Source organism: Arenimonas donghaensis DSM 18148 = HO3-R19 (assembly GCF_000743535.1).
Classification (GTDB): domain Bacteria; phylum Pseudomonadota; class Gammaproteobacteria; order Xanthomonadales; family Xanthomonadaceae; genus Arenimonas; species Arenimonas donghaensis.
Window position 1 is genome coordinate 1 of the sequence record NZ_AVCJ01000012.1, and the last position, 113,396, is coordinate 113,396.

A 113,396-nucleotide genomic window follows, 5' to 3' on the forward strand; every position below is an offset into this window, starting at 1 on the left:
AGCCGGAGGGGCGGGCGGCGCAGGCGGCGCGGGCGGCGAGAACCACTTCAGCGAGGGTGCCTCGGGCACGGTGACCTGCACGGTGCGCGACTTGCGGTCGCGCAGCAGCTGCACCTGCAGCTTCTCGCCGGCGTCCTGGCCGCGCAGGGCGCGCATGGCGTCGCGGGGTGTCGCCACGTCCTTGCCGCCGATGCGCTGGATCACGTCGCCGGGTTCGAAGGCTTCAAGGTCCTTGCCGCCGCTGAGCACCAGCACGCCGCGATCGGTGCCGAAATAGCGGCCCAGCTTGGCGTCCACCGAGGCCAGGTTCAGGCCGTTCCAGCGGAAGGCCTGGGCCAGCACGGTTGGCGTGCAGTCGTCGTCGCCGGGCGGGCAGGGCGCGCTGGCCATGCGCGCGATTTCCATCTCGATGCCGGGGTGGATCAGCGGCTGGGCCTGCAGCTCGATCAGTTCGTGCATCGCGTGGGCGCGCTCGGTGTCGTGCTCGAACTTGAACTCCCAGTTTTCGCCGCCGGAGAACATCATCACGCGGGCGGCATCACCCGCGGTCACCGTCGCGCTGGCCGGTTTGCCGTCGCGCTGGTAGCCCAGGCGGACCTTCTGGTCCATCTTCAGGGCGCCCAGCAACTCGCGGGCCTGGTCGATGGCGGCGTCGCCCTTGGCGCTGATGGCCTTGCCGTCGATGCTCAGCAGCTGGTCACCGCTGCGCAGGCCGGCTTTCGCTGCGGGCCCTTCGGGGGTGACGGCGGCGATGCGCACGCCCGGTTCGCCGGGCTCCGCGCTCATGACGATGCCGAGCCGGGCGCGCTTTCCTTCGCTGCGCAGGCGTTCGACGTCCACGACGCGGACCTGGTGGGCTTCGCGACTGAGTTCGGCCACGCGCTTGGCGGCTTCGGCAAGTTCGGCGCGGGCGCGTTCAAGTTCGGTGGCGGCCTTGGCTTCGGGCGTGGCGGCCTGGGCCCCGGCGGCAAGCGCCGCGGCGACGAACAGGGACAGCATGCGGATCTTCATGGCGGGATTCCTCGGTGGTGAAGTCAAAACGTGGCGACCAGCGGGCCGTCGAGCTGGCCACCCTGCACAGCGACCCACTGGGCGGTGCCCTGCAGGCTGGCGTAGTCGCGAAGGGTGGTGACGCGTTCGCGCCAGAGCGCGGTGCGCTCGGATTCGCTGAGCTCGGGCGAGGCCAGGGCGTCGTCCAGGCGGGCGATGCGATCTTCCAGCTCCAGGCCCAGCAGCAGCGTATTGGCCGAGCCCACTTCGTGGCGGGAGACCGTGGCCAGCAGGGCTTCAAGCTGGGCGGACTCGGCCATCAGTTCGTCCAGGTCGCCGGCTTCGGCGGGGACGGCAACCACGGCCGGTGTTTCCTGTGCCGGGGCGGGGTTGCGATCACGCGGCATCGGCAGCACCAGCGCCAGGGCCAGCACGGCGGCGGCCGCCGCGGCCAGCGCGAAGGGCCAGCGCGGACCGCGTGGCCGCGTACGCACGGCGTCGAATCGTTCGGCCAGCTGCGGCCAGGCGCTGCGCTCGGGGGCTTCGAGCGGCAAGCGCGCGATGGCCTCGGACAGGCGCAGGCCGGGCAGGGGTTCGCGGATGTCGTCAGGCATGGGAAGTCACCTCCTGGGTGATGCGGAGCAGGTCGCGCAGGCGGCGGGTGCCGCGCGCAAGCTGGGATTTGGAAAAACTGGCGGTCTTGCCCATCAGGGCAGCGATCTCGTCGTGGGTGTAACCCTCGGCGTGGTAGAGCCAGATCACGCTGCGAGTGGCTTCGGGCAACTTGCCCAGGGCCTGCGCCAGCAGGGCCGCGTCGGCGGCCGCGGGCGGCAGCATCACGTCGTGCGCCTCCAGGTCGACCTCGTCGCTGTCCTCGGCGAGGGGCTGCCGGTTCCGCTTTCGCAGCCGCATCAGCGCCTCGTTCACCGCGATCTGCCGCAGCCAGCCCCAGAACGGGCAGTCGCCGCGGAATTCACCAATGCGGTCGAACAGCTTGAACATCGTGTCCTGGAGCACGTCCTGGGCTTCCTCGCGCTGGCCGGTCAGGCGCAACGCCAGGGTGAACACCGGGCGCTCGAAGCGCCGGTATATCTGCTCGAAGGCACTGGCTTCGCCGCGCTGGGCGCGGTGCACCAGGTGGTCGGGCAGGTCGATGGCGAAGGAGGAGGGTGGGCTCACATCGGTCTTGGATGCGCCGGGAGCCAAAAGCGTCGCACATAAAAAAGGCCGGGGTTTCCCCCGGCCCTTGCGTCCCGTCCCTGGACGTTGGATCAGAACTTGTAGCGCAGGCCCAGCACGGTGGTCCGGGGCAGGCCCGGGCGCAGGCCGGCCGGCCGGCGGGCGGTGACGTAGACCTCGTCCGAGAGGTTCTCGACGCGGCCGTACAGCTCCAGCCGCTCGGTCACCTGGAAGCCCAGGGCCAGGTCGAACAGCGTCACCGATTCGATACGCTGGTCGGCGGGCACGCTGCCCTGGCCGGCCTGGGTGCGCATTTCGCCGATGTGGTTGCCGGCCAGGTTCACCCGCCAGCGCTCGCCCTGCAGGCCGATGCTGGCATGCAGGAGCTGTTCGGGCAGGTAGGGCAGCGCGTCGCCCGACTGCACGGTCTCCCACTCCTCGAAGCTGGAATTGAAGCTGCTGCGGAACTCGGCGTCGGTCCAGGTGTAGGCCAGTGCCACCGGGATGCCGACCGGGCCATTGGCGCCGAAGTCGTAGCCCACGCTGGCCTCGATGCCCTGGACGCGGGCCTCGCCACCGTCGAACTGGTCGCCGATGCTGCAGTTGCCGCCGGTCGAGGCGGTGCAGGTGCCGACCAGGTTCGAGTAGTCGTTGACGAAACCGACCAGTTCGGCCGACAGGGCGTCGCGGCCGTAGCGCAGGCCAAATTCGGTGTTGACGCTTTCCTCGGGGTCGGCGTTCGAGCCCGGGCCCGGCGGATTGAAGCCGCGATGCACGCTGGCGAACACGGCCAGGTCCTCGTTCACCAGGTAGGTCGCACCGAAGCCCGGGATCAGCGCGTCCACGTCCGACTCGACCCGCGACAGCACGACGTCGCGCAGGCCGGTGGCGGTGGAGTAGTTGGTCCGGGTCAGGTCGATCTGCTCGTAGCGAAGACCCGGCGTGAAGATCCAGTTGCCCCACTCGATGGTGTCCTGCACGTACAGGGACAGGGCCTCGGCATCGCCGACGCGATTGTCCTGGGTGCCCGGGGCGCCGTCGGTGGTGAGCACCAGTTCCCCGCCCAGCATCTGGAAGCGGTCGTCGTTCTGGTAGCGATCTTCCTGGTCCTCGTGCACGCGCAGGCCGATTTCCAGGTCATGGCTGGCGGCGCCGGTGGCGAAACCGATGCCCAGCACGCTCTGGATGCCCTGGGCGTAGTAGCTGCGGTTGTTGTTGCGCAGGCGCAGGGCGTTGGCGGGGCTGTCCTGGCCGCTGATCCAGGCGTACTGGCTGGCATAGGTGGTCGGGTCGGCGAGGATCGACGAGATCGACACGCCCTGGACGTCGTTGAGCTTGAACCAGTTGCGCTCGAACTCGGTGCGGTAGGCGACGGTGGTGAGGTCGACGTGGTCGGTGAGTTCGATCAGGTGGCGAAGTTCGTACAGCTTGTGCCGGGTGGTGATGTTGTCCAGGGCCGAGCCGGCGTAGCGCCGGAACGGGGTGGCGGCGAAATCGTCCTCGGTCAGGCCCAGGTAGGTTTCGTCGCTGTCCTGGGTGTTGCGGCCGAGCTTGAGGTCCACCTGCTGGTAGTGGGCGGCGTCGGGCGAACTGTTCCAGCGCAGCTTGGCGACGAAGTCGTTGAGCTCGTAGCCGGTGTCGCCGCCGCCGTCGAGCTGCTTGAAGCCGTCGGTCTGCTGGCGGGTGCCTTCGATGAGACCGCTGAAATTGTCGCTCGCGGTGCCCACCCAGCCGTGGCCGAGGAAGCTGCCGTTGCTGCCCATGGCCAGGTCGAGTTCGCCGGCGGTTTCCGACGGCACCGGCGTCGAGATCAGGTTCAGGGCACCGCCGGTGGTGCGCGGCCCGGCCTGCACGGCCGCCGCACCCTTCTTGATCTCAACGGCGTGCATGCGCGCCATGGTCGGGAAGTAGTAGGCCGACGGCGCGGCGTAGGGCGCCGGCGCGATCAGCACGCCGTCTTCCATCACGGTGATGCGGTTGTTGCGGTCGGTGCCGGAGCCGCGGATGCCGATGTTCGGGCGCAGGCCGAAGCCTTCTTCCTCGACCACGTAGACGCCCGGCACCTGGCGCAGCACCCGGTTGACGTCGCGGAAGTTGAAGCGCTCGAGGGTGGCCTGGTCGATGTAGTGGGCCGAACCGGCGGTCTTCTCGACTTCCGCGCGGCTGCCGAACACGTTCACGCGGTCCAGGCGGACCAGGGCCTGGTTGGGGTCGGTGGCGGCGTCGGTTGCGGCGAAGGCGGGGGCGGCCGGCAGCAGGGCCAGCGCGATGGCGGTGCGGAGCAGGGTGGACATGGGGCTCTCTTATTGATGTTCGCGGGGCAGGGCCGGGGCGGGCCGGCTGCGCGAATGGTACTGATGTCGAGAATCATTCGCAACAACATTCGCGCGCGGTTCGGCCGGCTTGGCCTTAGACTGCGACCCGGACAATTCAGGGGAAGGCGGCCATGTTGGAAATCCTGGGCATCATCATCCTGCTCGCCGGCGTCGTACTGCTGTTCAAGGCCGTGCGCATGGTCCCGCAGGGCTTTGAATGGACGGTCGAACGCTTCGGCAAGTACACCCATTCGATGAGCCCCGGCCTGCACCTGCTGGTCCCGGTCATCCAGAACGTCGGCCGCAAGGTCAACATGATGGAACAGGTGCTCGACGTGCCCAGCCAGGACGTCATCACCAAGGACAACGCGGTGGTCAAGGTCGACGGCGTCATCTTTTTCCAGGTGCTCGACGCCGCCAAGGCCGCCTACGAGGTGTCCAACCTCGAAATCGCCACCATCGCCCTGGTGCAGACCAACATCCGTACCGTCATCGGCTCGATGGACCTGGACGAATCGCTGAGCCAGCGCGAAACCATCAACGCCCAGCTGCTCAACGTCGTCGACCAGGCGACCAATCCCTGGGGCATCAAGGTCACCCGCATCGAGATCCGCGACATCCAGCCGCCCCGCGACCTGGTCGATGCGATGGCGCGCCAGATGAAGGCCGAGCGCGAGAAGCGCGCCAACATCCTGGAAGCCGAAGGCCACCGGCAGGCGGAAATCCTGCGCGCCGAAGGCGAGAAGCAGGCCGCGATCCTGGAAGCCGAAGGCGAGCGCGAGGCGGCCTTCCGGGAAGCCGAGGCCCGCGAGCGGCTGGCCGAAGCCGAAGCCAACGCCACCCGCATGGTTTCCGAGGCGATTTCCGCCGGCAACCTGCAGGCGATCAACTATTTCGTCGCGCAGAAGTACATCGAGGCGTTCAAGGCCCTGGCCGAAGCGCCCAACCAGAAGTTCGTGCTGATGCCCATGGAAGCCAGCGGTGTGATCGGCTCGCTCGGTGGCATCGCCGAACTGGCCCGGGTGACGCTGGGCGGCACGCCATCGGGCGAGCCGCCGGCGACGCCCGCGCCGCGCGCCAAGTTCGCCGGGGGCTGAGCCATGCGCATCGAACTGGTGGTCTGGGCGGGGCTGGCGCTGCTGCTGATCGCGGCCGAGGCCTTGCTGCCCGGCATCTTCCTGCTGTGGCTGGGGTTCGCGGCGGCGGCGATGTTCCTGCTGCTGCTGGTGGTGGACCTGCCGCTGGTCTGGCAGGCGCTTGCCTTCGTGGTGCTGGGTTTCGTGTCCATCGGTGTCTACATCCGGTTCTTCCGTGGCCGGGAAAAGCCCAGCGACCAGCCCAACCTCAATCGCCGCGGCGACCAGCTGGTCGGCCAGGTCTTCCATCTCGACCAGGCCATCGTCGATGGCCGCGGCCGGGTGAAGATCGGCGATGCCTTCTGGCCGGTCGAGGGGCCCGACCTGCCGGTGGGAGCCCGGGTGCGGGTGCTGTCGGCCCACAACATGGCGCTGCAGGTGCAGGGCGCGGACTGAACGCGCCGCCACCGTCCGGCGGCCCCGCCTTGGCGTTGGAAGTGAGAACCATTATCATCTGATGGTCCCCACGAGGAGCCGTCCATGTCCCGCACCGTGATTGCCCTGCTTCTGGCCAGCCTGGCCGCCCCCGCCCTGCAGGCGGCCGAGCTGGTCGTTTATACCGAACGCCGCGAACCGCTGGTCAAGCCGCTGTTCGAGCGCTACGAAGAAGAAACCGGCACCCGCATCCGCGTGTTGTCCGACGGCGCGCCGGTGCTGATCGAGCGCCTGGCCGCCGAGGGCGCGAACACCCGCGCCGACATCTTCATGGCCGTCGATGCCGGCAACCTGTGGCAGGCCGCCGAACGCGACCTGCTGGCGCCGACCGACTCCGCAGCGCTCGCCGCCGCCATCCCGGCCCACCTGCGTGATGCGCAGGGACGCTGGTTCGCGCTGTCGCAGCGGGCCCGCACCATCGTCTATTCGACCGAGCGCGTGCAGCCCTCGGCGCTGTCCACCTACGAAGCCCTGGCCGCCCCCGAGTGGAAGGGGCGCCTGTGCCTGCGTTCGTCGAAGAAGGTCTACAACCAGTCGCTGGTCGCGACGATGATCGAGCGCATGGGCGCCGAGCGCACCGAGGACGTCGTGCGCGGCTGGGTCGCCAACCTGGCCACCGCGCCCTTCGCCGACGACACCCTGCTGGCCAAGGCGATCGCCGCCGGGCAGTGCGACGTCGGCATCATCAACACCTATTACCTCGGTCGCCTGCAGGCCGACGAACCTGGCTTCCCGGTCCAGGTATTCTGGGCCAACCAGCACGCCGGCGGTGCGCACGTCAACGTATCCGGCGCCGGCATCGTCGCCGCTTCCAGGAACAAGGGCGCCGCGCGCGACTTCCTGGAATGGCTGGCCTCCGACTCGGTGCAGGCGGACTTTGCCAGCGTCAACTACGAGATCCCGGCCCGTGAAGGCGTGAAGCTCGACCCGGTGGTCGCGGCCTGGGGTCCGTTCAAGCCCGACCCGGTGAACGTCGCCGTGGCCGGCCAGCGCCAGGCCGAAGCCGTGCGCCTGATGGACCGCGCGGGTTGGCGCTGATCCGATGACACCCGGCGCGACCGGCGGCCGCGGCGGGTCGCGCCTGCTGGCCTGGCTGCTGGCGGCACCGCTGGTGTTGCCGGCGTTGTGGCTGGCCACGTCGTTCGCGACCCCGCAGCCGGAGGTCTGGCCACACCTGTTCGACCAGGTGCTGCCGCTGGCCGCCCGCAACACCTTGGGCTTGCTGGTGCTGCTGGCCGTGTTCGCCATGGTGCTGGGCGTTGGTTTTGCCTGGGCCAGCGCACGCTATGAATGGCCGGGTCGCCGGATCTTCGACTGGGCGCTGGTGCTGCCGCTGGCGCTGCCCGGCTACGTCGTCGCTTTCGTCTACGTCGGCCTGGCCGACTACGCCGGGCCGCTGCAGTCGGCCTGGCGAGCGCTGGGGCTGCCGGCGTCGGGCTTTCCGGAACTGCGTAGCGTGCCCGGCGCGGCGGCGGTGCTGGCGCTCGTGCTTTATCCCTATGTCTTCCTGGTCGTGCGCGCGGCCTTCCTGCGCCAGGGCAGCGCCGCCATGGACGCGGCGCGTTCACTGGGGCACGGTCCCTTCTCGGCGTTCTTCCGCGCCGCGCTGCCGATGGTGCGCCCGGCCTGGGCTGCCGGCTTGTCGCTGGTCCTGCTCGAAGCGCTGGCCGACTTCGGCGCGGTCAGCATCCTGGGCGTGGATACCTTCAGCACGGCGATCTACAAGACCTGGTTCGGCCTGTACTCGCTGCCCGCGGCGGCGCAGCTGGCCTGCGGGCTGATCGGCTTGGTGGTGCTGGTGCTGCTGCTCGAGCGCTGGACCCGGGGTCGCGCCCGGCACGCCGGCAAGCAGCTGCTGCCGCCGGCGCGGCGGCCGCTGCGTGGAGCGCGGGGCTGGGCGGTGACGGCGGCCGCCGCGCTGACGGTCGGCCTCGGATTCGGCGTTCCGGTGGCGCAGCTGTTGGCCTGGTCCTGGGAAGTGCGCAGCCGCTTGCCCGAGGTGGGCGAAGCCGGCTTGAACACGGTGCTGCTGGCGGCGATGGCGGCGGCGGTGGTGCTGCTGCTGGCGCTGGTGTTCGCCGTGCTGTCGCGGCGCAGCGATGACGATCGCGGCGTGCGTTCGGCGGCCTTCATCGCCGGCCTGGGCTACGCGGTGCCAGGTACGGTGCTCGCCGTGGGCGCCATGTGGCTGCTGGTGGCGGCCGAGCGGGCCACGCCCTGGCTGGCGGCACTGGCCTTGAGCTCGTCGGTGCTGGCGGTGCTGGTGGCGCTGTGCGCGCGCTTTTTCCGGGTCGGCCACGAAACCATCGACGCCGCCTTCCACGCGCTGCGCCCGTCGCTGCTCGATTCGGCGCGGCTGCTCGGTGCCTCGCCCTGGCAGCGGCTGCGCTGGGTGGTGCTGCCGCTGCTGCGCCCGGGCCTGGTCGCGGCCGGCCTGCTGGTGCTGGTCGAAGTGGTGAAGGAACTGCCGGCGACCCTGATGCTGCGTCCCTTCGGCTGGGACACCCTGGCGGTGAAGATCCACGCCTACACCAGCGAAGGCCTGTGGATGCAGGCGGCGTGGCCGGCGCTGTGGCTGTGCCTGGCCGGGCTGCTGCCGGTGTGGTGGCTGGTCCGCCAGCAGCGGTAATCCTTCCGCATTCGCGGCAGGATCACCCCCACGATCTGCTGCGCATATCGCGGGCCCCGGCTCATTCCTCCCGATCCCCGCGCTTGCCGGCGCGCCCCCTTGACCAAGGGGGCTCTTCATCCTGCGATAATGTCGGCTTTCCGGTGGGGCAGCGAAAGCCAAATGAGCAAAAAGACGGTGTTGAATGAAACCCACCGGGCGCTGGGCGCCAAGATGGTGGACTTCGGCGGCTGGGACATGCCGATCAGCTACGGCTCGCAGATCGAAGAGCACCACCAGGTGCGCAAGGACGCCGGCATGTTCGACGTCTCGCACATGACCGTGCTCGATCTGCGCGGCGACCAGGTCCGGCCCTTCCTGCGCAAGCTGGTGGCCAATTCGATCGACAAGCTCAAGAAGCCGGGCAAGGCCCTGTACGCCTGCATGCTCGACGACAAGGGCGGGGTGATCGACGACCTGATCGTCTATTACCTGGCCGAGGACGCCTTCCGCCTGGTGGTCAACGCCGGCACCCGCGACAAGGACCTGGCCTGGATCACTGCCCAGGCCGCGCCGTTCGGCGTGCTCGTCACCGAACGTCGCGACCTGGCGATCATCGCCGTGCAGGGTCCGAACGCACGCGGGAAAGTCCTGGGCCTGCTGTCGCCGGCGGCGGCGGAGGCGGCCGGCAAGCTCGGCAAGTTCGTTGCCTGCGAGGCCGATGGCCTGTTCGTCGCGCGCACCGGCTACACCGGCGAGGACGGCTTCGAGGTGATCGTGCCCGAGGCGATGGCGGTGGACTTCTGGAATCGCCTGCTCGAAGCCGGCGTCAAGCCGGCTGGCCTGGGCGCACGCGACACCCTGCGCCTCGAGGCCGGCATGGCGCTGTACGGCCAGGACATGGACGAATCGGTGACGCCCTACGAAGCCGGCCTGGCCTGGACGGTGGCGCTGGACGAAGGGCGCGACTTCACCGGCCGCCAGGCGCTCGAGGCGCAGAAGGCCTCCGGCGTGCCGCGCCAGCTCATCGGCCTGGTGCTCGACGACAAGGGCGTGCTGCGCCACGGCCAGGCGGTGGCGACGGCGGCCGGCCAGGGCGAGGTGCTCTCGGGCACGTTTTCGCCGACCCTGGGCAAGGCGATCGCGCTGGCGCGCGTGCCGGCCGGCGAACCGGGCGAGGTCACCGTGGATATCCGCGGCCGGCAGCTGCCGGTGCGGGTGGTGAAGTACCCGTTCGTGCGCGACGGCGCCGCCCAGCCCGGCGTCCTGGACTGATTCCCCCGGCCGGGTGCCATGTCGGCCCGGCCGCGTTTAAACTAGCGGCCACTCCATCCGCCCCCCCATCCGAGGCCCCGAACATGAGCGAAATTCCCGGCGACCTGAAGTTCCTCAAGTCCCACGAGTGGGCCCGCGTCGAAGACAACGGGCGCGTCACCGTCGGCATTTCCGACCATGCCCAGGGCCTGCTCGGCGACCTGGTCTATGTCGAGCTGCCCAACGTCGGCGACACCGTCGAGCAGGGCGGCGCCAGCGCCGTGGTCGAGTCGGTCAAGGCCGCCTCCGACGTCTACTCGCCGATCGCCGGCACCATCGTCGAGGTCAACTCGGCGCTGTCGGACAAGCCCGAGACCATCAACGAAGACGCCTTCGGCGAAGGCTGGATCTTCGTGCTCGAGCCCTCCGAGCCGGAGCAGCTCAAGGAGCTGCTTTCGCCCGACGACTACGCCCAGCTGCTCGAGGACGATGGCCACTGATTCCGGCCCGACCCGTTGCACCGAACACGGCCGCCCCTGGGCGGCCGTTGTTTTTTCCGGTGCCGGAAGGGTCGCCAGGCGCGTCGAAAATCCGCGCACTTTTGCTTTTTGCGGTGCGCAATCGCCGATTCCGGACAGGCCGGCGCAAGGTTTTTTTCAGCCGCGGTTCGCGTGCATCCGGACGCATGCAGGACCTCTTCCAGGTGCGGTGCATGACGTCGCGCGACGCGGGCGCGATGACAACGGAGGCTTTTTTTACGATGTTTTTTTCAATGCGGGTTTTCTTACGCGATCGCGGGCACGCTGCCGTCGCCCGGACGAGGGCGTCGGCGTGGCCGTAACCCGGCCGACACCCCTTGAAAATTTTTGTGCAAAGTTGTTGACATCCCGAAATCCCCTGATTAGCTTTCGCCCAGCAGATGTCAACTGCGGAAGCGAGTGATCAGGAACGAGTCGACAACGCGAGCCACGACACCGAACTCCACCCAAGAAATCATAAAGGTGGATCAGGGCAAACATCCCTCCGCGATTGTGGATTCGTCCTCAGGCAACACCCCCATTTCCAACGCCCGGACCGGTTGCGGCCCGGGCGTTTGTTTTTCCGGCGCCGCCCCGCGCCGGCAAGAATCCGATCGCCCCGGCATGACCGTGGCGGCGGTACGACCCGGGTCCTGACCCGGGGCGGTGCCTTTGAGACTGGGCAGTCCAAAAGCCAACTGACGAGGAGTTGACCATGGCTACGAAGAAAGCTGCGAAAAAACCGGCCAAAAAGGCCGCGAAAGCTAAGAAGTCCGTGAAAAAGGCCGCCAAGACCGCCAAGAAGACGGTGAAGAAGGCAGCCAAGAAGGTCGCTCGCAAGCCGGCGAAGAAGAAGGTCGCCAAGAAGGCTGCGAAGAAGACCGCGCGCAAGCCGGCCAAGAAGGCCGCGAAGAAGAAGGTTGCCAAGAAGTCTGCGAAGAAGAAGGTCGCCAAGAAGGCAGCCAAGAAGACTGCGCGCAAGCCCGCCAAGAAGGCAGCCAAGAAAAAGGTCGCCAAGAAGAAGGTAGCCAAGAAGGCCGCCAAGAAGAAGGTCGCCAAGAAGGCTGCCAAGAAGAAGGTAGCCAAGAAGGCTACCCGCAAGCCGGCCAAGAAGAAGGCGGCCAAGAAGGCTGCCAAGAAGCCGGCGGCCAAGAAGAAGGCGGCCAAGAAGCCGGCGGCCAAGAAGGCTGCGAAGAAGAAAGCGGCGCGCAAGCCCGCTGCCAAGAAGCCGGCACCGATGCCGGCCGCCCCGGTTGCCCCCGCGCTGTAAGGCGCGACGAGCATCCAAACGCGGTAAAGCTGGACTCTCTCCCCGTGTTGCCCAGGCGGGGAGGGAGACTTTCCAAAGGCACGCAGACGCCGGCTCAAAGCCGGCGTTCGCTTTCATGGGGTTTGGCCCTGGCGCGGATCAGCGCCGGCGGCGGGCCGGCGGCGTCATCCAGTCGTGGGCGGGCAGCCCCAGGGCACGGTCGATGGTGCTGGGCAGCAGGCCGTAGGGCATCGTGCTTTCGCTGTTCCAGAGGATGACCACGCCGACGTCGCGCTCGGGGATGAAGGCCGTCATGGCCCGGTAACCCTGGACCGCACCGGCGTGGTAGACCATGGTGTGGCCGGCGTAGTCGTAGATGCGCCAGCCCAGCGCATAGTGCGCCTTGCGAAGCCGGTCGCGTCGCCAGCCGCTGCCGCGGATTTCGCCCGGTGTTTCCACCTGCGGGGTCCGGATCTCCTCGAGCAGTTCCGGCGGCAGCACGTCGGGCCGGTGGCCCATCTGGGCGATCAGCCACTGCGCCATGTCGCGCGCCGAGGCGTTGACGCCGGCCGCCGGCGGGATGCGGTAGTAGGTTTCCTTCGGCCGCACCGGCACCCAGGTGCCGCCGCTGCGCACGTGCGGGCGGGCCCAGCTGGGGCTCGACTCCAGGCCGGTGCGTCCGAAGGTGGCACCGTACATGCCCAGCGGCTGGAACAGGCGTTTCTCGACCTGGGCCGCATAGAAGTCGCCGGTGACCGCGAAGACCATGTCGCCGACCAGGCTGAAGGCGATGTTCTGGTAGGCGTAACACTCGCCGGGACTGCAGGTGAGCGGCGCTTCGGCCAGCTTGGCGGCCAGCAGCGGGTAGGGCTCGTTGGCTTCGAGGTCGCGGTCGTAGGTGTTGTAGCCCAGGCCGACCTGGTGGCTGAGCACCTGCCGCACGCTGATCTGCTGCGCGGCCTGGCCGTCGCGAAGGGTGAAGGTGGGCAGCTGGTTGACGATCGGGCTGTCCCAGTCCATCGCCCCTTCGCGCACCAGCATGGCGCTCAGGGTCCCGGCGAAGGCTTTCGACAGCGAGGCGACCCGGAACGAGGTATCCACGGTCACCGGCTCGCGCAGCTTGCTGTCGACGACGCCCCAGGCCTTGAGCGAGACCACTTCGCCGTCGGCCACGATGGCCATGGCCATGCCGGGGATGCGTGCGCGCGCCATCATCTGTTCGGCGAGGGCTTCGATCTCGCGCGCCTCGTCGTCGAACGCGTTCGCCGCGGCGGCGTCCTGCCCACCCCCTGCGAGGGTGGCGAGGGCGAGCAGCGGCAGGGCGAGCAGGCGGGAGAGGTGGCTGGCGGGATTGTCTTTCTTGCTTGGCATGACCGACGTATGCTTGGCGAACGGGCCCATTCTATCGCGGCAGGGTCCCAACCCGGGGGGAGATTCGAAGATGACTAGCCTGATCGTGCTGTTGGTACTGGCGGCGGTGCTGCTGTTCTGGGGCGTGGGTATCTACAACGGCCTGGTGACCGCCAGGAATGCCTTCAAGAACGCATTCGCCCAGATCGACGTCCAGCTCACCCGTCGCTACGACCTCATTCCCAACCTGGTCGAGGTCGCCAAGGGTTACCTCAAGCATGAACGCGAAACCCTGGAAGCCGTGATCCAGGCGCGCGCCGCCGCGGTCAGCGGCCTGGCCGCCGCCAAGGCGCGGCCGGGCGACGACGCCGCCATGGCGCAGCTGGGCAGCGCCGAATCGGGCCTGGCCGGTGCGCTCTCGCGACTGATGATGGTGGCCGAAGCCTACCCGGACCTGAAGGCCAACCAGAACATGATGCAGCTCACCGAGGAGCTCACCTCCACGGAGAACCGCATCGCGTTCGCGCGCCAGGCCTACAACGACTCGGTCATGGCCTACAACAACAAGCGCGAGGTGTTCCCCTCGAACATCATCGCCGGCATGTTCAACTTCGCCCACGCCGCCCTGCTCGAGATCACCGAGCCCGAGAAGCGCGAGGCGCCCAAGGTCAGCTTCTAGGCTTGAACTTCTTCGCCCGCCAGGACCTGGCCCGCCGCCGGTCGCGGCGGCTGGTCGTGCTGTTCGTGCTGGCCGTGGCCGCCATCGTGCTGGCGGTGGACTTCCTGTTCCTGCTGTTTTTCGGCGGCATGGGCACCGCGTCCGACCCCGGTTCGCTGGCGGCCGGCCTGCTGCTGGCGACGCTGCTGACCCTGGGCATCATCGGCGCCGGTTCCCTGTACCGCCTGGCCAGCCTGCGCCAGGGCGGCGCGGCGGTGGCCACGCAGCTGGGCGGCACGCCGGTGCCGGAGGACACCCACGACTTCCACTACCGGCGGCTGCGCAACGTGGTCGAGGAGGTCGCCATCGCCTCCGGGGTGCCGGTGCCGGAGATTTTCGTGCTCGAGCACGAGGCCGGAATCAACGCCTTCGCCGCCGGTTATGCGCCCAGCGACGCCGCCATCGCGGTGACCCGGGGGGCGCTGGACAAGCTCAACCGCGACGAACTCCAGGGCGTGATCGCCCATGAGTTCAGCCACGTGCTCAATGGCGACATGCGCCTGAACATCCGGCTGATGGGCGTGCTGTTCGGCATCCTGATCCTGGCCGTGGTGGGTCGCAAGATCCTGGTGTACGGCCGCGGAGGCCGCAACAAGGACGGCGTGCCGCTGCTGCTGGCGGCGCTGGTGCTGATGGTGGTGGGCTACATCGGGCTGTTCTTCGGGCGCCTGATCAAGGCGGGCGTCAGCCGCCAGCGCGAGTACCTCGCCGATGCCTCGGCCGTGCAGTTCACGCGCCAGACGACGGGACTCTCCGGCGCGCTCAAGAAGATCGCCGGCCTGCCGGCGGGCTCGAAGCTGGAAAGCGGCGACGCCGAGGAAATCTCGCACATGCTGTTCGGCGACGGCATCGGCTTTTCATCCCTGTTCGCCACGCACCCGCCGCTGGTCGAGCGCATCCAGGCGCTCGAGCCTTCCTTCCGGCCGGCCATGGTGGACGACCTGGTGGCGCGCTGGCAGATGCACCCGCCGTCCGGCCTGGACGAGGACATGGCGATGGGGCTGGCTTCGGAACGACCGCCGCTGCCCGGGCAGCATGCCGAGCTGCTGGTCGCGCCGCCGGCCGTGGTGGCCCAGGTCGGCACCCCGCAAACCGACGACTACGTGCGCGCCGGCTCCCTGCGCGAGGCCCTGCCGGAAGTGCTGCGACAGGCGGCACACGAGCGCGAGGAAGCCGTACCGCTGCTGCTGGGCCTGCTGATGGCATCGCCCGGACCGGTGCGCGAAGCGCAGCAGTTCGAACTGGCCGCCCGGCATGACGAACGCCTGGCCCGCCAGGCCATGGACTATGCCGACCGGCTCGAGGACCTGCCGCGCATCCTGCACCTGCCGCTGGCGGCGATGGCGATGCCGGCCCTGCGACGGCGCCCGCGCCCCGAGCTCGAGCGTTTCATGGACAGTTGCTTCGCGCTGAGCCACGCCGACGGTCGCATCAGCCTGTTCGAATATTGCCTGGGCCGGCTGCTGCGGGTGCATGTGCGCGACGCGCTCGATCCCGCCGGTGCCTGGGTGCCTGGCCATCGCCAGCTCTCGCGCTGCGCGCCGCAGGCCATCACCCTGCTCGCCGTGCTGGCGCAGGCCGGCCACGCCGACACCGCATCGGCCATGCGCGCCTACATGGCCGGCCTGGCGCGGGTGTTCCCGCGACTGGATGCGCCCTACCGACCGCCGGCCGATCCGCACCGGGCGCTGGACGAGGTCTGGCCGGTGCTGGACGAGGTGAACCCGATCGGCAAGGAGCTGCTGCTCGAGGGCCTGGTGGCCGCGATCAGCCACGACGGCCACATGAGCGTTTCCGAGGCCGAGCTGCTGCGCGCGGTGTGTGCTTCGCTGCACTGCCCGCTGCCGCCCATGCTCGAACAGCCGCGCTGAACCCTAGGCCGCGAGGCCCCGGATCAGGTCGGCGGCGCGTTCGGCGATCATCATCGTTGGCGCATTGGTGTTGCCACCCACCAGGCGCGGCATCACCGAGGCGTCCACCACGCGCAGGCCGTCGACGCCCTTCACGCGCAGCTTCGGGTCGACGACCGTCATCGGGTCGGCGCCGTGGCCCATGCGGCAGGTGCCCACCGGGTGGTAGATCGATTCGGCCTTGCGGCGGATGAAGTCGACGATGCCGGCCTCGTCGCGGACGTCGGCGCCGGGGAAGATTTCCTCGCCGCGGAACGGCGCGAATGCGGGCTGGGCCAGGATTTCGCGCGATAGCCGCACGGCCTCCACCAGCACCTTCAGGTCGTAACCCTCGGGATCGCTGAGGTAAGCCGCCTCGATCAGCGGCTTGTCGGCCGCCGAGGCACTGGCCAGGCGCAGCCGGCCGCGGCTGCGCGGGCGCAGGCCACAGGCGTGCAGGGTGTAGCCATTGCCGGGCAGGCGGTTGCGGCCATGGTCGTCGAGCTGGGCCGGCACGAAGTGGAACTGCATGTCCGGGCGCTGGTCTTCCGCCAGGCGGCTGCGCAGGAAACCGCCGGCTTCGGCGATGTTGCTGGCGCCCGGGCCCTTGCGGCCCATCAGGTAGTACTGGAAGGCCACTGCCGCGTCGGACAGGCCGTCGTAGCTCAGGCCCTGGGTGCAGCGCTGCAGCGTGCAGATGTCGAGGTGGTCGTGCAGGTTGCCGCCGACACCCGGCAGGTCGGCCAGGACGCTGATGCCCAAGCGACGCAGCTGGTCGGCCGGGCCGATGCCCGAGAGCATCAGCAGCTGCGGCGAGTTGATCGCGCCGCCGCACAGGATGACCTCGCGTGCGGCGCCTTCGCAGAAGGCGCGGCGCCCGACGCTGTAAACCACGCCGGTGGCGCGACCGGCCTCGAAGCTCACCCGGCTGGCGGTGGCCCCGGTGATCACCCGCAGGTTCGGCCGGCGCCGGACCGGCGTCAGGTAGGCGGTGGCGCTGGAGCTGCGGACGCCGTCGCGGGTGGTCGTCTGGTACCAGCCGAAACCATCCTGGTCGGGGCCGTTGAAATCGTCGGTATGCGCGTGCCCGGCCTGGCCGGCGGCCTGCAGGAAGGCGTCCGACAAAGGATTGCGGTGGCGCGGGTCGGAGACGCCCAGGGGGCCGTCGCCGCCGTGAAGTTCGCTGGCGCCGCGCTGGTTGCCCTCGCTGCGGCGGAAATACGGCAGGGCGTTGTCCCAGTGCCAGCCATCGGCGCCCAGGGTCGCCCACTCGTCGTAGTCGGCGGCATGGCCGCGGATGTAGCACATGGCGTTGATCGAACTCGAACCGCCCAGCACCTTGCCGCGCGGCCACCACAGCCCGCGACCGCCCAGCTGGGCCTCCGGCGCGGTGGTGTAGTCCCAGTTCACGCCCTTCTTGCCAACCAGCTTGGCCAGGCCCGCGGGCATGTGGATGAACGGATGCCAGTCGCGCGGGCCCGCCTCGAGCAGCAGCACGCGGCAATCCGGGTCCTCGCTGAGCCGGTTCGCCAGGACGCAGCCTGCGGAGCCGGCTCCTACGATGATGTAGTCGTACACGCGTTGTGCTTCTTTTCCATGACCTCCCGAGGCTAGGCCCCACGTCTAGAGCAAACACTCGGCCCCGGGGTCCGGTTTCGCGAACCGTGCGCAGTATCGCTGTACGCGCCGGTGGCGATGCCGGCGCGGGTTGGCTATCGTGCGGCGTCCCACACCGGATGCGCGATGAGCCAGGCCACCCCACCCGCCGGCCACTTCGACCACCTGCGCGGCGCGCTGCGGGATTCCCCGGCGCTGCTCTGGTCGTTCCTGTATTTCTTCTTCCTGCTCACCGGCTACTACGTGCTGAGGCCGGTGCGCGACGCCATGGGCGCGGCCAACGATCCCTCGGCGGTCTTCCCGGTGGCGATGGTGGACTGGTTCGCGGGGCGCGGCCTGGACCTGGGCGACTTCCAGGTCCAGCTGCTGTTCACCGGGACCTTCCTGTCCATGCTGGTGCTGCAGCCGGTTTATGGCGCACTGGTCGCGCGCTTTCCGCGGCGGCTGTTCCTGCCGGTGGTGTACCTGGCCTTCATCGCCTGCCTGCTCGGCTTCCGCTTCGCCTTCGAGGCCGGCATGCCCGGGCGCGGGGGGCTGTTCTTCATCTTCGTGGCGGTGTTCAACCTGTTCGCGGTGTCGGTGTTCTGGAGCTTCATGGCCGACATCTACACCGATCCCCAGGCCAAGCGCCTGTACGGCTTCATCGCCGCCGGCGGCACCCTGGGCGGCCTGCTCGGCCCTGAAATCACTTCGCGCCTGGTCGGCCAGCTGGGCGTGGGCAACATGCTGCTGGTCTCGGCGGGATTCATGGGGCTGTGCCTGGTCTGCATCCTGCGGCTGGCGCCCTGGGCGCGTGCCCGCGAACAGGCGGCCGGCCTGCGCAGCGGCGACGAAGCCATGGGTGGCGGCGTTCTCGATGGCCTGCGCCGCATCGCCACCGACCCCTTGCTGCGGGCCTTCGCGGTGCTGATGTTCTTCGGCGTCGGCGTCGGCACGCTGCTCTACAACGAGCAAAACAGCATCGTCCGGGCCATGACCCTGGGCAACCCGGCGGCGGCGGAAGAAGCCACGGCCTTCTTCTCGATGCTCGACAAGTACGTCAACTGGCTGGTGCTGGTGCTGCAGGTGCTGGTGACCCGGGCGGTGCTGGTGCGCTGGGGCGTGGCGCCGCTGCTGATCGGGCCGGCGCTGCTGATCCTGGCGGGCTTTTGCGTGCTATGGGCTTCGCCGCTGCCGATGCTGGTGGCGGTGGTGCAGGTCGGCACGCGCGCGTCCGAATTCGCCCTGGCCAAACCCGCGCGCGAAACCATCTACACGCGCGTGGACCGCGAGGCACGCTACAAATCCAAGGCCGCCATCGACACCGTGGTTTACCGGGGCGGCGACCTGGCGTTCGCCTGGCTGTACAAGCCGCTGTCGGTGTTCGGCTCCAGTGTGGTGTTCGCCTCCGGCACCCTGGTGGCCGGCGGCTTGCTTTACGGGGCTTGGCGCGTGGTGCGCGAACAGGCCCGGTTGCCGGACCGCCGGGACGCCTGAGCGACCGGCCTTCGCATCCCCGCAACACATGGCGGCGCCGGCGGCGCTAACCTTGGCGCCTGACCAACGGGAGCCTGCCGCATGAAAGTCAAAGCCGCCGTCGCGCACAAGGCCGGAGCGCCACTGACGATAGAAACCGTCGACCTCGAGGGCCCGCGCGCCGGCGAGGTGCTGGTCGAGCTCAAGGCCACCGGCGTTTGCCACACCGACGAATTCACCCTGTCCGGCGCCGATCCCGAGGGCCTGTTCCCCGCGATCCTGGGTCATGAAGGCGCCGGTGTCGTGGTGGACGTGGGGCCGGGCGTGAGCACGCTGAAGAAGGGCGACCACGTCATCCCGCTGTACACGCCCGAGTGCCGGCAGTGCGAGTACTGCCTCAATCCCAAGACCAACCTCTGCCAGGCCATCCGCTCGACCCAGGGCCAGGGCCTGATGCCGGACGGTTCGAGCCGTTTCAGCCTCGACGGCAAACCGGTCCTGCACTACATGGGTACGTCCACGTTCGCGCAATACACGGTGGTGCCGGAAATCGCACTGGCCAAAATCCGCGAGGACGCCCCCTTCGACAAGGTCTGCTACATCGGCTGCGGCGTCACCACCGGCATCGGTGCGGTCATCTTCACCGCCAAGGTCGAGGTCGGCGCCAAGGTCGTGGTGTTCGGCCTGGGCGGCATCGGCCTGAACGTCATCCAGGGCGCGCGCCTGGCCGGCGCCGACAGGATCGTCGGCGTCGACCTCAACCCCGGCCGCGAAGCCATGGCGCGCAAGTTCGGCATGACCCACTTCGTCAATCCCAAGGACGTCGAAGGCGACCTCGTCCCTTACCTGGTGTCGCTGACCAAGGGCGGCGCCGACTACACCTTCGAGTGCATCGGCAACGTCCAGGTGATGCGCCAGGCGCTTGAATGCGCCCACAAGGGCTGGGGCACCAGCGTCATCATCGGCGTGGCGCCCGCCGGCGCCGAGATCAGCACGCGGCCCTTCCAGCTGGTCACCGGCCGCAACTGGCGCGGCAGCGCCTTCGGCGGCGCCCGCGGCCGCAGCGACGTACCCAAGATCGTGGACTGGTACATGGAGGGCAAGATCGACATCGACTCGCTGATCACCCACACGATGCCGCTGGAGAAGATCAACGACGCCTTCGACCTGATGCATCGCGGCGAATCGATCCGTTCCGTGGTGGTCTACTGATGACGGTGGAGCTGCTGTCCGAGCACGGCTGCTTCGGCGGCGTGCAGGGGTTCTACCGCATGCCGTCCAGGGCCTGCGGCGGGCCGATGCGCTTCGCGGTGTTCCAGCCGCCGCAGGCGGCGCAGGGCAGGGTGCCGGTGCTTTATTTCCTGGCCGGACTGACCTGCTCCGAGGAGACGGCGACCATGAAGGCCGGCGCCCAGCGGGTGGCGGCCGAACTGGGACTGATGCTGGTGATGCCCGACACCAGCCCGCGCGACACCGGCATCGACGGCGCGACCGGCGACTGGGAGTTCGGGGAAGGCGCGGGCTTCTACCTCGACGCCACCCAGGCACCGTGGTCGGCCCGGTTCCGGATGGAAAGCCACGTGGTGCACGAGCTCGCGGGCGTGGTGAACGAACACTTCCCGGCCGACCCGGGCCGCTGCGGCATCACCGGACATTCGATGGGTGGCCACGGGGCGCTGGTGCTGGCATTGAGGCACCCCCAGCAGTACCGCAGCGTGTCGGCCTTCGCGCCGATCGTGGCGCCGAGCCAGGTGCCCTGGGGTGAAAAGGCCTTCAGCCGCTACCTGGGCGACCACCACGCGGCCTGGGCCGAGCACGATGCCTGCGAACTGGTGCGTCGCCGTCCCCTGGGCCGCCCGATCCTGGTCGACCAGGGCCTGGACGACAAGTTCCTGGCGCCGCAGCTGCAGCCGGAGCGTTTCGAGGCTGCCTGCGCCGAAGCCGGCCAGCCGCTGACCCTGCGTCGCCACGCCGGCTACGACCACGGCTACTACTTCATCGCCAGCTTCATCGAAGACCACCTGCGCCACCACGCCACCCAGCTGGCCCGCTGAGCCGCGCCTTCGGCCCCTGTAGGAGCGCCTTCAGGCGCGAAGCTCTTGTCTTGCCCTTCGGCAAGCAGGACTTGGGGACGTGGTGCATCCGCGGGTGGAGGCAGCGTGCAGTCGCCCTGGCCGACACGCCGCAAGTACCTCCATGTAGGCTCTTCGTCGACGTCCTTGTCTCCGAAGGTCGGCCAGGGCGACTGCACGCTACCTCCTCGACAATACGCAATGGCCGCCAGGAAAGCCGGCCGGAAGTCCCCTGGAATCCATGGCTCGCGGCCGCCGTTTGGCGAAGCCGAAGCTATTCGACGCGAAGCGTCGGGCTGGCAACCTGCGGCTCGTGATGGAGTGGGAGCGTCGTCGTGCACGCTATGTCCTCGACGAAGTGGAGGACATGGATGTCCGTAACGGCCGGCCGTGAGCTGGTCATGGATGACGCTTGGTCCCGGCCGGGCGGCGAGGACGTAGCGTGCGCGGCGGCGCCTCCGACGAACTTCGCACGGACCAAAGCCCTGCTTGCCGAAGGGCAAGACAAGAGCTTCGCGCCTGAAGGCGCTCCTACAAGAGTGAGGTGTCGCGCAAGCGCAGGAGCAGGGGTCAGCGGCGGGGGCTGACCCACATGGTGATGAGGGCGTTGAAGACCTTTTCGCCGGCCGGGTCGAAAACGTCCACGTTGACCGGGAAGTCGTAGCCGGATTCGGCCGTCACCAGCGGGACCGTGGGTGTCGCCACGCCGCGCTGGGTGCCTTCCGCGCGCTTGAGGTATTGCACCGTCATGCCCTTGGGGATCCAGCGCATGCCCTTGGGCAGCGACGCGTCGGTCATCACCCCGGCCACCAGTTCGGCCAGGTTGCACAGTGCGATCGCGTGCACGGTGCCGATGTGGTTCTGCAGGCGGCGCTTGTGCGGGATGGTTGCTTCACAGCGGCCGTTCTCCAGCAGCGTGAATCGCGGCGACACGCTGCCGAAATAGGGCGCCTTCATGCAGACGGCCCGGCTGAAAAGCCAGTGGCCTGCCGGCCAGCGGGTGAACTTGCGGTACAGGCGCAGCAGGGGCGTGTCGGCCATGGTCGAAACCTTCGGGTGACTGGGATCAGGCGGCGCGGGACTTTTCGCCGGTCGCGGGCTTGTCCATGTGCAGCGACGCGGCCTGCAGCTCAAACGGGTCGAAGTCGTCCACCATGATCGCGTCCAGGGTCATCACCCGCAGCTCTTCGAGCTGCTTGCGTTCCTGGGCCGTGATCCAGCCCTCGGCCACGCCCTCGTCGAGCTGCGACTCGAAGTCGAGCGCTTCGATGTCGCTGTTCTTGAGCGCCTTGAGGAACTTGCGCTCCACCGGCTCGGCCAGGATCACCTTGGGCAGGTAGCCGTTGATGCGGCCCGCCGGGTTGTTGGCGCAGGGCGTCAGGAACACGCCCTCGGCCAGGCGGTCGCGGGCGTCCGACGGCGACATCAGCAGCGCCGCGGCGCGGCGGCCCAGGCGATCGCTCGGGGCCTGGGCACGACGGCCCCAGGGGAAGACCAGCATCCACAGCAGCCAGCCCACCGGGCGGATCGGGAAGTTGCGCAGCGCGCCCGACAGGGCCAGTTCGATCTTGTGCGCCGTGTCGTGGAACGCCCAGGCCAGCAGCGGTTGTTCGGCGGCGGGACGGCCTTCGTCCTCATAGCGCTTGAGCATGGCGCTGGCGATGTACAGGTGGCTGAGCACGTCGCCCAGGCGGCCCGACAGCTTTTCCTTGAACTTGAGCTTGCCGCCCAGCAGCAGCATCGAGGTGTCCGCGACCAGGGCCAGGTTGGCCGAGTAGCGGTTGAGCTTGCGGTAGTAGCGACGGGTGTAGGCGTCGCCCGGCGCCTTGCCGATGCGCGAACCCACCAGGCCCAGGATCCAGCTGCGCACCGCGTTGGAAATCGCGAAGCCGATGTGGCCGAACAGGTTGGTGTCGAACTCACGCACCGCCTGCTCGCGGTCGGGCAGCATCGCGGCCTGCATTTCCTTGAGCACCCAGGGGTGGCAGCGGATGGCGCCCTGTCCGAAGATCATCAGCGAGCGGGTCATGATGTTGGCGCCCTCGACCGTGATCGAGATCGGCGCGGCCTGCCAGCCACGGCCCAGGTAGTTGAGCGGGCCGAGGATCACGCCCTTGCCGCCGTGGATGTCCATGGCGTCCTGGGCGACCTGGCGGGCCATTTCAGTGGTGTGGTACTTGGCGATCGCCGACGGCACCGCCGGCTTCTCGCCGCGGTCGACGGCGGCGGCCGTGGACTGCGACAGCGCGCTGCAGGCGTAGGCGTTGCCGGCCAGTCGCGCCAGCGCTTCTTCCACGCCCTCGAAGCGACCGATGGACAGGCCGAACTGCTTGCGCACGCGGGCATAGGCGCCGGTGACGACGGCGGCGATCTTGGACGCGCCGGAGGAGGTGGAGGGCAGGGTGATCGCCCGGCCGACGCTCAGGCATTCGACCAGCATGCGCCAGCCGGCGCCGATGTAGTCTTCGCCGCCGATCAGCTGGCTCAGCGGCAGGAACACTTCCTTGCCGCGCACCGGGCCGTTCTGGAAGGCGCAGTTGAGCGGGAAGTGGCGGCGGCCGACTTCCAGCCCCGGGGTGTCGCGCGGGACCAGCGCCAGGGTGATGCCGCGGTCGGATTCCTCGCCCAGCAGCTTGTCCGGGTCGTGCAGGCGGAAGGCCAGGCCGATCACCGACGCCACCGGCGCCAGGGTGATGTAGCGCTTGTCGAAGGTGAGCTTGACGCCAAGGACCTTGGCGCCGTTCCACTCGCCTTCGCAGACGATGCCGAAATCGGGCAGCGAGGTGGCGTCGGAGCCCGCGAACGGACCGGTCAAGGCGAAACAGGGCACTTCACGGCCATCGGCGAGGCGCGGCAGGTAGTGGTCCTTCTGTTCCTTGGTGCCGTAGTGCAGCAGCAGCTCGGCCGGGCCCAGCGAATTGGGCACGCCGACGGTGGAGCTGAGCGTGGCGGAAATCGAGGCCAGCTTCTGGATCACCTTGTGGTGGGCCAGCGCGCTGAAGCCGAGGCCGCCGTATTCCTTGGGAATGATCATGCCGAAGAACTTGTTCTTCTTCAGGAACTCCCAGATTTCCGGGGTCAGGTCGGCGTGGACGTGGGTGATCTCCCAGTCGTTGGTCATCCGGCAGACTTCCTCGACCGGGCCGTCCAGGAAGGCCTGCTCTTCGGCGGTCAGCACCGGCTTGGGCTGGTCCAGCAACTGGTTCCACTTGGGCATGCCGGAGAACAGCTCGCCTTCGAAGCCGACGGTACCGGCCTCGAGCGCGGTGCGTTCGGTGTCCGACAGCGGCGGCAGGATCTTGGTGTAGAAGCCCAGCAGCGGCGCCGTTATCAGCTTCTGCCGCAGCGGCGTGATCAGGAAGGGCAGGGTGCCCAGGGCAAGCAGCACGGCCGCGACGATCGTGGCCGCCACGTTGGCGCCGGCCAGGCCGACCGCCACCAGCAGCGTGGCCGCGATGGCGGTGAACACCACCAGGCTCAGCCGGTGGTAGGCGACCACCAGGATCGCCAGCAGCAGGGCGAGGAAGGGGGCGAGGATGCTCATCGGGGGTCTCCAAGGGAGGCCGGGTGGGGACCGGCCAGGGTAGTGATGAACTGAAGCAGGGCGTCGGTGAAGGCGTCGTTGTCGTCGCCGGCGACCATGTGGGTGGCTTCGGGCAGGCGCACATGATGCGCGTGCGGCGCCAGTTCCAGGAAATGCGCGACGGTCTGGTCGCTGACCAGGTCGCTGCGGCCGCCGCTGACCAGCAGCACCGGCACGTCGAGCTGGCGGCAGGCGTCTTCGATGGCGTCCTGGAGGTCGCCGGTCGAAGGAATGAATTCGGCGAGCAGCCGTGGGTCCCAGTGCCAGGCCAGGCGGCCATCGTCGCGCCGCTTGAGCAGGTGGGCCAGCTGGGCCGGCGACTTGCGCTGCCGGCGATGCGGCAGGTAGGCGGCGATTTCCTCGGCGGCATGCTCGAAGGAGTCGAAGCCGTCCGGGTGGGCGGTCATGAAGCCCAGGATGCGTTCGACGCCGGACGCTTCCCAGCGCGGCGTGATGTCCACCAGCACCAGCGCCGAGAACACCCGGTGCCGCGACTGCGCCATCAGCCCGGTCAGGCCACCCATCGAGGCGCCGACGAGCACGGGCCGTGGCCCGAGCGACGCTGCGGCCAACACCACGTCCTCGACGAACTGTTCGCCGCGGTAGGGCAGGTGCGACGGATTGCGGCCCGATTCGCCGTGGCCGCGCAGGTCCCAGGCCAGACTGGCGTGGCCGGCCTGCGCCAGGCGGCACTGGGTACCGGACCAGGCCTGGCGGGTCTGGCCAAAACCGTGGGCCAGCAGCAAGCCGGGTCCGCGGCCCGGGACGTGGCTCGCCTCAAGGCGAACGCCGCCGGCCGCCGCCAGGGAAAGCGGGCGCGTGCCGGGTGAAGCGACGGCGGCTGCGGAATGAACCATACGGGCGAGTATGGGCTGCGGTTTGTTCGCCTGTCAATACCAGCCCGTATGGTGCATCATCGCTCCATCCCGTAGACTTCGTGACCGTATGGTAACCCCTGTCTCCAAGCTGGAACGCCCGGCGCGCCTGAGCGCCGAGGATTGGGCCCTGGCCGCCCTGGACGTCATCGCCGAACAAGGCCTGGCAGCCGTCGCCGTCGAACCCCTGGCGCGCCGGCTCGGCGTCACCAAAGGCAGCTTCTACTGGCATTTCCCTTCACGCGAAGCGCTGCTCATCGCGGCGTTGGAGCGCTGGGAAGTCATGGAGCAGGAAACCGTATTCGGCCAGCTCGAGGCCGTGCCCGAGCCGCGCGCACGCCTGAAGGCGCTTTTCCAGCTCGTGGCGCACGAGCTCAAGCCCCACGTCATCTACAGCGAACTGCTCAAGGCGCTCGACCACCCGGTCGTGCAGCCGGTGCTCAGCCGCGTTTCCCAGCGCCGCCTGGACTACCTGGCCGCCAGTTTCCGCCAGGCCGGCCTGCCGCGGCTCGACGCGCTCAACCGCGCGCGACTCACCTACGCGGCCTACGTCGGATTCCTGCAGCTGTCGCTGCAGCTGGGCCAGCCGCGCCTGCACCACGATGAATTCGAGGCCTACGTCGGCCACGTCATGACGACGCTGATTCCCGACTAGCCTTCCCGACTTTCCCTTCACCGGCCCCGACAGGAGCCTTCCCCGACATGACAAGCAAGCTCGCCAGCCTCAATCAATGGGTCGAATCGGTCGCCCAGCTCACCCAAGCCGACGCCGTGCACTGGTGCGATGGTTCCGACGCCGAGAACACCGGCCTGGTCGAACGCATGCTTTCCAACGGCGACCTGCTCAGGCTCAACGAACAGACCCATCCCAACTGTTACCTGCATCGCTCCAGCCCGTCGGACGTCGCGCGCGTCGAACACCTGACCTTCGTCTGCACCCAGGATCCCGCCGACGCCGGCCCGAACAACAACTGGATGGCGCCCGACGAGGCCCATGCGGCGATGGACGCCCTCTACAAGGGCTGCATGCGCGGCCGCACGATGTACGTCATCCCCTACTGCATGGGTCCGATCGATTCGCCGCTCTCGCGCTGCGGCGTCGAAATCACCGACAGCCCCTACGTGGTCGCGAACATGCGCCTGATGACCCGCATGGGCGCCGACGCGCTTGCCCGCATCGAGCGCGAAGGCGCGTTCGTGAAGGGCCTGCACTCGATCGGCGAGCTCGACCCGAACCGGCGTTTCATCATGCATTTCCCGGAAGAGCTGGCCATCCAGAGCTACGGCTCGGGCTACGGCGGCAACGCGCTGCTGGGCAAGAAGTGCCATGCGCTGCGCATCGCCAGCTACCAGGCGCGGCAGGAAGGCTGGCTGGCCGAGCACATGCTGATCGTCGGCATCGAGAATCCGCAGGGCGAAACCCACTACATCGCGGCCGCCTTCCCCTCGGCCTGCGGCAAGACCAACCTGGCGATGCTCATTCCGCCGGAGGGCTACCGCCGCGATGGCTGGAAGGTCTGGACGGTCGGTGACGACATCTGCTGGATGCGCCCGGGCCAGGACGGCCGCCTGTACGCGATCAATCCCGAGGCCGGTTATTTCGGCGTCGCCCCGGGCACCAGCGAGAAGACCAACGCCAATGCGATGGCCATGCTCAACCGCGATGCCATCTTCACCAACGTCGGCGTCACCGCCGACAACCAGCCCTGGTGGGAGGGCATGACCACCGGCGAACCGGCGAAGGACTGGCAGGGTCGTCCCTACGACAAGGCGGTGTCGCCGGCGGCGCATCCGAACGCGCGTTTCACGGTCAGCGCGAAGCAGTGCCCCAGCTACACCGACCAGGCCGAAGCGCCGCAGGGCGTGCCGATCAGCGCCATCGTCTTCGGCGGCCGCCGGGCTTCGCTGGTGCCGCTGGTGCTCGAGGCTCGCGACTGGACCCACGGCGTGCTCGTGGGTGCCTCGATGGCGTCGGAGACCACCGCCGCCGCCACCGGCGCGGTCGGCGTGGTGCGTCGCGATTCGATGGCGATGAAACCCTTCGCCGGCTACAACTTCGGCGACTACTTCGCGCATTGGCTGTCGTTCGACAAGGAAGGGGCGAAGCTGCCGAAGATCTTCCAGGTCAACTGGTTCCGCAAGGACGCCGCCGGCAAGTTCATGTGGCCGGGCTTCGGCGACAACATGCGCGTGCTCGAGTGGATGCTCAAGCGCGTCACCGGCCAGGCCCACGCCATCGAGACTCCGGTCGGCAACCTGCCGCTGCCGGCGGACATCAATACCGACGGCCTGGAGCTCGATGCGTCCACGCTCGAGCAGCTGCTGGCCGTGGACCGCGCCGGCTGGAAGGCGGAAATGGAAAGCATCGCCGAGTACCTGGACGAATACGGCGACCGGACCCCGTCGGCGCTCAAGGCCGAACGGGCCAAGATCGCCGCCCAGCTGGCCTGAACCACGACGCCTGTGGGAGGGACTTCAGTCCCGAAGAGCCTTCGGGACTGAAGTCCCTCCCACAGGGTCCGGTCTGTTAAACCCTTCCGCTCCGGCAGGCATCCCAGTGGGTATGCTCAGTGCCGCCGTGACCCTTGAAACCGCCGACGCCCCGCGCGCCCCCGACCGCGACGAGGACCATGCCCTGGTCCGCGCCGCCGGCACCGGCGACGTGGCCGCGTTCGAGCAGCTCTACCGCCGGCACCATCGCCGGATCTTCGCGGTCCTGCGCCGCCTGTGCGGGCACGAGACCCGCGCCGAAGACCTGCTGCAGGAATCGTTCGTCAAGGCCTGGCAGGCACTGCCGTCCTTTCGCTTCGAAAGCGCCTTCGGTACCTGGCTGCACCGGCTGGCGGTGAACACCGCGCTGATGGAGCTGCGCAGCCGCCGCGGCAGCGAGGACCAGGAAACCGACGACGCCGCGCTGGAGTGGCAGGGCACGCCCGACAGTGCCGGCCTGCGTACGGCGCTGGGCCTGGACCTCGAGCGCGCGATCGCGACCTTGCCACCGCGGGCCCGCGCCGTGCTCGTGCTCTACGACGTCGAAGGCTGGAAACACGAAGAGATCGCCGACGAACTGGGCATGGCGGTCGGCAGCTCCAAGGCCCAACTACATCGTGCGCGCCAGCTGCTGCGGGCGCGCCTGGGAGAACACCATGACTGACCACGAACTGCGCTGGCAGCTGCGCCAGCTTCCGCGGGACATCGAACCGGCGCGCGACCTGTGGCCGGGCATCTCGGCCCGGCTGCAGGCACCGGTGGTTTCGCGCCGGCGGCCCTGGCTGGCCGTGCTTTCCCTGGCGGCGTGCCTGTGCCTGGCGGTGGGCCTGGCCGCGATGCTGCGCCCCACGCCGGCCGCCGCGCCCGACCTGTCCGCCGAACTGGTGCATCGCGAGGCCGAAGCCATGACCCTGGAGTACCAGGCGGCACTGCTTGAACTGCAGGGCGCGCCGATTCCCGAGCCCCTGGCGCCCGCCCTGGCCACCCTGGACGACAGCGCCGGTGAAATCCGCGCGGCCCTGGCCGAGCAGCCCGGCTCCGTGCATCTGCTTGACCAGCTCAAGCGCACTTATTCCCGGCGGTTGGCCCTGACCCAGCGCGCGGCGCTGGGCTGAGCCATCCGGACACATATATATAAGGAGTACGCCATGAACCCGCGCCTGAGTTTCCTCGCCCTTTCCCTGCTGCTGGCCCTGCCCGTCCTGGCGGCCACCCCGATCGACCAGACCCGCCCGCTGGCCGCGGACGGCAGCCTGCGCATCGAGAACCTCAAGGGCGAGGTCGTGGTCCGTACCTGGGACCGGGCGCAGGTCCACGTCACCGGCAGCCTGGGCGAAGGGGTGGAGAAGCTGGAAATCGGCCCGGGCGGCGACAGCCTGGCGATCGAAGTGAAGTACCCGCGCAACGGCGGGGGCTGGTTCGGCGGCAACAAGTCCGAGCCCAGCCGGATCGAGGTCCGCATGCCCGCGGGCGCCTCGCTGGTCGTCGACGTGGTCAGCGCGCACGTGGACATCGACGGGCTGGCCGGCAGCCCGAGGCTGGACGTGGACAGCGTCAGTGGCGACGTGCGGCTGCGCTCCTCCCGGGTCGGCGAGGCCCGTTTCGACCTGGTCAGCGGCGACCTGGAAGGCGAGCTCGACAGCGGCGACATCTCGGTGGACACCGTCAGTGGCGACGTCCGCCTGTCGGGGCGGAGTGGCGGCGAACTGGGCGTGGACTCGGTTTCCGGCGACGCCGAGCTGCAGTTCGACCGCCTGCGCCGGGCGGTCATGGACAGCGTCTCGGGCAACCTGTCCCTGCGCACCGCGCTGGCGCCCTCGGGCCGCATCAGCGCCGACACCGTCAGCGGCGGCGTGCAGCTGCGGCTGCCGGCGGACACGTCGGCCCGGCTTTCGGTGGAAACCTTCAGCGGCGGCATCTCCAGCCCGGTCGGAACGGTCAAAAGGGAGAAATACGGCCCCGGTGCCTCCCTGGAGGCCCAGCTGGGCGCCGGTGACGGCGAGCTCAAACTGGTCACTTTCTCCGGTGGGGTCAGGCTCTACCTTGAAGATAAGTGATTGATTCAACAGTGCTTACAGAACCCGGGGCGGGGGTGCGCCCCGGGTTTTTTGCATATTGGCACACGGTTTTGTCTATACAGGGCCTTAACCCGGTTTGCGGAGCGTAAAGATTGCGTTATGCTCCGGGAGCCAAGGCGTCCTTCAATGACGAAAGTCGTCTTTAGGCTTTTCGAGTCCCGAACTCTAGAGTCACCATCACTCTGACGTTGGAGAGAGAGTAAATGTCTAATTTCAATCAGCTGTCCGGCGCGATCCGTTTCGCGCTCCTCGCCGGCGCCGCTTCCACCTTCGCGGCGGTTCCCGCCTTCGCGCAGGACTCGGAAGACGACGCCGCCACCCTCGAGACCATCGAGGTCACCGGTTCCCGCCTGAAGCGCGCCGAGATCGAAGGCGCCGTTCCGGTCGTCGTGATCGACCGTGCTGCCATCGACGCCTCGGGTGACGTTTCCGTCGCCGACGTGCTGCGTGACACGACCTTCGCGTCGTTCGGCAACTTCCGTCCGCAGTCCGGTTCGTCGGCCCAGTCGCTGGCCACCATCGACCTGCGTGGCCTGGGTTCGGGTCGTACCCTCGTGCTGATCGACGGCCGCCGCGCCCCGACCAGCCCGATGGCTGCCTCCTCGGGCTCCGACCTCAACGCCATCCCGCTGGCTGCCGTTGAGCGCATCGAGATCCTGTCCGACGGCGCCTCCGCCGTGTACGGTTCCGACGCGATCGGTGGCGTGGTCAACGTCATCACCCGCAAGGACTTCAACGGTGCCGAGCTGCGCTTCGGCGTCGGTTCGACCGAAGTCACCGGCGGCGACCTGGAAGACAAGTCCGTCGTGTTCGGCTCGTCCTCCGACCGCACCCGCGTGATCGGTGGCGCCTCCAACTCCAAGCGCGGCATGGTCTTCACCCGCGACCAGATCGGTGGCGACCGTCGCGGCGTTTCGACCTTCGGCAACAACTACTACAACTGGAACACCCAGGCCATTGAAGCCGTTCCGGGCTTCAGCTGCGACGAGGGCGCGTTCTACTTCCTCGGCAACGGCCTGTGCTCGTTCAACTTCAACTCGGTTGCCGCGAACGAAGCCAAGGTCGACAACACCGCCGTGTTCCTGCGCGCTGATCACCAGATCAACGACAACTGGACCGTCTACGGTGCCGCCTCGATCACCAAGGTCGAGACCTTCGGTCGTTACGCGCCGGGTCCGGGCGTGCTGATCGTCGACGACGGTACCCCGTCCGACATCAACAACGGCGTTGCCTGCGGCGCCGGTGGCTGTGCCCCGGGCACCTCCGACGGCCTGCCGACGTACTACTTCCACCGCTTCGCCGCGGCCGGCAACCGTGACAACTTCACGGACGCCACCAACGCCGACTACCTGGTGGGCTTCCAGGGCCAGCTGACCGATACCATCGGTATCGACTTCGGCCTGCGCCGCACCGACTACAAGTTCCTGGAACTGGGTCGTGGCTACATCGTGACCGACCTGGCCGCCATGGCTGCCAACTCCGGCGCGTACAACCTGGCCGATCCGTACGGCACCGATCCGAACGTGCTGGCCGGCATCCAGGCCACCATCAACCGCGAGTCGAGCTGGAAGACCGATGAAATCTACGGCCTGCTGAGCTTCGACCTGTTCGAGATGGGCGGTGGTACCTCCAACGGCGTGTTCGGCGCCGAGTACCGCGAAGACACCTTCGTCGACCAGTACGACTCCCTGTCCGAAGCCACCAACCAGTACGGCGGCCCGGCGATCATCGGCTCGGCCGGTAACTCGTCGGCCGGTGGTCGCGACGCCAAGGCCGTGTACTTCGAGTGGCTGCTGCCGTTCACCAGCACCTTCGACATCACCCTGGCCGGCCGTTGGGACAGCTACAGCGACTACGGCAGCGACTTCTCGCCGAAGGTTGCCATGCGCTGGCAGCCGATCGAGACCCTGACCTTCCGTGGTTCCTACGGCCAGGGCTTCCGCGCCCCGGGCCTGGACATCCTGACCCAGAAGACCACCTTCTCGGCGGAGCCGGTCAACGATCCGCAGTCCTGTGCCGCCCTCGGCCAGCCGACCAACTGCCAGCTGCAGGTTGACACCTTCTTCCAGGCCAACCCGGACCTGGCGTCGGAAAACTCGACCCAGTTCAGCGTCGGCCTGGTGTGGGATCCGCTTGAGTGGCTCGACTTCTCCATCGACTACTACGACATCGAAGTCGAAGACTCGATCTCGCAGATCGGTGCGCAGGACGTCATCAACTCCGACCTGGATCCGGCCACCTACGGTCCGATCCCGCCGGGCCTGAGCATCACCCGTCGTGCGAACGGCTCCATCGACAACATCGTCGGCGGCTACGCCAACCAGGGCACCGTCACCACCAACGGTATCGACTTCCGCGCCAACACCCGCTTCGACATGGGTGGCTGGGGCGAAATGCGCAACCGTCTGACCGTCTCGCACATCGAAAGCTACGAGGTCGATGACCAGCGCGGTTCGGTGACTGAGTTCGCGGGTCGCTTCGGCACCCCGGATCTGCGCGCCACCCTGCAGAACAACTGGACCTTCGGTGACTTCACCGCGGCCTGGAACGTCAACTACATCGACGGCCAGACCAACAACACCACCGTTGCTTCGACCATTGGCGGCTACGCCACCAATGACGTGCAGCTGTCGTGGAAGGCCCCGTGGAACGGCACCGTGTCCATCGGCGCGACCAACATCGGCGATCGTTACCCGCCGCTGAAGGCGTACGACGGCCGTCCGTTCAACTTCTACCTGTACGACGCGTACGGTCGCACCACCTACTTCCGCTACACCCAGACCTTCTGATTTGGGTTTAAACGGTTGATTCGAAGGGCCCCGGTAACGGGGCCCTTCTTTTTTGCGCGACAGCCCCGGTAACGGGGCCCTTCTTTTTTCCCGGACCGCCCCCGACAATGGCGGCATGGATTTCCCCGGAAACACGCCTGCCGACACGGCCGCCCGGCGCGCCGCCTGGACCGCCTATTGGGCGACCGGGGGGCTGCATTCCTGCGTCGGCAGCTTCGACGGCAACTACAGCGGCGCCATCGGCGCCTTCTGGCGGGACGTTTTTGACCGCCTGCCCGGCGGGCCCCTGCGCGCGCTCGACCTGGCCACCGGCAATGGCGCCCTGCCGCGCTTGCTGTGGGAGCACCGCAAGCAGGTGCCTGGATTGGAAGTGGACGCCGTGGACCTGGCACAGCTGGCTCCGGGCTGGCTCGACCCCAGCCAGCATGCCGGCCTGCGATTCCACGCTGGCGTAGCGATGGAGAACCTGCCGTTTCCGGACGCCTGCTTCGACCTGGTGGGCAGCCAGTACGGATTCGAATATGCCCTGCGCGATGCGGCCCTGGCCGAGGCACTTCGCGTGCTCAAGCCCGGCGGGCGACTGGCCCTGGTGATGCACCACGCCGACTCGGTGCTGGTGCGGGTGGGCCGGAGCGAGCTGCGGAACCAGGCGATCGTGCTGGCCCCGGAGGGACTGCTGCCGGCCACCGCGGCGGTGCTGCCCTGGATCGCCAAGGCCCGGGCCGGCATCGACCCCAGCGGCGAGCCCGGCGCGCTCGAGGCGCGCAACGCCTACAACCGGGCGATCCAGGCCCTGGCCACCGACATCGCCGGCTCCCCGGCGCCCGATCTGTTGGTCGAGGCCCGCGCCTGGGTCAACCAACTGTTGGCGGGCACCGGGGCCGACCCGGGACCGTCGCTGGAGAAACTATCGGCTTACCGCGACGGCCTGGTGGCAGCCGGTTTGCGTACCGGCGAACTGATCGAACATGCCCTGGGCGCGGAGCAGCTGCAGTCGCTGGTCCAGGCGATCCAGGCTGCAAGGCCGGCTGCCCGCGTTGAGGTGGAGACCCTGCAGCAAGCCCAGGGCGTGTTGGGCTGGGGCCTGCGCCTGGAGCCGGCCTGAGCGGGGCTCAGGCGTCCCCGGGCGCGTCGCCGAGCACGTCCAGCAGCGGACCCAGTTCCGACGCATAGTGCCGCCAGCGCCCGATCGAGCGCGTGTGCACCGGCTGGCGCACCTGCCAGCGGCTCGGCGTCTGTACCCCGCGCTCGCTGCGATGGAAATCCAGGCAGGCCGGGTCCCAGTCCAGGCCCAGGAAGTCGAGCGCCCGGCGCGCCTGGGCCTCGGTGTCGGCGGCGACCTCTTCATAGTGAACTTCCAGGATCGGCAGCGACAGCACGGACTGCCAGTGACGCATCATCCGGGACTGCAGCCGCACCAGGTGGCCGATGCCGTCCAGGCGCGTGGCCAGGCGCTCGGCCAGGGCGAAGTTCTCGCCATAAATGGAAATCGCGACATCGCGCGGGTCACGCCGGCACCAGATGACCCGCGCCTTGGGAAACATCAGCGCGACCAGGCCAAGCAGGTAGTAATTCATCGGGTATTTGTCGATGACCCGCGCGGTGTCCGCCGGTGCCTGCCGAAGGGCCGCCGCCAGGTAGCGCTGCGCGGCAGCGGGAACCGACTCGAGGGTGATGTCCTCGAGGATATGCGGCCACTGCTGCGGCCGGCCGCGACGCGAGGGCAGGGCGCGGGCGATCAGGGAGACATCCGGCAGTTCGCCGGCGCCATGCACCCGCGGGTGCGCGGCCAGCATCTGCTCGAGCAGGGTCGTGCCGCTGCGGGGCATGCCGACGATGAACACCGGGCGCTCGTCGGGGTTGCCTGTTCCGGCGGCCCGCTCGAAGAGCGCACGGTCGAACACGGCCAGGCTGGCGTCCACGCGACGGGCGAGGTCTTCGACGTCCGGCTCTCCCTGCGCCCGCCGGCGGGCGGCGTTGGCCGCATGCCAGGCCTGCATGGCTTGCGGGTAATCGCCGCGACCGTCGTAGACCTTGCCCAGCTCGTAGCCGACCAGGGCGCGTTCGTCGTCGGGCCGCGCGGGGTCGGCCAGGACCGCCTGCGCTTCGGCGATCCGCGGCTCGGGGGCCTGGCCGCGGCGCAGGCCGAGCAGCCCGGCCAACGGAAACGCCCAGCCCGGCCGCAGCGACAGCGCACGTTCGTAGGCGGTTTCGGCGCCGTCCCGGCGTCCGCAGATTTCCTCGGCCTGGGCGAAGGCCATCCAGAGCTCGGCCGACGCCGGTTCGCGCTCAAGCGCCTTCGCGTACAGCGCGCTGGCGGCTTCGGCCTGGTCGAGCCTTGCCAGGACCTCGCCCAGTTTGAGTTCGATGGCCGGGTCGCCGGGCCGGTTCGCCGCCAGCGCCCGCCACAGGGGCAGGGCGTCAGCGGGGTCGCCGATGTCGAACTCCAGTTGCGCCAGGCGTTCAAGCACCCGGATGTTGCCGGGATCCAGGCCATGGGCGCGCCGCAGGGGCGCCAGGGCCTCGGCCGCCCGACCGGCGCGAGCCAGGGTGAGGCCGATGAAGTGCCAGCCTTCGGCGAAATCGGGCTGGAGCTCGACGCTGGCCTGGAAGTGGTCCAGGGCTTCGGTGGCCCGGCCGACGTGCGCCAGCAGGCAGCCGGTTTCAAAACGCAGCGCCGACGAGCCAGGCACCAGTTCGCAGGCGCGCTGCATGTGCCGTATCGCCAGGTCGCCGCGGCCAGCGCGCAGGGCGGCGTGGGCCTGCTGCTTTTCCTGGTCGGCGACGGCGGTGGCGGAAGGCTTCATGCAGGACGGGCGGCTCTCGGGGCGGTCAGTCTAACCGCCCGGCGCTTGTCGTCGCGGCTTAGAATGGCCCATGACCCCGCCGTCGCGACGCCCATGATCAGCAACGAGCTAGACATCAGCCCCTACCGCCAGCGCCTGGCCCAGACCGGCCGGGTGCAGATCCCCGGGTTCCTGCAGGCCGACGCTGCGCAGCGCCTTGCCGACTGCCTGCGCCGCGAGGTGCCCTGGACGACGGCCGAGCGCGGCCAGCCCGATTCGCCGCCCTGGACCGGCGACAGCGCCCGCCAGCGCACGCCCGAGGCCTATCGCCGCGCCGCCGCCGGCTTCCATTTCGTCTACGACCGCTACCTGATGGTCGAAGCCATGCGCGAAGGCCGCGATCCGCAGCTGCTGCTGCACGCGGTGCTGGCGTTCTTCAACAGCCCGCCCTACCTGGAATTCATCCGCGAACTCACCGGCGACACCTCGCTGGCGATGGTGGGTGCCCAGGCCACCCGCTACCTGCCGGGACAGTTCCTGCGCGTGCACGACGACCGCCACGAGGAAGAGGCGCGGCGTTATGCCTACGTGCTCAACCTCTCGCGCAACTGGGAGGTGGACTGGGGCGGGCTGCTGCACTTCGTCGACGAAGACGGCAAGCACCTGGACGCGATGCTGCCGCGCTTCAATTCGCTGAGCCTGTTCAAGGTGCCGGCGAAGCACTTCGTCGGCGTGGTCGCGCCCTGGGCGCAGGAGCCCCGGCTGGCGATCACCGGCTGGTGGCATGCGCCGCCGGCGACCCCGTAAGGATCGCCCGCGGGCGCCGCCGGCGCCTCAGCAGCAGCCGTGGTCGCCGAACTGGGCGTTGCCGGCCTGGGCCGCGACGCCGCGCGTGAGGCCCTTTTCGCCGGCGACATAATGCTCCGCGATCACCTTGGCCACGGCCGACGTGACCCGCTTGCCGGTCGGGATGTGCAGGAACTCGTTCGGACCGTGCGCGTTCGAATGCGGGCCCAGCACGCCGGTGATCATGAACTGCGCGCCGGGGAACTTCTCGCCCAGCATGCCCATGAAAGGAATGGTGCCGCCTTCGCCCATGTACATGGCCGGAGCGCCGAAGTATTCCTGGCTGGCCTGGTCGATGGCGTGCTCGAGCCACGGCGCCAGGGCCGGTGCGTTCCAGCCGGTGCTGGCTTTTTCCAGCTCCACTTCCACCTTGCAGCCGTTGGGCGGATTGGCTTCGAGCACGCGGCGCAGCACTTCACCGGCGCGCTTGGGTTCGAGCGTGGGCGGCAGGCGCAGGCTCAGCTTCACCGCGGTGTGCGGACGCAGCACGTTGCCGGCGCTCGACAGCGAGGGCATGCCGTCGACGCCGGTGACCGACAGCGCCGGGCGCCAGGTGCGGTTGAGGACCAGTTCGGTGAGGTCGGCGTTCATCGGCGTCATGCCGGGCAGGAACGGGAACTTGTCCCAGATTTCGGTGCCCAGCACTTCCGAGGCGCGCTGCGCCTGCCGGCGGCGCTCGTCGGGGATGTCGACGAACAGGTCTTCGACCACGATCTTGCCGGTGGCTTCGTCTTCCAGGCGCGACAGCAGCTGGCGAAGGATGCGGAAGCTCGAGGGCACAATGCCGCTGGCGTCGCCGCTGTGCACGCCTTCGCTGAGCACGCTGACCTTGAGGTTGCCGCCGGCCAGGCCGCGCAGCGAGGTGGTGCACCAGAGCTGGTCGTAGTTGGCGCAGCCCGAATCCAGGCAGACCACCAGCGAGGGCCGGCCGATGCGGTCGGCCAGGTGGTCAACGTAATGGGGCAGGTCGTAGCTGCCTGATTCTTCGCAGGCCTCGATGAGGATGACGCAGCGGGCGTGCGGCAGGCCCTGTTCCTGGAGCACGCGGATGGCGGTGAGCGAGCCGTAGAGCGCGTAGCCGTCGTCGGCGCCGCCGCGGCCATAGAGCTTGTCGCCCTTGAGCACCGGCTTCCAGGGGCCGAGGTCGTCGGCCCAGCCGGTCATTTCCGGCTGCTTGTCGAGATGGCCGTAGAGCAGCACGCAGTCGTCGCCCTGGCCCGGCACTTCGATGTAGATGAGCGGGGTGCGGCCTTCGAGCTCCACCACTTCCACGCTCATGCCCTTGATCGGCTGCGCCCTGGCCCAGCCGGCGAGCAGCTTGACGGCATCGTCCATGTAGCCGTTCTCGCGCCACTGCGCGTCGAACATCGGCGACTTGTTGGGGATGCGGATGTACTCGACCAGCTGGGGGACGATGTCGCCGTCCCAGGTATCGGCGACGAAGCGTTCGGTCTTGGCGGTGTCCATGGGGTTCCTTGTTGCGGCCGGGCAGTGATTTTAACGCTTTCCCGGGTAGGGCCGCAGGCGGGGTAGGAAGCCGCCGACACCCGCCGGCGGCATGTCCCGAACCCGCCCGGGGCGGAATGGCGATGGGCCCGGCCCCGGCCGGTGCGCAGACTTTGCCTGCCGTCGCCAGTCCGGCGCGGCGCCAGCCCAAACCAAGGAACCGCCATGAACAAGACCCTTTCACTGCTGTCCCCGCTGCTGCTGTGCGCCTTGCTTTCCGGTGGCGCGTTGGCCGCCGAAAAGGTGGACATCAACAACGCCGATGCCGCCACCCTCGATCGCGTGCTCGACGGCGTCGGGCCCAGCAAGGCCGAGGCCATCGTCAGCCATCGCAACAAGCACGGCGCCTTTCGCAGCGCCGAGGAACTGGTCGAGGTCAAGGGCATCGGCCTGGCCCTGGTGGAAGCCAATCGCGACCGCATCGAGGTCGGCGCCGGCGCGGCCCGGGCGCCGGCCCCCGCGGCCGCCTCCGACTGAACCCGCATCCCCGCGTGGACCCCCTTGGCCCGGCCCGTGCCGGGCCCTTTTTACCCTGGAGCCCGCCATGCCTCCTTCGCTGCCGGTGCACGACCGGCCCGCCGCCGGCTTCCGTCGCGTCCGCCTGGAACGACGTTCGGTCCCGGGACAGACCTACCTGTTGTCGGTCGCCACCCTGTACCGACGGCCGGTATTCACCGACGACGACGCCGCGCGTGCCGTTTGCCGGGTGCACACCGCGCAGTGGCCGTGGCGGGACAGCGCGGTCCTGGCCTGGGTGCTGATGCCCGACCATTGGCAGGGGCTGGTCACCCTTGGCGAGCGCGACAGCCTGTCGACGCTGGTGGGCCGCTTCAAATCGCTTACCTCACGTGCGGTCGAGGACAGGCACCGGGTCAATGGCTGGCTGTGGGCCAAGGGTTTCACCGACCGGGTGCTGGGCAAGGCCGAGCCGGCCATGGACGCTGCCCGGCACCTGGTGGGCCTGCCGCTGCGCGCCGGCCTGGTCCGGCGGCTGGGTGACTACGCCTACTGGAATACCGCCTGGCTCGACGGCACCGAGCCCTGAACCGGCTGCGATAGACTGCGGGGCATGATCCTGCCGCCTTACCGCATCGATGCCTCGTCCATCCCGGGTGCCGGCAAGGGCCTGTTCCTGCAGGCGCCGGTGGCGCGGGGCCGGGTGGTGGTCGCACCCGACGACATCCGCGGCACCTGGGCCTGGCGCGAGATCCGCGAGCGACCAGATGCCGAAGCCGCGATGGCGGCCAGCGTGCGCTGGTTCGAAGACCAGTGCACGGTCAGCCTGGACTGGCCGGACGAGTGTTACGTCAACCACAGCTTCGAACCCAATGGCCTGTGGCACCTGGGCTTCATCTTCGCCGCGCGCGACCTGGCGGCGGGCGAGGAACTGACGGTGGACTACCGGCACCTGCTGCCCGAAGGCGAGGCCGAGGTGTTCCGCGATGCCGGAACCGGGCGCGAAATCGTCGGCTACTCCTGGGCCGAGTCCCTGGCCTTGTCCAGTCGCGCCCTGGTGGCGCTGCAGGCTGGCTGATGCGGCTCCTGCACCTGCCCGCGCATGAATACCGCCGCGAACGCTGGCGCAACGAGCGCGGCTGGACCCGCGAGATCCATCGCCATCCGGAGGGCAGCACCGACTGGGTCTGGCGGGCGTCGATCGCGGAAATCGACCAGGACGCGCCGTTCTCGGCGTTCCCGGGCTTCGACCGCGAACTGGTGCTGATGGCCGGCGAGGGCATGCACCTGCACTTCGAAGACGGGGATTCGACGACGCTGCTGCCGCCGCACGACAAGATCCGCTTCGCCGGCGAACGCCCCCTGCGCGCCGAGCTGATCGCCGGTCCGACGCATGACTTCAACCTGATCTGGCGCCGCGAAGCCCTGGAGGCAACGGTGCTTCACCGGCCACTGGTGGGACCGATGGTGTTTTTCGGCGAAGCGGGCACGACCTGGCTCGTGCACCTGCTGCGCGGCCAGGCCTGGTTCAAGGACCTGGCGCGGCCGCTGCGGCTTGAGCGTTCCGACAGCGTGCTGCTGCTCCCCGACGACGAGGGTCCCTCGCGCCTGATCCTGGACGGCGGCGGCGAGCTCCTTCTCGCCAAACTACAGTCCCGCCCCGCCCTGTAGGAGCGCCTTCAGGCGCGAAGCTCCTTTCCCACCCCTGTGGGAGGGACTTCAGTCCCGATGCTCCTGCGATTTCCTTTGGCCAAGTAGAGCGCCGGTCCGCGTTGTCCAAGCTGCCTCCTTCCGCTTTCGACCCGAACCAGGCATCAGGTTGGTGCCAAGTCACGCCGGGTTCGGTCCCATGGCTTTCATGAGACATTTTCTCGTGGCGGTTGGTCCTAAGCTGCCCTCAAATGATCGAATTGCCAATCCAAGAGTGGCATGGACGCTGGATGGATAGCTGGACGGCAACCTCCGAGCATGCGGTACATGGGTTCCACTTAGAACTGAGCTTAGATTCCTAAAATTCGTCGACTCCAAGAGGAGCAAGGCATGGCAGATCAACAAGCTACTGCGCAGAATCAAGGTGCAGTCATAGGCGGCTGGGTGTGCATCGCGCTCGGCACAGCACTAATGGTCTGGACGTTACTTTCTTTCCTTCTGTACTTGCCACTTTTCCTCGCGGCATTCGTTCTTGGCATTGTTGCGATCGCTCAGCGCCGACTAGGCAACGGAATATCCATCCTCCTGCTTTCGGTCGCTATTCCGCTCGTTCTTGGCATTGGGCTCGGTGCGTATCGAACGCAGCAAGCAATGGAGGGGGTTAGCAAGACTGAAGCGGATCGACCGGCTTCCGAATCTGCCCCCGCAACGGAGGAGCAGGAGTTCGCTCCTCCTCCCGGCCCAACCCCTGAAGAACAGTACATCGCCGAGAGTATTGAGCTTTATGATTTCCAGGCAAAGTACATGGATTCGGTGCTCGACGGTCGAGTGCCCGGCGTGAGTTTCAAGATGAAGAATAATGGTGATCGAACGTTAGATCGTGTCGAGATTGTCGTTCTTTTCAAAGATGCAACAGGCTCAGTGATTGCCGAGGAGGACTATTCCCCGATCTTTGTCTCGGAATACAACCTGTCCGGGGACAACAAGCCGCTAAAGCCCGGTTACATCTGGCAGCTAGAGCGGGGCAGGTTCTATGCAGCGAAGTCAGTGCCCTCAGAATGGAAGGAGGGCGCTGCTGAGATCAAGATCGTCGATATTCGCTTTCGGGATGAGCGCCGGTGATCTCTCGTTTGTGGACCCCAGGTGTGTGTTCAATGCGGCGTCACGTGGCGATTCATACTTGATGCCAATTCCGCTTCTGGCCGGAAGCGGAAGGCGATGCCTCTACCTGCGACTTGACCACGTGCTGGGTTGCTTGCGTTATGGGCGAGGGCAAAGATTCGCGCCTGAAGGCGCTCCTACAGGTGGGGTAGGGGTTTTGGGGGTGGAGTCCCGCCCACAGGGTGGCAGGGGTCAGCGGTCGTCGCGGGTCCAGACGGCGCCGCCTTCGAGCTTCACCGGGAAGCGGGGCACCGGCGAATAGGCGGGCGGGCACAGGGCCTCGCCGGTGCGCAGGTCGAAGCGGGCGCCATGCAGGGTGCATTCGACCTGGCCGCCGTCGATGGCGCCGGCGCTGAGTTCGAAGTCTTCATGCGTGCACTTGTCTTCGACGGCGTAGAACTCACCGTCGAGGTTGACCACCAGGATCGGCGTGTCGCCGTCCCAGGCCACGGCGGATTCGCCGGGCAGGAGTTCGGACGTGGCGCAGACGCGGACCCAATCGTTCACAGCGTTTTCTCCAGGACTTCAAAACGAAGGTCGTCCCGCCGCGGCAGGCCGAAGCGCTCGTCGCCGTAGGGGAACGGCTTCTTGATGCCGGTGCGGCGGTAGCCGCGGCGTTCGTACCAGGCGATGAGCTCCTCGCGCAGGTCGATCACCGTCATGCGCATCACCGCCATGCCGAACTCGTCGCGGGCGATGCGCTCGGCCTCGGCCAGCACCCGGCCGCCGATGCCGCCGCCCTGCAAGCCCGGCCGCACCGAGAACATGCCGAAATACCCGGCGCCGCCCTCGACGGCCACGTGTGCGCAGGCGAGCAGCTCGCCGGTGCGCTCGGCCAGCAGCATTCGGCTCTGCGGACGGCCGATCTGCGCGAGCACGTCGTCGGCCCCGGTACGGCGACCGTCGAGCAGGTCGGCTTCGGTGGTCCAGCCGACGCGGCTGGCGTCACCGCGGTAGGCGGATTCGACCAGGGCCACGATCGCGGCGGCGTCGGCCGGCGTCGCGGCACGGAAGGCCAGGGCGGGTGGCGGGGACACACCGCCTTCGGCGGCGTCAGTGGCTTGGCTATTCATGTCGGCTCGCCGGGCAGGTGGGGCTCAGAGCAGCAGCTTGCGGACCTTTTCGATGCCGGCCGCGAGCTTCTCGATTTCAACGTGGGTGTTGTAGAAGGCCAGCGAGGCGCGGCAGGTGGCCGGCACGCCGAAGTGGGCCATCAGCGGGTGGGCGCAGTGGTGGCCCGAACGCACCGCGATGCCCTCGAGGTCGAGCAGGGTGGCCAGGTCGTGGGCGTGGGCGCCTTCGACCAGGAAGCTGATGACCGCGGCCTTGCCCGGCGCGGTGCCGAAGATGCGCAGGCCGGGAATGGCCGACAGCCGCTCGGTGGCAACGGCCAGCAGCGCCTGTTCCCGCGCCTCGATTTCGGCCATGCCGATCTCCGCGAGGTAGTCGGCGGCCGCGCCGAGGCCGACGACGCCGGCGATGTTCGGGGTGCCGGCCTCGAACTTGTGCGGCGGCTCGTTGTAGACCGTGCCCTCGAAGCTGACTTCCTTGATCATCTCGCCGCCGCCGAGGAACGGCGGCATCTCGCGCAGGTGCTGGCGGCGTGCCCAGAGCCCGCCGGTGCCGGTGGGGCCGAGCATCTTGTGGCCGGTGAAGGCGTAGAAGTCGCAGCCCAGCACCGGGATGTCGACCGAGCGGTGCGGCAGCGCCTGCGAGCCGTCGATCACGGTGACGACGCCCAGCTTGCGCGCCATGCGGCAGATGTCGGCCACCGGGTTCACCGTGCCCAGCACGTTCGAGACGTGGGTGAAGGCCAGCAGCTTCACGTCGCCGGTGAGCTTGCTGCGCAGGTCGTCGAGGTCGAGCGCGCCGTCCGGGGTGATGTCGACCACGCGGATCTTCGCGCCCGTACGCTCGCAGACCAGCTGCCAGGGCACGATGTTGGCGTGGTGCTCCATGCGCGTGAGCAGGATGACGTCGCCCGGCCCCAGTCGCGGCAGGGCCCAGCTGTAGGCGACCAGGTTGATGCCGAAGGTCGTGCCGGACGTCAGCACCAGTTCGTCCGGCGGAACATTGACGAAACCCGCCAGGCGTCGGCGCGCCCCTTCGTAGGCCTCCGTGGCCTCGCTACCCAGCGCATGCACGGCGCGCGAGACATTGGCGTTGTGTTCGCGGTAGAACTCGTCCATCGCCCGGATGACCGGCTGCGGCTTCTGCGAGGTGTTGGCCGAATCCAGGTAGACCAGCGGCTTGCCGTGCACCTGGCGGGTGAGCACCGGGAAGTCGGCGCGCAGGCGCAGCCAGTCGGGGCGGCCGGCGGCGGTCATTCCGGGCTGCCTTCGTGGCCGAGCCGGCGGGCCATCGTGTCGCCCAGCGACTTCGCCAGCTCGCCGGCGTCCAGCACGCCCAGGGCTTCGCGCAGGAAGGCCTGCATCAGCAACACCCGCGCCTGGGCCGCGGGCAGGCCGCGGCTGCGCAGGTAGAACAGCGCGGTTTCGTCCAGGCGGCCGACGGTGGCGCCGTGCGCGGCCTTGACCTCGTCGGCGTTGATCACCAGCACGGGCTGGCTGTCGATTTCAGCCGAGTCTGAGAGCAGCAGGTTCTTGTTCGACAGCTCGGCCTCGCTGCCGTCGGCGCCGGCCTGGATCTGGATGCCGCCGTGGAAAACCACGCGGCCGCGCTGGTCGGCCAGGCCGCGCCAGGGCAGTTCGCAGCGGGTGTTGGTGGCCTGGTGGCGGATGCCCAGACGGGTGTCGACATGGCGGCGGCCGTCGGCGAGCAGCACGCCACCGGCGTGCAGCGCGGCGCCGTCGCCCTGCAGGTCGACGTTGAATTCGTGCCGGGACAGCGCGGCGCCCAGTTCGAGGTCGACGCGCCGGTATTCGGTCGCCGACGCCAGCACGGCGTCGGTGCGGCTGAGCAGGCTGGCGCCGCCGTCTTCGTCCTGCAGGCGGGCGTGGCGCAGGCGGGCGCCGGCGGCCAGGTGCACGTGGCTGAGGTGGTTGACCAGGTTCCGGTGCGCGCCGGCCCCGAGGTGGTGTTCGACCAGGGTGAGCGAGGCGCCCTTGCGCAGCTCCACCAGGTGGCGCAGGTGCGCGGCCTGGTCGCTGTCGCCGGGGGCGCCGACGAAGACCAGGTGCAGCGGCGCCGTCACCATGACGTCGGCGTGCACGCGCAGCAGCATGCCTTCGGTGGCGAGCGCGGCGTTGAAGCGGGCGAAGGGTTCGTCGGCACGGTCGAAGCGCCGGCCCAGCACCGACACCGCGCGCGGGTCGTCGCCGGCCAGGGCCTGCGAGAGCGGGCGCAGCTCGACGCCGTCAGGCAGTGCGTCGAGCTGGCTCGCGCCAGCGTCGAAACGACCGTTGACGAAGACCAGTCGCGGCGCCGGGATATGGGCAAGCAGCGCCGGGTCGAGGTCCACGGCGGCCGCGTCGTGGGCGAAGCCACGGGCCGAGAGCGCGCGCAGCGAGGTGTATTTCCAGGCTTCGACGCGGGCGCCGGGCAGGCCGTCGGCCAGCACCGCGGCCATCGCGGCGCGGCGGGCCTCACCCAGGCCCTGCGCGTCCACCAGTGCGGGCGGCAGCGCCTCGAAGCTTTCGCGGAAGGTGTCGACCAGCGTGCTCATGGCGTGGCGGTCGCCTGCGGCGCGATCCGGTCCTTCACCCAGGCGTAGCCGTGGGCTTCGAGCTCGAGCGCCAGTTCCGGGCCGCCGGATTCGACGATGCGGCCATCGGCCAGTACGTGCACGACGTCGGGCTTGATGTAGTCGAGCAGGCGCTGGTAGTGGGTGATGACCAGGAAGGCGCGCTCGGGCGAGCGCATCAGGTTGACGCCGTCGGCCACGGCCTTGAGCGCGTCGATGTCCAGGCCGGAGTCGGTTTCGTCCAGGATCGCCAGCTTCGGTTCGAGCAGGGCCAGCTGGAAGATTTCGTTGCGCTTCTTCTCGCCGCCGCTGAAGCCTTCGTTGACGCCGCGGTGCAGCAGCTCGTCCTTGAGGTCGAGCACCGACAGCTTCTCGCGCACGCGCTTGAGGAACTGCATCGAGTCGAGTTCGCCCTCGCCGCGCGCCTTGCGCTGGGCGTTGAGCGCGGTGCGCAGGAAATAGGTGTTGTTCACGCCGGGGATTTCCACCGGGTACTGGAAGGCCAGGAAGACGCCGGCGGCGGCCCGCTCCTCGGGCTCGAGCGCCAGCAGGTCGCGGCCCTCGAGTTCGATCGAACCCTGCGTGACCTCGTAACCCTCGCGGCCGGCCAGGACGTTGCCCAGCGTGGACTTGCCGGCGCCGTTGGGGCCCATGATGGCGTGCACCTGGCCAGGGGCCAGTTCAAGGCTGAGGCCCTTGAGGATTTCCTTGCCGCCGATGCTTACGTGGAGGTTGTGGATCTTGAGCATTTCAGTTTCCAGGTTTCTGTTCTTGTGGGAGGGACTTCAGTCCCGAAGTTTTTCGCGAAGAGCTTCGGGACTGAAGTCCCTCCTACAGGGGGGGCTAGCCGACGGCGCCTTCGAGCGAGACTTCAAGCAGCTTCTTGGCTTCCACGGCGAACTCCATCGGCAGTTCGCGGAAGACCTGACGGCAGAAGCCGTCGACGATCATCGAAACCGCGTCTTCTTCGCCGATGCCGCGGCTGCGGCAGTAGAACAGCTGGTCCTCGCTGATCTTCGAGGTGGTGGCCTCGTGTTCGACCGTCGCCGTCGGGTGCTTGACCTCGATGTAGGGGAAGGTGTGCGCGCCGCACTTCTTGCCGATCAGCAGGCTGTCGCACTGGGTGTAGTTGCGGGCGTTGGCGGCGGTTTTTTCCACCTTCACCAGGCCGCGGTAGGTGTTCTGGCCGCGGCCGGCGCTGATGCCCTTGGAGATGATCTTGGACTTGGTGTTCTTGCCCAGGTGGATCATCTTGGTACCGGTGTCGGCCTGCTGGCGATGGTGGGTCAGTGCCACGGAATAGAACTCGCCGACCGAGTCGTCGCCCTTGAGCACGCAGCTGGGGTATTTCCAGGTGATCGCCGAACCAGTCTCGACCTGGGTCCAGGAGATCTTCGAACGTGCGCCGCGGCACTCGCCGCGCTTGGTGACGAAGTTGTAGATGCCACCCTTGCCGTTTTCATCGCCCGGGTACCAGTTCTGCACCGTCGAGTACTTGATCTCGGCGTCTTCCATCGCCACCAGCTCGACCACGGCCGCGTGCAGCTGGTTTTCGTCGCGCTGCGGCGCGGTGCAGCCCTCGAGGTAGGACACGTGGCCCTTTTCCTCGCAGATGATCAGCGTGCGCTCGAACTGGCCGGTGTGGCCGGCGTTGATGCGGAAGTAGGTGCTCAGCTCCATCGGGCAGCGCACGCCCTTGGGGATGTAGACGAAACTGCCGTCGGAGAACACCGCCGAATTGAGCGCCGCGAAGTAGTTGTCGCCGGTGGGCACCACGCTGCCCAGGTACTGGCGCACCAGTTCCGGGTGGTCCTTGATGGCCTCGGACATCGAGCAGAAGATCACGCCCTTCTCGGCCAGCTCCTTGCGGAAGGTGGTGCCGACCGACACGGAGTCGAACACCGCGTCCACGGCGACGCCGGCGAGCTTGGCGCGCTCGTGCAGCGGCACGCCGAGCTTGTCGTAGGTGTCGAGCAGTTCCTGCGGCACTTCCGACAGCGACTTGTATTTCGGGCCCTTGGGCGCGCTGAAGTAGCTCAGCGCCTGCAGGTCGATCGGCGCGATCTCGAGCTTGGCCCAGTCCGGCATCGGCATGGTGAGGAAGTGCCGGTAGGCGTCCAGGCGCCACTGCGTCATCCACTCGGGCTCTTCCTTCTTGGCGGAAAGCGCGATGATGACGTCCTCGTTCAAGCCCGGCGGGAAGGTGTCGGACTCGATGTTGGTGATGAAGCCGGCGTCGTAGCGACGCGCCAGGCGTTCGTGGATCTGCTGGTTTTCTACGGCCATGTCAGCCTCCTGCCGGGGCCAGGCGAAGTGGAATGGCCTTGCGCGCCGGCGGGGCCGGCAGCATCTGGGCCAGGGTGATGCCGCCAAGCGCCTCGGCGATGACGTCATTGATGCGGCGCCAGTGGCTCTGGACGCCGCAGTGGGGTTCGTGTTCGCAGCTCGAGTGCTCGCCGGAACATTCGGTCATGCCCAGGGGGCCTTCGATGGCCTCGACCACCGCGATCAGCGGGATGTCGGCGGCCGGGCGCGCCAGGCGGTAGCCACCGCTTGCGCCGCGAAAACTTTCCACCAGCCCGGCGTGGGCCAGCGGCTTGAGCACCTTGGCCACCGTCGGGGGCTCGAGGTGCGCCAGCTCAGCCAGTTCGGCCGAGGAATGCACGCGCTCCGGCGCCCGGGCCAGGGCGACCAGGATGACGGTGGCGTAGTCGGTTAGCTTGGTGACGCGAAGCATGGGCGTCGGCCTGGCGGTGTAATCAGGACCGAAATTGTACTCTTTTGGTCCCGGGCTGGGAACCGGGGCGGGGTTCGGGGACAATGCGGGCCCCGAAAGTGCCAGGACCACCGCATGCCCAAGAAGATCGAAGCCCGCCGTTCGGAAATCCACGGCAACGGCGTCTTCGCCACGGCCGCCATCGCCAAGGGCGAGCGGATCGTGCGTTACAAGGGCCTGCTGCGCACCCACGACGAGGCCGACGAGTTTTATGCCGAGGTCCCGGACGACGGCCATACTTTCCTGTTCACGCTCAACGACAAATACGTGATCGACGCCAATGTCGAGGGCAACGTCGCCCGCTGGATCAACCACAGCTGCGACCCCAACTGCGAAGCGGTCTACGAGGAAAGCGCCAGCGGCAAGAAGCGCAAGGACCGGATCTACATCGAGGCCATGCGCGACATCGCCCCGGGCGAGGAGCTGGCCTACAACTACGGCATCACCCTGGTCGAGGCCCACACCGCCAAGCAGAAGGCCATCTGGGCCTGTCGCTGCGGTTCGCCCAAGTGCACGGGCACCATGCTCCAGCCCAAGAAAAAGAAGAAAGCCTGACCGCTGCAGCCCCTGTGGGAGGGACTTCAGTCCCGAAAGCCGTTCGGGACTGAAGTCCCTCCCACGGGGGTTACTTACGGCCCTCACGCCCCGCTGGCCGATTACGCCAGCATGCCGCGTCACGTCTCCGGTCCTGCAATGAACCCTTTACGCCTCCCCTTGGGGCTGGCCCTGGCCGTCGCCAGCCTGCCCGCCGCCGCCATCACCGTTGACGGGCGCATCGACCCGGCCGAATGGGCGCAGGCGCGCCACATCACCGACTTCGTCCGCGTCCAGCCCATCGACCGCGCCGAGCCGGCGCTGCGCACCGAGGCATGGCTGCTGGCCACGCCGCAGGGCCTGGCCGTCGCCTTCCGCGCCGAGCAGCCGCCGGGTGTGCCGCGCACCACCCAGCGCACCCGTCGCGACCAGGGCGGCGCCCTGGACCGGGTGAACCTGATGGTGGACTTCGACGGCGACGGCCGCACCGGCTACGACTTCATGGTGACGGTGGCCGGCGGCATCAGCGACGAGGTCATCACCAGCGAACGCAACTTCAACACCGACTGGGACGGGCACTGGCACCGCGCGGTGCAGCAGGACGAACAGGGCTGGTCGGTGGAGATGCTGGTGCCCTGGCACGTGGCGCCCATGGCGCGGCCCGAAGGCGGCGAACGCACCCTGGGCATCTATCTCGACCGCGTGGTCGGCAGTACCGGCGAACGTTACGGCTGGCCCTTCATCAGCTACCAGAACCCGAGTTTCCTGTCCGCCTTCCACAAGGTGCAGGTGCCGCACTACGAACAGTCGCTGCTGGCGGTGACACCCTACGTGGTCGGCGTGCACGACGCCGTCGGCGGCGGCAGCGACTTCGATGCCGGCGCCGACATCTTCTGGAAGCCCAACGGCCAGTTCCAGCTGTCGGCGACGATCAATCCCGACTTCGGCCAGGTCGAAAGCGACGACCTGGTGGTCAACTTCGGCGCGGTTGAAACCTTCTTCGGCGACAAGCGGCCGTTCTTCACCGAGAACCAGGGCCTGTTCGACGTGCCTTTCGGCGCCGGCAACAGCCGCCTGCTCTACACACGACGCATCGGCGGGCGGGCGGACGACGGCAGTGGTTCGGGCGACGTCACCGCCGCGGTCAAACTCAACGGCAGCCTGGGCCAGGTGCGCTACGGCGTCCTGGCCGCGGCCGAGGGCGACGAGGCGGGTCGCGACTTCTTCGCGCTGCGTGCCACCCGCGACTTCGGCGCCCAGGACCTGGGCACCATGCTCACGCACGTCGACCGGCCTTTCCTGGACCGGACTGCCACGGTCTATTCGGTCGACCACCTGTGGACGCCGACCCCAGCCTGGGTGGTGCGCACCCAGGCCGTGGCCTCGTCGGTGGACCAGTCCGGGGAGCGCAGCGACGACTTTGGCTGGCAGCTGCGCGCAGACCAGGCGCTGGGGGACGGCTGGCGCCAGCAGTTCTACGTCCTGCACCTGGGCGACGAGCTGCAGCTCAACGATATCGGCTACCTCGATCGCAACAACTTCAATTACCTGCGCTACGAACTGGCGCGCCGCCGCAGCGACTTCGCGCCGGGCTCGCGCTATGCGTCCTGGGAAACCCGCTGGGCGGTGTCGAACCGCCGCAACGGGCAGGGCACGGTGATCGCCGAGGCCGCGGCGATCAATCGTTATGCCGAGCGCCGCGACGGCGGCAGCGAGTTCTGGGATGTGTCGGCCTGGTCCAGCGGCCACGACGACCTGATCACCCGCGGCAACGGCGTCGTCCGTATGCCCGAAAAGCTCTACCTGTTCTGGGAACGCTCGCGCCCGCGCCGCGGCCCCTGGGCGTTCTACGGTTCGGCGCGCGCCGCCGGCGAAGGCCTGGACGGTGCCAGCGTCATGGGGCTGCAGCTGACGGTCCAGCCGACCCTGCACCTGAGCGACAGCCTGTCGCTGCAGGGCAACCTGGCGCTGCAGCACAACCCGGACTGGCTGCTGTGGCGCGGCGGCACCCGGCTGGGCAGTTTCCGGGCCGATACGGTGCGCGCCGGCCTGAACCTGCAGTGGCAGCTGGGACACCGGCAGGAGCTGCGGGTGAAGCTGGAGTCGATCGCACTCGATGCCCGGCTGCGCCAGGCTTGGCAGGTGGGGCCGGGCGGGCAGCCGGTGCCGACGAGCGACCCGATTCCGGACTTCAGCCTGGCCAACCTGGGCTTCCAGATCCGCTACCGCTACGAACTCGCGCCGCTGTCGGACCTGTACGTGGTCTATGGCCGGGGCGGGGCGCTGCTCGAGGAGGGCAGCCGGTCGCTGGCCGACCTGCTGGGCGACGCCACCAGCCTGCGTGATGCCGAGCAGCTGCTCATCAAGCTCAGCTACCGGTTCGCCAACTGAGGTGGCCTTCCTCGTTCGGGACTGAAGTCCCTTCCACAGGGACTGAGGTCCCTCCCACAGGGACTGCCTCGGGACCGGGCGGGAGTGATGCCTGGCTGAATGGCCCTGCCACACGGCTTGCGGGCCCGCCCTGATCTAGGTCTAATGTTTCAGAAATTTCTGAAACCTGAGGCATCGCCGTGGACCTTCCCCCGCTCAGCCAGGCTTTCGTGCTGCATTTTGGTGAAATGGGCAGCCGTTGGGGCATCAACCGGACCGTGGGGCAGATCTACGCCGTGCTGTTCATCTCGGCCCGGCCGCTGACCGCCGACGAGATCACCGACCGCCTGGGCGTCAGCCGTTCGAACGTCAGCATGGGCCTCAAGGAGCTCTCCTCCTGGCGCCTGGTGCGCCTGAGCCACCAGCCCGGCGATCGCCGCGACTTCTACACCGCGCCCGAGGACGTCTGGGCGATCTTCAAGACCCTGGCCGAGGAGCGCCAGCGGCGCGAAGTCGACCCGACGCTGTCGATGCTGCGCGACGCCTTGCTCGAAACCCCGGATTCGCCCGAGGAGCGGCACGCCCAGGCACGCATGCGCGAGATGCACGACCTGATCGAGCAGCTGACCGACTGGTTCGCCGAGGTGCGCAAGCTGTCCCCGGCCACCCTCGAGAAGTTGATGGCCCTGGGCACCACCGCCACCAAGTTGCTGGACATGAAGGAGCGCCTGCTGGGCGGACCGGCCCCGGCACCACCGGACGCGGCCGCCGGGGAGACGCGCTGATGGACGCCGGCGGCGCCATGGACGCCCTGATGCTGGCGCGGGTGCAGTTCGCGGCCAACATCAGTTTCCACATCCTGTTTCCCACCATCACCATCGCCCTGGCCTGGGTGCTGCTGTTCTTCAAGCTGCGCTACCTGCGCACCGGCGATGAAAAATGGCTGTCTTCGTACTTCTTCTGGGTGAAGGTGTTCGCGCTCAGCTTCGGCATGGGCGTGGTCAGTGGCGTGACCATGAGTTTCCAGTTCGGCACCAACTGGCCGGGCTACATGAACACCGTCGGCAACATCGCCGGGCCCCTGTTGGCCTATGAAGTACTGACGGCATTTTTCCTGGAAGCCAGCTTCCTGGGCATCATGCTGTTTGGCCGCAAGCGCGTCGGCGAGCGCCTGCACACCCTGGCGACGGTGCTGGTGGCCGCAGGCACGACGATGTCGGCGTTCTGGATCCTGGCGCTCAACTCCTGGATGCAGACGCCGGTCGGCTTCGAACTCATCGATGGCATCGTGCACCCGACCGACTGGTGGGCGGTGGTCTTCAATCCGTCCTTCCCCTACCGCCTGGTGCACATGCTGCTAGCCTCGGGACTGACCGTGGCTTTCCTGCTGGCGGGGCTGTCGGCCTTTCGGTGGCTGCGCGGCGACCGCGGCGCCGACGTGCTCGCGACCTTGCGCACCGGCGTGGTGATGGCCGCCGTGCTGATCCCGGCGCAGATCCTGGCCGGCGACATGCACGGCCTGAACACGCTCGAACACCAGCCGGCCAAGATCGCGGCCATGGAAGGCATCTGGGAGGACGAGCGCGGCGCGCCGGCCCTGCTGTTCGGCTGGCCGAACGAAGTCGACCGACGCAACGACTACGCCATCGGCGTGCCCGGGCTGGCGGCGCTGATCCTCACCCACAAGCTCGACGGCGAGCTCAAGGGGCTGGACAGCTTCGAGGACCACCCGCCGGTGCTGGCGGTGTTCTGGGGTTTCCGGGTCATGGTCGGCGTCGGCGTGCTGATGCTGCTGGTGTCCTGGCTGGCGGCCTGGCAGCTGCGTCGCCGCGGCGAGCCGTCGCCCTGGCTGGCGCGCGTGCTGGTGGGCATGACCTTTTCGGGCTGGGTGGCGACGCTCGCCGGCTGGTACGTCACCGAGATCGGCCGCCAGCCCTGGCTGGTGACCGGCGTGCTGCGCACCGCCGACGCGGTGTCGGCGACGCCGGCGCCGATCGTCGGGCTCAGCCTCAGTGCCTACCTGATCATCTACCTGGTCCTGCTGCTGGCCTACGTGTCGGTGCTGTTCCACCTGGCCCGCAAGAGTGGCAGCACGGTCGCGCCCCCCATCACCGCCGCGCGCGGCGAACCCGACGAATCCTGAGGAGGCTCCATGGATGCCTGGCTGCCGCTGATCTTCATGGGCCTGATGGCCCTGGCCATGCTGGTCTACGTGGTGCTCGACGGCTACGACCTGGGCGTGGGCCTGCTGGTGCCTTTCGCCGACGGTCCGGGCAAGGACCGCATGGTCGCCTCCATCGGCCCGTTCTGGGACGCCAACGAAACCTGGCTGGTGCTGGGCGTCGGGCTGCTGCTGGTCGCCTTCCCGGTGGCACACGGCGTCATCCTGGGCGCGCTGTACCTGCCGGTGCTGGTGATGCTGCTGGGCCTGATCCTGCGCGGCGTCGCCTTTGATTTCCGCGCCAAGGCGCACGACGAACACCGGGCGCTGTGGAACGCCGCCTTCAGCGTCGGCTCGCTGGCGGCGGCGCTGGCGCAGGGTTACATGGTCGGGCGCTACGTGCTGGGCTTCGAACCGGGCGCGGTGCCGATGCTGTTCGCCGCCTTCATCGCGCTGTGCCTGGCGGCGGGTTATGCGTTGCTGGGCGCGACCTGGCTGCTGATGAAGATGCAGGGGCCGCTGATCCGGCAGGCGGCCGGCTGGGGCTGGTGGGCGCTGTGGCTGACCGGGCTGGGCATCGCCGCGGTGTCGGTGGCGACGCCCTTCGTATCGCCGCGCATCTTCGAGAAGTGGTTCGCGCTGCCCAACTTCTTCCTGCTGATGCCGGTGCCGCTGCTGACGGCCGGCCTGTTCGCGATCTGCGAGAGCCACCTGCGCCGCATCCGGCGTGGCGGCAAGGGCCGCGACTGGGTGCCGTTCGCGGCGGCGATCGGCATGTTCGTGCTGGCCTTCGGCGGCCTCGCCTACAGCGTCTATCCCTACCTGGTGATCGACCAGATCGTGTTCTGGGACGCGGCCGCCGCGCCGGGTTCACTCAAGATCATCCTGGCCGGCGCGCTGGTGACGCTGCCGATGATCATCGGCTACACGGTGTTCGCCTACCGGGTGTTCTGGGGCCGGGACACCGAACTGAGCTACGAGTGACCCGGGCCGGTCAGCGGCAGCTCGACAGCCTGGTGGCCGCGGCGTAGTTGCTGGCGCGGCAGTTCCATTCCAGGCTGCCGTCGGCGCGCACGGTCGGCGTGAGCCGGATGACGCCGCTGCGCGCCACGTGCGGCTTGACCAGGATCGCCACCTGGCCGAAGGGCTGCACGGTGATGCTGGCCACGGGGCCGCCGGCATGGTCGTCGGGGATGCCCAGGCCCAGCTGGGCCAGGTTGCGCGGCCAGGTGCCCTGGGCGGCATAAAACGCGTCCACGGCTTCCTGGATCGGGCGTGCGCGCTCGATCGCGTCGGCGGCCTGGGCCTGGTCCGGCGACAGTGGCCCGGGACCCAGTGGCGTGGTTTCCATCGGCATCGGAGCGGGCCGGTTTGCCGGCGCGGCCTTCACCGGGACCTGCGGCTCGAGGTCTGGCAGCGTGGCGTAGTGCACCGACACCCGGTAGGCCACCAGGGCCAGCAGGACGCTCAGTACCAGCGCGACGTAGAGGGGCGCAACGCGTTTCATCCGTGCCTTCACCGGCGCGGCCGACGTGGCCGCGCCAGCAGTCTAACCGGCATCAGTCGTCGTCGTGTCGAGGCCGGTAGGCCTCCACCAGCTGCTTTTGCACGGCACCGGGCACGGGCTCGTAGTGGCTGAACTCGAGCTCGTAGCGGCCGCGGCCGGCGGTGGCGCCCTTGAGTTCGGTGGCGTAGTCGCCCAGTTCCGACAGCGGCACCTGCGCCTTGACCAGCATTTCGCCGCCGCGACCGGCGTCGGTGCCGTGGATGCGCGCGCGCTTGCCGGCGAGCTGGCCGGTGATGTCGCCCATGTGTTCCTCGGGCACCGCCACCACCAGGTCGACGATGGGCTCGAGCACCTGCGGCCGCGCCTTGAGGATCGCGTCCAGGAAGGCCTTCTTGCCGGCCGCGACGAAGGCGACTTCCTTGGAGTCGACGCTGTGATACTTGCCGTCGTACACGGTCACGCGCACGTCCTGCAGCTGGTAGCCGGCGATGGCGCCGCCGTCGAGCACCTGGCGCACGCCCTTTTCCACGGCCGGGATGAACTGGCCGGGGATGGTGCCGCCCTTCACCGCATCGACGAACTCGAAGCCCTTGCCGCGCTCGAGCGGTTCGATGCGCAGGAAAACCTCGCCGAACTGGCCGGCGCCGCCGGTCTGTTTCTTGTGCCGGTAGTGGCCCTCGGCCTGGGCGCCGATGGTCTCGCGGTAGGCGATGCGCGGGGGATGCGTGGCCACGTCGACGCCGTAGCGCTCGCGGATGCGTTCGAGCATCACCCGCAGGTGCAGTTCGCCCAGTCCGCGGATGACGGTTTCGTTGAGTTCGGTGTTGTGCTCGACCAGGAAACCCGGGTCCTCCTCGGCCAGCTTGTGCAGGGTCGTGGCGAGCTTCTGCTCCTGGCCGCGGGTGGCGGCTTCGATGGCCAGCCCGAACATCGGCTTCGGGAAATCCAGCGGCTTGAGCCGGATGTCGTCCTCGTCGTGGCTGTCGTGCAAGACGGCATCGAAGTGGATATCGTCCACCTTGGCCACCGCGGCGATGTCGCCGGGCAGGGCCTGGTCGACCTCGACGTGGTCCTTGCCCTGCAGCTTGAAAAGATGCCCCACCTTGAACGGCTTGCGGCCATCGTCGATGAACAGCTGGCTGTCCCTGCGCACCGTGCCCTGGAACACCCGGAACACGCTCAGTTTCCCGACGAAGGGGTCGTTGACGATCTTGAACACGTCGGCGACCACGTGGGCGTCGGGGTCGGGCTGGGCCGCGAAGGGCTGGCCGTTCTTCTCGAACGGCGGCGGGTTGCCTTCCATCGGATTGGGAAAAAGTTTCTCCGCCAGGTCCAGCAGCTCGGTCACCCCGACGCCGTTGCGCGCCGACACGAAGCACACCGGCACCAGGTGGCCCTCGCGCAGGCACTGTTCGAAGGCGTCGTGCAGCGCCTGCCCGGACAGGCCTTCCTCGCCGTCTTCCAGGTAGCGCTCCATCACTTGTTCGTTGATCTCCACCACCTGGTCGACGATGCGCTGGTGGGCATCGGCCACCGGGCCCAGGTCGGAGTCGCCTTCGGGATTGAAGAAACAGTCGACCACCCGCGTGCCCTTGTCGGCGGGCAGGTTGATCGGCAGGCATTCGGGGCCGAAGGCGTCGCGCAGTTCCTCGAGCAACACCGGCAGGTGGCCGGGGTCGACGTCGATCTTGTTGACCACCAGCACCCGGCACAGGTTGCGGGCCCGGGCGTACTCCATCATCCGGCGGGTGCCGTATTCGACGCCGGTGGCGGCGTTGACCACCACGGCCACCGTTTCCACCGCCGAGAACGCCGACAGGCTGGGTCCGCGGAAGTCGGGATAGCCCGGGGTGTCGATCAGGTTGACGTGGATGCCGGCGTGGTCGGTGCTGGCGATGGCGGTGTTGAGCGAATGACCGCGGGCCTTTTCCATCGGATCGAAGTCCGACACCGTGCTGCCGCGTTCCAGGCTGCCTGCTGCGGGAATCGCGCCGCCGGCAAACAGCAGGGCTTCGAACAGGGTGGTCTTGCCGGCGCCGGAGTGGCCTGCCAGGGCCACGTTGCGGATTTGCGCTGTGCTGTACGACATGAGGCCGTTCCTCCCGAGGGTGGGTGGTTGGGCCGTCATGGTCGGCGGCGCGATGGCGCTGCCTTTTCGGTCGTCGAACGCGACCGCGCGTCGGTCATGGCGGACGCCCGGCCGGGGCCGGGGCGACTAGCCTCCTACTCCCGCCGGCCCGGGTCAACCGGCGGCGCGGGCCGCCCGGTCGACGGTGGCCTGGATGGCCGCCAGGCGCGGTTCGATGTCGGCGGCGTGCTTGCGCCACTTGTCCGGGGCCGGCGTCGTGAGTGTGTAGCGGGACAGCGGCAGGACGCCGCCCAGGTCGCGGTCCCAGCCCCAGCCGGCCCAGGCGCCCAGCCGTTCCACGGTGCCCTGCGGGTCGGCCAGGAAGCGGTCGTGGTCGATGCCCGTCCAGTCGGCGCCGTCCAGGGCCTGGAGGTCGTCGAGCAACAGGCGGGTGGCGGTTTCCCATTGCCCGGTGACGACGTCGGCCAGCGGCTTGCCCGACAGCTCGCGCCAGCCGGGCACCAGCAGGAACGACCAGGGCAGGCCCTGCCAGCCGGGCAGGTTGGGGTACATGACGAAGCGCCCGGACTGCCAGCCTTCGATCATGCTGGCCAGCACCTGGCGCGGGTCGCGGTGCAGGTAGATGAAGCGGGCGTCCGGGAACACCTTGCGCAGGAAGGGAATGCGCAGGGCGTTTTTCGGGGTTTTTTCCAGCAGGCGCACCGCGGCCTTCCCGGGCGAGTGGCCGTTACGGTCGCGCAGCGCGTCGAAGAAGCGCTGGCGCAGCTGCGCGACCACCTCCGGCGACGCGTCGTCGGCGAGCAGCCGGTTCGAATCATGGCCGCGCTGCGACGGCGCCAGGCCGGGTACGCCTTCGATGAGGCTGTGGCTCTCGTTGCCGATGCTGAATACGCCCGGCGCCTTGACCAGGGTCTCGAACATGAGCGTGGAACCCGAACGCGGCGGGCTGACGATGAACACCGGGCGTTCGAAGCTCGCCGCCGTTGCCTCGCGCCTGACGACGGCCGGCGCCGCTGCGCCGGGCAGCGCCGGCGCGTCGCCGTGCACGTCCTTGCGCGCGACCTGCATCGCGCTGCCCTGGTCGCCCAGGGCCACGCCGAAGACGTACATGTCGAGCATGTACATCAGCCCGACTTCGTTGCGCAGGCCGATTTCGCCGGCGCCGCGGGCCAGGGCGTCGGCCCGGCCCTGTTCCAGCAGTTCGCGGTAGCGCGGCCAGCCGGCGCTGGTTTCCCCGAACGCCGACCACAGCGCATGCCAGCGCCGCGAGAAGTCGACCAGGCCCTGCTGGACCACGGCCAGGCGCGGGTGCGGCACGGCTTCGCCGAGCAGGAAGACGAAATGTTCGCGGATCTCCCAGGGCGTCATCACCACCGGCAGGTTGACGTTTTCGAAGTCGATGGCGACGTCGCCCTTGCCGGCCAGCGGCACCGGCCGCGGCTGCCAGCCCGGAATGCTGCGCCCGGCGGGACGGCCGCGCGCGATCAGGTCCCAGAGCCCGGCGCCGCCGACGGTGTCGGCGACCAGGTGGATGCGGGTGCTGGCATTGCCGTTGAGCACGCGGTGCCGCGACCAGGTGTCGAAGATCCAGCACTCGCCGGCCTTCATGTTGGTTTCGCTGCCACCGACCTGGAAGCGTACGTCCGGCGTCGTGGTCACCGGCACGTGCACGCGCATGCGTTCGCGCCAGTAGTAGTTGGTGTCCACGTGTTCGGTGACTTCGGCCTGGCCCGACAGGCGCATCAGCCGCGACCGGCCCCAGGTGGCGCCCAGCGCCGACAGCACTTCCTTCACCCGCGGCAGGCTTTCGAGCGCCGGGGTGGGGCGCATGTCGCCGGCCAGGTCGTCGTTGTCCGGGTCGCCACCAGTGGCGACCAGGGTAAGGGCGCTGTTGCCGGGCAGCTTGTTCGGATGCGGTCGCCAGTGCGATTCGTCGACCTGGGCGATTTCACTGGCCAGGGCCTCGGCGTCGAAGGACACCGGCAGCTGGAGGAAGGGGACCTGGAGTTTCATGTCGCGCCCATGGTACCGGGCGTGCGACGGGGCAGCCAATGCCGCCGCGGCGGGCCGGCGTACACTGGCGGTTCCGGCCGCGACGCGGCCCACGGACAGGAGAATCAGCATGGGATTCAAGCGCCACGCCACCGCCCACTGGGAAGGCAACCTCGAGACCGGCCAGGGCCGGATGAGCACGCCGCAGAGCGGCCTGTTCGACGGCACCCGGTACTCGTTCAAGACCCGCTTCGGTGACGAAAAGGGTTCGAACCCGGAGGAACTGCTGGCCGCCGCCCACGCCGGCTGCTACTCGATGGCCCTGAGCTTCATCCTGCAGAACGCCGGCCACACCGCCGAGCGCATCGACACCCGTGCCGACGTGCAGATGGAAATGTCCCCGGGTCCGCATGCCACCGGCGTGCACCTGACGGTGTCGGCCAAGGTGCCGGGCATTTCCGCCGAGGAGTTCGCCGGGTTTGCCGAAAACGCCAAGGAAAACTGCGTGATCTCCAAGGCCCTGGGCATCCCGGTGACCATGGACGCCACGTTTGGCTGAGCCGCTGCGCGGCGCGGTGTTCGTGCACGGCGCCGGTGCCGGTGGCTGGGAGTGGGGGGCGTGGGCACGCGTGTTCGAGGCCGCGGGCCTTTGCGTCGCGGCGCCCGACCTGCGTGCCGGCCCCGACGGACTCGCGGCGACCTCCCTGGCCGATTACTCGGCGCAGGTGGCCGGCTGGCTGGGCGCGGTGCCGCGGCCACGGCTGCTGGCCGGCGCCAGCCTGGGCGGGCTGCTGGCGGCGATGAATGCCGGTGCCGCCGACGCCCTGGTGCTGTTCAACCCGATGCCACCCGCGGGGCTGCCGGATGCGCCCCGGCGGCCGGCCATCGTGCCCTGGCGCCGCGGTGCTTCGCTGGCGGGAACCCGCCGCGCGCTACCGGATGCCGATGACGCTGCGGCGCTGTTCGCTTTCCGGCGTTGGCGCGACGAGTCCGGTGCCGCGCTCGACCAGGCCCAGGCCGGCGTCGCGGTGCCGCGGCCCGGCGTGCCCGTGCTGGTGATCGCATCCGAGCACGACGACGACGTGCCGCCGGCTGCTTCCCTGGCGCTCGCGCACGACTGGAAGGCCACGGCGTGGCGGCTGCCGGGCAGCCATGCTGGCCCGCTGCTGGGTCGCGACGCGGCGTGCCTGGCGGGCCGGGTCCTGGACTGGGCCTGCGCCTGCGGCAGGGACTTCAGTCCCGAAACCGTTCGGGACTGAAGTCCCTCCCGCGAAAAGCGATATCGTGCTGCGTGCCCGTTTCCGGAGGAGTGCTGCCGATGCGTCCGTTTTCGCTGTTGATCCCCTTGGCCGCCGCCTGCGGCCTGGCCCATGCCCAGGACGCGACCCTGCTGGTCGCCAGCCGCATCCATACCGGCGATCCGGACCAGCCGGTGGTGGAAGCGATCGCCTGGGATGCCAGCGGCCGGGTGCTGGCGGCGGGCACGGCGAAGGAGCTCGCGCTTCGATTCCCCGATGCCGGGCGCCATGACGCCGGCGACGCCACCGTGGTGCCGGGCCTGGTCGATGCCCATGCGCACCTGATGAACCTCGGTTACGCGCTGCTTAGCGCCGACCTCGTCGACGCGGCCAGCAAGGAGGAGGTGATCGCCAGGCTGCAGGCCTTCGAAGCCACGTTGCCCGAAGGTGCCTGGTTGCTGGGCCGGGGCTGGGACCAGAACGACTGGCCGGGCAAGGCCTTCCCCACCGCGGCGGACCTCGATGCCGCCTTCCCGGACCGTCCGGTCTGGCTCGAGCGCATCGACGGCCACGCCGGCTGGGCCAACAGCGCCGCCCTGCGCGCGGTGGACAAGGACCTGTCGGGCACCTGGCAGCCCGAAGGCGGACGCATCCTGCGCGACGATGCGGGCCAGGCCACCGGCGTGTTCATCGATACCGCGGCGCGGCTGGTGGACGCGGTCATGCCGCGACCCGACGATGCCCTGCGCGCCGAGGCGCTGGCGCGTGCGCTCGAAGCCGCGGTCGCCCACGGCCTGACCGGCGTGCACGACATGGGCGTGTCCCTGGACGACCTGCGCCTGATGCGCCGCTTCGCCGACGCCGGCAGGCTGCCGCTGCGCATCAGCGCCTACGCCAACGGCGATGCCGCGGCGCTGGACGTGCTCTGCGCCATGGGCCCCTACGAACACGGCTCGGGCCGCCTGGCCATGCGCGGCGTGAAGTTCTACGTCGACGGTGCGCTGGGCAGCCGCGGCGCCGCCCTCATCGAGGACTACAGCGACGAACCGGGCCATCGCGGCCTCCTGGTCACCGAACCGGCGGCTTATGCCGCGGGCGTGGCCAAGGCGCGCGACTGCGGCATCCAGCCGGCCAGCCACGCCATCGGTGACCGCGGCAACCGCATCGTGCTCGACACCTACGCCGCGGCGCTGGGCGACCGGGCCGGTGGCGACCATCGCTGGCGGGTCGAACACGCCCAGGTCGTGCACCGCGACGACCTGCCGCGCTTCGCCAGCCTGAAAGTCATCGCATCCATGCAGCCCACGCATGCCACCTCCGACATGCCCTGGGCCGAAGCCCGCATCGGGCGCGAGCGTCTTTATGGCGCCTACGCCTGGCAGCGCCTGCACGCGCTCGGCGTGCCGCTGGCCCTGGGCTCGGACTTCCCGGTGGAATCGGTGGATCCGCGCCTGGGCCTGTATTCGGCCGTGACCCGCGCCGACCGCGAGGGCGAACCGTCCGGTGGCTGGCTACCCGACCAGAGGCTGTCGCCGGATCAGGCGCTGGCCGGCTTCACCGCCGGCGCCGCGTTCGCGTCCTTCGACGACGCCGACATTGGTCGCCTGGCGCCGGGCTTCCGCGCCGATTTCGTCGTGCTCGACGCCGACCCGCTGGCGGTCGATGCGGCGCGCCTGCCCGAAATGAAAGTGATCTCGACCTGGGTCGACGGCAAACCCGTCTTCACCGCCGACTGACCCGGCAGCGTCCTGTAGGAGCGGCTTCAGCCGCGAATCTTTTGACTTTGCCCTTGGCAAAGAACGACTTCGCGGCTGAAGCCGCTCCTACAGGTGTGCGCGAACAGTCGAAGTCGCCGCGCACTGGGGTGGGTCACCAGTCGAGGTCGCCGCGCACGACGGTCTGCACCTGGCCGCCCGACCAGACCTCGCCTTCGGCGTCGACCTGCAGGTAGAGGCGGGCGTCGTGGCCGACTTCGCGGCCCTGGCTGACCACGTAGGCGCCATCGGCGCGGGGCAGGGCGCCGGCCTCGTGCAGCCAGGCGGCCAGCGTGGCGTTGGCGGCACCGGACGCGGCGTCTTCCACCTGCGCCGGCTGGCCGACGAAAGCGCGAACGGCCAGGTCGTGCTCGCCGCCGGTGCAGCGGGCGAAGACGCACAGGCCCATGGCTTCGGTGTCGGCGGCCAGCGCGGCGATGTCCGCCCAGGGTGGCGTCAGCGCCCGCAGCGTGGCTTCGTCGCGCAGTTCGGCCAGCCACCAGCGGCGGCCGCCGTCCATCAATACCGGCGGCAGGCGGCCCAGAGCCATGCCCGACAGCGCCGGCGCCAGCCGCGGGTCGTCGGCGCGACCTGTTTCGAGCACCCGGGCGCGCGGCGCACGCACCGCCAGCCGGCGCTCGCGGCCCTGGCCATGCACGCGGATGGGCAGTAGGCCGACGGCGCATTCCTGCACCAGCACGCCCTCGCGCGGCGTCGCCAGGCCGGCGTCGAGCACCGCATGGGCGCTGCCGATGCTGGGGTGGCCGGCGAACGGCACTTCGCGGCGCGGGCTGAAGATGCGCAGGCGATAGCTGGCTTCCGGCGTCGAAGGCGGCAGCACGAAGGTGGTTTCCGGCAGCCGGGTCCAGCGCGCGATGGCCTGCATCGCCGATTCGTCGAGTGTTTCGGCAGCCAGGACCACGGCCAGCGGGTTGCCGTCGCCCGGCCGGGACGCGAAGACGTCGAGTTGTACGAAGGGATGGCGCATCGGGGGCTTCCTGCCCGTCAAAGTCGCGAAGATTAGCAGCCAAGGACTGAATCCGGCTTCCACGCCCTTGGTTTACACTCGACGGGCCGGCGTCCCGCGCGCAGGCATCCCCCGCCAAGAACCCTGACCATGACTCCTGCCGCGCCCGCCGCCGGTGCCGTCGCACCGGATTGGATCATCCTCAAGTTCGGAGGCACTTCGGTGTCCCGACGCCATCGCTGGGACACCATCGGTGCGCTGATGAAACGGCGCGCGTCCGAAGAGGGCGCGAAGGTGCTGGTGGTGGTCTCGGCCGTGTCGGGCGTCACCAACGAACTGCAGGCCGTCTGCGACGGCCATGCCGATGCCGACGGCACCCGCATGCGCCTCCAGGCGCTGGTTGAGCGCCACCGCGATTTTTGCCGCGATGAGCTAGGTCTCGACCCGGACGCCGTGCTGGCCGAACGCCTGGCCGCGCTGGCGGCCCTGGCCATCGACCCACGCCGCGCCACCGGCGAGCTGGCCTGGCAGGCCGACGTACTGGGCCAGGGCGAACTCCTGTCCTCGACCCTGGGCGTGGCCTACCTGCGCGGCCAGGGCCTGGACGTGGGCTGGACCGATTCGCGCGACTGGCTGTCCGCGCGCGCCTTGCCCAACCAGAACGACTGGGCGCGCCGGCTTTCGGCGTCCTGCGATTTCGAAAGCGATGCCGCGCTGCGCGCACGTTTCGACGCCGCGGGTCCGGCGCTGCGCATCGCTCAGGGGTTCATCGCACGCGCCGAAGATGGCGGCACCGCCATCCTGGGCCGCGGCGGCTCCGATACCTCGGCCGCCTACCTCGGCGCCTTGCTCAAGGCGCGACGGGTGGAAATCTGGACCGACGTGCCGGGCATGTTCAGCGCCAATCCGCGCCAGGTGCCCGACGCGCGCCTGCTGTCCCGGCTCGACTACGCCGAAGCCCAGGAGATCGCCACCACCGGCGCCAAGGTGCTGCATCCGCGCTGCATCCATCCCTGCCGGGAAGCCCGCGTGCCGCTGTGGATCCGCGACACCAGCCGGCCGGACATGCCCGGCACGGTGATCGACGCCTCGGCGGCCACGGTGCCGGGCGTCAAGGCGATCAGCTCGCGCCGCGGCATCGTGCTGGTGTCGATGGAAACCATCGGCATGTGGCAGCAGGTCGGCTTCCTGTCGGAAGTATTCGAGCGGTTCAAGGCGCACGGCCTGTCGGTGGACCTGATCGGTTCCTCGGAAGCCAACGTCACCGTCTCGCTCGACCCCAGCGACAACCTGGTCAACACCAACGTGCTCGACGCCCTGTGCGCCGACCTGTCGCAGGTCTGCCGGGTGAAGGTGATCGCGCCCTGCGCCGCGGTCACCCTGGTCGGGCGCGGCATGCGTTCGCTGCTGCACAAGCTGTCCGACGTCTGGGCCGAGTTCGGCCGCGAGCGCGTGCACCTGATTTCCCAGTCCTCGAACGACCTCAACCTGACCTTCGTGCTCGACGAGGACCTGGACGAGGACATGCTGCCGCGCCTGCACGCGCTGCTGGCGCAGTGCGGCGCCATGCCAATGACCGAAACCGCGGTGTTCGGCCCGAGCTGGCGCAGCCTGGACAAGCCCGCCGCCAGCCGGCCCGCGCCCTGGTGGCAACGCCTGCGTGCGCGCGTGCTCGACGTCGCCGCCGCCGGCACGCCGCGCTACGCCTACCACCTGCCGACGGTGCGCCACCGCGCCCGCGAGTTGATGGACGTGGCGGCGGTCGACCGGCGCTTGTTCGCGCTCAAGGCCAATCCGCATCCCGACATCCTGCGCACGCTTGAAGCCGAGGGCTTCGGCTTCGAGTGCGTATCGCAGGGCGAGCTCGACCACCTGTTCGCCGTGCTGCCCGCGTTGGCGCCCGACCGCGTGCTGTTCACGCCCAGTTTCGCGCCGCGCCGCGAGTTCGAGGCGGCGCTGGCGCGCGGCGTGCACGTGACGCTCGATTCGCTGGTGCCGCTGCAGCAATGGCCGGCCCTGTTCAAGGGCCGCGACATCGTGCTGCGCGTGGACCCCGGTTTCGGCCAGGGCCACCACGAAAAAGTCCGCACCGGCGGCAAGGACGCCAAGTTCGGACTGGCCGCGGAAGCGGTGGGGGCTTTCTGTGCCGCCGCCCGCGCTGCCGGTGCCCGCATCACCGGCCTGCACGCGCACATTGGCAGCGGCATCCACGATGCCCGCCACTGGCACACGGTCTACGCCAGCCTGGCGGCGATCGCCGAAGGCATCGGCACGGTGTCCTTCATCGACGTCGGCGGCGGCCTCGGCGTGGCCTACGACCCCGACGCCGAGCCTTTCGACCTGGTCGCCTACGGCAAGGCGCTGGCCGAACTCAAGTCGGCCTACCCGCACTACGCGCTGTGGGTGGAGCCGGGCCGCTACCTGGTCGCCGAGGCCGGCGTGCTGCTGCTTTCGGTGACCCAGGTGGTGGACAAGCAGGGCCAGCGCCGCATCGGTGCCGACGGCGGCATGAATGCCCTGATGCGCCCGGCGCTGTACGGCGCCTGGCACGAAATCGTCAACCTGACGCGCCTCGACGATCCGCCCGGGCCGCCCTGCGAAGTGGTGGGCCCGGTCTGCGAGTCCAGCGACGTGCTGGGCAAGCAGCGACGGCTGCCGGAGTCCAGCGCCGAAGGCGACGTGCTGTTGGTCGGCCATGCCGGCGCCTACGGCGCGGTGATGGCCAACCGCTACAACCTGCGCGCGCTGCCGCAGGAGGAAGTGATCGATGACTGACTTCGACCCGGGCGCGGTGCGCGCCTTCCGTTTCCTCGATTGCCGGTTCGATCCGGCCACCGGCGAGGCCGGCCTGGACTACGCCTTCGACGATGGCCCGGTGATGACCGAGGTGCTGCGTTTCCCCGGCGCGCCCTTCGACCTGGACGACGAACGCGCCGGCGCCGTGCAGCGGGCGCTGCGCCTGCTGCACCTGCTGGCCGGGGTGAGCTACTACAAGGCCGCGGTGCCGCCGGATATCCGTATCGAAGCCTACGGCATCGATGACGACACGGCGGCGCTGCTGACGTCGGTGTACGAAAACGGGCTGGGTGAGTTTGCCTATCGCAATGGCATCTCGCTGCGCGGGAAGATCCACTTTCCCGTGGGGGCATCGGGACTGAAGTCCCTCCCACAAGAGACGTCGGCGCCTGTGGGAGGGACTTCAGTCCCGATGCTTTCAAAGCCCCCCCCCAAAGCCCTGGTCGCCATCGGCGGCGGCAAGGATTCCCTGGTCAGCATCGAGGCCCTGCGCGCCGCTGGCGTCGACCAAACCGTGGCCTGGGTCGGTGGTTCACCCTTGATCGCCGCCTGCGCCGCCCGCACCGGCCTGCCGACGCTCAACATCGGGCGCTCGCTGTCGCCGCTGCTGTTCGAACTCAACCGGCGCGGCGCGCTCAATGGCCACATCCCGGTGACGGCCGTGAACTCGGCCATCCTGGCGGTGGCGGCGCTGCTCACCGGCCACGACCAGGTCGTGTTCTCCAATGAACGTTCGGCCAGCTACGGCAGCCTCATCCCGGGCACCGGCGAGGTCAACCACCAGTGGTCGAAGGGATGGGACTTCGAACGCGACTTCGCGGCGCACCTGCGCAGCCACGTCGCCGCCGACCTGCACTATTACTCGCTGCTGCGACCCTTTTCCGAGCTGGCGGTGGCGCGGCAGTTCGCACGCATCGACCGCTACGACGCCCATTTCTCGAGCTGCAACCGCAACTTCCACCTGCTGGGCGAGCGGCCGGCGCAGCGTTGGTGCGGTGTCTGCCCGAAGTGCCACTTCGTGTTCCTGGCGCTGGCGCCGTTCATGCCCAAGCCGCGGCTGATGGGCATCTTCGGCCGCAACCTGCTCGACGAACCCGAGCAGGCGGCTGGATTCGATGCGCTGATGGAATACCGCGACCACAAACCTTTCGAATGCGTCGGCGAGGGCCGGGAGTCGCGCGCGGCCATGGAGTTGCTGGCCGGCAGCCCGGCCTGGCGCGAGGACGCCTTGGTGCGGCGCTACGCCAGGGAAATCCGGCCCCAGCTCGAGCCGTCGGAGCGGGGGCTGGCGTCGCTGCTCGAACCCTCGGATGATCACGGCATCCCCGATACCGTGTGGGAGCGCCTGCGTGCGAATTTCGGAGCTTGAAGCCAAACGGGTGGCGATATGGGGCTACGGCCGCGAGGGTCGCTCGGCCCTGGCGGCCCTGCGCTGGCGCCTGCCCAGCCAGCCGGTGACGGTGTTTTGTTCGCACGACGAAGCCGAGCCGCTGCGCGACCTGCAGGACCCGGCGCTGCGCATCGAGACCAGCGTCAACGCCGCGCTGCTGGCCGAACACGAAGTAGTGGTGAAGTCGCCGGGCATCAGCCCCTACACCTCGCCCGCCGCCGACGCCGCGCTCGAAGGCGTTCGCTTCATCGGCGCCAGCGGCCTGTGGTTCGCCGAGCCGACGGCCGGCAAGCGCGTCTGCATCACCGGCAGCAAGGGCAAGTCCACGACCACGGCGCTGGTGGCGCACCTGCTGCGCGCCTCGGGCGCACGCACCGCGCTGGCCGGCAACATCGGCCTGCCCCTGCTCGAACTCCTGGACGTGCAGCCGCCGCCGGACTACTGGGCCATCGAGCTGTCCAGCTACCAGACCGGCGAAGCCAGCGACGTCGACGTGGCGGTGGTGCTGAACCTGTTCCCGGAGCACCTGGACTGGCATGGCAGCGAGGCCCGTTATTACGCCGACAAGCTGGCGCTCATCACCCGGGCGGCGCCGCGGCTGGCGGTGCTCAATGCCGGCGACGCCCGCCTGGCCGAGCTCGACGTGCCGCCCGCCACGCGGGTGGTCTGGTTCAACCATGCCGACGGCTGGCACCTGCGCGAGGCCATGGTCTACCGTGGCCAGCAGCCGGTCATTGATTCCCGGCACGTGCCGCTGCCGGGACGCCACAACCGCCTGAACCTTTGCGCGGCCCTGGCCACGGTCGAGGCCCTGGGCCTGGACGCGGTGGCTCTGGCGACGTCGGCGGCCAGTTTCCGCGCCTTGCCACACCGGCTGCAGTCGCTGGGGCTTCGCCATGGCATCGAGTCGGTGAACGACTCGATCTCCACCACGCCGCAGTCCACCATCGCCGCGCTCGACTGCTACCGCGGTCGCCGCGTCGCGCTCCTGGTGGGTGGCTACGACCGGGGCCTGGACTGGGGCGTGTTCGTCGAACGCATCGCCGCCGAGCCGGTGACCGCCGTCGTGACCATGGGTCAGAACGGGCCGCGCATCTTCGAGAAGCTCAAGCCGCTGGCCCAGGGCGGGCGATTCATCCTGGCCGAGGCCGACGAGGTCGAGGAGGCGGTGAAGCTGGGCTTGCAGGCCCTGGGCCACGACGGCGTGCTGCTGCTTTCGCCCGGGGCCCCCAGCTTCCCGCGCTACCGCGACCATATCGACCGGGGCCGCCACTTCGCCAAGGCCGCCGGCTTCGACCCGGACCACATCAACGCGATCCCCGGGCTCGGCGTCGCCTGACGGCCGGTTTTCACCCAGGTTTTCGGAAAGCGGCCCTAGACTCCCGGCTGAGTCCAAAGGAGCCCACCGCCATGCGTCGTTGCCTGCTCAGCCTTGCCCTGTTTTCCCTTGCCGCGGCCGCCCAGGCCGAGCCGGTCGCCGAACCGGTGAGCTGGCAGCATGGCGGCACCACCTTCGACGGCTACCTGGTGTACGACGCCGACGAGGACGATCGCCGTCCGGGCCTGTTGATGGTGCCCAACTGGATGGGCGTTACCGATGCCGCGGTGGAAAAGGCCAAGCAGCTGGCCGACGACGACTACGTCATCCTGCTGGTGGACATGTACGGCAGCGGCGTGCGCCCGGCCAACACCGACGAAGCCGGCCAGGCCGCCGGCGCGGTGTATGCCGACCGGGTGGCGCTGCGTGGCCGCATCAATACCGCGCTGGGCGTGCTGCGCGACGCCGCCGGCCGGGCGCCGCTGGATGCCAGCCGGATCGGCGGCATCGGCTTCTGCTTCGGCGGCGCGATCATGCTGGAGCTGGCCCGCAGCGGCGCCGACGTGGCCGGCGTGGTCAGCTTCCACGGCAACCTCAACACCTCGATGCCGGCCGGCGAAGGCGACATCGATGCCAGTGTGCTGGTCCTCAACGGCGCCGCCGACAGCTACGTGCCGCAGGCGCAGATCACGAGCTTCTGGGAAGAGATGGCCACGGCCAAGGCCGACTGGCAGTTCGTCAATTTCGGCGGCGCGGTGCACTGTTTCGCCGAAGCCGACGCGAACAGCCCGGGCTGCCTGTACGACCCCAAGGCCGCCAAGCGCGCCTACGCGATGATGGAAGACTTCTTCGATGAGCGCTTCGACGACTGACGAGAGCCTGTGGGAGGGACTTCAGTCCCGAAGCGCTTCGGGACTGAAGTCCCTCCCACAAAAGCGGCCGCCTAGTGCCCGCGGCTGACGGCGTAGCGGGCCAGACCGCGTAGCGCCTGCGACCAGTCGTTGTCCACAAGCACGTCGAGCGCAGCTTCGGCGCGGTCGGCGTAGTGGGCGGCCCGGTCGCGGCTGTAGCCGATGCCACCGGTCTGGCCGATGGCGGCCAGCACTTCGGGCATGGCGTCGGCATCGCCGGTTTCGATGGCCTCGCGCAGGCGGGCGCGGGTGGCGTCGTCGCAGTGGGCCATGGCGTGGATCAGGGGCAGGGTGGCCTTGCCTTCGGCCAGGTCGTCGCCCAGGTTCTTGCCCAGCGCGTCGGCGTCGGCGGTGTAGTCGAGCACGTCGTCGGCGATCTGGAAGGCCAGGCCCAGGTTCATGCCGTAGTCGTGCATGGCCTGCTGGGTGGCCTCGTCGGCGCCGGCCAGCAGCGCGCCCAGGCGCGTGGCCGCGGCGAACAGCACCGCCGTCTTGCGCTCGATGACCCTCAGGTAGGCGGCCTCGTCGGTATCCGGGTTGTGCACGTGCAGGAGCTGCAGCACCTCGCCTTCGGCGATCTGGTTGGTGGTGTCGGCCAGGATGCGCATCACCGGCATCGCGTCGAGCTCGACCATCAGCTGGAAGCTGCGCGAATACAGGAAATCGCCCACCAGCACGCTGGGCGCATTGCCCCAGAGCGCGTTGGCGGTGCGCCGGCCGCGGCGCAGGTCGGATTCGTCCACCACGTCGTCGTGCAGCAGGGTCGAGGTATGGATGAACTCGATGATCGCCGCCAGCTGGTGCGCCCTCGGGCCGCCCCCGCCCAGGGCCCGGGCGGCCAGCACCACCAGCATCGGCCGCAGGCGCTTGCCGCCGGCGGCGACGATGTGTTCGGAAATCTGGTTGATCAGCACCACGTCCGAGGCCAGGCGGCCCCGGATCAGGTCGTCGACGGCGGCCATTTCACCGGCGGCGAGGGTCTGGACCTGGGCGATGCCGGGCAGGGAGGCGGGGCGGGGCTGGGCGGACATGGCCCGATTATACGTTTCCCGGCCCCCTCTCCGGGCGGATTCCGACCCCGGGCAGGGCAGAGGGCCGCTGGCCCGGACGACGAAGGCTGGCATAATCGGGCCCTCACACAGTTCAAGAACCCAAAAGGCGGATCGCCATGGCGCGCGGTGTAAACAAGGTCATCCTGGTCGGCAACCTCGGCAACGACCCCGAGATGAAGTATTCGCAGGGCGGCATGGCCATCTGCACCCTGTCCCTGGCCACCACCTCGGTGCGCAAGGACAAGGAAGGCAACCAGCAGGAGCGCACCGAGTGGCACCGCGTGAAGCTGTTTGGCAAGCTCGGCGAGATCGCCGGCGAGTACCTCAAGAAGGGCCGCCAGGTGTATATCGAAGGCGAGATCCGCTACGACAAGTTCACCGGCCAGGACGGCGTTGAAAAGTACTTCACCGATATCGTCGCCAGCGAAATGCAGATGCTGGGCGGCGGTGGTGGTGAAGGCGGCGGTGGCGGTGGCGGCGGCATGCGCTCCGAGCGCCCGGCGCGCCCGGCCGGCGGCCGTTCCGGCGGCGGTGGCGGCGGCGACTACGGCAATCGCGGCGGCGGTGGTGGCGGCGGTTCGGCGCCCCAGCGCAACGACGACCCGTTCCCGGACGACGACATCCCGTTCTGATCGTCGTCCACTCCTGACAGGATTTCCAAGATGCAGACCTGGCTGGTCACCGGCGGCGCCGGATTCATCGGCGGCAACTTCGTGCTCGACGCGGTGGCGTCGGGCATCCGCGTGGTCAACCTCGATGCGCTCACCTACGCCGGAAACCTCGACACGCTGTCGTCGCTGGACGGCAACGACCGCCACGTCTTCGTGCAGGGCGACATCGGCGACCGCGCCCTGGTGGACCGCCTGCTGGCCGAACACCGGCCGCAGGCCATCGTCAACTTCGCCGCCGAAAGCCACGTCGACCGTTCCATCGACGGCCCGGCGGCCTTCGTCCAGACCAATGTCGTGGGCACGTTCGGCCTGCTCGAGGCCGCGCGCGAGTACTTCAAGGCGCTCGACGCCGGGGCCAGGGCGGCCTTCCGCTTCCTGCACGTCTCGACCGACGAGGTCTACGGTTCGCTGGGCGACGAGGGCAAGTTCACCGAGGACACGCCGTACGCGCCCAATTCGCCGTATTCGGCGTCCAAGGCCGCCTCGGACCACCTGGTGCGGGCCTACCACCACACCTACGGGCTGCCGGTGCTCACCACCAACTGCTCGAACAACTACGGCCCGTACCAGTTCCCGGAAAAGCTCATCCCGCTGGTCATCCTCAAGGCCCTGGCCGGCGAGCCACTGCCGGTATACGGCGACGGCCGCAACGTGCGCGACTGGCTGTTCGTGAAGGACCACTGCGCCGCCATCCGGCGCGTGCTCGAAGCCGGCCGCCCGGGCGAGACCTACAACGTCGGCGGCGACGCCGAGCGACAGAACATCGAAGTGGTCAAGGCGATCTGCGCGCTGCTCGACCAGCGCCGCCCGCGTGAGGACGGCAAGCCCCGCGAATCGCAGATCACCTTCGTCAAGGACCGTCCGGGCCACGACCGCCGCTACGCCATCGACGCCAGCAAGATCCAGACCGAACTGGGCTGGCAGCCGACGGTGGACTTCGAGCAGGGCATGGCCGCCACCGTGGACTGGTACCTGGCCAACGAGGCCTGGGTGCGACGCGTGCTCGACGGCAGCTACCGGATGGAACGCATCGGCCAGGAGGCCTGAATGAAGCGCAAGGGAATCATCCTCGCCGGCGGTTCCGGCACCCGGCTCTACCCGATCACCCAGTCGGTGTCCAAGCAGCTGCTGCCGGTCTACGACAAGCCGATGATCTACTACCCGCTCAGCGTGCTGATGCTGGCGGGCATCCGCGAGGTGCTGGTGATCAACACCCCGCACGAGCAGGAACTGTTCAAGCGCCTGCTGGGCGATGGCTCGCAGTGGGGCATGGACATCCGCTACGAGGCCCAGCCCAGCCCCGACGGACTGGCCCAGGCCTTCCTCATCGGCGAGGATTTCCTTGACGGCCATCCCAGCTGCCTGGTGCTGGGCGACAACATCTTCCACGGCACCGGGCTCACCGAACGCCTGCAGCGCGCCGATGCGCGCGAGCAGGGCGCCACCGTGTTCGGCTACTGGGTGAAGGATCCCGAGCGCTACGGCGTCGCATCCTTCGACGCCGCCGGCAAGGTGGTGGACATCGAGGAAAAGCCGGCGAGCCCCAAGTCCAACTACGCCGTGACCGGCCTGTATTTCTACGACGGCCGTGCGCCGGCCTTCGCCCGCGCGCTCAAGCCGTCCCCGCGTGGCGAACTGGAAATCACCGACCTCAATCGCTGCTACCTGCAGGAAGGCGGGCTGCACCTGGAGCAGCTGGGCCGCGGTTACGCCTGGCTCGACACCGGCACCCACCAGTCCCTGCTGGAGGCCTCGACCTTCATCGAGACCATCGAGGCCCGCCAGGGCCTGCGCGTGTGCTGCCCCGAGGAAATCGCCTGGCAAAACGGCTGGATCAACGACCAGCAGCTGCTCGGCCTGGCCGAGCCGCTGGCCAAGAATGGCTACGGCCAGTACCTGATGTCCCTGGTTGGCCGCGGGGCGGTGCCTTGAAGGTCATCGAAACCGACCTGCCGGGCTGCCTGCTGTTCGAGCCGCGCGTTTTTGGCGACGAGCGCGGTTATTTCTACGAAGCCTTCAACCACGACAAGCTGGCGCCGCTGGGCCTGGCGCCGAAGTTCGTGCAGGGCAACGTCTCGCGTTCGGCGCGCGGCGTGCTGCGGGGGCTGCATTACCAGTGGCCCAAGCCGCAGGGCAAGTTCGTGTCGGTGCTCGAGGGCGAGGTCTGGGACGTGGCCGTGGACATCCGTCGGGGTTCGCCGACCTTCGGTCGTTGGGCCGCCGCGGTGGTCAGCGCCGAGAACAAGCGCCAGTTCTGGATACCCGAGGGATTCGCCCACGGTTTCGTGGTGCTCAGCGAGCACGCGACCTTCCACTACCTGTGCACCGCGACCTACGACCCGCAGGCCGACGCCGCGATCCGCTGGGACGACGCCGACCTGGCGATCGACTGGCCGGTGTCCGATCCCTCGCTGTCCGGGAAAGACGCCGCTGCGCCTTTCCTGGCCGACATTCCGGCCGACCGCCTGCCGGCCTGCGTGGACTGAACCGGCATGCGCCTGTTGCTGCTGGGTGCGAACGGCCAGGTCGGCCATGAGCTACGCGAAGCCCTTGCCCCCTTGGGCGACGTGGTTTGCGCCACCCGCAGCGGCCAGCTGCCGGACGGCGGCAGGGCCGAAGCCGCGGACCTGGCCGAGCCCGGGCGCTTGCCGGCGCTGGTCGAACGCGTGGCGCCGGACCTGGTGGTCAATGCGGCCGCCTACACCGCCGTGGACCGCGCCGAAAGCGAGCGCGAGCTGGCCTTCCGGGTCAACGCCGAGGCCCCGGGAGTCCTGGCCCGGGCCTGCGCCGCCGCCGGCATCGGCCTGGTGCACTTTTCCACCGACTACGTCTTCGACGGCAGCCAGTCCCGGCCCTGGCGCGAAGACGACCCGACCGGTCCGCTGGGTGTTTACGGCGAGAGCAAGCTCGCCGGCGAACAGGCCATCCGCGACAGCGGCGCGGCGCACAAGATCTTCCGGCTGTGCTGGGTCTATGGCCCACGCGGCCACAACTTCCTGCTCACGATGTTGCGGCTGGCGAAGGAGCGCGAACACCTGCGGGTGGTCGACGACCAGCGCGGCACGCCCACCAGCGCCCGGCGCATAGCGAAGGGCGTCGCCGGTGCGCTCCGGGTCATGCCCGGGTCCAGCGGCACCTGGCACCTGGCCGCCGAAGGCGAGTGCAGCTGGCACGGGTTCGCCAGCGAGATCTTCAGCCGGGCCGTGGCGCGCGGACTGCTGGCCAAGGCGCCCACGGTGGAGCCGATCACCACCGCCGGGTTCCCGACGCCAGCCCGGCGACCGGCCTATTCGCGCCTGGACACGACCGCTTTCACCCGCGATACCGGCCTTCACCTTGGTGACTGGCGTGAAGGCCTCGACGAGGCCCTGGACGCGCTTGCGCGCTAGCGGCGCGCCCCCTATGGTTCGGCGTTGACAACAAAAAAACCGAACCAGGGGAAAAAGATGAAATCAGTCATCACCGCACTGGCGCTGCTTGCCGGCGCCGGCGTGTCCGCCGCCGAGCTGCCCTCGGTCGAGCATTTCATGCGCCACGCCACTTATTCCAGCGCCCGTATCTCGCCCGGGGGCGAATACCTGGCCATTGGCGTGGATCGCGGCGGCCAGGACGTGCTGACCGTCATCCGGCTCAAGGACATGAAGCTGCTGAAGGTGAACGTGCTGCCGGACGACAAGTCCGTGTCGGGCTACCGCTGGATCAGCGACGACCGCCTGATCTTCACCGCCATCCGCAAGGTCGGCAGCTACGCCCAGCCCTTCGGCACCGGCGAGTGGTACGCCGTCAACGCCGACGGCAGCCAGCCGCGGCCGGTCATCTTCCGCGGCAGCCGCGGCGCCGCCGAGCGCAGCAAGGAAGTCTTCAACGAGTTCTTCAGCCTGCTCGACCCGCTGGTGGACGACCCCCGCAACGTGCTGATGTCCTCGAGCTCGGCGCGCTCGCGCACCGGGTCGAACACCGAACTTGTCATGGTGGACACGGTCAGCGGTTCCCGGAAGACCCTGGCGTCCGCGCCGCGGGAAAATTGCAGCATCCAGGTCGACGAGAAGAAGGCCCCGCGCTACGCCGTCTGTTTCGACCAGAAGAACGAGAAAGGCGAATACGACACCCGCACCGAGCTCTACCAGTATTCGGGTGGCGACTGGACGCTGGTGAACAACGCCCAGATGGGCGATGGCAAGCAGCTGCGGGTGGTGGGCACGGACAAGGACGGCACCATCTACGCGTCCCAGGACGACGGCAAGACCCCGGCCGCGCTGGGCACGATCGATCGCAACACCGGTGAGTTCAAGAGCCTGTTCCAGGACCCGGTGTCGGAGGTGGCTGGCTGGGTCGAGTCGCCCTCGGATGAAAGGCCGCTGGCGGTCATCACCGCGGCCGGGATCCCCAAGGTCCACGTGCTCGCTCCCGACCACGCCGACACGCAGCTTTATGCTTCGCTCGCCGATGCGTTCCCCGGCCAGCTGGTCAATTTCAGCAGCGCCAGCCGGGACGGCAGCAAGATCATCGTTTCGGTCTACAGCGACCGCAACCCGGGCGAGCTGTACCTGTTCGATCGCGACAGTGGCCAGGCCCGGTTCCTGATGAAGGCCCGCGAGTGGGTCAATCCCGACAACTCCGCCTCGGTGCGACCCTTCGATTTCGTCAACCGGGACGGCATGCGGCTCTACGGTTACCTGACGATCCCCAAGGGCAGCGACGGCAAGAACCTGCCGCTGATCGTCAACCCGCACGGCGGCCCGATGGGTCCGCGCGACAACTGGGGCTACAACCCGGAAACCCAGCTGTTCGCCAGCCGCGGCTACGCCACCCTGCAGGTCAACTTCCGCGGCTCCGGTGGCTTCGGCAAGGCCTTTGAGGACATGGCTTACGGCCAGTGGCACACCGGCATCATGAACGACATCATCGACGCGACGAACTGGGCCATCGAAGAGGGCGTCGCCGACCGCGAGCGCATCTGCATCTACGGCGGCAGCTTCGGTGGTTACGCGGCGATGATGGCGCCCGCCCGTGAGCCCGACCTCTTCGCCTGTGCCTTTGGTTACGTCGGCGCCTACGACGGCGAGATCCAGATGACGCTCAGCGACACCAGCGAAAGCGAATCCGGCCGCGCCTACATGCGTCGTGCGCTGGGCGCGACCAAGAGCGAACGGGCCGAAGTGATGCCGGTCAACCACGCCGACAAGATCGACATCCCCGTGTTCCTGGCGGCCGGTGCGCGCGACCCGCGCTGCCCCCCGGAGAACACGGAAGTGATGTTCGAGGCGCTGGAGCGGGCGGGCAACAAGCCCGAGGGCATGATCATCCAGTCCGGCGAGATGCACGGCTTCTACGACGTCGAGAACCGCGTCAACCTGTACTCGAAGATGCTGGACTTCTTCGAGTCGCACATCGGCGGCAACGCCGGGCGCACGGCAGCTGCCCACTGATCCGCGGCAGCCTGCGGTGACGGGAAACGGCGCCCTCGCGGCGCCGTTTCCTTTTTGGGTCTACTTGATGCCGTGCATCCAGCGCTTCACCAGCGGGCTGGCGATGGCGAACAGCAGGCCGGTGCCGACGCCCACCCAGAGCATCAGTTCGAACAGGCCGCCGTATTTCGAGCCGGCTTCAGCCATGTCGATCGCGCCGTCGGCGGGCAGGTCCAGTGCGGCCAGCTTGCCGAACTGCGCGGCGAGCACTTCCGAATAGGCCGTGGCCAGCCAGAAGGCGCCCATCATCAGGCCGACCACGCGCGCCACCGACAGCTGGGTGACCGCGGACAGGCCGATCGGCGACAGGCACATCTCGCCGATCTCGAGCACGAAGTAGGCCAGCACCAGCCACCAGACGCTGGCCATGACGCCACCCGAGGCCGCTTCGGCCGCGAACATGAGCGGCAGGAAGGCCAGGCCCGCGGTCACCAGGCCGATCGCCATCTTCATCGGCTTGGACGGATTGAGCCCGCGGCGGTCCAGCCAGGGCCACAGCCAGGCGAACACCGGCGACAGAATCACGATGAAAAACGCGCCCAGGAAAGTCAGCGACCCGGCGGTCTGCTTCACCATCAGCACGTCGTGCACGATGGCCACGCCGATGCCCAGGGCCAGCAGCACGACCATGGCCTTGGCCAGGCCGTCCCGGCCGCGGTCGCTCGCCCGCAGCGCCAGCACCATCAGCACCGGGCTCAGGCCCAGCGCGAAGATCGCCCAGGGCACGACGGCCTGGTAACCCTGGGGGGCGATGGCGAACAGGTCCTTGGTGAGCATGCGGTCGGTGAAGGTGACCCAGGAACCGTAGGTCTGCTCGTACAGGGTGAAGAACACCAGCACGCCGACGATCAGGAACACCAGCGCCAGCATCTGCTCGCGCTCCTTGCGGCTGCAGTGCTTGACCAGGAACCAGACGAACCAGGCCAGGAAGGCGATGGCGATCAGGTGCATCGCGCCGTGCACGGTCCAGGTGCGCTGGATCAGCTGCCAGACCAGGGCCACGCCGCCGAGGCTGCCCAGGTAGATCCAGATCTCGCGGCTGAAGGGGCCGACCCGCTGTCGCAGCTTCGCCGGGTCGTTGGGCTCGGCCTGGCCCATCAGGTACTTCTGGCCCCACAGGAAAACCACGAGGCCGGCGACCATGCCGATGCCGGCGGCGCCGAAGCCATATTTCCAGCCGTAGGTTTCACCCAGGAAGGCGCAGACCAGGCTGGCGAACATCGCCCCGACGTTGATGCCCGCGTAGAAAACCGTGAAGCCGGAATCGAGCCGCGGGTCGTTGAGCGGATAAAGCCGGCCCACGATCGTCGAGATGTTGGGCTTGAGGAAACCCACGCCCATGATGATCAGCGCCAGCGACAGGTAGAACACCTGCAGCGCGCCGTCGTCGCGGACGATCACGCCGTCCACCAGCCGCGCCTGCTCGCCCTCGAAGGCCATGCCCAGGTGGCCCAGCACCAGCAGCACCGCGCCGAAGACCACCGCCTTGCGCATGCCCAGGTAACGATCGGCCAGCAGGCCGCCGATGACCGGCACCGCATAGACCAGGCCGCCGTAGGCACCCAGCAGGTCCAGGCCCAGTTCGTCGGTGAACAGGTGGTACTTGAGCAGGTACAGCAGCAGCAGCGCCTTCATGCCGTAGAACGAGAATCGTTCCCACATCTCGGTGAAGAAGCAGATGTACAGGCCCTTGGGGTGGCCCAGGAAATCGCTGTGGACGGGAAGGGTGGACTGGGTCACGGTCTGGCTCCGGTGGCGGTCGGCCGAGTATAGGGGCGCAGGGGCCGGCTGGCTTTGCTTCCCGCGGGCGGCCTGCCTACCATGGCGGCTGGTTCCCGAGGATCACGACATGGCCCTGCGTTCCCTGCTCACGGCGCTCCTGGCGCCCGCCCTGCTGGCTTCCACGGCACATGCCGCCAAACCCTTCGACGCCCGCGACCTGGTCACGCTCGAACGCGTGTCCTCGCCGACGCTGTCGCCCGATGGCCGGCACCTGCTGGTGACGGTGCGCCAGACCGATTACGAGGCCAACAAGGCCAGCACCGGCCTGTGGATCGAGGACCTGTTCGCGCGCGATGCCGCGCCGCCGGTCCGCTTCACCCCGGAAGGGTTCGGGGCCAGCAGCGCGGCGTTTTCACCGGATGGCGACGTGGTGTACTTCCTGTCCTCGAAGTCGGGCTCCTCGCAGCTGTGGAAGCAGGCGATCGGCAAGGGCGAGCCGGTGCAGGCCAGCGACTACCCGCTGCCGGTCGGTACGTTCAAGCTCTCGCCCGATGGCGGGGCCGTGGCGCTGAGCTTCGACGTGTTCACCGACTGCGACACCCTGGCCTGCACCCAGGCCAGGCTCGATGCGAGCGCGGCCGGCAAGACCAGCGGCGTGCTTTACGACGGCCTGTTCGTGCGCCACTGGGATACCTGGAAGGACGGTCGCCGCGCCCAGCTGTTCGTCGCCGGCCTGGACGCCGAGGGCAAGGCGGCGGGTGAACCGGTGCGCGTGAGCGCCGGCGTCGAGGGCGACGTGCCCGCCAAACCCTTCGGTGGCAAGGAAGACTACGCCTGGGCCCCGGACGGTGCCTCGCTGGTGTTCGCCGCCAAGGCCGTGGGCCGCGAGGAGGCCTGGTCCACCGACTACGACCTCTACCACGTGCCTGCCGACGGCCAGGCCGCGCCGCGCAACCTGACCGACGCCAACCCGGCGCTCGACGGCGGACCGGTGTTCAGCGCCGACGGCAAGACCCTTTATTACCGGGCCATGAAGCGCCCGGGCTTCGAAGCCGACCGGTTGGCGCTGATGGCCATGGACCTGGCCAGCGGCGAGACCCGCGAGATCGCGCCGCAATGGGATCGTTCGGCCAGCAACATCACGCTGTCGGCGGACGGCAAGTCGATCTACACCACCACCAACGACGTCGGCACCTACGCGTTGTTCAAGGTCGACATCGCCAGTGGCCAGGCGGAGAAGATCATCGGCGGCGGCACGGTCGGCGGCTACGACCTGGTCGGCGACACCCTGGCCTACACCTTCGAGGACCTCGATTCCCCGGCCCAGGCCTTCGTGGCCCGCGCCGATGGCAGCCAGGCACGGCAGGTCACCCGCAACAACCAGGACGTGCTGGCCGGCATCGACTTCGGCGGCTACGAACAGTTCAGCTTCAAGGGCTGGAACGACGAAACCGTGCATGGCTACGTCGTCAAGCCGGCGGGCTTCGAGGCAGGCAAGCAGTACCCTGTGGCCTTCCTGATCCACGGCGGCCCGCAGGGCAGCTTCGGCAACAATTTCCATTACCGCTGGAACGCGCAGACCTATGCCGGCGCCGGTTTCGCGGTGGTGATGATCGATTTCCACGGATCCACCGGCTACGGCCAGGCCTTCACCGATTCCATCAGCGGCGACTGGGGCGGCAAGCCGCTCGAGGACCTGCAAAAGGGCTGGGCGGCGGCGCAGGAAAAATATGCCTTCCTCGACGGCGACCGCGCCTGTGCATTGGGCGGCAGCTACGGCGGCTACATGGTGGCCTGGATCGCCGGCAACTGGCCGGACGGCTTTGACTGCCTGGTCAACCATGCCGGCGTGGTGGACACCCGCATCATGGGCTTCAACACCGAGGAGCTGTGGTTCACCGAATGGGAGAACAGCGGGACGCCGGTGCAGTCGCCGGAGGCCTACGAGAAGTTCAACCCGATCAATCACGTCGGCAAGTGGAAGACGCCGATGCTGGTGATCCACGGCCAACTCGACTACCGCGTGCTCGTCGAACAGGGCCTGGCTTCGTTCTCGGCCGCCCAGCGCCAGGGCGTGCCCAGCCAGCTGCTGTATTTCCCGGACGAGAACCATTGGGTGCTCAAGCCGCAGAACAGCGTCATGTGGCACGACACCGTCAACGCCTGGCTCAAGCGCTGGACCGCGGAATCCGCCGAGGAGTGAAATGAGCGCCGACCTGTTCGACCTCGACCGGCTGCGGCAAAGCTGCGCGCAGTGCTCGCTGCACGTGCTGTGCCTGCCGGCCGGCATCGGTGGCCGCGACCTGGAGCAGCTCGATGAAATCGTGCGCACGCGACGGCCGCTTGGCAAGGGCGACACGCTTTTCCGTGCGGGCCAGTCCCTGGGCTCGCTGTTCGTGGCGCGCGAAGGGGCCTTCAAGACCGTGGCCATCGACGCCGAGGGCGAGCAGCAGGTCGTCGGCTTCCACCTGCCGGGCGAGCTGATGGGCCTGGACGCGATGGGTAGCGGAAAACATGCCTGCGAGGCCGAGGCGCTATCGCCCGCCAGCGTCTGCGAAATCCCGATGGCCCAGCTCGAGTCGGTGTGCCGGGCGGTGCCCGGCCTCCAGCACCAGCTGCTGCGCATCATCGGCCAGGGCATCAACCGCGACCAGTCGCACCTGGAAATGCTGGGGCGCCGCCAGGCCCACGAGCGGCTGGCGCTGTTCCTGCACGGCCTGTCCGAACGCTACAAGCTGCTCGGGCAGCCCAGCGACGTGCTCACTTTGCCGATGAGCCGCGAAGACATCGCCAGCTACCTGGGCCTGGTCATCGAAACGGTCAGCCGAACCCTGACCAAGCTGCAGGACGAAGGCGTCATTGCCGTGCGTGGCCGGCAGGTGAAGATCCTCGACCGGGAGCGGCTTGATGAACTGGTCCACGCGCCGGCACCCACCGCGGCCAAGGCCCGCGGCCAGCGCTGAGTGCAAGGGGCGAAGTCATGTCGCCCGTAAACTACGAAGTCCGACTCCTTCGCTCCGGCGACGAGTCGACGCTGGAACGCGTGGAGCCGGACGTCTTCGACAACCCGGTCCAGCCGGACCTGGCGGCACGGTACCTGGCGGATCCGAACAACCTTTTGGCGGTGGCGATCCGGGACGGCGAAGTGGTCGGCATGGCCTCCGGGCTGATGTACCTGCACCCCGACAAGCCGCTACAGCTATTCGTCAATGAAGTCGGCGTCGCAGCAAGCTGCCGTGGCCAGGGCATGGGCAAACGACTGGTGCAGGCCTTGCTGGAGCAGGCCCGGATCCGTGGGTGCACGGAGGCATGGGTAGCTACCGAGCTTGCCAACGCACCGGCCCGCGCCCTGTATGCCGCCATGAAAGGTGCCGAAGATGCCGACCATGCGGTTATATACACTTGGAGGCTTGCAGGGCTGGGAAGCTGAAGCAAAGTGCGTCGAGATGTCGGCTTCCAACCCTAAGCGGACATCTGCATTCGGCGATTCACGATGGGCAGGAGCCAAACCATGGCGGCTTTTCGCACACCGCGACTGTCCGGGATTGCGCCAGATTGTTTACCGGACAGTAGCGGCCTAAACTCGCAACGGTCATCTGCGGGCAATTGGCGACAAACCGATCGAATGTATAAACGGAAAGATCTGTACGTATGTTCGTTGGGCCGAAGTGGAGCGGGGACGAAAATGTCGAGATATCTATCAGCCCAGGCCGCAGCAAGGATGATTGAGTCGGCGTTTGCTCCGCTTCGTCGCGTCGCCGAGCCATGGGACTACGAGTACCGGGTTCGCTTTCGGGTGTTCGATGCAGACAATGCGCCACTGATCTCAATGGACGAAGTACTCCGTCCAGTGTTTGAGGATCCGGAACGACTTGAGTCATTGCTGAAATGCGCTCGCGAACGAGTAGAAGCCAAGGGCGTAAAGTTGGATCCGTGGTCACTGTCCGGCCCGCCCGAGTCAGCAACCTAATCAGTCGTTCATGCCGACGCGTTCGGCGTGGGTGAACTCGGGTGTTAGGCATCGGTCTAGGCGCACGACAGAAATAGGAGGTGTCAAGGAATCTTTGGCTAGTGGGGAGCAGTGCAGGTTCGACTCCTGCTGGGACCGTTTTACTCTCAGCCCTCTTTGCATTGGTGGCAGTGAAATACGTTGTATACCGCTTACTAGCAATGCCCAGCGTGGGGGATTTATCCACGAAAGAGGATAACTGTATGAGTAAATTCAAGGTAATGCTTGCGTCGGCTATGGGTACGCTTTATGGGCTGGGAGTAAGTGGTCTTGCGGGTTGCCTGCTAACCAAAGATTCTTTGTCGCCTTAGGAATCAGTGAAGCCGACGCCTTGGGTGCGGCTTCACTAGGGTGTAAGCACTTTTCAAACGAGCGAGGTAGGGATGGGACACAACGACCACGTCGAGGATGACGGCGGCTTCTCCGACTTCCTTCAAGAGATCATTGATGGTGGACACCTTGAAGGCGCTGCACTTGGAATCACGAAATTGGCAATTGACAAAGGCTCTGACGCGCTCTCGGCAAAACAGCGCTTCGTCTTTGAGCGTGACGTTCTAGGTGAGTTTGTTAAGGACGGATGCTCTCGCTGTGAGAGCAATATCCCCTGGTCTGAAATGTATGCAGCGCTGGACAACGGAGGTCTGTGTAACTATTGCTGGCACATGTCGGAGAAAATCAAACACGAGTGAAGATTGTGCCTAGGAACGCATTCAAGCCATCTCCGTTCCGCGGTGCGGCTTGATTCGGGCGTTAGTTAACCAATGGGCGCAAGTTGGACGGCCAGACGAGAATGTCCGCTCCTGGCCGAATGCGGACGTCGCGCACCAGCAGCTTCAGATCGATCGGCATCCCAGTGCTTCGAGCACCGCATGGATCGCCGGCTGGCCGGCAAGCCAGGGCGCGGCCAACGTGACGATGCCGGCCGATGCGATGAAGGCCGCTGCGCCGTAGCGCCAGGCGCGCCTGGCCAGCAGTTGGCCCAGGCGCGCGCCGCTCCAGGTGATGGGCACCATGGTCGCCATCGTGCCCAGGCCGAAGCTGGCCATCACCAGCGCGCCGTGCAGGGCGCTGGCCTCGAGCCAGGCGGCGACCAGCACGGTGCTCGACAGGCCGCAGGGCAGCCAGCCCCACAGCAGGCCCTGGGCCCAAGGGCGCCAGGGGCCGTGTGTCGGCAGGCGTGATTGCAGCGGCTTCAGGAAACGCCAGAACCAGGCGCCGCCGCGCGAGAGAAAGCCCAGCTTGCGCGGCCAGAGCAGCCGGATCGCGACCAGGATGAGCACGCCGCCCATGGCCATGCGCAGGCCGGTGGCCAGGGCCTCGGAGCGTGCGAGCAGCAGCAGGCCACCGCCGAAGGCGCCGACCAGCGCGCCAGCCAGGGTGTAGCCCAGCACGCGGCCGCCGTTGAGCGCGAAAGCGGTGCCCAGGCCGGGTTTGGGCGCGGTGGCGGCCAGGCCCGTCGCGATGCCACCGCACATGGCGATGCAGTGCACGCCGCCGAGCAGGCCGGTGAGCAGCGCGGCGCCCAGTACGAGCAGGTCGACCGGCATCAGTCGGCGTCGCGCGGGTCTTGAGGCGGGGACCGCTCGCGCGTGTTGCCTGCGTCGGGGGGCGGGGCGGGGCGATCGTCGTCGCGCAGCATGTCCAGGGCTGGGGTGTCGAGGTCGTCGAACTGGCCGCGGCGCACCGCCCACAGGAACGCCCAGATCGCGCCGGCGAGCAGCAGCAGGGACACCGGGATCAGGGCGAGCAGGATGTTCAAGCAAGTTCCCCGTGCGGGCGCCCCAGGCGCAGGGCGTTGGCGGTGACGATCAGCGAGGAGGCGGCCATGCCCAGCGCCGCCAGCCCGGGGCTGACCCAGCCCAGGGCCGCGAAGGGCAGGGCGACGACATTGTAGGCCAGGGCCCAGGCCAGGTTCTGGCCGATGATCCGGCGCGTGCGGCGCGCCAGCCGCACCGACTGCGGCAGCCGCAGCAGCGACGGCCCCGCGAGCACGAGGTCGGCGGAACGATGCGCGAGCGGCGCGCCGCCGGCCATCGCCACGGACACATCGGCACCGGCCAGCACCGGCGCGTCGTTGAGGCCGTCGCCGACCGCCAGTACGCGGTGACCGTTCGCCTGCAGCGCTCGCACGATCGCCAGTTTGTCTTCCGGCGATTGCCGGGACGCGACGTCGGTGATGCCAAGCTGGTCGGCCACGGCGGCGACGCGGGTCGCGCCATCGCCGCTGACCAGCCGGGGCTGCAGCCCGAGTTCGCGCAGCGCCGCCACGGCTTCGCCGGCCTCCGGACGCACCGGATCGGTGGTCTCGAAGCGGGCAAGGGCGCGGGCGCCGTCGCCCAGCCAAAGCGCGCCGTCGTCGGCCCGGCCTGCGGCATAGTCGGCGCGGCCAAGGCGATAGGCGCGTCCGTCCACCTCGCCCTGGACGCCCTGGCCCGGCACGGTGCGCACCGCCGTCGCGACCGGGCCATCGGGCAGGGCGAAGGCCAGCGCCAGCGGGTGGCCGGCATTGCATTCCAGCGCCGCGGCGATGCGGCGCCATTGGCCGATGTCGCCTTCGATAGCCTCGGCATGCAGCAGGCGCGGTTGGCCAAGGGTCAGCGTGCCGGTCTTGTCCAACACCACGACGTCGGCCCGGGCCAGGTTTTCCAGGGCATCGGCGCCGAGCGCGAGCACGCCCCAGCGGGCCAGCGTGCCATGCGCGGTGGCCAGGGCCGTCGGCACCGCCAGCGACAGCGCGCAGGGGCAGCTGACCACCAGCACGGCCAGCGCGATTTCGAAGGCGCGTTCGGGCTGCACCTGCCACCAGGCCCAGAACACCAGGCCGGCCACGACGAACAACGAGACGACGAAACGCCTCGCCACCGCGTCGGCGAAATGGGCGACGCGCGGTCGCGAGGCCTGGGCGCGGTCCACGGCCCGCACCAGCTGGGAGAGCCGGGTGTCGGAGCCGGTGCGCTGCACCCGCAGGCGCAGCGGCGCTTCGCGGCATGTGCTGCCGGCATAGAGCGCGTCGCCGGCCTGCTTGTCCACCGCGGTGGCCTCGCCGGTCAGCAGTGATTCGTCCAGCGCGGCGGCGTCCCCGATCAGCTCGCCATCGGCGGGCACGGTGTCGCCGGCGGCCACCTGCACCACGTCGCCGGCGGACAATGCGGACACCGGCACCTGTTCGCGGCCGCCGGCCGTCTCGCGCCAGGCCAGCGCCGGCTGCGCACGCGCCAGGGTGTCCAGGCGCGCACTGGCCTGGCGCCGCGCCATGCGTTCCAGGAAGCGCGCGGCCAGCAGGAAGAGCACGAACATCACCGCGGCGTCGAACCAGACGTGGGCGCCGCCGCGCAGGGTTTCCACCAGGCTGGCGAAATAGGCCAGCAGCACCGAGCTCGCCACCAGGGTGTCCATGCCCGGCCGGCGCTCGCGCAGTTCGGTCGCCATGCCGGCGATGAAAGGCCAGCCGGAGAAAAACACCACCGGCGTCGAGACCAGGAAAGTGATCCAGCGGAAGAAGTCGCGGGTGGCCGGCGCCATTTCGTTGGCCGTGTCCAGGTACAGCGCCTCGGCGAACATCATCGCCTGCGTGGCGCCCAGGGCCGCCACGCCCAGGCGGGCGATCATGCGGTTGCGTTCGCGCCGGCGCTCGCGTTCCGCGGCTTCGCCCTGGGCCAGGTGCGGGCGGTAGCCGAGCGCGGCCAGGCGGGCCAGCACCTGCGAAAGCGGCGTGCGCTCCGGGTCCCAGGCGATGCGCACCCGGCCCGTCACGGCATTGGCGCCGGCATCGCTCACGCCTGGTTCGCGGCGCAGGGCGTGGTCGATGAGCCAGGCGCAGGCGGCGCAGTGCATGCCTTCGCAGACGACGGTGATTTCGCGGCCTTGCGGGGTTTCGATGGCGTGGTCGGCCTGGACATCGGCGCGGTCCCAGGCGCTGTAGTCCGTGGTCGCCAGCGCGACGCGGCCCCCGGCGGAATCGCGCAGGCGGTAGTAGTCGGCCAGGCCGGCGTCGCGGATCCAGTTGGCGGCGGCGCCGCAGCCCGTGCAGCAGACCTGCTGCCGTGCGCCGTCCACCTGCACGTGCACGGGATCAGCAGGCAGGGGTTCGCCGCAGTGGAAACAGCCGGGTATCGGGCGTGCGGTCACGGCGCCGCAAGCGCGGGCGCCAGCTCGACCTCGGCGTCGCCGGGATGGTAGCGCCCGACCAGGCGCCAGCTGCCGTCCGCTGCGATCAGGCGCAGCTGCCAGACGTGGCTGCCGGCCACCGGGCCGTTGGTGCGCCAACCGTCCCGGTCGGGCAGGAGCTGCAGCTGCCGGTCCAGGGTGGATTCCAGCGGATGCACCAGCTGCAGTGCCGGTGCCTGCGGGCCGGTGGCCTGGTCCAGCCTGAGCAGGGCGCTGCCTTCGTCCAGGCGCAGGGTCGCCGTCAGCCCGCGGCGGGCGGCTTCGGCATCGGCGTCGATCGAGGCCACCTGGACCTGGGCGGTGCGCCGCACCGGATCGGGGTCGGCGTCAACGGCGCTCTCGCCGGACACCACGATCAGCGTCCAGATGCCGGCCAGGATGGTCGCCAGTGGAATGGCCAGCACCAGCCAGAGCACGGGGTTGCGGCGAAAGCCGGACGTGGATTCAGTGCTCATCAAAAAGGCCCGAAGAAGCGGGTTTCCTCGGTCTCGCTGACGCCTTCGGCATCCGACTCGACGATGAGGTTGAGGTCGACCCGGCCCCTGGCCAGGCCGGCCGGGGCGCGAAGGGTCACCGGCACGGTCAGCACTTCTTCGGCGGCCGCCATGTGCACTGCGCCGGACTCGGCCAGGGTGATGCCTTCCGGCCCCTCGATACGGATGGTGAACTGGCGCGGCACGATGTCCTTGTTGACGATGCGCACGGTGTAGGCGTTCTCGATACTGCCGTCCGCCGCGGTGCGGTACAAGGCGTTTCGGTCGCGCAGGACGTCCACGATCAGCGGACTGCGCTGCGCGATGCCAACCGCGAAGCCGATCGCCAGCGCCACCAGCAGGCCACCGTAAATAAGGATGCGCGGGCGCAACACCCGCACGTGCTTGCCCTCGACCGCGTTCTGCGAGGTATAGCGGATGAGCCCATGGGGATAGCCCATCTTGTCCATCACCATGTCGCAGGCGTCCACGCAGGCGCCGCAGGCGATGCACTCGTATTGCAGGCCATTGCGGATGTCGATGCCGGTCGGGCAGACCTGCACGCAGATGGTGCAGTCGATGCAGTCGCCCAGGTCCTCGGATGAAGTCACTTGCGGAGGCGGCGGCAGGCCGTGCTGTTCATCGACCACCAGGCCGGTGGTGGCGCGGGCGCCGAGCTGCAGGTCGGCGGCGCTGCGGTGCTGGGCGGCATGCACGACGGCGCTGGTGGCGACGTCGAGCGGTAGCAGGCCACGGGCGCGTTCGAGCACGGAAGCCAGCTTGCCCTTCTTGCGCGGACCGCGGGGTTCGCCGCGCAGCGGGTCGTAGGCGATGATCAGGGTGTTGCGGTCGAACATCGCGCCCTGGAAGCGGGCGTAGGGACACATGTACTTGCACACCTGTTCGCGCAGGACGCCGGCATTGCCCCAGGTGGCCAGCGAATAGAACAGCACCCAGAAGATCTCCCAGCCACCCCATTCGAAGGGGTAGAGGCGCAGGCCGAGGTCGCGGATGGGCGTGAAGTAACCGACGAAGGTGAAGCCGGTCCACAGCGCGAAGACCAGCCACAGGATGTGTTTGCTGCCTTTGCGAAGGGCCTTCTCGCGGGACCAGGGCCCGTTGTCGAGCTTCATGCGCTTGTTGCGGTCGCCTTCGGTCCAGCGCTCCATCCAGATGAAGACTTCGGTCCACACCGTCTGCGGGCAGGCGTAGCCACACCAGAGCCGGCCGGCGACGGCCGTGAAGAAGAACAGCGACAGGCCGGCCATGATCAGCAGCAGGGCCAGGTACAGGAAGTCCTGCGGCCAGAACACCAGCCCGAACACGTAGAACTTGCGCGCCGGCAGGTCCCAGAGCACGGCCTGGCGATCGTCCCACTGCAGCCAGGCGACGCCGTAGTACATGCCCAGCAGCCAGAGCACCGCGGCCTTGCGCAGCCGCTGGGTGAAGCCGTCCTGTTCGCGGGGGTAGATCTTTTTCTCGGAGACGTACAGGGAAACGTCTTCGACGAGCTCGCTGGGGATCTTGCGGGCCACGGCTCAGTCCTTCGCCAGTGGCTTGTTGAACCGGCTTGCCGGCCGCAGCAGGATCCAGGTGAACAGGCTGCTGGCCGCGGTGCAGGCCCAGAACATGAAGAAACCGATCGTGTAACCCAGGCCGCGGCTGATGTCGATGTCCGGGAAGGTCATGTCGCGCAGGGTCAGCGGGTCAACGACGGCGAAGAACACCATCGTCGCCACGCCGGCGGCGAAGAAGCTTGGCCAAAGGATCGCCCCGAGCCGCTGTGCGAGCGGGCGGGGCGGGTGGTCGAAGCGTTCGACGGGCGGGCTCATGGTGCGTCGGGCGGCTCGTCGGCGTCGCGGTGCGAAATCGACCAGACGTAGGCGCCGACCAGGCGGCTGCGGGTGTCGCCGATGATCGGTCCATGCGCCGGCATCATGCCGTTACGGCCATTGCGGATGCCTTCGCTGATGGTGGCGAAATCGCCGCCGTACAGCCAGGTGTCGTCGGTCAGGTTGGGCGCGCCGAGGATCGCATTGCCCTTGCCGTCGACGCCGTGGCAGGCCGCGCAGACGCCGGCGAACTTCGCCTTGCCGGCTTCGGCCAGGGCCGGGTCGGCCTTGATGCCGGCCAGGCTCTGCACGTAGGTCGCGACTTCGGTGACGCCGACGTCACCGCCGATGGCCGCGGCCAGCGGGGGCATCGCCGCCTGGCGGCCCTGGACGATCGAAGCCAGGATCTGGTCGGGCGAGCCGCCCCAGAGCCAGTCGCCGTCGGTGAGGTTCGGGAAGCCCTTGGCGCCGCGGGCGTCGGAACCGTGGCACTGGGCGCAGTGGTTCTGGAACAGGCGTGCGCCGAAGGCGAGCGCGTCGTCGTGCCGGGCGATGTCATCGATGGGCATCGCGTCGAAGCGTCCGAAGGCGTCGGCCAGGCGGGCGTCGGCCTCGGATTTGTCGGCGTCGTGCTCCTTGGCCGAGGTCCAGCCCGAGGTGCCGGCGAAATTGCCCATGCCGGGATACCAGGCCAGGTAGCCGATCGAGAAGACGATGGTCAGCCAGAACAGGATGATCCACCAGCGCGGCAGCGGCTTGTTGTATTCGGTGAGGTCGCCATCCCAGACATGGCCGGTGGTTTCGGCGTTGTTGCGGGCTTCGTCGCCGCGGCGCTTGGACGTCCACCACAGCAGCCAGGCGCAGCCGGCGATGTTCAGGGCAACGAGGAAAATGACGAACAGGGACCAGCCGGTAGTCATGGGGTGTTCTCGCTCTGGTCTTCTTCCAGGGGCTGTCTGGCGGCGGCGTCGAACTCGGGCTTGCGCTTGCGGCTGTAGGCCCAGGCGACGCCGACCAGGAACAGGATGAGCAGCACGACGGTGGAAATGCCGGCGACCATGTCAGTTCACCGGCGCGTGCTTGCCGAGGCCCTGCAGGTAGGCGATCAGCGCGTCCATCTCGGACTTGCCCGCCACCGCAGCCGCGGCACCGTCGATGTCTTCGGCGGTGTAGGGGTCGCCGAGCGTTTGCAGGGCGCGCATGTTGCGGGTCACCGCGCCGGGGTCGACCGCGGTCTCGGCCAGCCAGGGATATCCCGGCATGTTCGAGACCGGTACAACGTCGCGTGGGTTGATCAGGTGCACCCGGTGCCAGTCGTCGGAATACCGGCCGCCGACGCGCGCCAGGTCCGGGCCGGTGCGCTTGCTTCCCCACTGGAAGGGACGGTCGTAGACCGATTCGCCCGCCATCGAATAATGGCCGTAGCGCTCGGTTTCGTGGCGCAGGGTGCGGATCATCTGCGAGTGGCAGTTGTAGCAGCCCTCGCGCACGTAGATGTCGCGGCCGGCCAGTTCCAGCGCCGGGTAGGGTTTCATCCCCGGCATCGGCTTGACCGTCTCGGCCTGGTACATCAGCGGCACGATCTCGGCGAGGCCGCCGAAGCTGATGACGATGGCGATCAGGATCGCCATCCAGCCGACATTGGTTTCGATCTTCTCGTGGCTCATGTCGGGTCCTCAGGCGTGCGACTGGGCGGCGGGCGGAAGCACGGGCGACTCGACCCGGCCCTTGGCCAGGCGGAAGGTGCGCACGGTGTTCACGCTCATCAGCACCATGCCGGCGATCACCAGCAGGCCGCCAAGCAGGCGCACCAGGTAGTAGGGGTAGTTGAATTCGACGATCTCGGCAAAGGCGTAGGTGAGCGTGCCGTCGCTGTTCGCGGCGCGCGCCATCAGACCCTGGTAGATGCCGGCGATCCACATCGACACGGTGTAGAGCACCACGCCGATGGTGTGCACCCAGAAGTGCTGGTCGATCATGCGGATGCTGGCCATTTCCTTCAGGCCCAGGCAGCGCGGGATCAGCATGTAGATCGAGCCGATGGAGATCATCGCCACCCAGCCGAGCGCGCCCGAATGCACGTGGCCGATGGTCCAGTCGGTGTAGTGGCTGAGCGCGTTGACGGTCTTGATCGACATCATCGGGCCCTCGAAGGTGCTCATCATGTAGAACGAGATGGCGACGACGAGGAACTTGATGATCGGATCGGTGCGCAGCTTATGCCAGGCGCCCGAGAGCGTCATGATGCCGTTGATCGCGCCGCCCCAGCTGGGCGCCAGCAGGATCAGCGAGAACACCATGCCGACCGACTGCACCCAGTCGGGCAGGGCGGTGTAATGGAGATGATGCGGGCCGGCCCACATGTAGATGGCGATCAGCGCCCAGAAGTGCACGATCGACAGCCGGTAGCTGTAGATCGGGCGGTTGGCCTGGCGCGGCACGAAGTAATACATCATGCCCAGGAAGCCGGCGGTCAGGAAGAAGCCGACCGCGTTGTGGCCGTACCACCACTGCACCATCGCGTCGACGGCGCCGGAATAGACCGGGTAGCTGTGCCAGAGCCCGGCGGGCATGGCCAGCGAATTGACGATGTGCAGCAGGGCCACGGCGATGATGTAGGCGCCGTAGAACCAGTTCGCCACGAAGATGTGCCGGACCCGGCGCTTGGCCAGCGTGCCGAAGAAGATGTAGCCGTAGGCCACCCAGACCAGGGTGATCAGGACGTCGATGGGCCAGGCGAGCTCCGCGTACTCCTTGCCCTGGGTATAGCCCAGCGGCAGGGTGACGGCCGCGGCCACGATGACCAGTTGCCAGCCCCAGAAGACGAAGGCGGCGAGCTTGTCCGAAAGCAGCCGGACGTGGCTGGTTCGCTGCACCACGTACAGGCTGGTCGCGAACAGGGCGCATCCGCCGAACGCGAAGATGACCGCGTTGGTGTGCAGCGGCCGCAGGCGGCCGAAGCTGAACCAGGGCAGGTCGAAGTTCAGCGCCGGCCAGTACAGCTGGGCGGCGATGATCACCCCCACCAGCATGCCGACCACGCCCCAGACCACGGTCATCACCGCGAACTGCAGCACGACCTTGTCGTTGTAGGTATCCACCTTGTTGTCCAGCGTCATCGGAGCTTCCCCGTCTTCTTCGCGCCATTATCCCCAACCCGGCAGGGCGCCGGATTGACCTTGGTCAAGGCGCATTTTTCCGGGCCATGGCTGTCCCGGGAGACGGGCTCAGGAGGCGGGTGCCGCCAGCGCCGCCTTCACGGCGGCCAGGAAGGCCGGATCCGTCACGCTGCCCAGGGTTTCCGTGCGCGCCAGGACGCGACCCTCGGCATCGAGCAGCACCAGGGCCGAGGTGTGGTTGAACTCGCCGTCGGCCAGGGGCCGGTAGCGGATGCCCAGCACGGCGGCCAGGCGGCGGACACCGCCCGCTTCGGTGCGGGCCAGGGTCCAGCGGTCCCCTGGCAGGCGGCGCTTGTCGAAAACCGACTTCAGGGCCGCCGGGTCGTCGCGGGCGGGGTCGAGGCTGACCAGCAGCACCTGCAGGCGCTCGCGTTCAGCCGGCGACAGCGCATGCTCGACGCCCTTGGCGCTGTCGATGATCAGCGGGCAGACATAGCGGCAGGAGGTGTAGAACATCGCCACCAGCCGCACCCGGCCGCGGCCATCGGCAAGCTGGAAGTCCCTGCCGTCCTGGTTGGTGTAGGCATCGGCCAGGCGATAGATCGAATCGCCGGGAACCGTGGCATCGGAAGCGGCAGGCAGCGGGCCGGCCGACAGCGCCAGCACCAGGCCGAAGATGAGGGTGCGCAGGCTCATGGCGTGTCTCCAGTCAGGTCGCGGGCGCAGCGGAAGCCCAGGTTGCCGGTGGTGTCCTGCGCCTGCAGGGCCGACAGCATGGCCACCCGCATCAGCACCGCGTAGTTCTCGCGGTCGTCCATGGACAGGGCGCCGGCGCCGCAGAACTGCAGTTTGTCCGGGTCGCCCTGTTCACGGTTGTCGGGCGAGACCAGCATCGCGGCGTAATCGTCCACCCATTCCCAGACCAGGCCATGCAGGTCCTGTACGCCGTAGATGTCGGTCGGGCCCTGGCCGACGTCGGCCAGGGCCTGGTTCGATGGCCGGGAGTACCAGGCGAGGATGCGTTCGCGCCAGGCGGGGTCCTTGCGGGCGTCGGCGCGTGTTTCGTCGGCCGCCGCCGCGAACTCCCACTCGGCCCAGGTCGGCAGCCGCGCCCCCTGGGCTTCGCAATAGGCCTGGGCAGCGAACCAGCTGACTTGCACCACCGGCTGCTGCGGGCCAGCGTTGCCGAGCTCTGTGGGACCGGCCCAGTGCTGCAGGTAGCGCTGTTCGGCGAACAGCGCCGGGGCCTGGCCGCGGCGCCAGTCGGCATGACGCCGCACAAAGTCCAGGAACTGAGCATTGGTGACCGGCCGTCGCTGCAGTTCGAAGGGTGCGACCTTCACCAAGCCCCCCGTGTCCTCGTAACGCAGCACCGACCTGAATTCGCCGCCCGGCAGCCGGGCCCAGTCCTGCCCGGCAGCGAGGCCGGGCAGGGGAAGCAGGGCCAGCAACAGGAGGCAGGCGGCCTGTTTCATGCTCAGTGCGCCGCGCCTTCGCCGCGCTCCGTATTGGCGCGCACCTTGGCTACGTCCTCCTTGCTGACCTTGCCACCGGGGTTGCCCCAGCTATTGAGCGCGTAAGTGAGGATGTTGGCCACCTCGTCGTCGGTGAGCTGGCTCATCGGCGGCATCACGGAGTTGTAGTCCTCGCCATTGACCTTGACCGGACCGGACAGGCCGTTGAGCACGATGGCTGCGAGTTCATCATGCGAACGCGTCATCCAGTCCGACTTGGCCAACGGCGGGAATACGCCCGTCATGCCGGCGCCTTCGATGCCGTGGCAGGTGGAGCAGGTGCCGGCAAACAGCGCCTTGCCAGCGGCCACCTGGTCTTCCAGCGTCAGCGTGCCCGATGCCTGGGCAGCGGCGGCCTGGGCCACCGGCTGCATGCTGGCGGCCTTGTCGCCCAGGTAGACGTGGTCGACTTCCTTGCCCGAATAGATGCTCTTGTCCTCTTCACCATCCACCTGCAGGATGCCCAGCGCGCCCTTGTTGAAGGCGCGGAAGATCGAGTGGTCGACCAGCACGTAGCTGCCCGGCACTTCGAGGTGGAAGTCGGCGATCATCGCGCCGCCGGCGGGGATCAGGGTGGTCTGGACGTTTTCCTGGTAGCGGGTGCCGCCCTCGTACCAGACCTTGTCGAAGATCTCGCCGATCACGTGGAAGCTCGATACCAGGTTCGGGCCGCCATTGCCGACGTACAGGCGCACGTCCTCGCCGACGTTGGCCTTGATGGCCTTGTCGCCGGTGAGCGCGTTCTCCGACCCGTTGAACAGCACGTAGGTGGCGTTCTCGTCGATCGCCCGCTGCATGTCGAAGGGCGCGTGGCCCTTCTCGCGGTATTTGGTGGTTGTGTAGAAGTCGCCCTGCATGACGTAGAACTCCTTGTCCACCGGCGGCATGCCTTCGGGTGGCTCGACCAGGATAAGGCCGTACATGCCGTTGGCGATGTGCATGCCCACCGGCGCCGTCGCGCAGTGGTAGACGTAAAGGCCGGCATTGAGCGCCTTGAAGGTGAACTGCGAGCCATGGCCCGGCGCGGTGAACGTCGACGCTGCGCCGCCACCCGGACCGGTGACGCCGTGCAGGTCGATGTTGTGGGGCATCTTCGAGTCGGGATGGTTGTGCAGGTGGAATTCCACCGTGTCGCCCTGGCGCACCCGGATGAAGCTGCCTGGCACGGTGCCGCCGAATGTCCAGAACGTATAGGTGACGCCTTCGGCGATTTCCAGATCGACCTCGCGGACCTCCAGTTCGACCTTCACCTTCGCAGGGTAGTCGCGGTTGGTCGGCGGGGGAACGTGGGGCGGCGAGGTCAACACGGCTTCGATCATTTCGCCCTGAGGCGGTCCGAAATCACCCTTGCGTGAACCGCCCGTGTCCGCGGAGCCAGCCGCGCGCTTGGCGACGACCGCTTCGTGGGCGTCCAGTTCGGAATTGGGATTGTCGCGGCAGCCGGCGAGGGCCAGGGCGGCGGCAATGGACAGGACGAGCAGTGGGCGCTTCATGGTGGAGTCTCCGGTCGTGTGGCGTTCTGGCGATTCGATGCGGACAGCTTGCTGCCTATTCGCACGGCGTTCGTTGATGCACGTCAAGAAAGACCCATGAGGCCCAGTCTGGACGCAATTCATGCCGAAGTGAATGCCAGCGATGAGAAGAATTCGCCAAGGCTTGACCTGGCTCAATGGCCGCGCCGGCAGTGGCGTGCAAGCTCGCCAGGACCCGATCCGGGCCTGTCTTGGACTCCCCGCATGAACCTCAGGACCTGCATCTCCCTGGCACTCGCCGTTTCCGGGCTACCGGCAGCCGTCGCCGCCGGGCCCGTCGAGGACGGGTGGTCCGGCCACCTGCGCTATCGCCATGAATCGGTGGACGACCAGGCCTTCGCACGCGATGCCCGTGCCGACACCCTGCGCCTGCGACTGGGCTTCCGCCATGGCCTGGGCCATGGCCTGGCGGCGGGGCTGGAGTTCGAGGGCATCATCGGCACCGATGACCGCTACAACTCCACCGCCAACGGCGAAACCAGCTATCCGGTGGTGGCCGATCCGGCCGGGCTGGAGGTCAACCAGGCCTGGTTGCGCTGGCAGGGTGCCGCGGGCGGTGCGACGCTGGGACGGCAGCGCCTGCTGCTGGACAACCAGCGCTTCGTCGGCAACGTCGGCTGGCGCCAGAACGAACAGACCTACGACGGGGTCGTTGCGGATTTCGCGCCGCGCCCGGGATTGGTGCTGCGCTACGCCTGGCTCGATCGCGTGCATCGCGTGTTCAGCGACGAAGCCCGCGATCCGCTGGCCCGCGAGCGGCGGCTCGACGCACACCTGGTGAACGCGAGCTGGCAGGCTTCCGGCGCCACGGTGGTGGCCTATGGCTACTGGTTCGAGGACGAGGACGTGGCCACGGCCTCGACACGCACGCTGGGCCTTCGCTGGACCGGAAGCCACGACCTGGCGTCGGCGAAACTGGGCTGGACGCTCGAATACGCGAAGCAGCGGGACCACGCGGGCAACCCGCGGGTCGTGGATGCCGGGTATTTCCTGGTCGAACCCTCGGTCGCGGCCTGGGGCCTGACCGCGAAGCTGGGCTGGGAGCAACTGGGCGGCAATGGCAGCACCGCGTTCCAGACGCCGTTGGCGACGCTGCATGCCTTCAATGGCTGGGCCGACAAGTTCCTGGTGACGCCGGTGAACGGGCTGGACGACCGCTACGCGTCGGTGTCGGGCAAGTTCGGCAGCGGGCGCCTGCAGGACAAGCTGGCCTGGACGCTGGCCTGGCACGACTTCGACGCGGACCTTGGCGGTGCCGACTACGGCCGGGAATGGGACGCGTCGCTGTCCTTCCCGTTGCCCGGCGGCTTCTCCGGCCTGGTCAAACTGGCCGACTACCGCAGCCAGGGCTTCGCCCGCGATACGCGCAAGGTGTGGCTGCAGATCGAGCGCAGCTGGCCCTGAGCCCGGCACGCCCCTGTAGGAGCGCCTTCAGGCGCGACAGGCTTCGCGCCTGAAGGCGCTCCTACAGGGGCACGAAAAAAGGCCCCGCATCGCGGGGCCTTTATTCTTTCCGGGGTGCGTGGGTCAGTAGACGTCGTTGACCGTGTTGTTGATGTTGAACTTGCCGGTCGGGGTGATCAGGCGGGCGTCGTCCAGGACGGCCTTGAGCTTGCGGGTCTTGTCGTCGACCACCACCAGCGCCGAACGCTGGTCCTTGCCGTTCCAGACCGAGAACCAGACTTCGTCGCCGGCCGCGTTGTATTCCGGCTGCACCACGCGCTTGGGGCCTTCGCCCAGGTTCGCCCACTCGGCGATCGGCAGCACCTCGAAGCCACCGTCGAGGTTGTCGATGTCGAACACCGCCACCGACTGCGCCACCGACTCGTCAGGGTTCAGCGGCGTGTCCACCCAAAGGTTGCGCGACTTCGGGTGCGTCTTGATGAACAGCGAACCGCCGCCCTGGCCGTGCAGCACCTCGACCACCTTCCAGGCATGTTCCGCATGGCCCTCGGGGTCGGTGCCGATGAGCGTGATGTTGTCGTTGCCAAGCGCCGACGTCCCCCAGACCGGGCCGAATTCGGGATGCACGAAGTTCGCGCCGCGTCCCGGGTGCGGGATCTTCTCCACGTCGATCAGGCCGACCATGCGCTGTTCCTTGGAGTCCACCACCGCGATCTTGTCGCTCTGGTTGGCCGCGGTCAGGAAGTAGCGCTTGGTCACGTCCCAGCCGCCGTCGTGCAGGAAGCGCGCCGCGTCGAGGGTGGTCACCCGCAGGTTGTCGATGTCGCTGTAGTCCACCAGCAGGATCTTGCCGGTTTCCTTCACGTTGACGATGAACTCCGGGTGCTGGTGGCTGCCCACGATCGCCGCCACGCGCGGTTCCGGGTGGTATTCCTGGGTGTCCACCGTCATGCCGCGGGTCGAGACGATCTTCATCGGCTCCAGGCTCGGGCCGTCCATGATCACGTATTGCGGCGGCCAGTAGGCGCCGGCGATCGCCAGCTTGTCCTCGAAGCCCTTGTACTTGGAGGTTTCGACCGAGCGAGCCTCCAGGCCGATCTTGATCTCGGCGACGCGGTCGGGCAGCGCCATCCACATGTCGATCAGGTCGATCTTGCCGTCGCGGCCGATCGTGTAGACGTAGCGGCCCGAGTGCGAAACACGCGAGATGTGCACGGCGTAGCCGGTCTTGATGATGTTGATGATCTGCTTGGTGTCGCCGTCGATCAGGGCGATTTCGCCCGAGTCGCGCAGCGTCACCGAGAAGACGTTTTCCAAGTTGTAGTCGTTCATCTGGCGGGTCGGACGGTCTTCGACCGGCACCAGTACCTTCCAGCTCTCGCGCATCTCGGCCATGCCCCACTCGGGTGGGTTGGGCGGGGTGTGCTGGAGGAAGCGTGCCATCAGGTCCACCTGGTCGGTGGTGAGCTCGCCGCCGGTGCCGAAGTTGGGCATGCCGCCCGGGGAACCGAAGTTGATCAGCGCCTTGAGGTAGTCGGTGCCCTTGGCCTGGGTCAGGTCCGGGGTGAGCGGCTTGCCGGTGGCGCCCTTGCGCAGCACGCCGTGGCAGCCGGCGCAGCGCTGGAAGAAGATGTCGGTCGCCTCGGCGAACTCTGCTTCGGTCATGTCCGGGGCGCCGGGACTGCGCACCATCTTCACGTCGCCCGCGGCCATGGTCGAGGGCGCACCCTTGTAAGCCGCCTCGGCCTGCGAGGTGCCCGGGTGGGCCTCGCCCTGGGCCGGATCGGAGGCGCCGGCGATGTTCTTGCGGGCCGCCGCGACCTGGTCGGCGCTGAAGCGGGTGTCGCCGTTGTCGAACTCGTCCATGACGTGGTTGAGGATCGCGGCGATGTCGGCGTCGGCCAGGTGGCTCATCGCGGGCATCACGGCGTTGTACTCGCTACCGTTGACGGTGATCTTGCCGCTCAGGCCGGCCAGCACGGCTTGCAGGGCGGCCTGGGGATCCTTCTGTATCCAGTCGGAATCCTTCAGCGGCGGAAACGCGCCGGCCAGGCCGGTGCCGGTGGGCTGGTGGCAGGCCGCGCAGTTGGCGAGATAGGCGGCTTCGCCGGCCTGGTCCTCGGTCTTGGGGGCGCGTTCGTTGACCACGTCGTTGCCGGCCGCGAACGCCAGGCTGGCCCCGGCGCCGAGCGCGATGGCCAGGGCAGTACTGATGAGAGTGCGTTTCATGCTGGATCCCCGTTGGTGGATTTGGCTTTGCTCGGCGGTATCCCGCCGTCGGGGGAAGCTTGGTCCCCGGACGGCCGATCTCCCCTGACCTGCATCAAGCGACTCGATCTTTTCACCGGCGTCCGTAGCTCGGTTTGACGGGGGTCAAATGCCGGCACGCCCATGCCGTCGTACGGTGCGTCATCGACTCCAGACAGGTGAACAAGATGTCCCTCGCCCCTCTCGCGCTCGCCCTGGCGGCGGCCTTGTCGCCCTCCACCGGGGACGACACGCTGCGCACGCTCGACGCCGTGGTGGTGGTCGGCAGCCGCAGCGCCGAACCCGTGAAACAGGTGGTGGGGGCCGTCAGTCGGATCGATCGCGAGGCCATGGAACGACGCGGCGTGCAGGGCATCGAAGACCTGGCGCGACTGCTGCCGGGCGTGGATGTCAGCGCGGATGCGAATCGTTTCGGAGCCCAGGGATTCAACGTGCGCGGACTGGAAGGCAACCGGGTCGGCGTGGAGCTCGACGGCGTGCCGCTGCCCGATGGCTTCGGCGTCGGCCAGTTCGCGCTGGCCGGACGCGACCTGGTCGAACTGGGCATCGTCGACCGGGTCGAGGTCTTGCGTGGCCCGGCCTCGACCCTGCACGGCAGCAAGGCCCTGGCCGGCGTGGTGGCCTACTGGACCCTGGATCCGGCCGAAGCGGCCTGGTCTGGCGAGCAAGCCCGGTGGCAGGGAACGGCACGCGCCGGGGCGGGCAGCCGCGATCATTCGCGCTGGCTGTCGGCGCGGATGATCGCGCGCAGCGACGACCAGCGCCTGTCCGCGCTGGTGTCGCTGGGCCGCCGCCAGGGCGAACAGATGAAAAACAGTGCCGACGACCCGGCGTTCGCCGCCAATCCCGCCGATTTCCGCAACGACAGCGCGTTGGCCCGGCTGAGCCTGGATGCCGGCGCCATGGGTCGCTGGAGCGCCATCGTCGAACGTGCCGAAGGTCGCCGGACCACCGACGTGCAATCGCAGCTCTTCGGCCCTGGCCGGTTCGCCACCACCTACGCCCTCACCGGTGACGACCGCTACGAGCGGCTTCGCGCCAGCCTCGGTGGCGAATGGCAGCAGGTGGGTCCCTTGGGCCCGGTGCGGCTGCTGCTCTATCGGCAGGACAGCCGTAGCGACCAGTTCAGCGACCAGTTCCGCCTGGCCGACCGGGCCACGCCTTTCCTGTCGCGCCGCGAGCGCCGCTTCGTGTTCGGGCAGGAAAGCACCGGCCTTGAGGTCAACGCGCAATGGCGGGGTGAGTGGCTCGGACTACAGCACTGGCAGGTGTTCGGCATCGACCTGGCGCGGCACGACTACCGCGGCTACCGCGATGGCATCGAAACCAACCTCGCCACCGGCACCAGCAGCAACGTCATCATCGGCGAGGTATTCCCGCTGCGTGATTTCCCCAATAGCCGCGCCGACGAGATCGGCCTGTTCTGGCAGGACGAAATCCGCTTCGGTGGCCAGTGGGCGTTGGTGCCCGGCCTGCGTTGGGAAAGCTACCGCCTGCGCGCGCACCCCGACCGGCTGTGGTCTGACGACAATCCCGGGGTGGTGCCGGTGTCCCTGGACAACGACCAGGTCACGCCGAAGCTGGGCCTTCGCTGGAACCGCGGGCCGCTGGGCCTGTACGCGCAATACACGCGGGGATTCCGCGCGCCGCCCTTCAGCGACGTCAACATCGGCCTGAACCTGCCCACCTTCAACTACATCGCGCTGCCCAATCCCGGGCTTGAGCCCGAGCGCAGTGAAGGTCTCGAGCTCGGGCTGCGCTGGAACGGTGAATTCCTGGCCGGCACGGTGGCGGTGTACGAGAATCGCTACCGCGACCTGATCGAATCGCGTGCCAACCTCGGCCGCAACCCAAGCGGGCAACTGGTGTTCCAGTCGGTCAATCGGGACCGGGCACGTATCCGGGGCATCGAACTCGAAGGCCGCTGGTGGCTGGAGTCGCTGTCGGCGCACGCCCGGGGCTGGTACCTCGACGCCGTGGCCTCATGGGCGCAAGGAGACGACACCTCGCGTTCGCTGCCGATCAATTCGGTGCCGCCACCGCGCGCCAGCCTCGGCGCCGGGTTCGAGTCGGTCGATGGGCGTTGGGGTTCGGAGCTGCGCCTGACCGGCGTGGAACAGGTTTCGCGTGCCGACCAGAGCGCCGGGCCACTGTTCCTGCCGCCGGGCTATTCCACCTGGGACCTGCACGCCTGGGCGTCGGTGGGAGAGCAGCTACGGCTGAACCTTTCGGTGTTCAACCTGACCAACCGCACCGCCTGGGACTGGTCGGCGCTGCGGGGCTTGCCGGCCGATGCCGATGACATCGCCTTCCATTCCCGTCCCGCACGGGGCGTGAGCCTGGGCCTGGTAGTCGATTTCTAGGCTCAATCACCCGCGGTTGACCGAGGTCATGGCGCAGTGCCCGGACGGACGCTGCAATGCGCGCCATGACCCACCTGCCCCTGGCCGTCAGCCTGCTGCGTCACGGCGTCGACGGCATCGATGATGCGATGTTGCTGCTCGTGGCCGGCCGGCGCCGGCTCGTGGCCAGGCTGGCCGCCGGCAAACGCCGTGCGGGCCTGCCCGCACGCGATCCGGCCCGCGAAGACCAGGTCCTGGCCCGCGGACAAGGGCTGGCGCGCCGCCTGGGGCTGCCGCCCGGGCTGGCGCGGGGCCAGTTGGAGCTTTTGATCGCCGATGCCTGCCGCCTGCAGGATCCCGAGTCCGGAGAGACCATGAGCGCAAACTCCCCCCGATCCCCGCTGCGCTGGTTCCCGCCCCCGCGTCGCTGGGCGCCGCTGCTTCGCCTGGTGCCCGCGCCCTGGCAGCGGCAGGCCATGGAACGAGTCGTGGGTCGCCTGCTGGCCCAGCCCATCGGCGTCGGAGACCTGGAGTTCATGCAGGGTCGCCGCCTCGGCATCGAGGTCAGCGACCTGGGCCTGGCCTGGGTGCTTGAACTCGACGGCGAGCGCTTGCGAGTCGTCGAAGGCGAGGCCGAGGCCAGCGTGCGTGGCAGCGCCACCGACCTGCTGTTGCTCGCCAGCCGCCTGGAAGACGCCGACTCGCTGTTTTTCCAGCGTCGGCTTGAAGTCACCGGCGACACCGAGCTCGGTCTCACCGCGCGCAACCTGCTTGACCGTCTTCCCTGGGAGTCGGTGCCGCTGGGCGTGCGCATCCTGCTGAACCGTGGCGCCCGTGCTGCTCGCTCCGCCCGTGAAGCCTGGCAGGGCGATGCGGCGTGAATCCCGTCTGGCGCGACGAACTAGTGACCGAATACGCGGGCCTGGCCGACAGGCTCGAACGCCTGCTGCCCTGCGTTGAAGTCCCCATGCACCTGCCCTGGATCGACGCGATCCAGGCGCTCAAGCGCGATCGCGGCGCCGTGCTCATGGCACATAGCTACCAATCACCCGAAATATTCCACGGCGTTGCTGACGTCACCGGCGACTCGCTCGCACTGGCGCAGGCCGCGGCCGACTGCGATGCCGAGATCGTGGTCCTGTGCGGCGTGCACTTCATGGCCGAGACGGCGAAGATCCTGGCGCCACGGATGAAGGTGCTGATTCCGGATCCGCTGGCGGGATGTTCGCTTGCCGAATCAATCAATGCTGCCGACGTGCGTGCGCTGCGGGCCCGGCATCCGGGCTCGCCGGTGGTCACCTACGTCAACACCAGCGCCGAAGTGAAGGCCGAATCCGACGCCTGCTGCACGTCGGCCAACGCCGTCCAGGTAGTCGAGGCGATGGGGGCGGACAAAGTGATCTTCCTGCCCGACCGGTACCTCGGTTCGCATGTCGCGAGCCAGACGGACGTGCAGCTGGTGCTGTGGGATGGCCGCTGCGAGGTGCACGAAACGTTTACCGCGGCCGAAGCCCGCCATGCCCGAAAGCGATTCGACGCGAGGCTGGTCGCGCATCCCGAGTGTCCGCCCGAGGTGCTCGCGGAGGCCGACTTCGTCGGTTCAACCAGCGCCATGGGTGCCTGGCTCGAACGTGAACAGCCCGAGCGTGTGGCGCTGATCACCGAGTGCTCCATGGCCGACAACCTGCGGCTTCGTTTCCCGGCGACGCAGTTCATCAAACCCTGCAACCTGTGCCCGCACATGAAGCGCATCACCCTGCAGAACATCCACGCCTGCCTGCGTGACATGGCACCCGAGGTCACGGTGCCGGAGCGCGTGGCCGCGCGGGCGCGCCGTGCGCTTGAACGTATGTTGGCGGTGGGTAGGGACGAGCGCGTCTGAGCACGAATACGTCGCCGCTGGTGGTCGTGGGTGCCGGTGTTGCCGGCCTTTGCGTGGCGCTGGCGGCGGCGCCGCGGCCGGTGATCCTGGTGAGCCGCAGCCGGGGACCGTCCGGCACGGCCAGCGCCATGGCCCAGGGCGGCATCGCCGCGGCCGTGGGGCCGGGCGACGAGGCCGTCTGCCACGCCGCCGATACGCTGGTTGCAGGTGCCTGCCACAACGACGTGGGTGCGGTGCTGGACCTGGCGCTTTCAGCGCCGGGCGCCATCGACTGGCTTGTCTCCCTGGGCGTGCCGTTCGACCGCGGCAGCAACGGCATGCTTTCGCTGGGCCGCGAGGGGGGTCACGACCGCGCGCGTATCGTGCACGCCGGCGGTGACGCCACCGGGCGGGAAATAATGAAAGTGTTGTGCACAGCGGTGTTCGCCTCGTCGCACGTGCATTGGCTTGCCGGGAATACCCTGGAAGCCATCGGCCTCTCGGCCGGCGGGCGCGTGGCGGCCGTTCGCGTCCGCGATTCCGCGGGTCGCGTGGAGCCACTTCAGGCTGCCGACCTTGTGCTGGCGACGGGAGGCATAGGTGGGCTGTTCACATGCACTACCAATCCCGAAGGCTCCGATGGTGCCGGACTTGCCCTTGCATTGGCGGCGGGTGCGAAGGGCCGTGACCTCGAATTCATCCAGTGGCACCCCACGGCCTTTGCAGTGCCCTCGGGCCGGCACCTGCCACTGATCACCGAGGCGCTGCGCGGCGCGGGCGCGGAACTGGTCGATGACGAGGGGAACAGGCTCATGCGGGGCACGCACCCGCTTGGCGACCTTGCCCCGCGCGACGTCGTTGCGCGCTGCCTGTGGCGCCATCGCCAGGCCGGCAGACGTGTCTGGCTTGATGCCCGCAAGCTGCTCGAGCCGGCCTGGCACCAGTTCCCGGGCGTGCTGGCTACCTGCGCCGAGCAGGGCATCGATCCCCGGCGCGAATTGATCCCGGTGACGCCGGCAGTGCACTTCCACATGGGCGGCATCGCGGTCGATCCACAAGGGAACAGCAACCTTCCCGGGCTGCATGCCGTCGGCGAGGTCGCATGCAGCGGCGTGCATGGCGCCAACCGGCTGGCGAGCAATTCGCTGCTCGAGGGTGTCGTGTGCGGGCACGCGCTCGGCGCAAGGCTTGGCAAAAGCGGTGGCCGTGGCGGATCGGCCGCACGCTGGGTGGACGCTGGTGCCGTGCCGACACCGGCGGTGGGGAGATCGTTGTCAGCGATGCTTACGGACGCACTGGGTCCTTTGCGCAGCGGGAGGACCCTGGCGGCGGCCGTGGATGCGATCGGCGCCGACCCGGCGATGGCCTGCAGCTGGCAGGGTCGGCTGGCGCTGCGCATGCTGGTTCCGGCGCTGGCGCGCACGCGGTCGCTGGGCGCGCACTTTCGCGTGGATTCAGCGGCCAACCACAACATACGGCAGGGCATCGAAACGGATGCGTACGGCGAAATCGCTTGATACGCGGCAGGTCATGCCCCACATTGGCGGCAGAATACTTGCATCTTCCCCTATCGCTACCCCATGAACGTGTCCCAGTCCTTCGATCGCAGCCAGCTCCTGGAGTGCGCCAGCGGCGCCATGTTTGGCCCGGGTGGCGCGCGCCTGCCGTCCGACCCGATGCTGATGTTCGACCGCATCACGGAAATCAGCGAAACCGGCGGCAAACACGGCAAGGGATACATCCGCGCCGAACTCGACATCCGTCCAGACCTCTGGTTCTTCGCCTGCCACTTCACGGACGACCCGGTGATGCCGGGCTGCCTGGGCCTCGACGCCATGTGGCAGCTGGCCGGCTTCTTCCTCCCCTGGCTCGGCGAGCCAGGTCGCGGTCGCGCGCTGGGCGTGGGCCAGGTGAAATTCACCGGCCAGGTGTTGCCATCCGCCAAGCTGGTGACCTACGAAATCGACATACGGCGCGTCGTGCGGGGTCGCCTGAAGATGGTAATCGCCGATGGTCGAACGCTTGTTGACGGCCGCGAGATCTATACCGCCGAAGAGCTTCGCGTCGGCCTGTTTACCTCCACCGAAGGCATGTAGCCATGCGTCGCATCGCGATTACGGGCATGGGAATCGTCTCCTGCCTGGGCAACCAGCTTGACAGGGTTTCGACGGCATTGCGTAACGGTCTCTCCGGCATCCGGCGTGACGATGCCGCGGCCGAAGCCGGATTGCGCAGCCAGGTCTCGGGGGCCCCGGACATCGACCTGCCAGCCCGCATAGACCGCAAGGTGCTGCGCTTCATGGGCGACGGTGCGGCGTTCGCGCACGTGGCGATGCAGGATGCGATCGCCGATGCCGGGCTCGATGATTCCCAGGTGCGTTCCGAGCGTACCGGCCTCTTTGCGGGGTCGGGCGGGGGTTCGACCCAGTGGCAGGTGGAGGCGGCGGACCTGTTGCGCAACCGTGGCGTCCGAAAGGTCGGGCCGTACATGGTGCCGCGTACGATGGGTTCGACGGTCTCCGCCAACCTGGCGACGGCCTTCGGCATCCGCGGCGCCAGCTATTCGATTTCGGCAGCCTGCGCCACGTCGGCGCACTGCATCGGTGCCGCCGCCGACCTGATCCGCGCCGGCCGCCAGGACATCATGTTCGCCGGCGGCGGCGAGGAGTTGCACTGGTCGCTGAGCTTGCAGTTCGACGCGATGGGCGCGCTGTCAACGCGCCACAATGAAACCCCGGCCACGGCGTCGCGTCCCTACGACGCCACCCGCGATGGCTTCGTCATCGCCGGCGGCGGCGGCATGCTGGTGCTGGAAGACTTCGACCACGCCGTCGCCCGCGGCGCCCGCATCCATGCGGAGCTGCTGGGTTACGGCGTGACCTCGGACGGTGCCGACATGGTCGCGCCCTCCGGTGAAGGCGCCGTGCGCTGCATGCGCATGGCGATGAAGGACATCCAGGCGCCGGTGGATTACCTCAATACCCACGGAACCTCAACGCCGTTGGGCGACCTGGTCGAACTGCGCGCCGTGCGCGAAGCCTTTGGTGTCGACGTACCGCCGCTCTCGTCGACCAAGGCCCTGTCCGGGCATTCGCTGGGCGCGGCCAGCGTGCACGAGGCGATCTACTGCCTGCTGATGATGCGCGACCGGTTCATGGCCGGCTCGGCCAATATCAGCGAACCGGACCCGCAGGCCGGGGGTTTTCCCATCCTGCGTGAAAGCCGAGAGGCCACGCTGCGCACGGTGATGTCCAACAGCTTCGGCTTCGGCGGCACCAACGCCTGCCTGGTGTTCGGCGCCGCCGGCTGACCGGGTCAGCCAGGCGGAAGCCCGGGTTTCCCCGGCAGCCCCTGCCAATAGCCATTGACCGCGCCCCGGCGCGGTGGCGCCAGCGGCGATTCTCGCGCCAGGTCGAAATGTTCGACGACCTCACGCATTCCCGAGGCCTGCGGATACAGGCGCAGCAGGCCCACGCCGAGCGCACGCAGCGCCGGCAATTCGGGGCCGAGGTCGGTGATTTCCTCGCCAAGTACCTGGATGCCGTTGATGCGCAGGAAGGGCGTGCCCTCGCGCGTGGCAAGCGGCAGGCCATCGGGATGTTCGATGCAGCGGAAACCGCAGGCGTCCTTGGGCACGTCCAGCGCACGGGCGGTGAAACAGCGGGCGGAATAAGACAACGGCAGGCGGCCCCAGGCGATCAACTCCAGCTCGGGCAATGCATGGCCTTGCGCCGCATGCGCGGCCAGCAGATCGTCCACCTGCCCGTGGCCCTGCTCGACGCCGGGCACCCAGCGCCTCAGGCCATCTTCGACCAGCATGGCCAGCGTGACGTGGTTGTAGATATTCAGGCTTGGTCCGGCAACGAAGGGCAGGCCTTGTTCACGACACAGCTGCACCGCGGTCAGGTCGTTGGCTTCGATCCAGAAGCCGCCGTGCGCCATCATGCGCTGGATCGCATTGAGCTCCGATTCGGCTTCGACCAGGGCCAGGCTCGACAACACGACCTCCTTGCCGGCCGCCGCCAGCTCGTCGGCCAGCGAGATCCAGTCGCGGGTTCCCAATTCGCGACGCTTGCTGCAGACGGTTTCGCCCAGGTAGAAGACGTCGACCGGCCAGCCGGCCGCTTCGCGGTAGAAGGCCAGTGTGCGCTCGCGGGGCCAGAAATATTGCAGGGGTCCGAGGCTGAGTTTCATGTGGTCAGTGCCAGGCGCGGTGGTAGGGGCCGAGGGTGGTCTGGTGGCCTTCGGCATGAGCGGACAGGGCCTTCTGCCAGCCGGGCTGGAGTCGCCAGTTGTCCGGATCGGCACGATGCCGGTCGATGGCGTCGCGCCAGGTGCGCGTGACCGCCGACACGTAGGCGACGCCGCGCTGGCGACCTTCGATCTTCAGCGCCGCGATGCCGGCCTTGGCGAGTTGCGGCAACAGTTCGAGCGTGTTGAGGCTGGTGGGCTCTTCAAGCGCGTGGAACGTTTCGCCGCCGACCGTGAAGCGGCCCTTGCACACGGTCGGGTAGGCAGCGGGTTCTCCCGGGGCGTAACGATCCATCAGCAGCCCGTTGAGTCTTACGCCGCGATCGCCACCCTCGTGTTCCTCCCACCGCACGAATCGTGCCGGCGAGCACACGCCGTGGCGGTTGGGCGAGGCGCCGGTGACGTAACTCGATAGCTGACAGCGGCCCTCGACCATGATGCAAAGGCTGCCGAAGGCGAATACCTCCAGGGGCACCGGCGAACGCTCGCAAAGGCGCTCTACCTGCTGCAGCGAAAGCACCCGGGGCAACACCGCGCGGCTTATGCCGAAGCGTTCGTGCATGTAGCGCAGCGCCGGTGCCGTGGTGGCCGACCCCTGGACGGAAAGGTGCCGGGCGAGCTGCGGATGCTCGCGCATGGCGTGCTCGAGAACCGCCATTTCGGCAGCGATGATCGCGTCGCAGCCCAGCGCCGCGGCGTGGTCCACGGCGGCCTGCCATACGCGCAGGCGCGATGTTTCCGGATAGGTGTTCAGGGCCAGGTAGACCTTGCGGCCGCGCTGGTGCGCGTAGGCGATGCCGGCCCGGAGTTCGGAGTCGTCGAAGTTCAGGCCGGGGAAGGCGCGGGCATTGGTCTGGTCCCGGAAGCCGGCGTAGACCGCATCGGCGCCGGCATCGATCGCCGCGTGCAGGGCCGGCAAGTTTCCGGCGGGGCAGACCAGTTGCATCGCGCTCTCCTGGATGGGGTCCGGTGATGCTGCCCCCTGACTGGCTGGCGCGTCATTGACCTGGGTCAGTTACCGTTGCGGGCGAATGGGGGAGCATGGGTCCCACCGGCCACGGCCGCGCACGGAACTCCGCCATGAAACGACTCCCTGGCAATACCCTGTTGATGTTGCTGCTGGCGGTCGTCCCGGGATTGGCCACGTGCAGTGAAACGGTGCCTGCCCGTCTGGAACCTGCCGCAGCCCCTGTCGAAGTGGAGCACGAGGCACATGCCGCCCACGAGGCCCTCGACGAAGCCACTCCGGCCCGGCGCTGGCTTCCCGACGCGCCGCTGAGCCGCGGCATGCAGCGCGTGCGTTCAGCCACGGAGACCTTGGGCCACGGCAGCCACGGTCATCTCGATGATGCCCAGGTGCGTGGTATCGCTGCGGAACTGAAGGCGGCCGTGGACATGATGTTCGCCGAGTGCAAGCTCGATCCCGAGCCCGATGCGGCGCTGCACCCGCTGCTGGCGCGGGTGCTCATGGCCAGCAATACGCTGTCGGAATCCGGCTACGACGCCACTGCACTGGCCGAACTGCAAGCCGTGGTCGCCCGCTATCCGCTGTTGTTCGACGATCCTGCCTGGAGCGCGTCCCAAAGCGACTGAACGCGGCGCTCAACCGCCGGGTCGGGCACGATCGCTTCGCTCCATGGGCGGCTGGTCTCGCCGGGCAGTTTGCGCGTGGCGTCCAGTCCGAGCTTGGAGCCCAGGTTGGGCGCAGGGCTGGAGAAGTCGAGGTAGTCGATCGGCGTGTTTTCCACCAGCAGGCAGTCGCGAGCCGGGTCCGTGCGTGTGGACAGCGCCCAGAGCACCTGAGACCAGTCGCGGACGTCGATGTCGTCGTCGGTGACGATAACGAACTTGGTGTAGGTGAACTGCCGAAGGTAGGACCAGATGCCCATCATGATCCGACGAGCGTGCCCGGGGTACTGCTTGCGGATGCTGACTACCGCGATCCGGTAGGAGCAGGCTTCCGGGGGCAGGTAGAAGTCCACGATCTCCGGGAAGACCTTGCGCAGGATCGGCACGAAGACATCATTGAGCGCCGAGCTGAGCACCGAGGGTTCGTCTTCCGGAGCCCGTCCCATGTAGCTGCCGTGGTAGATCGCTTCGCGGCGCATTCGCAACCGACTGACGGTCAGGACAGGGAACTCGCCCTGGGCGTTGTAATAGCCGGTGTGATCGCCGAAGGGGCCTTCGGTCGCGGTGTCACCCGGCTCGATGAAACCTTCCAGCACGATTTCCGCGCCCGCCGGGGCATCCAGGCCGGTCAGGGCGCTGTGCCATACGCGCGTGCGCGCCCCGCGCAACAGTCCTGCGAATTCGTACTCCGACAGCGTGTCGGGTACCGGTGCCACCGCGGCAAGCATCGTCGCCGGATCGGCGCCGATCGCAACCAGAACCGGGAAAGGCCGGTCGGGAAACGCGGCGCGGAAATCAGCGAAATCCAGGGCGCCACCGCGGTGCGGCAGCCAGCGCATGATCACCCGGTTACGGCCCAGCAGCTGCTGCCGGTAGATGGCGACGTTCTGCCGCGGCTGGCGGGTACCGCGGGTGACCACCAGGCCGAAGGTGATCAGGCGGGCGACGTCGCCCGGCCAGCAGCGCTGGATCGGCAGCGAGCCCAGGTCGATGTCGTTGCCTTCGATCACGATCTCGTTGAAGCCGGCCTCGTTGGTCACCCGGGGCGCGACATGCGCCAGCTGCGCCAGCTCCGGCCAGGTCGACAGGGCATTGCGAAGGCTTGATGGCCAGCGTGGTTCCTTGATCGACGCGAGAAGCTCCCCCAGCTCGCGCAGCGAGGCCAGCGGCCGCCCACCCAGCGCCAGCTCGATGCGGTCGCGATGGCCGAACAGGTTGCCCAGCAGGGCATGACGCGAACCCACGGGGTTGCGCATCAACAGTGCCGGACCGCCCGCGCGCAGAACATGGCGGCACAGCGCCGTGCTTTCCAGCTCCGGATCCACCGGCGCGCCGAGTTCCAGCAGCTGGCGACGTCGCGACAGCTCGCCGAGGAAGCCGCGCAGGTCGTGGTGGCTCATGCGTTCAGGCGTTGCATCAGCGTCGCCCTGGCGTCGGCCATGTTGATTCCCTGTCGTGCCAACCAGTCCGGATCGAACAGGCTTTCGGCGTAACGTTCGCCACGGTCGCACAGCAGGCTCACGATGGCGCCGTGTTCGCCGCGCTTTCGCATGCCTGCGGCCAGGCGCAGGCAGGCCACCAGGTTGGTGCCCGAACTGCCGCCGTAGCGACGGCCCAGCGCCTGTTCGAGCCACCAACAGGCGGCGATCGAGTCGGCATCGTCCACTTCTTCGACGGCATCGACCACGTCGTAGATGAAGCCGGGTTCGGCATGGCCCCGACCGATGCCCTCGACCAGCGTTGGCTGGCTGGCGACGGCCGCGGCGTCGCGCGTGTGCCAGCCGACGGCGAAAGCGCCGCCGGTGGGTTCGGCGACGCAGACCCGGGTATCCAGGCGCCGGTAGCGCAGGTAGCGGCCCAGCGTGGCCGAGGTGCCGCCGGTGCCGGCGCCGCAGACCACCCAGGCCGGCTCAGGGTCGGGTTCCAGCGCCAGCTGGGCCAGGATCGATTCGGCGATGTTGTTGTTGCCGCGCCAGTCGGTGGCGCGTTCGGCCAGGCCGAACTGGTCCAGGTAACACAGCCCTTCGCGGTCGGCGCGCTCACGCGCCATCCGGCTGGCGTCCAGGCCCGGTGGCAGCAACACGCATTCGGCGCCCAGCGAGCGGATCAGGCGCACCTTGGCTGGCGCCGTGCAGTCGGGCATCACGGCCTGGAAACGCAGCCCCAGCAGCCGGGCGAACCAGGCTTCGGAAATCGCGGTGCTGCCCGAGGACGCGTCGATGACGCCCTGGCCTTCGCGCAGACGGCCGTTGCACAGCGCGTACAGGTAAAGCGAACGCGCCAGCCGATGCTTGAGGCTGCCGGTCGGATGCGCCGCCTCGTCCTTGAAGTAGAAACGGATGCCCGGGAACGCCGGCAGGTCCAGGCGCAGCAGGTGGGTGTCGGCCGAACGCGCGGCTTCCTGGGCGAGACAGGCCAGGGCCTGCTTGAGCCAGGTTCGACTGGCGATCATGCCGCTGCGGCCTTTTCGATCAAGGCCATCGCCTGGCGTTCGAGGTAGTCGAAATACATCTCGAGATAGCTGATGCCGTTGCCGGTATCGAGCAGGAAGGGATTCATCAGCGTGTGGCGCAGGATCACCAGGCGGTCGTCGTCTTCGCCGCCAGCGTCGAGCGTGGCCGGGTCCAGGCCCAGGGCTTCGAGCGCCCGCGTGGTTTCTTCGGCGCCCATCACTTCCGGCTGCAGCGTGGTCATCGACCCGAAGAACTCGCGCGACTGCACCGGCTGCCCTGGGTCGTAGCTGAGGCTGCGATGGAGGGCGCGGACGAAGCGGTTCATGGTCGCCACGTCGGTGTTGCCGGCAGGGTTGAGCGCCAGGCAGACCAGGTTCGAATCGGGCTCGAACGGCAGCTTGCAGACCAGGCGTCCCTGCATGCGCGCCGAAAAGCGGGTCGCGGCGGTGCGGAAGGCTTCGGTGGCGACGATGGATTCGCGCGGCAAGGCGCCGAAGTTCTCGTGGTCCAGCGGCAGCACCTTGTGGGTGACGTAGACCGCGGCCGCGGCGGCGCCGGGCTTGGAGCCTTCCGGGATGTAGCGTCCCAGCTGGCGGAAACGCTGGAAGTAGTCCGGGCTTTGGTCGGTACTGAACACGTAGTCGGCGTCTTCCGCCAGCAGCTGCATCGCCCGCTGGTCACGGCACAGGAAGGCGCCGGCACCGTAGGGGATGTAGCCCAGCTTGTGCGGGTCCACCGTGATCGAATCCGCGCGACCCAGTGCCGCGACCGCGGCATGCACTTCCGGCGCGGGGAAGTCGCGGAACTCCTCGCGCATGTCCTGGAGCGGGCGCAGGCCGCCGTCAGGCTGGCGGAACAGCGTGGTCAGGTAGCCGCCCCAGGCGGCATCGACGTGCACGGCGAACCCCAGGCCATGTCCAGCCCAGCGCTCGCGAGCATCCACCAGTTCGTGCAGCGGATCGATGGTGCCGAACTCGGTGCTGCCCATCACGCCGACCACCATCAGCACGGGCTCCCGTTCGCGCTGGCAGCGCGCCAGCATTTCCTCCAGGGCGTCGGTATCGGTGCGCATGCCGCGTTCGGGCACGAGCTGCAGCTGGGCGCGGCCCAGCCCGGTCAGTTTCATGCCCTTGGACCAGGAGTAGTGGGCGGTGACCGGGGCGAAGACGCGGGGGGAACGCAAATCCGGGTGTGCGGCAAGGAAGCCGGCCAGGCCCAGGCTTTCGAGGCGGTGGCCGGCCAGCCGCGCACGCCACTGCCGGCGTTCGCGCGGCGGGCAGGAAGCCAGGAAAGCGTTCCACTGGTCGACCAGCGCCACCACCGACTTCGAATCCAGGTTGAACGCGCTCCAGTCGTCATCGGGCAGGACGATGCCCGGCGGCGCCGACGCTCGCAGCGCCACCGGGAACGCCTTGCAGGCCAGGGCCAGGCGCAGGGCCTGGAAGTTGGCGAGGGTGCCACCCGAGGTCAGGTGGCCGAAAGCGCAATCGGGTCGCGCGGGGTCGTCCACGTAACCGAACATCCGGGCCAGCTGCAGCCCGGCCTTGAGCTCCATGTCGATCGTCACCGGCGCCGCGTCGATGCTGACGTTGTTCGGGTTGTACGGCAGGGTCAGGAACTGGGCCGCCAGGCCGGGAAGCAGCAGGTCCGACACCATGTGGCCGATGTAACGCGGGCTGTGGAAGGGCACGGACCGCTTGAGCGAAGCCGACAGCGCATGCAGCTCCCGGCGCATGCGCGCCTCGAAGTCGCGGAAGGCCGGTTCGCCGGCGGCGCCGGTCGGGATCGCGGGTGGGTCCTCGGGATGGACGTTGCGGCGCCAGTAAACGTGGTCGCGCAGGAACTCGACGACGAGCTTTTCCAGCAGGGCGTCGTTTTCGCCATAGGGGCCGAGGAAACAGGGGTGGATGGACGGTGAGGTCATGTCGCCAGCCCCTGCAGGATGCCCAGCGGGTGGTGCGCACGGGCGACGAAATACATGAAGGCGAAGGTCGCCAGTGCGCCGGCGTAGAACAGCGCCCGCGCGCGAGGGCTGCGCGCGCGCTTGAGCGCCAGGCTGCCCAGAACGACGTAAAGCACCAGCAGGGCCAGCTTCACCGACAGCCAGGGCACGACGAAGGGGTTGAGCTTGAGCGCGGTGAGCAGCATCAGCGCCGCCGTCAGCAGCACCGTGTCGATGGTGTAGCTCAGGTAGCGCAGGGGTGCCACCATCGCCCACTTCACGCCGGCCAGGACCAGGGCGCCCCGCACCGCGAACAGGCCGACGCTGGCCAGCACCGCGGCGATGTGCACCATCTTTATCTGGAAGTAGAACTCGATCATCGACAGGTCCTCAGCCCGGGCGCCCGTCGGCACGCGGCGTGGCATAGATCCATAGCGAACGCATCACCCAGGGCAGGAACACCAGCACCCAGCCGATGCTTGCGGCGAGGAACCAGGGCGCCGGGTTGGCGGCCAGCTCCGAGCCCACGCGCACCACCGCCACGACCTGCATGCCGATGAAGGCCAGCGCCGGGATATTGCCCAGCACCAGCGGCCGGCCCGAATGGCCCTGGGTGACACGCGTCACCATCGCCACCAGCAGGCTGCCGAAGAAACCGATGGACACGGCATGCACCGGGCCGCGGCCCAGGGTGAATTCGCCGGTGCCGAAGAACCAAAGGCTCTGCGCGGCGTACAGGGCCAGCGCGATCGGCAGCCAGGCATAGCCAATGAACAACACGCGCAGCAGCGGCGGCGCCTTGGCGCGCGGCCACCAGCGCCACAGCGCCAGGCCGGTGATCGCCAGCAGCGGCAGGTCGACCAGCCACAGCCACTGGTACAAATGCGCCAGCTCAAGCGCCAGGTGGCCAAGCCACAGGGGCCAACTGGCGGCGAGCAGCCACATCGGACGCCATGACCGGTACCCGGCCACCACGTTGCCCGCGAAGAACGGGAACATGCGGTGCGCCACCGTCGAATAGACCGGCACCAGCAGCCCGAAGGTGCCGATCTTGAGCATCGCGAAGGCCAGCCGCGGTTCCTGGGGAAAGTGCAGGTAGGCAACGAAGGCCAGCAGGCCGGCCAGGCCCATCAGCAGGCCGGCGAAGCAGGACACGGCGTGCCAGTTGCCGCTGCGGTCCCGCGCCAGCCAGCCGGCCAGTACGGCCATCGCCGCGATCCAGCCGGCGAGCGTGTT

At 68.5% G+C, this 113,396-nt stretch carries 100 protein-coding genes (1 of these 100 running past the window's edge); 55 read left to right on the forward strand and 45 right to left on the reverse strand.

Annotated features, from left to right (window positions below; genetic code table 11):
- The 4 genes from N788_RS06325 to N788_RS06340 all read right to left on the reverse strand — a co-directional run.
- The coding region (locus tag N788_RS06325) for a PDZ domain-containing protein (RefSeq protein ID WP_034222606.1) at positions 1-1,011 on the reverse strand (1,011 nt) is incomplete at its 3' end.
- A 23-nt stretch (positions 1,012-1,034) separates the two neighbouring features.
- Positions 1,035-1,604, reverse strand: a complete 570-nt coding sequence (locus tag N788_RS06330; protein ID WP_034222609.1) for a hypothetical protein — start codon at positions 1,602-1,604, stop codon at positions 1,035-1,037.
- Positions 1,597-2,169 (reverse strand): RNA polymerase sigma factor, encoded by a 573-nt coding sequence (locus tag N788_RS06335; RefSeq protein WP_244444096.1) that lies wholly within the window; start codon positions 2,167-2,169, stop codon positions 1,597-1,599. Before N788_RS06335 ends, N788_RS06330 begins: the two co-directional genes overlap by 8 nt.
- Before the next feature lie 92 nt (positions 2,170-2,261).
- Positions 2,262-4,463, reverse strand: coding sequence for a TonB-dependent receptor family protein (locus N788_RS06340; protein WP_034222615.1), 2,202 nt, complete (start codon positions 4,461-4,463; stop codon positions 2,262-2,264).
- Between the two features lie 152 nt (positions 4,464-4,615).
- Between N788_RS06340 and N788_RS06345 the strand changes: the two genes are divergently transcribed.
- The 7 genes from N788_RS06345 (at position 4,616) to N788_RS14835 (ending at position 11,705) form a co-directional block, all read left to right on the forward strand.
- Entirely contained in the window at positions 4,616-5,581 is a 966-nt protein-coding gene (locus N788_RS06345) for an SPFH domain-containing protein (protein ID WP_034222618.1), read from the forward strand.
- Positions 5,582-5,584: 3 nt separating this feature from the next.
- Positions 5,585-6,016: an NfeD family protein gene (locus N788_RS06350; protein ID WP_034222621.1), complete on the forward strand. Its 432-nt coding sequence runs from the start codon at positions 5,585-5,587 to the stop codon at positions 6,014-6,016.
- Between the two features lie 84 nt (positions 6,017-6,100).
- Positions 6,101-7,093, forward strand: a complete 993-nt coding sequence (locus N788_RS06355; RefSeq protein ID WP_034222623.1) for an extracellular solute-binding protein — start codon at positions 6,101-6,103, stop codon at positions 7,091-7,093.
- Between the two features lie 4 nt (positions 7,094-7,097).
- Positions 7,098-8,684 (forward strand): ABC transporter permease, encoded by a 1,587-nt coding sequence (locus tag N788_RS06360; protein WP_034222625.1) that lies wholly within the window; start codon positions 7,098-7,100, stop codon positions 8,682-8,684.
- A gap of 162 nt (positions 8,685-8,846) precedes the next feature.
- Positions 8,847-9,938 (forward strand): glycine cleavage system aminomethyltransferase GcvT, encoded by a 1,092-nt coding sequence (gcvT, locus tag N788_RS06365; protein WP_034222628.1) that lies wholly within the window; start codon positions 8,847-8,849, stop codon positions 9,936-9,938.
- 83 nt (positions 9,939-10,021) lie between these two features.
- Entirely contained in the window at positions 10,022-10,417 is a 396-nt protein-coding gene (gcvH, locus tag N788_RS06370) for a glycine cleavage system protein GcvH (protein WP_034222631.1), read from the forward strand.
- 733 nt (positions 10,418-11,150) lie between these two features.
- Positions 11,151-11,705: a hypothetical protein gene (locus tag N788_RS14835; protein WP_034223269.1), complete on the forward strand. Its 555-nt coding sequence runs from the start codon at positions 11,151-11,153 to the stop codon at positions 11,703-11,705.
- Positions 11,706-11,843: 138 nt separating this feature from the next.
- Here the strand turns inward: N788_RS14835 and N788_RS06380 are convergent, their stop codons facing one another.
- Positions 11,844-13,055 (reverse strand): serine hydrolase domain-containing protein, encoded by a 1,212-nt coding sequence (locus N788_RS06380; RefSeq protein ID WP_051924435.1) that lies wholly within the window; start codon positions 13,053-13,055, stop codon positions 11,844-11,846.
- 70 nt (positions 13,056-13,125) lie between these two features.
- Here N788_RS06380 and N788_RS06385 point away from each other — a divergent pair, with 70 nt between their 5' ends.
- Positions 13,126-13,713 carry a LemA family protein gene (locus N788_RS06385; protein ID WP_034222634.1) on the forward strand — a complete coding sequence of 196 codons (588 nt, stop codon included), beginning with the start codon at positions 13,126-13,128 and terminating at the stop codon, positions 13,711-13,713.
- A gap of 2 nt (positions 13,714-13,715) precedes the next feature.
- On the forward strand, positions 13,716-15,623 hold the full coding sequence (locus N788_RS06390; protein ID WP_034222636.1) for a M48 family metallopeptidase: 1,908 nt from the start codon (positions 13,716-13,718) through the stop codon (positions 15,621-15,623).
- 3 nt (positions 15,624-15,626) lie between these two features.
- Here the strand turns inward: N788_RS06390 and N788_RS06395 are convergent, their stop codons facing one another.
- A complete protein-coding gene (locus N788_RS06395; protein ID WP_034222639.1) occupies positions 15,627-17,219 on the reverse strand; it encodes a GMC family oxidoreductase in 1,593 nt (530 codons plus the stop codon).
- 165 nt (positions 17,220-17,384) lie between these two features.
- Here N788_RS06395 and N788_RS06400 point away from each other — a divergent pair, with 165 nt between their 5' ends.
- From N788_RS06400 to fghA, 3 genes are all read left to right on the forward strand, one after another.
- Complete coding sequence (locus N788_RS06400) at positions 17,385-18,734, forward strand: NTP/NDP exchange transporter (protein ID WP_034222641.1); 1,350 nt, start codon at positions 17,385-17,387, stop codon at positions 18,732-18,734.
- An 81-nt stretch (positions 18,735-18,815) separates the two neighbouring features.
- Positions 18,816-19,925: an S-(hydroxymethyl)glutathione dehydrogenase/class III alcohol dehydrogenase gene (locus N788_RS06405; RefSeq protein ID WP_034222643.1), complete on the forward strand. Its 1,110-nt coding sequence runs from the start codon at positions 18,816-18,818 to the stop codon at positions 19,923-19,925.
- Entirely contained in the window at positions 19,925-20,767 is an 843-nt protein-coding gene (gene fghA / locus N788_RS06410; protein ID WP_034222644.1) for an S-formylglutathione hydrolase, read from the forward strand. Before N788_RS06405 ends, fghA begins: the two co-directional genes overlap by 1 nt.
- Positions 20,768-21,355: 588 nt before the next feature.
- On the opposite strand, the gene N788_RS06415 is transcribed toward fghA, so the two are convergent.
- Genes N788_RS06415 through N788_RS06425 form a run of 3 tightly spaced genes read right to left on the reverse strand, consistent with a single transcriptional unit; the run spans position 21,356 to position 25,225 of the window.
- Positions 21,356-21,826: a hotdog fold domain-containing protein gene (locus N788_RS06415; protein WP_034222646.1), complete on the reverse strand. Its 471-nt coding sequence runs from the start codon at positions 21,824-21,826 to the stop codon at positions 21,356-21,358.
- Positions 21,827-21,851: 25 nt separating this feature from the next.
- On the reverse strand, positions 21,852-24,329 hold the full coding sequence (locus N788_RS06420) for an acyl-CoA dehydrogenase (protein WP_034222648.1): 2,478 nt from the start codon (positions 24,327-24,329) through the stop codon (positions 21,852-21,854).
- A complete protein-coding gene (locus N788_RS06425) occupies positions 24,326-25,225 on the reverse strand; it encodes an alpha/beta fold hydrolase (protein ID WP_034222649.1) in 900 nt (299 codons plus the stop codon). The genes N788_RS06420 and N788_RS06425 overlap by 4 nt, the downstream gene beginning before the upstream one ends.
- 88 nt (positions 25,226-25,313) lie before the next feature.
- Between N788_RS06425 and N788_RS06430 the strand changes: the two genes are divergently transcribed.
- From N788_RS06430 to N788_RS13865, 7 genes are all read left to right on the forward strand, one after another.
- On the forward strand, positions 25,314-25,898 hold the full coding sequence (locus N788_RS06430) for a TetR/AcrR family transcriptional regulator (protein WP_034222652.1): 585 nt from the start codon (positions 25,314-25,316) through the stop codon (positions 25,896-25,898).
- Between the two features lie 47 nt (positions 25,899-25,945).
- Complete coding sequence (locus N788_RS06435) at positions 25,946-27,694, forward strand: phosphoenolpyruvate carboxykinase (GTP) (RefSeq protein ID WP_034222653.1); 1,749 nt, start codon at positions 25,946-25,948, stop codon at positions 27,692-27,694.
- A 112-nt stretch (positions 27,695-27,806) separates the two neighbouring features.
- Positions 27,807-28,397 (forward strand): RNA polymerase sigma factor, encoded by a 591-nt coding sequence (locus tag N788_RS06440; protein WP_051924436.1) that lies wholly within the window; start codon positions 27,807-27,809, stop codon positions 28,395-28,397.
- Entirely contained in the window at positions 28,390-28,848 is a 459-nt protein-coding gene (locus N788_RS06445) for a hypothetical protein (RefSeq protein ID WP_034222656.1), read from the forward strand. Before N788_RS06440 ends, N788_RS06445 begins: the two co-directional genes overlap by 8 nt.
- A gap of 33 nt (positions 28,849-28,881) precedes the next feature.
- Positions 28,882-29,790 carry a DUF4097 family beta strand repeat-containing protein gene (locus N788_RS06450; protein ID WP_034222659.1) on the forward strand — a complete coding sequence of 303 codons (909 nt, stop codon included), beginning with the start codon at positions 28,882-28,884 and terminating at the stop codon, positions 29,788-29,790.
- A 224-nt stretch (positions 29,791-30,014) separates the two neighbouring features.
- A complete protein-coding gene (locus N788_RS06455) occupies positions 30,015-32,600 on the forward strand; it encodes a TonB-dependent receptor plug domain-containing protein (RefSeq protein ID WP_034222660.1) in 2,586 nt (861 codons plus the stop codon).
- A gap of 115 nt (positions 32,601-32,715) precedes the next feature.
- On the forward strand, positions 32,716-33,705 hold the full coding sequence (locus N788_RS13865; protein WP_051924437.1) for a methyltransferase domain-containing protein: 990 nt from the start codon (positions 32,716-32,718) through the stop codon (positions 33,703-33,705).
- A 7-nt stretch (positions 33,706-33,712) separates the two neighbouring features.
- Here N788_RS13865 and N788_RS13870 read toward each other — a convergent pair whose 3' ends face one another.
- Entirely contained in the window at positions 33,713-35,407 is a 1,695-nt protein-coding gene (locus N788_RS13870) for a tetratricopeptide repeat-containing sulfotransferase family protein (RefSeq protein ID WP_051924438.1), read from the reverse strand.
- Positions 35,408-35,470: 63 nt separating this feature from the next.
- Between N788_RS13870 and N788_RS06475 the strand changes: the two genes are divergently transcribed.
- Positions 35,471-36,193: a 2OG-Fe(II) oxygenase gene (locus tag N788_RS06475; protein WP_084695928.1), complete on the forward strand. Its 723-nt coding sequence runs from the start codon at positions 35,471-35,473 to the stop codon at positions 36,191-36,193.
- A 27-nt stretch (positions 36,194-36,220) separates the two neighbouring features.
- Here the strand turns inward: N788_RS06475 and N788_RS06480 are convergent, their stop codons facing one another.
- Entirely contained in the window at positions 36,221-37,699 is a 1,479-nt protein-coding gene (locus tag N788_RS06480) for a M20 family metallopeptidase (protein WP_034222664.1), read from the reverse strand.
- 204 nt (positions 37,700-37,903) lie between these two features.
- Between N788_RS06480 and N788_RS06485 the strand changes: the two genes are divergently transcribed.
- The 5 genes from N788_RS06485 to N788_RS06505 all read left to right on the forward strand — a co-directional run bounded on the left by N788_RS06485 (position 37,904) and on the right by N788_RS06505 (position 40,966).
- Positions 37,904-38,215, forward strand: a complete 312-nt coding sequence (locus tag N788_RS06485; protein ID WP_034222666.1) for a ComEA family DNA-binding protein — start codon at positions 37,904-37,906, stop codon at positions 38,213-38,215.
- Positions 38,216-38,282: 67 nt separating this feature from the next.
- Complete coding sequence (locus N788_RS06490) at positions 38,283-38,783, forward strand: REP-associated tyrosine transposase (protein WP_051924440.1); 501 nt, start codon at positions 38,283-38,285, stop codon at positions 38,781-38,783.
- Positions 38,784-38,807: 24 nt separating this feature from the next.
- A complete protein-coding gene (locus tag N788_RS06495; protein WP_034222667.1) occupies positions 38,808-39,272 on the forward strand; it encodes an SET domain-containing protein-lysine N-methyltransferase in 465 nt (154 codons plus the stop codon).
- Positions 39,272-39,865, forward strand: coding sequence for a HutD/Ves family protein (locus tag N788_RS06500; protein WP_034222669.1), 594 nt, complete (start codon positions 39,272-39,274; stop codon positions 39,863-39,865). The genes N788_RS06495 and N788_RS06500 overlap by 1 nt, the downstream gene beginning before the upstream one ends.
- A gap of 369 nt (positions 39,866-40,234) precedes the next feature.
- Positions 40,235-40,966, forward strand: a complete 732-nt coding sequence (locus N788_RS06505) for a hypothetical protein (RefSeq protein WP_152560404.1) — start codon at positions 40,235-40,237, stop codon at positions 40,964-40,966.
- A 231-nt stretch (positions 40,967-41,197) separates the two neighbouring features.
- On the opposite strand, the gene N788_RS06510 is transcribed toward N788_RS06505, so the two are convergent.
- The 7 genes from N788_RS06510 to N788_RS06540 form a co-directional block, all read right to left on the reverse strand.
- Positions 41,198-41,512: a non-heme iron oxygenase ferredoxin subunit gene (locus tag N788_RS06510; protein ID WP_034222675.1), complete on the reverse strand. Its 315-nt coding sequence runs from the start codon at positions 41,510-41,512 to the stop codon at positions 41,198-41,200.
- Positions 41,509-42,078: a GNAT family N-acetyltransferase gene (locus tag N788_RS06515; RefSeq protein ID WP_051924441.1), complete on the reverse strand. Its 570-nt coding sequence runs from the start codon at positions 42,076-42,078 to the stop codon at positions 41,509-41,511. The genes N788_RS06510 and N788_RS06515 overlap by 4 nt, the downstream gene beginning before the upstream one ends.
- Before the next feature lie 24 nt (positions 42,079-42,102).
- Positions 42,103-43,332 (reverse strand): cysteine desulfurase, encoded by a 1,230-nt coding sequence (locus tag N788_RS06520; RefSeq protein WP_034222677.1) that lies wholly within the window; start codon positions 43,330-43,332, stop codon positions 42,103-42,105.
- The gene (sufD, locus tag N788_RS06525) at positions 43,329-44,630 is read right to left on the reverse strand and encodes a Fe-S cluster assembly protein SufD (protein WP_051924442.1); all 1,302 of its coding nucleotides are present in this window, start codon (positions 44,628-44,630) and stop codon (positions 43,329-43,331) included. The genes N788_RS06520 and sufD overlap by 4 nt, the downstream gene beginning before the upstream one ends.
- Complete coding sequence (gene sufC, locus N788_RS06530) at positions 44,627-45,397, reverse strand: Fe-S cluster assembly ATPase SufC (protein WP_034222680.1); 771 nt, start codon at positions 45,395-45,397, stop codon at positions 44,627-44,629. The genes sufD and sufC overlap by 4 nt, the downstream gene beginning before the upstream one ends.
- Before the next feature lie 94 nt (positions 45,398-45,491).
- The gene (sufB, locus tag N788_RS06535) at positions 45,492-46,934 is read right to left on the reverse strand and encodes a Fe-S cluster assembly protein SufB (protein ID WP_034222683.1); all 1,443 of its coding nucleotides are present in this window, start codon (positions 46,932-46,934) and stop codon (positions 45,492-45,494) included.
- 1 nt (position 46,935) lies between these two features.
- The gene (locus N788_RS06540; protein WP_034222686.1) at positions 46,936-47,385 is read right to left on the reverse strand and encodes an SUF system Fe-S cluster assembly regulator; all 450 of its coding nucleotides are present in this window, start codon (positions 47,383-47,385) and stop codon (positions 46,936-46,938) included.
- Between the two features lie 114 nt (positions 47,386-47,499).
- Between N788_RS06540 and N788_RS06545 the strand changes: the two genes are divergently transcribed.
- The 5 genes from N788_RS06545 (at position 47,500) to N788_RS06565 (ending at position 53,473) form a co-directional block, all read left to right on the forward strand.
- Positions 47,500-47,979, forward strand: coding sequence for an SET domain-containing protein (locus N788_RS06545; RefSeq protein ID WP_034222689.1), 480 nt, complete (start codon positions 47,500-47,502; stop codon positions 47,977-47,979).
- 138 nt (positions 47,980-48,117) lie between these two features.
- Positions 48,118-50,349: a carbohydrate binding family 9 domain-containing protein gene (locus N788_RS06550; protein ID WP_034222691.1), complete on the forward strand. Its 2,232-nt coding sequence runs from the start codon at positions 48,118-48,120 to the stop codon at positions 50,347-50,349.
- Positions 50,350-50,528: 179 nt separating this feature from the next.
- On the forward strand, positions 50,529-51,113 hold the full coding sequence (locus N788_RS06555; protein WP_034222693.1) for a GbsR/MarR family transcriptional regulator: 585 nt from the start codon (positions 50,529-50,531) through the stop codon (positions 51,111-51,113).
- Complete coding sequence (locus N788_RS06560) at positions 51,113-52,471, forward strand: cytochrome ubiquinol oxidase subunit I (protein WP_034222695.1); 1,359 nt, start codon at positions 51,113-51,115, stop codon at positions 52,469-52,471. The genes N788_RS06555 and N788_RS06560 overlap by 1 nt, the downstream gene beginning before the upstream one ends.
- Before the next feature lie 9 nt (positions 52,472-52,480).
- Entirely contained in the window at positions 52,481-53,473 is a 993-nt protein-coding gene (locus N788_RS06565) for a cytochrome d ubiquinol oxidase subunit II (RefSeq protein ID WP_034222697.1), read from the forward strand.
- 10 nt (positions 53,474-53,483) lie between these two features.
- On the opposite strand, the gene N788_RS06570 is transcribed toward N788_RS06565, so the two are convergent.
- The 3 genes from N788_RS06570 to N788_RS13875 all read right to left on the reverse strand — a co-directional run bounded on the left by N788_RS06570 (position 53,484) and on the right by N788_RS13875 (position 58,098).
- On the reverse strand, positions 53,484-53,996 hold the full coding sequence (locus tag N788_RS06570; protein WP_152560405.1) for a pilin: 513 nt from the start codon (positions 53,994-53,996) through the stop codon (positions 53,484-53,486).
- Positions 53,997-54,048: 52 nt separating this feature from the next.
- Complete coding sequence (gene fusA, locus N788_RS06575; RefSeq protein ID WP_034222702.1) at positions 54,049-56,085, reverse strand: elongation factor G; 2,037 nt, start codon at positions 56,083-56,085, stop codon at positions 54,049-54,051.
- Between the two features lie 153 nt (positions 56,086-56,238).
- Positions 56,239-58,098 carry a sulfotransferase gene (locus tag N788_RS13875; RefSeq protein ID WP_051924443.1) on the reverse strand — a complete coding sequence of 620 codons (1,860 nt, stop codon included), beginning with the start codon at positions 58,096-58,098 and terminating at the stop codon, positions 56,239-56,241.
- 109 nt (positions 58,099-58,207) lie between these two features.
- On the opposite strand from N788_RS13875, the gene N788_RS06585 reads away from it, so the two are divergent.
- From N788_RS06585 to N788_RS06595, 3 genes are read left to right on the forward strand one after another with little or no spacing between them, the layout of a single operon-like run.
- Complete coding sequence (locus tag N788_RS06585) at positions 58,208-58,636, forward strand: OsmC family protein (RefSeq protein WP_034222704.1); 429 nt, start codon at positions 58,208-58,210, stop codon at positions 58,634-58,636.
- A complete protein-coding gene (locus N788_RS13880; protein ID WP_051924444.1) occupies positions 58,629-59,336 on the forward strand; it encodes an alpha/beta fold hydrolase in 708 nt (235 codons plus the stop codon). The genes N788_RS06585 and N788_RS13880 overlap by 8 nt, the downstream gene beginning before the upstream one ends.
- 59 nt (positions 59,337-59,395) lie before the next feature.
- Entirely contained in the window at positions 59,396-61,051 is a 1,656-nt protein-coding gene (locus N788_RS06595; RefSeq protein WP_084695930.1) for an amidohydrolase, read from the forward strand.
- Positions 61,052-61,184: 133 nt separating this feature from the next.
- Here N788_RS06595 and N788_RS06600 read toward each other — a convergent pair whose 3' ends face one another.
- The gene (locus tag N788_RS06600; RefSeq protein ID WP_034222707.1) at positions 61,185-62,057 is read right to left on the reverse strand and encodes a PhzF family phenazine biosynthesis protein; all 873 of its coding nucleotides are present in this window, start codon (positions 62,055-62,057) and stop codon (positions 61,185-61,187) included.
- 129 nt (positions 62,058-62,186) lie between these two features.
- Between N788_RS06600 and N788_RS06605 the strand changes: the two genes are divergently transcribed.
- The 4 genes from N788_RS06605 (at position 62,187) to N788_RS06620 (ending at position 68,412) form a co-directional block, all read left to right on the forward strand.
- Positions 62,187-64,811: a bifunctional aspartate kinase/diaminopimelate decarboxylase gene (locus tag N788_RS06605; protein WP_051924445.1), complete on the forward strand. Its 2,625-nt coding sequence runs from the start codon at positions 62,187-62,189 to the stop codon at positions 64,809-64,811.
- Complete coding sequence (gene murL / locus N788_RS06610) at positions 64,804-66,201, forward strand: UDP-N-acetyl-alpha-D-muramoyl-L-alanyl-L-glutamate epimerase (protein WP_034222710.1); 1,398 nt, start codon at positions 64,804-64,806, stop codon at positions 66,199-66,201. Before N788_RS06605 ends, murL begins: the two co-directional genes overlap by 8 nt.
- Positions 66,182-67,561, forward strand: a complete 1,380-nt coding sequence (gene murD / locus N788_RS06615) for a UDP-N-acetylmuramoyl-L-alanine--D-glutamate ligase (RefSeq protein ID WP_034222713.1) — start codon at positions 66,182-66,184, stop codon at positions 67,559-67,561. Before murL ends, murD begins: the two co-directional genes overlap by 20 nt.
- Positions 67,562-67,632: 71 nt before the next feature.
- On the forward strand, positions 67,633-68,412 hold the full coding sequence (locus tag N788_RS06620) for a dienelactone hydrolase family protein (RefSeq protein ID WP_034222716.1): 780 nt from the start codon (positions 67,633-67,635) through the stop codon (positions 68,410-68,412).
- A gap of 71 nt (positions 68,413-68,483) precedes the next feature.
- Here N788_RS06620 and N788_RS06625 read toward each other — a convergent pair whose 3' ends face one another.
- A complete protein-coding gene (locus tag N788_RS06625) occupies positions 68,484-69,482 on the reverse strand; it encodes a polyprenyl synthetase family protein (protein WP_034222719.1) in 999 nt (332 codons plus the stop codon).
- A 137-nt stretch (positions 69,483-69,619) separates the two neighbouring features.
- On the opposite strand from N788_RS06625, the gene ssb reads away from it, so the two are divergent.
- From ssb to N788_RS06655, 6 genes are read left to right on the forward strand one after another with little or no spacing between them, the layout of a single operon-like run.
- The gene (gene ssb, locus N788_RS06630) at positions 69,620-70,135 is read left to right on the forward strand and encodes a single-stranded DNA-binding protein (protein ID WP_034222722.1); all 516 of its coding nucleotides are present in this window, start codon (positions 69,620-69,622) and stop codon (positions 70,133-70,135) included.
- A gap of 30 nt (positions 70,136-70,165) precedes the next feature.
- Positions 70,166-71,221 (forward strand): dTDP-glucose 4,6-dehydratase, encoded by a 1,056-nt coding sequence (gene rfbB / locus N788_RS06635; protein ID WP_034222725.1) that lies wholly within the window; start codon positions 70,166-70,168, stop codon positions 71,219-71,221.
- On the forward strand, positions 71,222-72,106 hold the full coding sequence (gene rfbA, locus N788_RS06640; RefSeq protein WP_034222728.1) for a glucose-1-phosphate thymidylyltransferase RfbA: 885 nt from the start codon (positions 71,222-71,224) through the stop codon (positions 72,104-72,106).
- Positions 72,103-72,660: a dTDP-4-dehydrorhamnose 3,5-epimerase gene (gene rfbC / locus N788_RS06645; RefSeq protein WP_034222731.1), complete on the forward strand. Its 558-nt coding sequence runs from the start codon at positions 72,103-72,105 to the stop codon at positions 72,658-72,660. The genes rfbA and rfbC overlap by 4 nt, the downstream gene beginning before the upstream one ends.
- Before the next feature lie 6 nt (positions 72,661-72,666).
- Positions 72,667-73,563, forward strand: a complete 897-nt coding sequence (gene rfbD, locus N788_RS06650; RefSeq protein WP_034222733.1) for a dTDP-4-dehydrorhamnose reductase — start codon at positions 72,667-72,669, stop codon at positions 73,561-73,563.
- A gap of 57 nt (positions 73,564-73,620) precedes the next feature.
- Positions 73,621-75,603: an alpha/beta hydrolase family protein gene (locus N788_RS06655; protein ID WP_084695931.1), complete on the forward strand. Its 1,983-nt coding sequence runs from the start codon at positions 73,621-73,623 to the stop codon at positions 75,601-75,603.
- A gap of 60 nt (positions 75,604-75,663) precedes the next feature.
- Here N788_RS06655 and N788_RS06660 read toward each other — a convergent pair whose 3' ends face one another.
- Positions 75,664-77,382, reverse strand: a complete 1,719-nt coding sequence (locus tag N788_RS06660; protein WP_034222736.1) for a peptide MFS transporter — start codon at positions 77,380-77,382, stop codon at positions 75,664-75,666.
- 109 nt (positions 77,383-77,491) lie between these two features.
- On the opposite strand from N788_RS06660, the gene N788_RS06665 reads away from it, so the two are divergent.
- The 4 genes from N788_RS06665 to N788_RS14625 all read left to right on the forward strand — a co-directional run bounded on the left by N788_RS06665 (position 77,492) and on the right by N788_RS14625 (position 82,062).
- Complete coding sequence (locus N788_RS06665; protein WP_034222739.1) at positions 77,492-79,567, forward strand: S9 family peptidase; 2,076 nt, start codon at positions 77,492-77,494, stop codon at positions 79,565-79,567.
- 1 nt (position 79,568) lies between these two features.
- Positions 79,569-80,327, forward strand: a complete 759-nt coding sequence (locus N788_RS06670; RefSeq protein ID WP_034222742.1) for a helix-turn-helix domain-containing protein — start codon at positions 79,569-79,571, stop codon at positions 80,325-80,327.
- A gap of 17 nt (positions 80,328-80,344) precedes the next feature.
- Positions 80,345-80,794 (forward strand): GNAT family N-acetyltransferase, encoded by a 450-nt coding sequence (locus tag N788_RS06675; protein ID WP_034222745.1) that lies wholly within the window; start codon positions 80,345-80,347, stop codon positions 80,792-80,794.
- A 962-nt stretch (positions 80,795-81,756) separates the two neighbouring features.
- Complete coding sequence (locus N788_RS14625) at positions 81,757-82,062, forward strand: hypothetical protein (protein WP_152560406.1); 306 nt, start codon at positions 81,757-81,759, stop codon at positions 82,060-82,062.
- Positions 82,063-82,206: 144 nt separating this feature from the next.
- On the opposite strand, the gene N788_RS06680 is transcribed toward N788_RS14625, so the two are convergent.
- The 13 genes from N788_RS06680 to nirK all read right to left on the reverse strand — a co-directional run bounded on the left by N788_RS06680 (position 82,207) and on the right by nirK (position 93,971).
- Positions 82,207-82,920 (reverse strand): sulfite exporter TauE/SafE family protein, encoded by a 714-nt coding sequence (locus N788_RS06680; protein WP_034222746.1) that lies wholly within the window; start codon positions 82,918-82,920, stop codon positions 82,207-82,209.
- Positions 82,920-83,132 (reverse strand): cbb3-type cytochrome oxidase assembly protein CcoS, encoded by a 213-nt coding sequence (gene ccoS, locus N788_RS06685; protein ID WP_034222748.1) that lies wholly within the window; start codon positions 83,130-83,132, stop codon positions 82,920-82,922. Before ccoS ends, N788_RS06680 begins: the two co-directional genes overlap by 1 nt.
- The gene (locus N788_RS06690) at positions 83,129-85,501 is read right to left on the reverse strand and encodes a heavy metal translocating P-type ATPase (RefSeq protein ID WP_051924446.1); all 2,373 of its coding nucleotides are present in this window, start codon (positions 85,499-85,501) and stop codon (positions 83,129-83,131) included. The genes ccoS and N788_RS06690 overlap by 4 nt, the downstream gene beginning before the upstream one ends.
- Positions 85,498-85,995, reverse strand: a complete 498-nt coding sequence (locus N788_RS06695) for a FixH family protein (protein WP_051924447.1) — start codon at positions 85,993-85,995, stop codon at positions 85,498-85,500. Before N788_RS06695 ends, N788_RS06690 begins: the two co-directional genes overlap by 4 nt.
- Positions 85,995-87,548 (reverse strand): RdxA/RdxB/FixG family protein, encoded by a 1,554-nt coding sequence (locus N788_RS06700; protein ID WP_034222750.1) that lies wholly within the window; start codon positions 87,546-87,548, stop codon positions 85,995-85,997. Before N788_RS06700 ends, N788_RS06695 begins: the two co-directional genes overlap by 1 nt.
- A 3-nt stretch (positions 87,549-87,551) precedes the next feature.
- On the reverse strand, positions 87,552-87,845 hold the full coding sequence (locus N788_RS06705) for a hypothetical protein (RefSeq protein WP_034222753.1): 294 nt from the start codon (positions 87,843-87,845) through the stop codon (positions 87,552-87,554).
- A complete protein-coding gene (gene ccoP, locus N788_RS06710; protein WP_034222756.1) occupies positions 87,842-88,765 on the reverse strand; it encodes a cytochrome-c oxidase, cbb3-type subunit III in 924 nt (307 codons plus the stop codon). The genes N788_RS06705 and ccoP overlap by 4 nt, the downstream gene beginning before the upstream one ends.
- Complete coding sequence (locus N788_RS14350) at positions 88,762-88,905, reverse strand: cbb3-type cytochrome oxidase subunit 3 (RefSeq protein ID WP_084695932.1); 144 nt, start codon at positions 88,903-88,905, stop codon at positions 88,762-88,764. The genes ccoP and N788_RS14350 overlap by 4 nt, the downstream gene beginning before the upstream one ends.
- A 1-nt stretch (position 88,906) precedes the next feature.
- Positions 88,907-89,512, reverse strand: coding sequence for a cytochrome-c oxidase, cbb3-type subunit II (gene ccoO, locus N788_RS06715; RefSeq protein WP_034222759.1), 606 nt, complete (start codon positions 89,510-89,512; stop codon positions 88,907-88,909).
- A 9-nt stretch (positions 89,513-89,521) separates the two neighbouring features.
- Positions 89,522-90,964, reverse strand: a complete 1,443-nt coding sequence (gene ccoN / locus N788_RS06720; RefSeq protein ID WP_034222762.1) for a cytochrome-c oxidase, cbb3-type subunit I — start codon at positions 90,962-90,964, stop codon at positions 89,522-89,524.
- A gap of 108 nt (positions 90,965-91,072) precedes the next feature.
- Entirely contained in the window at positions 91,073-91,660 is a 588-nt protein-coding gene (locus N788_RS06725) for an SCO family protein (protein ID WP_152560407.1), read from the reverse strand.
- Positions 91,657-92,439 (reverse strand): formylglycine-generating enzyme family protein, encoded by a 783-nt coding sequence (locus tag N788_RS06730; protein WP_034222764.1) that lies wholly within the window; start codon positions 92,437-92,439, stop codon positions 91,657-91,659. The genes N788_RS06725 and N788_RS06730 overlap by 4 nt, the downstream gene beginning before the upstream one ends.
- A gap of 2 nt (positions 92,440-92,441) precedes the next feature.
- Positions 92,442-93,971 (reverse strand): copper-containing nitrite reductase, encoded by a 1,530-nt coding sequence (nirK, locus tag N788_RS06735; RefSeq protein ID WP_034222766.1) that lies wholly within the window; start codon positions 93,969-93,971, stop codon positions 92,442-92,444.
- A gap of 243 nt (positions 93,972-94,214) precedes the next feature.
- Between nirK and N788_RS06740 the strand changes: the two genes are divergently transcribed.
- The gene (locus tag N788_RS06740; protein WP_034222768.1) at positions 94,215-95,414 is read left to right on the forward strand and encodes an alginate export family protein; all 1,200 of its coding nucleotides are present in this window, start codon (positions 94,215-94,217) and stop codon (positions 95,412-95,414) included.
- A 123-nt stretch (positions 95,415-95,537) separates the two neighbouring features.
- On the opposite strand, the gene N788_RS06745 is transcribed toward N788_RS06740, so the two are convergent.
- A complete protein-coding gene (locus tag N788_RS06745) occupies positions 95,538-97,643 on the reverse strand; it encodes a cytochrome D1 domain-containing protein (protein WP_034222770.1) in 2,106 nt (701 codons plus the stop codon).
- Positions 97,644-97,849: 206 nt separating this feature from the next.
- Between N788_RS06745 and N788_RS06750 the strand changes: the two genes are divergently transcribed.
- From N788_RS06750 to fabB, 6 genes are all read left to right on the forward strand, one after another.
- Positions 97,850-100,045 (forward strand): TonB-dependent receptor domain-containing protein, encoded by a 2,196-nt coding sequence (locus tag N788_RS06750; protein WP_152560408.1) that lies wholly within the window; start codon positions 97,850-97,852, stop codon positions 100,043-100,045.
- Between the two features lie 65 nt (positions 100,046-100,110).
- A complete protein-coding gene (ubiT, locus tag N788_RS13885; protein ID WP_152560409.1) occupies positions 100,111-100,905 on the forward strand; it encodes a ubiquinone anaerobic biosynthesis accessory factor UbiT in 795 nt (264 codons plus the stop codon).
- Positions 100,902-101,906 carry a quinolinate synthase NadA gene (nadA, locus tag N788_RS06760; protein WP_244444097.1) on the forward strand — a complete coding sequence of 335 codons (1,005 nt, stop codon included), beginning with the start codon at positions 100,902-100,904 and terminating at the stop codon, positions 101,904-101,906. Before ubiT ends, nadA begins: the two co-directional genes overlap by 4 nt.
- Before the next feature lie 20 nt (positions 101,907-101,926).
- Entirely contained in the window at positions 101,927-103,402 is a 1,476-nt protein-coding gene (locus N788_RS06765; protein ID WP_244444098.1) for an L-aspartate oxidase, read from the forward strand.
- A 63-nt stretch (positions 103,403-103,465) separates the two neighbouring features.
- Positions 103,466-103,981: a 3-hydroxyacyl-[acyl-carrier-protein] dehydratase FabA gene (gene fabA / locus N788_RS06770; RefSeq protein WP_034222778.1), complete on the forward strand. Its 516-nt coding sequence runs from the start codon at positions 103,466-103,468 to the stop codon at positions 103,979-103,981.
- A 2-nt stretch (positions 103,982-103,983) separates the two neighbouring features.
- Positions 103,984-105,195 carry a beta-ketoacyl-ACP synthase I gene (gene fabB / locus N788_RS06775; RefSeq protein ID WP_034222781.1) on the forward strand — a complete coding sequence of 404 codons (1,212 nt, stop codon included), beginning with the start codon at positions 103,984-103,986 and terminating at the stop codon, positions 105,193-105,195.
- Between the two features lie 5 nt (positions 105,196-105,200).
- Here the strand turns inward: fabB and N788_RS06780 are convergent, their stop codons facing one another.
- Together N788_RS06780 and ubiU are read right to left on the reverse strand one after the other, a co-directional pair.
- Positions 105,201-106,079 (reverse strand): U32 family peptidase, encoded by an 879-nt coding sequence (locus N788_RS06780; protein ID WP_034222784.1) that lies wholly within the window; start codon positions 106,077-106,079, stop codon positions 105,201-105,203.
- 4 nt (positions 106,080-106,083) lie between these two features.
- On the reverse strand, positions 106,084-107,082 hold the full coding sequence (gene ubiU, locus N788_RS06785; RefSeq protein ID WP_034222787.1) for a ubiquinone anaerobic biosynthesis protein UbiU: 999 nt from the start codon (positions 107,080-107,082) through the stop codon (positions 106,084-106,086).
- 134 nt (positions 107,083-107,216) lie between these two features.
- Between ubiU and N788_RS06790 the strand changes: the two genes are divergently transcribed.
- A complete protein-coding gene (locus N788_RS06790; protein ID WP_152560410.1) occupies positions 107,217-107,729 on the forward strand; it encodes a DnrO protein in 513 nt (170 codons plus the stop codon).
- Here the strand turns inward: N788_RS06790 and N788_RS06795 are convergent.
- The 5 genes in view from N788_RS06795 to N788_RS06815 are tightly spaced (at most 10 nt apart) and all read right to left on the reverse strand, a layout consistent with a single transcriptional unit that may run on beyond the window.
- A complete protein-coding gene (locus N788_RS06795; RefSeq protein ID WP_034222789.1) occupies positions 107,678-109,165 on the reverse strand; it encodes a UbiD family decarboxylase in 1,488 nt (495 codons plus the stop codon). The two genes, N788_RS06790 and N788_RS06795, sit on opposite strands and share 52 nt — an antisense overlap.
- Positions 109,162-110,217: a PLP-dependent cysteine synthase family protein gene (locus N788_RS06800; protein WP_051924451.1), complete on the reverse strand. Its 1,056-nt coding sequence runs from the start codon at positions 110,215-110,217 to the stop codon at positions 109,162-109,164. The genes N788_RS06795 and N788_RS06800 overlap by 4 nt, the downstream gene beginning before the upstream one ends.
- Positions 110,214-112,142 (reverse strand): pyridoxal phosphate-dependent decarboxylase family protein, encoded by a 1,929-nt coding sequence (locus N788_RS06805; protein ID WP_034222790.1) that lies wholly within the window; start codon positions 112,140-112,142, stop codon positions 110,214-110,216. The genes N788_RS06800 and N788_RS06805 overlap by 4 nt, the downstream gene beginning before the upstream one ends.
- Complete coding sequence (locus N788_RS06810) at positions 112,139-112,540, reverse strand: SirB2 family protein (protein ID WP_034223327.1); 402 nt, start codon at positions 112,538-112,540, stop codon at positions 112,139-112,141. Before N788_RS06810 ends, N788_RS06805 begins: the two co-directional genes overlap by 4 nt.
- A 10-nt stretch (positions 112,541-112,550) precedes the next feature.
- Positions 112,551-113,396 carry the 3' portion of an NnrS family protein gene (locus N788_RS06815; RefSeq protein WP_034222792.1) on the reverse strand. Its footprint extends 360 nt past the window's final position, so only the last 846 of its 1,206 coding nucleotides appear in the window; the start codon falls outside the window, past its right edge; it ends in the stop codon at positions 112,551-112,553.

What these genes read in the sequence shown, in the direction of transcription:
- N788_RS06385 (WP_034222634.1), top strand. Translation starts at nt 13,126, where the DNA reads ATGACTAGCCTGATCGTGCTGTTGGTACTGGCGGCGGTGCTGCTGTTC.
- N788_RS06350 (WP_034222621.1), top strand. Translation starts at nt 5,585, where the DNA reads ATGCGCATCGAACTGGTGGTCTGGGCGGGGCTGGCGCTGCTGCTGATC.
- N788_RS06655 (WP_084695931.1), top strand. Translation starts at nt 73,621, where the DNA reads ATGAAATCAGTCATCACCGCACTGGCGCTGCTTGCCGGCGCCGGCGTG.
- N788_RS06570 (WP_152560405.1), bottom strand. Translation starts at nt 53,996, where the DNA reads ATGAAACGCGTTGCGCCCCTCTACGTCGCGCTGGTACTGAGCGTCCTG.
- N788_RS06800 (WP_051924451.1), bottom strand. Translation starts at nt 110,217, where the DNA reads ATGATCGCCAGTCGAACCTGGCTCAAGCAGGCCCTGGCCTGTCTCGCC.
- N788_RS06565 (WP_034222697.1), top strand. Translation starts at nt 52,481, where the DNA reads ATGGATGCCTGGCTGCCGCTGATCTTCATGGGCCTGATGGCCCTGGCC.
- N788_RS06420 (WP_034222648.1), bottom strand. Translation starts at nt 24,329, where the DNA reads ATGAGCATCCTCGCCCCCTTCCTCGCCCTGCTGCTGGCGATCCTGGTG.
- N788_RS13870 (WP_051924438.1), bottom strand. Translation starts at nt 35,407, where the DNA reads ATGAAGCCTTCCGCCACCGCCGTCGCCGACCAGGAAAAGCAGCAGGCC.
- sufB (WP_034222683.1), bottom strand. Translation starts at nt 46,934, where the DNA reads ATGGCCGTAGAAAACCAGCAGATCCACGAACGCCTGGCGCGTCGCTAC.
- sufD (WP_051924442.1), bottom strand. Translation starts at nt 44,630, where the DNA reads ATGAGCACGCTGGTCGACACCTTCCGCGAAAGCTTCGAGGCGCTGCCG.
- N788_RS06505 (WP_152560404.1), top strand. Translation starts at nt 40,235, where the DNA reads ATGGCAGATCAACAAGCTACTGCGCAGAATCAAGGTGCAGTCATAGGC.
- N788_RS06540 (WP_034222686.1), bottom strand. Translation starts at nt 47,385, where the DNA reads ATGCTTCGCGTCACCAAGCTAACCGACTACGCCACCGTCATCCTGGTC.
- N788_RS14350 (WP_084695932.1), bottom strand. Translation starts at nt 88,905, where the DNA reads ATGGTCGCCGGCATTTCCACCGTCGTGCTGCTCATCCTGTTCCTGGTC.
- N788_RS06430 (WP_034222652.1), top strand. Translation starts at nt 25,314, where the DNA reads ATGGTAACCCCTGTCTCCAAGCTGGAACGCCCGGCGCGCCTGAGCGCC.
- N788_RS06440 (WP_051924436.1), top strand. Translation starts at nt 27,807, where the DNA reads ATGCTCAGTGCCGCCGTGACCCTTGAAACCGCCGACGCCCCGCGCGCC.
- N788_RS06425 (WP_034222649.1), bottom strand. Translation starts at nt 25,225, where the DNA reads ATGGTTCATTCCGCAGCCGCCGTCGCTTCACCCGGCACGCGCCCGCTT.
- N788_RS06515 (WP_051924441.1), bottom strand. Translation starts at nt 42,078, where the DNA reads ATGAATAGCCAAGCCACTGACGCCGCCGAAGGCGGTGTGTCCCCGCCA.
- N788_RS06680 (WP_034222746.1), bottom strand. Translation starts at nt 82,920, where the DNA reads ATGCCGGTCGACCTGCTCGTACTGGGCGCCGCGCTGCTCACCGGCCTG.
- N788_RS06665 (WP_034222739.1), top strand. Translation starts at nt 77,492, where the DNA reads ATGGCCCTGCGTTCCCTGCTCACGGCGCTCCTGGCGCCCGCCCTGCTG.
- N788_RS06405 (WP_034222643.1), top strand. Translation starts at nt 18,816, where the DNA reads ATGAAAGTCAAAGCCGCCGTCGCGCACAAGGCCGGAGCGCCACTGACG.
- N788_RS06705 (WP_034222753.1), bottom strand. Translation starts at nt 87,845, where the DNA reads ATGAGCCCGCCCGTCGAACGCTTCGACCACCCGCCCCGCCCGCTCGCA.
- fabB (WP_034222781.1), top strand. Translation starts at nt 103,984, where the DNA reads ATGCGTCGCATCGCGATTACGGGCATGGGAATCGTCTCCTGCCTGGGC.
- N788_RS06695 (WP_051924447.1), bottom strand. Translation starts at nt 85,995, where the DNA reads ATGAGCACTGAATCCACGTCCGGCTTTCGCCGCAACCCCGTGCTCTGG.
- N788_RS06605 (WP_051924445.1), top strand. Translation starts at nt 62,187, where the DNA reads ATGACTCCTGCCGCGCCCGCCGCCGGTGCCGTCGCACCGGATTGGATC.
- ubiU (WP_034222787.1), bottom strand. Translation starts at nt 107,082, where the DNA reads ATGCAACTGGTCTGCCCCGCCGGAAACTTGCCGGCCCTGCACGCGGCG.
- N788_RS06560 (WP_034222695.1), top strand. Translation starts at nt 51,113, where the DNA reads ATGGACGCCGGCGGCGCCATGGACGCCCTGATGCTGGCGCGGGTGCAG.
- N788_RS13875 (WP_051924443.1), bottom strand. Translation starts at nt 58,098, where the DNA reads ATGAAACTCCAGGTCCCCTTCCTCCAGCTGCCGGTGTCCTTCGACGCC.
- rfbB (WP_034222725.1), top strand. Translation starts at nt 70,166, where the DNA reads ATGCAGACCTGGCTGGTCACCGGCGGCGCCGGATTCATCGGCGGCAAC.
- N788_RS06790 (WP_152560410.1), top strand. Translation starts at nt 107,217, where the DNA reads ATGAAACGACTCCCTGGCAATACCCTGTTGATGTTGCTGCTGGCGGTC.
- nirK (WP_034222766.1), bottom strand. Translation starts at nt 93,971, where the DNA reads ATGAAGCGCCCACTGCTCGTCCTGTCCATTGCCGCCGCCCTGGCCCTC.
- rfbD (WP_034222733.1), top strand. Translation starts at nt 72,667, where the DNA reads ATGCGCCTGTTGCTGCTGGGTGCGAACGGCCAGGTCGGCCATGAGCTA.
- N788_RS06485 (WP_034222666.1), top strand. Translation starts at nt 37,904, where the DNA reads ATGAACAAGACCCTTTCACTGCTGTCCCCGCTGCTGCTGTGCGCCTTG.
- N788_RS06520 (WP_034222677.1), bottom strand. Translation starts at nt 43,332, where the DNA reads ATGACCGCCGCCGGCCGCCCCGACTGGCTGCGCCTGCGCGCCGACTTC.
- N788_RS06340 (WP_034222615.1), bottom strand. Translation starts at nt 4,463, where the DNA reads ATGTCCACCCTGCTCCGCACCGCCATCGCGCTGGCCCTGCTGCCGGCC.
- N788_RS06445 (WP_034222656.1), top strand. Translation starts at nt 28,390, where the DNA reads ATGACTGACCACGAACTGCGCTGGCAGCTGCGCCAGCTTCCGCGGGAC.
- N788_RS06810 (WP_034223327.1), bottom strand. Translation starts at nt 112,540, where the DNA reads ATGATCGAGTTCTACTTCCAGATAAAGATGGTGCACATCGCCGCGGTG.
- N788_RS06585 (WP_034222704.1), top strand. Translation starts at nt 58,208, where the DNA reads ATGGGATTCAAGCGCCACGCCACCGCCCACTGGGAAGGCAACCTCGAG.
- N788_RS06740 (WP_034222768.1), top strand. Translation starts at nt 94,215, where the DNA reads ATGAACCTCAGGACCTGCATCTCCCTGGCACTCGCCGTTTCCGGGCTA.
- N788_RS06545 (WP_034222689.1), top strand. Translation starts at nt 47,500, where the DNA reads ATGCCCAAGAAGATCGAAGCCCGCCGTTCGGAAATCCACGGCAACGGC.
- N788_RS06725 (WP_152560407.1), bottom strand. Translation starts at nt 91,660, where the DNA reads ATGAGCCTGCGCACCCTCATCTTCGGCCTGGTGCTGGCGCTGTCGGCC.
- N788_RS06330 (WP_034222609.1), bottom strand. Translation starts at nt 1,604, where the DNA reads ATGCCTGACGACATCCGCGAACCCCTGCCCGGCCTGCGCCTGTCCGAG.
- N788_RS06595 (WP_084695930.1), top strand. Translation starts at nt 59,396, where the DNA reads ATGCGTCCGTTTTCGCTGTTGATCCCCTTGGCCGCCGCCTGCGGCCTG.
- N788_RS06620 (WP_034222716.1), top strand. Translation starts at nt 67,633, where the DNA reads ATGCGTCGTTGCCTGCTCAGCCTTGCCCTGTTTTCCCTTGCCGCGGCC.
- ccoP (WP_034222756.1), bottom strand. Translation starts at nt 88,765, where the DNA reads ATGACTACCGGCTGGTCCCTGTTCGTCATTTTCCTCGTTGCCCTGAAC.
- N788_RS06675 (WP_034222745.1), top strand. Translation starts at nt 80,345, where the DNA reads ATGTCGCCCGTAAACTACGAAGTCCGACTCCTTCGCTCCGGCGACGAG.
- N788_RS06480 (WP_034222664.1), bottom strand. Translation starts at nt 37,699, where the DNA reads ATGGACACCGCCAAGACCGAACGCTTCGTCGCCGATACCTGGGACGGC.
- N788_RS14835 (WP_034223269.1), top strand. Translation starts at nt 11,151, where the DNA reads ATGGCTACGAAGAAAGCTGCGAAAAAACCGGCCAAAAAGGCCGCGAAA.
- gcvH (WP_034222631.1), top strand. Translation starts at nt 10,022, where the DNA reads ATGAGCGAAATTCCCGGCGACCTGAAGTTCCTCAAGTCCCACGAGTGG.
- N788_RS06600 (WP_034222707.1), bottom strand. Translation starts at nt 62,057, where the DNA reads ATGCGCCATCCCTTCGTACAACTCGACGTCTTCGCGTCCCGGCCGGGC.
- gcvT (WP_034222628.1), top strand. Translation starts at nt 8,847, where the DNA reads ATGAGCAAAAAGACGGTGTTGAATGAAACCCACCGGGCGCTGGGCGCC.
- N788_RS06495 (WP_034222667.1), top strand. Translation starts at nt 38,808, where the DNA reads ATGATCCTGCCGCCTTACCGCATCGATGCCTCGTCCATCCCGGGTGCC.
- murL (WP_034222710.1), top strand. Translation starts at nt 64,804, where the DNA reads ATGACTGACTTCGACCCGGGCGCGGTGCGCGCCTTCCGTTTCCTCGAT.
- N788_RS06795 (WP_034222789.1), bottom strand. Translation starts at nt 109,165, where the DNA reads ATGAGCCACCACGACCTGCGCGGCTTCCTCGGCGAGCTGTCGCGACGT.
- rfbA (WP_034222728.1), top strand. Translation starts at nt 71,222, where the DNA reads ATGAAGCGCAAGGGAATCATCCTCGCCGGCGGTTCCGGCACCCGGCTC.
- N788_RS06475 (WP_084695928.1), top strand. Translation starts at nt 35,471, where the DNA reads ATGGCCCATGACCCCGCCGTCGCGACGCCCATGATCAGCAACGAGCTA.
- ubiT (WP_152560409.1), top strand. Translation starts at nt 100,111, where the DNA reads ATGACCCACCTGCCCCTGGCCGTCAGCCTGCTGCGTCACGGCGTCGAC.
- N788_RS06745 (WP_034222770.1), bottom strand. Translation starts at nt 97,643, where the DNA reads ATGAAACGCACTCTCATCAGTACTGCCCTGGCCATCGCGCTCGGCGCC.
- N788_RS06435 (WP_034222653.1), top strand. Translation starts at nt 25,946, where the DNA reads ATGACAAGCAAGCTCGCCAGCCTCAATCAATGGGTCGAATCGGTCGCC.
- N788_RS06450 (WP_034222659.1), top strand. Translation starts at nt 28,882, where the DNA reads ATGAACCCGCGCCTGAGTTTCCTCGCCCTTTCCCTGCTGCTGGCCCTG.
- fghA (WP_034222644.1), top strand. Translation starts at nt 19,925, where the DNA reads ATGACGGTGGAGCTGCTGTCCGAGCACGGCTGCTTCGGCGGCGTGCAG.
- N788_RS06780 (WP_034222784.1), bottom strand. Translation starts at nt 106,079, where the DNA reads ATGAAACTCAGCCTCGGACCCCTGCAATATTTCTGGCCCCGCGAGCGC.
- sufC (WP_034222680.1), bottom strand. Translation starts at nt 45,397, where the DNA reads ATGCTCAAGATCCACAACCTCCACGTAAGCATCGGCGGCAAGGAAATC.
- fusA (WP_034222702.1), bottom strand. Translation starts at nt 56,085, where the DNA reads ATGTCGTACAGCACAGCGCAAATCCGCAACGTGGCCCTGGCAGGCCAC.
- N788_RS13865 (WP_051924437.1), top strand. Translation starts at nt 32,716, where the DNA reads ATGGATTTCCCCGGAAACACGCCTGCCGACACGGCCGCCCGGCGCGCC.
- ccoO (WP_034222759.1), bottom strand. Translation starts at nt 89,512, where the DNA reads ATGAGCCACGAGAAGATCGAAACCAATGTCGGCTGGATGGCGATCCTG.
- N788_RS06455 (WP_034222660.1), top strand. Translation starts at nt 30,015, where the DNA reads ATGTCTAATTTCAATCAGCTGTCCGGCGCGATCCGTTTCGCGCTCCTC.
- N788_RS06805 (WP_034222790.1), bottom strand. Translation starts at nt 112,142, where the DNA reads ATGACCTCACCGTCCATCCACCCCTGTTTCCTCGGCCCCTATGGCGAA.
- N788_RS06550 (WP_034222691.1), top strand. Translation starts at nt 48,118, where the DNA reads ATGAACCCTTTACGCCTCCCCTTGGGGCTGGCCCTGGCCGTCGCCAGC.
- ssb (WP_034222722.1), top strand. Translation starts at nt 69,620, where the DNA reads ATGGCGCGCGGTGTAAACAAGGTCATCCTGGTCGGCAACCTCGGCAAC.
- fabA (WP_034222778.1), top strand. Translation starts at nt 103,466, where the DNA reads ATGAACGTGTCCCAGTCCTTCGATCGCAGCCAGCTCCTGGAGTGCGCC.
- N788_RS06730 (WP_034222764.1), bottom strand. Translation starts at nt 92,439, where the DNA reads ATGAAACAGGCCGCCTGCCTCCTGTTGCTGGCCCTGCTTCCCCTGCCC.
- N788_RS14625 (WP_152560406.1), top strand. Translation starts at nt 81,757, where the DNA reads ATGGGACACAACGACCACGTCGAGGATGACGGCGGCTTCTCCGACTTC.
- N788_RS06380 (WP_051924435.1), bottom strand. Translation starts at nt 13,055, where the DNA reads ATGCCAAGCAAGAAAGACAATCCCGCCAGCCACCTCTCCCGCCTGCTC.
- N788_RS06670 (WP_034222742.1), top strand. Translation starts at nt 79,569, where the DNA reads ATGAGCGCCGACCTGTTCGACCTCGACCGGCTGCGGCAAAGCTGCGCG.
- N788_RS06500 (WP_034222669.1), top strand. Translation starts at nt 39,272, where the DNA reads ATGCGGCTCCTGCACCTGCCCGCGCATGAATACCGCCGCGAACGCTGG.
- N788_RS06415 (WP_034222646.1), bottom strand. Translation starts at nt 21,826, where the DNA reads ATGGCCGACACGCCCCTGCTGCGCCTGTACCGCAAGTTCACCCGCTGG.
- N788_RS06345 (WP_034222618.1), top strand. Translation starts at nt 4,616, where the DNA reads ATGTTGGAAATCCTGGGCATCATCATCCTGCTCGCCGGCGTCGTACTG.
- N788_RS06355 (WP_034222623.1), top strand. Translation starts at nt 6,101, where the DNA reads ATGTCCCGCACCGTGATTGCCCTGCTTCTGGCCAGCCTGGCCGCCCCC.
- N788_RS06625 (WP_034222719.1), bottom strand. Translation starts at nt 69,482, where the DNA reads ATGTCCGCCCAGCCCCGCCCCGCCTCCCTGCCCGGCATCGCCCAGGTC.
- N788_RS06360 (WP_034222625.1), top strand. Translation starts at nt 7,098, where the DNA reads ATGACACCCGGCGCGACCGGCGGCCGCGGCGGGTCGCGCCTGCTGGCC.
- N788_RS06490 (WP_051924440.1), top strand. Translation starts at nt 38,283, where the DNA reads ATGCCTCCTTCGCTGCCGGTGCACGACCGGCCCGCCGCCGGCTTCCGT.
- ccoN (WP_034222762.1), bottom strand. Translation starts at nt 90,964, where the DNA reads ATGACGCTGGACAACAAGGTGGATACCTACAACGACAAGGTCGTGCTG.
- N788_RS06400 (WP_034222641.1), top strand. Translation starts at nt 17,385, where the DNA reads ATGAGCCAGGCCACCCCACCCGCCGGCCACTTCGACCACCTGCGCGGC.
- N788_RS06750 (WP_152560408.1), top strand. Translation starts at nt 97,850, where the DNA reads ATGTCCCTCGCCCCTCTCGCGCTCGCCCTGGCGGCGGCCTTGTCGCCC.